Below are 115,343 nucleotides of genomic sequence, written 5' to 3' on the forward strand. Positions count from 1 at the left end.
GGTCGGCGCCTTCGCGTACTCCGCGCTGTTCCTGCTGCTCAGCCTGCTGACCCGCCGGCCGGTTCTGCTCGGTCTGGTCTACATCCTGGTCTGGGAGGGGCTGCTCGGGCGCTTCCTGAGCGGGACGCGGGTGCTCTCCATCGAGCAGTACGTCATCACCATCGCCGACAAGCTCGAACCGACCACGATCCTGCAGTCCCAGGTGGGCGTCACGACGGCGATCGTGATGAGCGTGGTGTTCGTGGTGGCCTGCACGCTGGCGGCGATCAACCGCCTGGGCAGCTTCAGTCTGGCCGGCGAGACGAGCTGACAGCCCACCCGGGCGGGCTGCTGGCCCGCCCGGGGCGCGCTGTTCCGCCCCGGAATTCTGTCGGAGGGGGGCGATAGTGTGCCCGCCGTGATGGAGATCGATTGGACCGATGTCCGGCCGCGTGTCGCCGCCCTCGCCGCCCGCCCCGGCCTGGACCGGGCGTTCGGCTGGCGGTGGCACGAGGGGCTGCTCGAGCCGCCACTCACCGACGCCGAGCTGACCGCCCTGGAGGCGCAGCTCGGCGTCGAGCTGCCGGGGGAGTACCGCTCGTTCCTGCGCGAGGTGAGCCGAGGCGGCGCCGGCCCGGCCTACGGCCTGTTCCCGCTGCGCCGCGCCGCCGACCGCTGGGAGTGGGAGGGCGACGGCGCGGACATCACCGATCAGGCGACGCTCGCCCAGCCGTTCCCGCACACCGAGGCGTTCAACCCGGTGGACGAGCTGCCCGAGCAGCCGGACGAGGACGACGGCGGGGACGCCGAGGAGTCCTGGTGGGAGCTGCACGACCGGGTCGCGTTCAGCCCGGCGCACTCGGTCGGGTTGATCTACCTATGCCACCACGGCTGCGCGCTGCGCGAGGCGCTCGTGGTGAGCGGCCCGTCCCGCGGGCAGATGTGGGCCGACGACCGGGCTGACGACCAAGGTTTCTCCCCGGTCCTGGGCGACGACGGCCGGCCGCTGACCTTCGCCGGCTGGTACCGAAAGTGGCTGACCGAGTCGGAACAGCAGCTGACCTGACGGAAAAGGGCTCCCGGCCGGAACCGGGAGCCCTTCGTCGCGTACCTGATGGGTCAGCCGGTGTTGCGCATGCCGGCGGCGATGCCGTTGACGGTGGTGAGGAGGGCACGCTCCAGGGCCGTCGAGTCGGACGGGCCTCGGCGGGCGCCCGGCGCCGTCGGGATCTGGCGGCCCGCGTCGTCGAGGTCGCGGTACTGACGCAGCAGCGCCACCTGCAGGTGGTGCAGCGGCTCCAGGTAGGTGTCCCGCACGCCCAGCGTCCGGGACAGCTCGGGCTGCGAGGAGAGCAGCTCGGTGCCGCCGGTGATCGCCAGGACTTCCTGGACGGTCAGCTCGTACTCCCGCTCGATCTTGTGGAAGATCGGGTGGAGTTCCTCGGGGACCAGGGTCTCGACGTAGCGCCGGGCGATCGACAGGTCGGTCTTGGCCAGCATCATCTCGACGTTCGAGAGGAACGTGCGGAAGAACTGCCAGTTCTCGTGCATGGCGTCGAGTTCGTTGCCGAGGCCGGCGGCGCGGACCGCGGCGAGGCCGGTGCCGACGCCGAACCAGCCGGGCACGATCTGCCGGGTCTGTGTCCAGCCGAACACCCACGGGATGGCCCGCAGACCGCTCAGGCCGGCGTCCGCGTTGGGGCGCTTCGCCGGGCGGGAGCCGATGTTCAGGGCGCCGAGCAGCTCGGTCGGTGTGGCCGCCCAGAAGTACGCGGCCAGGTCCGGGTTCTCGACGAGCGACCGGTACTGGGTGAACGCCGCGTCCGAGGCGGTGTCCATGACCGAGTCCCAGACCTTGAGCCGGACCGGGTCGACCTGCAGCGTGGTGTGCAGCAGGGTGGCCTGGAGGACGGCCGCCACGGTCAGTTCCAGGTTCTCCCGGGCCAGGGCCGGCACGGTGTACTTGTCGGAGATGACCTCGCCCTGCTCGGTGACCTTGATGGCGCCGTCGAGCGTGCCGTACGGCTGGGCCAGGATCGCCTCGTGGGTGGGGCCGCCGCCGCGGCCGACGGTGCCGCCGCGGCCGTGGAAGAGGCGCAGCCGCACACCGTGCCGGGCGGCCACGTCACGCAGCGACCGCTGCGCCTTGTGGATGCGCCACTGGCTGGTGGTGATGCCGGCTTCCTTGTTCGAGTCCGAGTACCCGAGCATGACCTCCTGCACGTCGCCGCGCGCCCGGACGATCTCCCGGTAGGCCGGCAGGGACAGCATCTCGTCCAGCAGGTCGCCACCGGCGTCGAGCTCGGCCGGCGTCTCCAGCAGCGGAACGATGTTGACCCGGGCCCGGCCGGTGTGGATGTCGACCAGGCCGGCCTCGCGGGCCAGCACGGCCGCTGCCAGCACGTCGTCGACACCGAGGGTCATCGAGATGATGTAGGTCTCGATGACGTCCGGCCCGAAGCTGTCCTGCGCCTCGCGGATCGTGTTGAACACGTCGAAGGTCTTGCGGGCCGAGTCGGTGAGCGGGGTGTCGGCGCTGGAGAGCGGGCGCCGACCGGTCAGCTCGGTGGCGAGCAGCTTGGTCCGGTCGCTGCGGTCCAGCGTCGCGTAGTCGTCGATCTCGCCGACCTGCGTGTACATCTGCTGCAGCACCTCGTGGTGCTTCTCGGCGTGCTCGCGCACGTCGAGGGTGGCGAGCTGCAGGCCGAACGCGGACGCCTGGCGGATCGCGGTGGCGACGATGCCGATGGCGGGCAGCTGGCCGGAGTTGCGGGCAAGCGAGGCGCGCATCAGCTCCAGGTCGCTGATCAGCTCGTCGCTGCCGAGGTAGTCGCGGCCGGGCACGTGCGGGGTGTTGTTGGTGAGCCGGGCCCGGGTGTTCGCCAGCTTCGCCTTGACCGCGCGGACCTTCAGCCGGTACGGCTCCTCCGCGTTGACCCGGCGGAACCGGGCCGCGATCTCCGGCAGGTTGTCCAGGTCCTGGGCGAGGCTCGCGGACAGGTCCAGGGAGACGCCGCGCAGCCGCCGGGAGACGGACAGCTCGTCGATCAGCTTGTCCATCGCCTTCTCGGTGGCCTGGATGCCGTGCTCATGCTGGATGAGCAGGACGTCGCGGGTGACCTTCGGGGTGACGAAGGGGTTGCCGTCGCGGTCGCCGCCGATCCAGGTGCCGAACGTGAGCGGCCGTGAGGTGGGCGCGGTCTCCACGCCGAGCCGGCGCAGCGTCTCGGCGAGGTCGTCGAGCACCTGCGGTGCGGCCTCGGCGTAGAGGTCCTTGAGGTAGTAGACCGCGTTGCGCGCCTCGTCGGTCGGGTCCGGCCGGTCCAGGCGCAGCTCATCGGTCTGCCAGAGCAGGTCGATCAGCTCGGCGAACCGCTTGGTGGAGACCGTGGTGTCGGTCGCGCCGTACAGGGCCGCGGCGGCCGATTCGGCGTCCAGCGAGTCGGCGACCTGGCGCAGCTTCGACAGGATCGAGCGGCGGGCGGCCTCGGTCGGGTGCGCGGTGAAGACCGGGCGGACCGCGAGCCGGCGGGCGGCCGCGGCGATCTCCTCGGCCGGCACGCCCTTCTCGGAGATCCGCGCGGCGGCCTGGTCCAGCCATCCGCCGTCACGGGCCCGGCGGCGCTGGAGGTCGCGGGCGCGGTGCACCTGCTCGGTGATGTTGGCCAGGTGGAAGTAGGTGGAGAAGGCGCGGGCCAGCTTCGTGCCGGTGGTGATGTCCATGGCGGAAAGCCGGTCGGCGGCGGCCGGGGCGTCCTGGCGGACCAGGGCCCGGATCTCCTCGACCAGGTCGAGCAGCGGCCGGCCTTCCTGGCGGGCCAGGGTCTGCCCGAGCAGCGTGCCGATCCGGCGGATGTCGGCACGGAGGGCTGCGTCCGAACCCTCGCGGTCGAGATGGGCAGGCGGCTCTGTCATCGGGGCGCTCCTTAGAACGGATGGCTCCAGGACGGCGCTGTCCCGACTTCGCCGATCGTATCGGCGTACCCCCGACCGGGGGTGGATTGAGTCAAGAGTCTCATGCGCGTATCGCGCGCACGCGCTCACCTGGCTAGTGCCATCGCGTACGCGGGGTACCAGCGTCCGGCCCGCGGCGCGCCGCGGCCACAGGCGCCGTCGGACTCTCCGGGCCGTTTCACCCAGAGGTACGCATCGGCGAGCGGATGCCCGGTGACGAGCGTCGGCGGTGTGCCGAGTCGCCGCCCGGGCGGATTGCACCAGCGCCGCTCGGCCGTGCCCCGGGTGACCGGTCCGTTGCCGTTGCGGCTGGTGTCGATCACGAAGTGGCGTCCGGTGAGCAGGCGGGACAGCTCTGTCCCGTACCTGATGTTGTCGTTAGTGGTCTGGAAGTTGGCGACGTTGAGCGCCACACCGTGCGCGCGCATCGCCCCGGCGGACCGCAGCGCCGGCGCGATCCGGGCGGCCGGCATCCAGCCGGGGTGCCCGGCGTCCAGGTAGACCCGCACGCCGGGCTCGGTCCGCAGCGTCGCGACGGCCCAGCTGAGCAGGGCGAGCCGCTGCTGCGCGGCGCGTCCGGTGAGGCATCCGCGCACCGTGTGGGCCACCGCGTCCGGCTCCAGGATCACCAAGGCGCGCAGCCCGCGCAGGGCCAGGGTCAACGTCGCAATCCATTTCTTGTACGTGTCAGCGCTCGGCGCACCACCCTTCGAGTGATTCCCGCAGTCCCGCTGCGGGATGAAGTAGAACGCGAGGACCGGTAGCCGGTTGGCCCGTCCCGCGGCGATGGCGAGTTGCCGTGCCCGGTCGCCGTAACCGGGCCGCGCGTCGGTGAACCAGGTGGCCGCCGGCCGGTCCGAGATCCGCCGGAGGACCGCCGCGTCGGCCGTCCGCCCGGCCCGTTCCAGGCGCCGCACGTAATCGGCGGCCGCGCCGGTCGGGTCGACGTAGAGCGCCGGCGCCCCGGTCGTGGTCGCCTCCGGCACCCGGACCGCCGGGGACGGCTCGTTGTCCCGGAGCAGGACACCGGCGGTGACCAGCACCAGGGCGGCGACCAGGGCGGCACGGCGGCGACGGCCGGTCACCTTGAGGTGCCGGGCCATGATCAGCGCACCCGCACCCAGCGCGCGACCGACGGCACGCCGGCGGCGTCGACGAGGAAGAGCATGTACCAGCCGGACGGCACGAGCCCGGCCCGCCGCGGCACGGTCACCTCGACGGCGCCGCCGGACCGCTTCAGGTCGAGCGCCACGGATCGCTGGTCGGTGTCCGTGACGTGGGTGACCGAGCTCGGCTTGACCAGGCGGGCGGCGGTGATCCGGCCCGCGTCCGGGGTGGCGAACCGGGCGGTCGCTCCGCGCGCGACGGTGTCCGGACCGGCGTAGATCACCGGCCGGGAGCCCCGGAACAGGTACGGCGGGCTGAACACCTCGATCCGCTGCTCGAACGTGCCGGGCCCCTTCCCGGCCTGGTCGTAGAGCGGGTCACCACCCATGGTGATCACTCGGCCGTCGGGCAGCAGGATCGCCTCGGCGTGGTAGTTGCGGCCGACCGTGGAGTCGGCGGCGGTGATGAAGGCGTTGTCGCCCGGCCGGTAGATCTGCGCGTTGTAGAGGTCGCTGCGCGTGGCGCCCCGGTACCGCCCGCCGCGATATCCGGACGAGCCGCCCGTGGTCAGCACCGTGTCGTCGGGGAGCAGCACCGTGGAGAGGTATCGGGCCGGCTTCGGCAGGTCCGGGCCGGGCCGGTAGGCGGGAGACTTCACGTCCAGATCAACGATTCCGGTACGCCGGGTGGACTCCTCCGACTCGCCGATCCCGCCCCCGCCGAAGATCATGACTTTCTGGTCCTGCGCGGGCGGGAGCAGCACCGACGAGCTGGTCTCGGTCATCCGCGGATCGCGGAGGCCGGGCACCTCGCGGAACCTGTTGCGGCGCACGTCCCAGACGCCCGGTGTGCGGCCCTCGGTGTCCGAGCCGTACCCGGCGTTGGCGCCGGAGTAGAAGATTCGCCCGTCGGCCATCAGGTGCAGGCTCGGATAGGTGGGGAAGTAGCGCTTCAGCTCGGGCGCGGCCACCCAGCGGCGCTGCGACCGCAGGTACCGCTCGTTGCGGCCGGGCAGCACCCGGCCGAACTGGTCGAGGCCGGAGACGGCGAGCACGTCACCGTCGGTGAGCCCGATCAGCGTCGGGTACCAGCGGTGGTCACGCAGATCTCCGGTACGCACGTACCGCTCCGCGACCGGGTCGAACTCGTACGACGTCTTGTCGCCGCCGTACTCCTGCTTCTCCCGGGTGATCTTGTCAGCGACCCCGTAGAGGTTCCGGGCGTCCGCGCCGGTCAGCCCGTCGATCCGGTACTGGGCCGGCGCCTGGACCGCCGCGCGGTCACCCTTGACCGCCGCGTCCACCCAGACCTCGGCCGCGCCGGCGTGCACCGTCGTGGTGGCGCCGTGGGTCATCTTCTTCGCCGCCGGCACGGTCACCTTGGTCCGGGTCCGGTAGACCAGGCCGGCCGCCGAGACGAACGCGGTGCCCTTGGGGAACACCCGGGGACCGCCGTCCGGCGACTCGTTCTTGATTTTCATGACCCCGGCGGCGTGCTCGACGTCCTCGGCCAGCACCTCGTACGACTTGGTGCCGCCGGCCACCAGCAGATTGCCGTCCGGCAGGAACGTGTGCCCGGCGCAGAAGACGTCCGACGGGGTGGGGATCTCGGTGAACCGCTCGGTCGCCGGGTCGTAGATCACGGTACGGAACGACTCCTCCTCGAAGGCGTCCCGGTTGTTGCCGCTGCCCGCGATGATCAGCACCTTGCCGGTGTGCAGCAGCGCGGCGTGGATGGCGTTGACCCGGAACCCGTGCGGCACCGGCAGGCGCGCCCAGTGCCCGTACCTCTCCTTGTAGGACTGCCGGTTGATCTGGTACTCGTGCAGCGCCTCGGCGCCGGCCGCGACCATCGGCCGGTTCGCCACCGCCACCACGGCGAGCACTGCCAGCGTGGCCAGACCGCTCACCAGACGGCGAACGACTGTGGGACGCGAGCGGGGCTTCATGTGGGCGGCTCCTTCGGGTTTCTCCGGCCGGTCAGCCAGATCAGGGTCGGTGTGAGGCAGATGACGAGGTTGAGGGCGGGCCACGCGTACATGGCCGGGTCGACGTGGTCGAGAAACGGGGCGACGAGCAGCAGCACCGCGTAGAGGGCGGCCCAGCGCAGGCCGGGCGCGAACGTGGCGAACCGGTCCGGGCTGGCCGAGTCGCCCTTCGGGGTGACCACGAACCCGGACCGCCGGCGCAGCACCGCGCCGAGGAACGACGAGACGTAGACGGGTGTGCAGAGCGTGGACGCCAGCATCCCGGCCAGCCCGGACGAGCCGGACCCCTCGTGCGGGCTCACGTTGTGCCGCCGGTTGAACAGGTAGAGGCCGACCTGGAATAGCGCGGCGTCCACGTAGAGCATCAGCCACACCGACTCGGGGACCTGCACGCCCTTCGCGCCGAACAGCAGGAAACAGCCCGCGTTCGCGGCGCCGAGCAGCCAGGCCGCGGCGGCCAGCGGGTAGTACGACATCAGCAGCGCGTAGTGCAGCGCGCGGGCCGGGCCGAGCCGCCAGGCGGTCCGGGCGAAGCGGCGCACCACCACCTCGTCGGTGCCCTGCGCCCAGCGGTGCTGCTGGGTGAAGTAGTCGGTCCAGGAGGACGGACCCTCACCGACGGCCAGGACGTCCGGTGTGTAGACGGACTTCCACCGCTTGTTCGTGACCGGGTTACGCGTGCTGTGGATCGCCAGACTCGTCGCCATGTCCTCGGTGATCGAGTCGGCGAGGCCACCCGCCGACTTGAGGGCCGCGACGCGTACCGCGTTGTTCGTGCCGACCAGCATGGCGATGCCGCGCCGGTTGCCGGCCCGCTGCAGCAGGGAATGGAACAGGTACTGCTGCGACTCGGCCCAGCGGGTCACCAGGTTGTCGTAGTTGCCGTAGATCTGCGGGCCCACCACGAACGCCACGTCCGGGTCGCGGAAGTACCCGAGCAGCCGCTCGCAGAAGTTCGGCATCGGCACGTGGTCCGGGTCCACCGAGACGAACACGTCGTAGTCGTCGCCGTGCGCGTCCAGCCAGGCGTTGTAGTTGCCGTGCTTGGTCTTCGCCTTGAACCGTCCGGCGCCGGTGTTGTACTCGTCGCGCCCGCGCCGGCTGAAGTGCCGCACACCCAGTCGCCGGCACATCAGCTTGACCACCGGGTCGTCGCCCTCGTCGAGCAGCCACACGTCGAGGAGCCCGCCGTACCGGATCTTGCGGGCGGCCCGCAGCGTCTTCTCCACCATGGCGATCGGCTCCTTGCCGGGCACGATCGTGGTGAGGAACGCGACGCGCGTGCCGGTGTCCGGCACGACCGGCGCGGGATCGCGCGCCCAGAGCGTGGCGAGGCAGAGCGCCACCACGTTGATCAGCCGGAACAGCTCGATCGTCGCGGTCGCCGCGATCATGAACAGGGTGGCGGCGTAGAGGATCGTCTGCAGCCGCTGGTCCGGCACCTCGATCGAGGTGACCAGCCAGCCGAAGAACGTCGACTCGAACGCGAAGGCGAAGAGCGTGATCAGCACCGTCCGGATCGGGCGGCGGCGGGCCAGGCGCCGCATCCGCACCCGGTAGTCGTCCGGCGGCATCGGGTCGGCGGGTCCGGCCAGCACGCTGTACGCGCTGTACTCGTACTGGGCCGGAAGCAGCAGGGTGCTGCCGATCTCGTCGTCCGGCATGGCGGCACGGCCGGTGGGAGGCCGTTGCCCCGGAACGGCCGGGGCCGGTGAACGGGCAGGGGGAGTCGCCCCGGAGTCCGGGGTGTGCAGCACACTCATCCGTCAGGCCGACACCGGTACCGAGGGGCGCAATGCCGGGCGCGGACCGGTGGCCGGGCCCGCGTCGGCGGCGCGCTGCCGGATCCCGGCGGCGCCGGTGGGGTCAGCGGCGAGCAGCAGGTGACGCGGTGTCTCGGCCGGCCGGATCTTGCGGACGAACGCGCGGCGGGCGGCGGCGAAACCGGACCGGTCGGTGTAGATGTCCCGGCTCATCTCGGCCAGCTCGCGCGTCTCGTACACGTCGAGGGGAATCCGCTCGGCGGCGAGCCGCCTCGCCTTCGCCGCGCGCCGCTTGCGCACGGCGCGCAGGTCAGCGTGCTGTTCGGCCAGGGCCGAGAGCCATCCCGCGTACGCCTCCGGGTGTCGCGGCCCGACCTCGTCGACCAGCCCGATTCCGGCCGCCTGCGTCGCGCTCACCGGCAGCCGCTCGTCGATCAGGCGTTGCGCGGTGTCCGCCCCGACTCTGCGCGGCAGCGTGAAGGTGTGCAGCTCAGAACCGAACAAACCGATGTCGTAGTACGGGTTGAGCACGATCCCGTCCCGTGCGGCGACGATGTCCGCGCCCAGTCCGAGCATCACGCCACCGGCGCCGGCGCTGCCCGCGTAGGCGGCGATCACGATCTGCCGAGTACACGTGACGATCTCCCGGCACACGTCGTTGATCGCCCGGATCGCGGCCCAGGCCGCCCCGGACGGATCGGCCGACCCCTCGATCACGTTGAGGTTGATGCCGTGGCTGAACACCTCGGTGCCGCCGCGCAGCACCAGCACCCGGGTGTCCTGCGCGACCGCGTGCCGCAGCCCGGCGAGCAGCCGCCGCGAATGCCCGGGCGCCATCGCGCCGTTGTAGAAGTCGAAGTGCAGCCAGCCCACCGTGCCGGTGCGCCGGTACCGGACCTGCCGGTACGCCTGCGGGGTCTCCGGGTCGTCGGCCGGCCCGGCCGTGGAGTGCGGAACGCCGTGCAGCCGCGGACCGAGGACCGTGGTGGCCGGCAGTTTGATCCCGTCGTCGGCGGCCGGGCGCAGATGCCCGATCCAGAGGCTGCCGTCGCCGGTCGCCACGAGCACCGCGCCCTGGCGGCGGCTCAGGATCGTGCCCGGCCGGGCGCCGCGGGCCATCCCGGGGTGCGCGTCGAACGCGTACACGTCCAGCCCGCCCACCTCGGTGCGCGCGCCGGGTGATCCGTCACCGGCGCGGATCCGCCGCAGGATCGCCTCGGACGGCTCGGACCAGTCGAATGTCCGGTCGCCGGGCAGCATCGGCGGCCGGGCCCGCGCGCCGGGGACCTCGGTCGGCGCGTTCTCCGCCGGGACCGGGACGAAACCGGGGTCGGTCGCCTTCGCCACCACCTCGAAGACACACTCCAGGGCCGCGTCCGAGACCGGCCCGGTGTAGAGCGCCGACTTGCGCGGCGGCGCGGCCGGCATGCCGAAGGTGCGGGTCGCCCAGATCGGACCGGCGTCCAGCTCCTGGACGGCCTGCAGGGCGGTCACACCCCAGGTCGGCGCGCTCTCCGCGATTGCCCAGTCCAGAGAGGACGGGCCGCGGTCGCCGACCGGGCCGGGATGCAGCACGACGGTCCGCCAGCGCTGCCAGACCTGCGCCGGGACCCGTTCCTTGAGGTACGGGCAGAGAACCAGCTCGGGGTTCGCGGCGCGTACGCCCTCGACGATGTCCGGCCCGCTCGTCGCCAGCAGCACGCCGACGTCGTGCCCGGCCTCCCGCAGGGCACACCAGACACGCTGGCTCAGCCCGTTGAACGCCGACACGAGCAGCAGGATCCGCACAATGCCTCCCCCTTGGCATCCCAGAAGCAGAGGCGACTCTCGCTGACGTGCCGCTGCCTATGTCGGACATGCTGTGCGATAAGGCGCGCGTTCCCCGGTCTGTCGGCGTGTCGGACTAAGCTGGGAGCGCACCCCCACCCTCCTCGGGCGTTCGGGGTCGTTCGTCGTGCCCTCAGGGGGTTCTGCACATGCAACTCGCCGGTCTCATTCCTGCCGCCCTGCGTGACCGCGGCCTGGCCCGCGCCCGCGACCTGGCCCGCAAGGGTCACGTCGACTCGGACTCGCTGGACCTCACCGCGCCCGTGTCACTGCGCCCGTTCGTGGTCGCGACGGTGGCCGGCGCCAGCGAGAACGGCGGCGCCCAGCGCCCGGTCCTCGCCGTCACCGCGACCTCCCGCGAGGCCGACGACCTGGCCGACGCCCTCGGTTGCCTGATCGAGGCCGACCGGGTCGCGGTCTTCCCGTCCTGGGAGACGCTGCCGCATGAGCGGCTCTCCCCGCGCTCCGACACGGTCGGCAAGCGGCTCGCCGTGCTGCGCCGGCTCGCGCACCCCGGCGACAGCCCGCTCCAGGTGATCGTCGCCCCGGTCCGCTCACTCCTGCAGCCGCAGCTCAAGGGCCTCGGCGATCTGGAGCCGGTGGAGCTCGTCACGGGCGGCGGGGCGGAGCTGGAGGAGGTGGCCCGGCGACTGTCCGACATGGCGTACGCGCGGGTGGACCTGGTGACCAAGCGCGGCGAGTTCGCGGTCCGCGGCGGCATCCTGGACGTCTTCCCGCCCACCGACGAGCACCCGTCCCGGGTCGAGTTCTGGGGCGACGACGTGGAGGAGATCCGCACCTTTGCGGTCGCCGACCAGCGCACCATCGAGGCGGTGCCGCGGCTCTGGGCGCCGCCCTGCCGCGAGCTGCTGCTCACCCCGGCGGTGCGGGAGAAGGCCGCGCAGCTCGCGACGCAGCATCCGGAGCTCGCCGAGATCCTGGACAAGCTGGCCGAGGGCATCCCGGTCGAGGGCATGGAGTCGCTGGCGCCGGCCCTGCTTCAGGGCACCGACAGCATGGAGCTGCTGATCGACTGCATGCCGGCCGGGACCCACGTGCTGCTCTGTGACCCCGAGCGGATCCGCACCAGGGCGCATGATCTCACCCGTACCTCCGATGAGTTCCTCGAAGCGTCGTGGGCCGCCGCCGCCTCCGGCGGGCAGGCACCCATCGATGTCGGCGCCGTCGCTTTCCGGAGTCTCGGCGATGTCCGGGCACACGCCGCCACCCTGCGGCAACCGTGGTGGACGATCTCCCCGTTCGGCCTGGCCGACGCGGCCGCCGAGGAGGCGCTGCCCTGGGAGGATCCGTCGTCGGCGGTGGAGGTCTCGCCGGACGCCGGGGACGCGATCGCGCTCGCCGCGCAGCCGGTGCCGCTGTACCACGGCGACACGGCGAAACTCGCCGGCGACCTGGACGGCTGGGCCAAAGCGGGCTGGGCGATCGCGCTGGTCTTCGAGGGCAAGGGGACCGCTCAGCGGGCCACCGAGCTGCTCCGCGACGCCGGTCTCGGCGTCACCCCGGTGGACGCGATCGCGAAACCGATCGAGGACGGCCAGCTGCTGGTCACCTGCGGCGGGCTCAACCACGGGTTCGTCGACGAGGCGTCCCGGCTCGCGGTGATCACCGGAAACGACATCTCCGGCGGCCGTGGCGCGTCCACGAAGGACATGCGCAAGATGCCGGCCCGGCGGCGCAACACGATCGACCCGCTGGAGCTCAAGACCGGCGACTTCGTGGTGCACGAGCAGCACGGCATCGGCCGCTACATCGAGCTGGTCCAGCGCACGGTCAACGGCGCCGACCGGGAGTACCTGGTCATCGAGTACGCCGCGTCCAAGCGCGGACAGCCCGGCGACCGGCTCTATGTGCCCACCGACCAGCTCGACCAGCTCTCCCGCTACGTCGGCGGCGAGTCGCCCAGCCTGCACAAGATGGGCGGCGCCGACTGGCAGAAGAGCAAGGCCCGGGCCAAGAAGGCGGTCAAGGAGATCGCCGCCCAGCTGATCCAGCTGTACGCCGCCCGGCAGGCCTCGAAGGGGCACTCGTTCGGCCCGGACACCCCGTGGCAGCAGGAGCTGGAGGACGCGTTCCCCTACACCGAGACGCCGGATCAGATGGCCGCGATCGTCGAGGTCAAGCACGACATGGAGCTCCAGGTCCCGATGGACCGGCTGATCTGCGGCGACGTCGGTTACGGCAAGACCGAGATCGCGGTGCGGGCCGCGTTCAAGGCGGTGCAGGACGGCAAGCAGGTCGCGGTGCTGGTGCCCACCACGCTCCTCGCCCAGCAGCACTTCAACACGTTCACCGAGCGGATGAGCCAGTTCCCGGTGCAGATCAAGCAGCTGTCCAGGTTCCAGACGCCGAAGGAGGCGGCACTCACGCTGGAGCAGGCCGCCGACGGCACCGCCGACATCGTGATCGGCACGCACCGGCTGCTCGCCAAGTCGACCCGGTTCAAGAACCTCGGCCTGATCATCGTGGACGAGGAGCAGCGGTTCGGTGTCGAGCACAAGGAGCAGCTCAAGGCGCTGCGGGCGTCGGTGGACGTGCTGACCATGTCGGCGACCCCGATCCCGCGGACCCTGGAGATGGCGATCACCGGCATCCGGGAGATGTCGACGATCGCCACCCCGCCGGAGGAACGGCACCCGGTGCTGACCTACGTCGGCGCGCAGGACGACAAGCAGGTCGCCGCCTCGATCCACCGCGAGCTGCTCCGCGACGGGCAGGTCTTCTACCTGCACAACCGGGTCGAGTCGATCGACCGCGCCGCCCGCAAGCTGCGGGAGCTGGTGCCCGAGGCCCGGGTCGCGGTGGCGCACGGTCAGATGAGCGAGGAGCAGCTCGAGAAGGTGATGGTCGGCTTCTGGGAGAAGGAGTTCGACGTCCTGGTCTGCACCACGATCGTCGAGTCCGGCATCGACATCCCGAACGCGAACACCCTGATCGTCGAGCGCGCCGACCTGCTCGGGCTGGCCCAGCTGCACCAGATCCGCGGCCGGGTCGGCCGGGGACGCGAGCGGGCGTACGCGTACTTCCTCTACCCCCGGGAGAAGCCGCTCACCGAGCACGCGCACGAGCGGCTCGCCACCATCGCCCAGCACACCGAGCTCGGCGCCGGCATGTACGTGGCGATGAAGGACCTGGAGATCCGCGGCGCCGGCAACCTGCTCGGCGGTGAGCAGTCCGGCCACATCGAGGGCGTCGGCTTCGACCTGTACGTGCGGATGGTCGGCGAGGCGGTGAGCGCGTTCAAGGGCGAGCGCCCCGAGGAGGAGCCCGAGGTCAAGATCGACCTGCCGGTCGACGCGCACCTGCCCACCGACTACATCGCGGTCGAGCGGCTGCGCCTGGAGATGTACCGCAAGCTGGCCGAGGCGCGCGACGAGACCCGGCTGACGGAGGTCGTCGCCGAGATGACCGACCGCTACGGCGAGCCGCCGGCCGCGGTCGCCAACCTGATCGCGGTGGCCCGGTTCCGGCTGGTGGCCCGGGCCTACGGTCTTACCGACGTCTCGATGCAGGGCAAGCACATCCGCTTCTCGCCGTTGCCGCTGCCCGACTCGAAGCAGATGCGGCTCAAGCGCTACCACCCCGACTCGGTCTACAAGCCGGCCGCCGACCAGGTCAGCGTGCCCCGGCCGAGCACCCGCCGGGTGGGCGGCGAGCCGCTGCGCGACCAGGCGCTGCTGGAGTGGTGCGCACAGCTGCTCAAGGACGTCCTCGGCGACGTGCCGGCACCCGCCGTGGCGACACGCTGAGGGGTGGGCGACCTAGATCACATTGCGCATGAGACAGTCATGACCATGCTGCGTGCCCGCCGACTCGCCTCCGCCGTTGTCGTCGCGTCCCTGGCCGTGGGCGGGCTCTCCGCCTGCCGGTCCCAGCCGGCCGTCGCCGTCTACATCGGAAACAGTGCCCACATCACCGAGCATCAGGTCCAGCGGATCTGGGACGAGACCGAGGACGTGCTGGTGAAGGCGTCGAACGGCCGGCCGGTGCGGATGCCGATCGTCCGCGCCGACATCGTCGGGCTGCTGCTCACCCACGAGCTGCTGGAGCGGGTGGCCGGCGAGCGCGGGGTGACGGTGCCCGGCGCCATGCCGTACGACGAGGTCGCCCAGCAGATCGGGCTGCCCGCCGGCGCCGAGCTGACCCGGCTCTACACCGAGAACGCGCTGACCCGGCAGTACCTGCTGGAGAGCGCCGCGTCCGGGACCGCCGCCCAGCCGAGTGACGCGGACCTGCGCGACGTCTACCAGCGGTTCACCGACAACGAGGTGGCGCTGCCGGCGTACGCCCAGTTCGCGGCGGGCCTGGAGCCCGCGCAGAAGCAGGAGCTGCAGAGCACCTTCGCGCTGCGCGACGACATGGAGGGCGTGGTCGACAAGCTCGACGTCGAGGTCAGCCCGCGGTACGAGAACCTCGAGGTGGCGCTCGCCAACTACACCGATCAGAACACCGGCCGCTCGTTCGCGCTGGTCAGCGTGCCGTTCGGCGAGCCCGGCGGGGAACCGCTGGTGGTGGACGTCGCTTGAGCCGCCGGATCATCCTGCTCGTCACGTCGCCGCGGCTGCCGGCCGGGCTGCTCACCGCCGAGGCGTGGGACGCGGTGCGCGCGTTCCCGGTCTTCGCCGCCGCGGAGAGCGAGCAGGCCGCGGCACTGCGGACGACAGGCGTGACGGTGACCGTGCTCGACACCGACGCCCAGGGCCTGCTGGACGCGATCGGGGATCGGCAGGCCGCCGTCTGGCTCGCCGGTCCCGGCGGTGACCAGGCGTTCGCCCGGCAGCTCGGGTTGCGGCTGGCCCGGGAGCCGCAGCTGGCCGAGCTGGAGCTGATGTACGGCTCCTGGGACCCGCCCGGCGCGCGGCTGCTCGACGCGGTCACCGTGATGGACCGGCTGGTCTCGCCCGGCGGCGACCCGTGGAAGCGGGCGCAGACGCATCAGACGCTCGCGCCCTACCTGCTGGAGGAGAGCTACGAGGCGTACGACGCGATCGTCTCGGGCGACCTGGCGGCGTTGCGTGAGGAGCTCGGTGACGTGCTGCTGCAGGTGGTGCTGCACGCGCGGCTCGCCGAGGAGCAGCCGGACGGCCACGGGTGGAACATCGACGACGTGGCCGGTGGACTGGTCGAGAAGATGGTGCGGCGCAATCCGCACGTCTTCGCCGGCGAGCAGGTCAAGGACATCGAGGAGATCACCGCCAACTGGGAGCGCATCAAACAGGCGGAGAAGGAGCGGGAGTCCGTCCTGGACGGCATCGCCCTGAGTCAGCCGGCGCTCGCGTTGACGGCCAAAATCCTTCATCGGGTACGGCGGAGCGGGCTGACCGTACCCCTGCCCGAAGCTGTTGATCTCGGGTCCTCGCTGCTGAACGTGGTGGCCGAAGCGCGCGAAGCGGGCCTGGACCCGGAGGCCGAGCTGCGGAAAGCGGCTCTCGCCTACGCCGACGCCGTGCGAGCGGCGGAAAACGTCGGTCCCGCCGAGTAGGTTTCTCGGCATGGCTGAGTTCGTGCCGCTCGCGGAGCGTATCGTCGACGCTCTCCTGGAGAGCGACCCCGCAACCGCGACCTATGCGGGTGACCACCGTTTCGACGACCGGCTGCCCGACCTGTCCGGGTCCGGGGTGGCCGGTCGAGTCGCGATGCTGCGCGACGCCGGTGACGCGCTCAGCGGCGTCGATCCCGACGGCCTCGGCCCGGAGGACCAGGTCGACCACGCGATCCTGAGCTCCCTCGTGGAGCGGGGCGCGTTCGAGCTGACCGACGTCCGAGAGCACGAGTGGAACCCGCTGGAGCACAATCCCGGCCCGCTGCTGCACGCGCTGCTGTCCCGCCCGTTCGCGCCGGCCGAGGAGCGCCTGACCAGCCTCGCCGGGCGGCTCGCCGCGATTCCCGACGCGCTCGCCACGGCCCGTGCGGTGCTGCGTGACGTGCCGCGCATCCACGCCGAGACGGCGACCGGGCAGTTCGCCGGCACCGCCGCGCTGATCCGTGACGAGGTGCCCGGCCTGCTCGCCGAGGAGCCGGCGATGGAGGACGTGGTGCGGCCCGCTGCCGACGCCGCGCTGGCCGCGCTCGGCGAGTTCGACGGCTGGCTGCGCAGGCTGCTCGAGACCGGCGAGCCGGGCCGTGACCCGCGCCTGGGCCGCCGGCTCTGGGAGGCGCGTCTCTGGCACACCCTGGACACCGAGCTCTCCGCGGCCGAGGTGCTCTCCCGCGCCCGCGCCGACCTGGAGCGGGTGGGCGAGGAGCTGCGGGTGGCCTCCGCCGAGCTGGTCGGCGGCCCGGCGACCGACGAGACGGTCCGCCGCGCGCTCGACACGCTCGCCGCGGATCACCCCGACAACGCCAGCATCGTGGGGCTGGCGAAGGTGACGATGGACGAGGCGACCGCGTTCGTCCGGGAGCACGACGTGGTGTCGCTCGTCGACGACCCGTGCGTGATCGAGGAGATGCCGGAGTTCGCCCGGGGCGTCGCGGTGGCCTACTGCGATCCACCCGGCCCGCTCGAGACGGCCGACGTGCCGACGTTCTACTGCATCGCCCCGGCCCCGTCGGACTGGCCGGCCGAGCGGGTGCGCAGCTTCTACCGGGAGTACAACAACCACCTGATCCGCAACCTGACGGTGCACGAGGCGATGCCGGGGCACTTCCTGCAGCTCGCGCGCTCCCGGCGGTTCCGGGCCGCGACGCGGGTCCGCTCGCTCGGGCTGTCCGGCCCGTTCATCGAGGGTTGGGCGGTCTACGCGGAGGATGTGATGGCCGGCCTCGGCTTCGGTGGCGTCCCGGTTCGGATGCAGCGGCTCAAGATGCGGCTGCGGACCAGCATCAACGCGATCATCGATCAGCTCGTGCACTGCGAGGACCTGTCCGAGGCCGACGCGATGGAGCTGATGACCGGGCGCGGCTTCCAGGAGGAGGGCGAGGCGGCCGGCAAGTGGCGTCGCGCGCTGCTGACGTCCACCCAGCTCTCGACGTACTTCGTGGGGTACACCGAGGTGGCGGCGATCGCGGCGGCCCGCCCGTTCGGCGCGACGCCCCGCGCCTGGCACGACGCGATGCTGGCGCACGGCTCGCCGCCCCCGCGTCACCTGCGCACCCTGCTCGGGGTCTGACCCCCGGTCACCGGCCCCGGCGGTCGATCAGGCGGGCACCGGACGGGATCTGGAAGGCGCCCTCCTCGGCCTCCCCGGTGTACTCGCTGAGCACCACGTCCACCTCGTCGCCGTCGAGCACCGCCCGGAAACTGGCGAGCGTGCCCTCCACCGTCACGCACACGTCGAAGGACGACGTCTCGGCGGCCTGCACGCCGGTCAGCGCCAGGCAGGTCGCGTGCCGGCCGGCAAGGGTGGTGTCCCGCTGGGTGGCCTCCGGGTTCTCGTCGACGGCCGCCGCCTCCAGCAGCGCCACGACCTGGGTGTCGGTGACCAGGCCGGTGCCCTCCGGCAGAGCGATGTCGGCGCCGGCGGCGTCGGTGGCCGTGCAGGTGTCCGCCGCGCAGTGGGTCACCGCGGCGGGCGTGCTGATCAGCCGCCCGCCCGGGAACTCGTAGGCGATCCGCTCCGGCGCCGGGCTCCGGACCACCCGCGCGGTCGCTCCGCCGGCCAGCCGGTAGGTGGCGGTGTACGCCGGGCTGCCGGACCCGGCCAGCTGGGACGCGACCTCACTGACCACGTCGCTGTCGCTCACACCGGACGCGCTGGCCTGGTCGAGCCCGCCGCACCCGCCGAGGAATCCGAGGGCGAGGACGAGCGGCGGTGCGACGGCAGCTCTGAAGGAGGAGGGCACGGGGGACAGCCTTGCTCAGTTCATCGATGCGTCGCAATCGAGTTATCTCGTTGCCGACTCGGAAACCAGCCATTCGCGGGGTATGACAATTCGCTATTCAATTCGATTGGTGCGGGGAAAACGGCTCACGCCGATGCGGCCGCCCGGGCCCGGGCCATCTGCTGGCGCAGCACGTACCGGCGGATGATCTTCGCCTGCCGCTCGTCCTCCTCGAAGACGGCGACCAGCTCCACCATCAGCGGGCCGCGCGCCGGCACCCGCTGGCGGATCGCGTTGACCTTCGTGGCGACGGCCGGGAACTCCACGACGTCCTCACCGAGCTGCACCCGCAGCACCATCGGCGCGCCGGGACGGACGTCCACGTCGCTGAAGTGGGCGCGCACCGAGTTCTCGCTGATGTCGTGCACCCAGCCGATCGCCTCGACCTCGCCGGGGCGGACCAGCAGAACGTTCTCGCCGCCCCCGCCGCGCACGTAGTGCCGCAGCTGCTCGATCTCCGGCTCGCCGATCAGCCGGATCTCCACCCGGTTCTCATCGGTGCTGGTCACGGTGCCGCGGATGGCGTACCGGCCGCGGGGTGTGCCGCCGCCGCGCAGGGTCACGGCGGCGCCTGGGGGAGGCACGTCGTCGAGGGCGAGGGAGAGAGTCACGGACGTGTCGGCGGCCCGGACGACCCGGATGCCGGGGATGCGGTCCTCGCCGTTGTCCAATTCCAGGCGTGAGCCCTCAGCGAGGAAGGCCGAGCCCTCAAGGGGGAAGAGGTCACCAGTCATAGTGCCCAACGGTTCGGCAGCCGGGGTGCTGGTTTGAGGTAAACAGGGTGCGAAGTTGACCGGCCCCGCGAACGCCGCATCGCCCGACTCGATAGGCTCAGGGCCGTGGACGGCCCGCAGGGTCGCGGACCGAAACTGTATTCGTCCAACTGTTAGGGAGCGACACCACAAATGGCCACCATTGAAGCGATCGTCGCCCGCGAGATCCTCGATTCCCGGGGCAACCCCACCGTCGAGGTCGAGGTCGGCCTGGACGACGGCACGGTCGGCCGCGCCGCGGTGCCCTCCGGCGCCTCCACCGGCGCGTTCGAGGCGCTCGAGCTGCGTGACGGCGACAAGGGCCGCTACCTGGGCAAGGGCGTCGAGAAGGCCGTCGCGAACATCGAGGACAAGATCGCGGACGAGCTGATCGGTTACGAGGCGAGCGAGCAGCGCCTGATCGACCAGAAGATGCTCGACCTGGACGGCACCGACACCAAGTCGGAGCTGGGCGCCAACGCGATCCTCGGCGTGTCGCTCGCCGTGGCGAAGGCCGCCGCGCTCTCCGCCGAGCTGCCGCTGTTCCGCTACGTCGGCGGCCCGAACGCCGCGGTCCTGCCGGTGCCGATGATGAACATCGTCAACGGTGGCGCCCACGCCGACTCGAACGTCGACGTGCAGGAATTCATGATCGCCCCGATCGGCGCGCCGACCTTCCGCGAGGCGCTGCGGACCGGCGCCGAGGTCTACCACGCGCTCAAGAGCGTGCTGAAGAAGAAGGGCCTCTCGACCGGCCTGGGCGACGAGGGCGGCTTCGCGCCGAACCTGCCGGCCAACGCCGCCGCGCTGGACCTGATCGCCGAGGCCGTCCAGGCCGCCGGCTTCACCCTCGGCACCGACATCGTCCTGGCCATGGACGTCGCCGCGACCGAGTTCTACAAGGACGGGTCGTACGTCTTCGAGGGCACCCCGAAGTCGACCGACGAGATGATCGCCTACTACGCGAAGCTCGCCGCCGACTACCCGATCGTCTCGATCGAGGACCCGCTGTCCGAGGACGACTGGGCCGGCTGGAGCGCGATGACCGCCGAGCTCGGCACCAAGCTGCAGATCGTCGGCGACGACCTGTTCGTCACCAACCCGCAGCGCATCGCCCGTGGCATCGCCGAGAGCGCCGGCAACGCGGTGCTGGTCAAGGTGAACCAGATCGGTTCGCTCACCGAGACCCTGGACGCCGTCGACATGGCGCACCGGGCCGGCTTCAAGACCATGATGTCGCACCGGTCCGGCGAGACCGAGGACACCACGATCGCCGACCTGGCGGTGGCGGTCGGCAGCGGCCAGATCAAGACCGGCGCCCCGGCCCGTTCCGACCGCGTCGCGAAGTACAACCAGCTGCTGCGCATCGAGGAGCAGCTGGAAGGCGCCGCCCGGTACGCCGGTGCGGGCGCGTTCCCGCGTTACCGCGTCGGCTGACGACCCGGCGACAGATCATGGAGTTGTGGCGCCCGCCGCGGCCGACGTAGGTTCGTCACGGGCGCCACAAATCCTCAAGGGGCGAGCCGGGGGAGGCAGTAATGACACAGCGTCGCCTGCCGAGCGGGCAGGGCCCGGCCCGCCGTCCCAGCGCCGCCCGGCGGTCTCCCACGTCCGGCGCCCGGGCCACCACAGGAACGAAGGCCAGGACGCGCAACACCGGACCGGTCCGGGCGCCGTCGTCACGGCGTACCCCCGGAAATGACGGCGGCGAAGCCGCCAAGCGCACCGACGCACCGCGCCCGCGCGCGCTGACCGGCCGGGCCACCATCCTGATCGCGGTGATCGTCGCTCTCGCGCTGGCCTACACCTATCCACTGCGCACGTACCTCGATCAGGAGACGCAGATCGCGCAGATGGAGCAGAGCCAGGCCAAGCAGCGGGAGACGATCGCGGACACCGCCAAGGAGCTGGAGAAATGGCAGGACGACGAGTACCTGCGGATCCAGGCCCGGGAGAAATACTTCTACGTCCGTCCCGGTGAGACACCGCTGCTGGTCTATCCCGATCCGGAAGGCGCCGCTCGCGACGCCGACGAGAAAGCGCCGGCGGCCGCTCCGGACCGCTGGTACGACACGCTGTGGAGCAGCGTCCAAGCCGCGAATGCGGAGCCCGCGAACTGATGTCTGAAGCACCAACCCCCGCTGATCTCGAGATCGTCGCGGCCCAGCTGGGCCGTCCTCCGCGTGGCACCCGCGCCGTCGCGCACCGCTGCCCGTGCGGCAACCCGGACGTGGTGGAGACCGCACCCCGCCTCGACGACGGCACGCCGTTCCCCACGCTCTTCTACCTGACCTGCCCGCACGCCACCGCCGCGTGCAGCCGCCTGGAGTCGGCCGGCGTGATGCGGGACATGCAGGAACGGCTCAGCACCGACCCGGAGCTGGCGAAGCGGTACCAGGCGGCGCACGAGGACTATCTGGAGCGGCGGACCGCCATCGAGGACGTGCCGGAGATCGCGCACGTCTCCGCCGGTGGGATGCCCGACCGCGTGAAGTGCCTGCACGTCCACCTCGGGCACGCGCTCGCCGCCGGACCGGGTGTGAACCCGTTCGGCGACGAGGTGCGGGACGCGATCGGGCCGTACTGGTCCGGCGGTTCCTGCGTCGCTTCTGCTCCGAGCTCATGATCATCCGTCGCGCTCGCACCGGTGACGTCAAGGCCGTCCGGGCCCTGGTGGACGCCTACACCAGCGACCGGCGGCTGCTGAGCAAGGCGACGGTCACGCTCTACGAGTCGGTGCAGGAGTTCTGGGTCGCCGCCGACGAGGACGACACGATCGTCGGCTGCGGCGCCCTGCACGTCATGTGGGAGGACCTCGCCGAGATCCGTACGGTCGCGGTCGACCCGTCCCGGCGCGGACAGAAGATCGGCCACAAGATCGTCACCGCGCTGCTCGACCAGGCGCGCGAACTCGGCGTCCGCCGCGTCTTCTGTCTCACCTTCGAGACCCGCTTCTTCGGCTCCTTCGGGTTCACCGAGATCGACGGGGCGCCGGTGCCGCACTCGGTCTACGAGCAGCTGCTGCGTTCCTACGACGAGGGTGTCGCGGAGTTCCTCGATCTCGAGCGGGTCAAGCCCAACACGTTGGGAAACAAAAGGATGTTGTTGCACCTATGAGAGTTGCTGCGATCGACTGCGGGACGAACGCGATTCGCCTGCTCATCGCCGACGTGTCCGACGGCAAGCTGGTCGACGTCGCTCGCCGGATGGAGATCGTCCGGCTGGGGGAGGGCGTCGACCGTACCGGCCTGCTCGCCCCCGCCGCGATCGAGCGCACCCGCACGGCGCTGCTCGGCTACGCCGCCGAGATCGCCGAACTGGGCGTCACCCGGGTCCGCATGTGCGCCACCTCGGCCACCCGCGACGCGGGGAACGCGCAGGACTTCCGCGACATGGTCCGCGGCGTCCTCGGCATCGACCCGGAAGTGATCACCGGCGAGGAGGAGGCGACGCTCTCCTTCCTCGGAGCGGTGCAGGGCCTCGACGTGCCCGGCCCCTACCTCGTCTTCGACCTGGGCGGCGGCTCCACCGAGTTCGTGACCGGCACGACCGGCGTCGAGCACGCCATCTCGATGGACATCGGCTGTGTCCGGATGACCGAACGCCACCTGCACAGCGACCCGCCCACGCCCGCCGAGATCGCCGCCGCCTCCGACGACATCACGAAGGCGGTGGACACGGCGCTCGCCGCTGTCGGCTCCTCGCAAGCCAGGACTCTGGTCGGTCTGGCCGGGACGGTCACGACCGTCGCGGCCATCGCTCTCGATCTTCCCGGGTACGACTCCGCGCGCATCCACCACAGCCGGATCGACACTGCCGACGTGGCGAGGGTGACGGCTGACCTGCTGAGGATGACTGTCGCGGAGCGGCGCGCCCTGCCGGTGATGCACCCGGGCCGGGCCGATGTGATCGGCGCGGGGGCGCTGATCGAGCAGATCATCGTGGAGCGCTCGGGGCACGAGTCGGTGATCGCCTCAGAGCACGACATCCTCGACGGCATAGCCTTCGGCCTCGCCAACCCCTGACAGGCCTCGTTCCCCTGACAGGCCCCGTTTTCTGACAGGCCTCGCCACTCCACCACACCTCGTTCCGCGGCGCCTGCGGTAGTTCGCTGTTGACGGTACTTCGTATTGCGCAGTAGTGTGCTCCGCGTGGATCCGACCCAGCTGCTCAAAGGCGTGCTAGACCTAGCCGTCCTGGCTGTCCTGAAAGACGAGGACGGCTACGGCTACGACATCCTGCGACGCCTCCGTGCCGCCGGCCTCGAGGATGTCGGCGACGCCTCGGTCTACGGCACGCTGCGCCGCCTCTTCAGCAGCGGCCTGCTGAACAGCTACGTGGTGCCCAGCGACGAGGGCCCGCACCGGAAGTACTACGCCCTCAACGCGGCCGGCCGTGCGGAGTTGCAGCGGTCCGGCAAGATCTGGCAGGGCTTCGCATCGATCATGGATGATCTTCTTCGCGAGCAACGGGGGACGGCGTGAACGTGACGGCGCAGGACGAGATCGGCGGCTACGTGGAGGAGGTCCGGCAGGCGCTCGGGGGTCTGCCGGCCGCGACCCGCGAGGAGTTGCTCGAGGACCTGCCGGAGCATCTCGCCGAGGTGCTCGCGGAGGGCGGCGGCACCCTTGTCGAGCGGCTCGGCTCGCCGTCCGCCTACGCCGCCGAGCTGATCGCGAGCGCGGGCATCGCCACCGGCGTCCCGGGTTCGCCGAGCTCGCCGGGCGGCCGGTTCCGCGACCTGCGTGACCGCGCCGGCGAGGCGACGCGGCGGGCCGACGTCCGGGTCGGGCCCCTTCTGGGGTACGCCAAAGCCAGCGACTTCCTGATCCTGCTCCGTCCCGGCTGGTGGGTGCTGCGGGGTTACCTGGCGGCAATGGCGTTCGCCTACGTCTTCGACGACAACAGCGCGCCGCTCGGGTTGCTGCCCCGGATCGGCGGCAGCGGGAGCGAGCTCGTCGCCCTGCTCTTCCTCGGCGCCGCGGTGGTCGGCTCGATCTGGCTGGGCCGTCGTGGCGAACCGGCCGGGCGGATGCCCCGGCTGCTGTTCCGGGCCGGGACCGTGGCGCTGGCGATCTACGCGGTGGTGGGCTTCTTCGAGGCGGACGGCTACTCCCGCCAGTCCGGTTCCATGGACGTCAATTACGTCAGCCAGTACGACGGCGTCCAGGACGTCTTCGTCTACGACGGTCAGGGCCGGCTGGTGCAGAACGCGCAGCTCTACGACCAGTGGGGTAACCCGATCCAGTTCGGGGAGCCGGGCTGCATCGACTCGGCGACCGGCAACTGGAGCGCGAGCCGTTCCCTGGGCTACCCCTACTGCCCGGAGCAGGCCCCGTTCCGCAACGGCGGCGCCACGCCGTCACCGAGTTTTCTGACGCAACCGTCGCCCACGGAACCCGCTGCGTCACCCTCCGCACCGGGTGTCGTCAACGCCTCACCCAGCCGTGAATAAGAGCTGGTAACGGGGTCGCGCTGGGGCAAAGGCGGTCGCTATTCTCAGCCGCCGGCGACCGATTTTCCGGTCGTGCCCCTCGAGAGGAAGACCCATGACAGACCCGGTTGTGCCGACTCCGCCCGGCGGCGCCTACCCGCCCCCGTCCGGTGGCGGCTACCCGCCCGCGGGTCACCCGCAGCAGCAGCCGGGTTACGGCCAGCAGCAGGGCGGTTACCCCCAGCAGGGCGGTTACCCCCAGCAGCAGGGCTACCCGCAGCAGGGCGGTCAGCCCCAGACCGGTTACCCGCAGCAGGGTGGCTACCCCGAGCAGGGTGGCTACCCCGAGCAGGGCGGTTACGGTCAGCAGGCCGCCCCGGCCTACGGCCAGCCCGCGGCCCCCGGCTTCCCGCAGCAGGGCGGCTACCCCGAGCAGGGTGGTTACCCCCAGCAGGGTGGTTACCCCGCGCAGGGCGGCTTCGGCGAGCCCGGCAAGGGTGACGCCCCCGCATTTCCCCCGGCGCCCGTGCCCGAGCCCGAGAAGAAGAAAAAGGGCAAGAAGGCCCTCGGCATCCTCGGCGCCATCGCCATCTTCGTGATCATCGCGGTGATCAAGGGTGGCCTCGGCGCGCTGCTGGCGAAGGACCCGACCGCCGAGGCCAAGGTCGGCGACTGCATCTCGGTCGGCGACGACCTCGGTGAGCAGGCCACCGATGTGAAGGCCAAGATTGTCGAGTGCTCCGCGTCGGACGCCAAGTTCACCGTGCTCGGCCGGGTGGACAAGGTCACCGACGTGAACAGCACGGCGTGCGACAAGACCTTCAACGAGAAGCTCGCCGAGGGCGGCGAAGGCGCCGTGATCGCCAGCGACGAGGGCGACGGCTACCTGCTCTGCCTCAAGGCGAACTGACCGACGGCGAACCGACCGACGGCGAACCGACCGACGGCGACTGACCAACGGCGAGTTCGCGGGGAAGTGCCGCCCCGGCTGCACGACGATCAGCACCGGATGTTGTGCTGACGGGATGCTTCCGTCCGGCGCTTCCCCGCGTACCCCTGAAGCAGTTGAAGCGAAAGCGGCCTCGGCCGCGTCACTCAGCGTGCTCGACGCAGAGATCGCGGACTGCTTCGCCTGTCCGAGACTGGTCAGCTGGCGGACCGAGGTCGCGGTGACCAAGCGGGCCGCCTTCCGGGACCAGACGTATTGGGGCCGGCCGATCCCCGGCTTCGGCGCCGCGGACGCCGAGATCGCGATCCTGGGTCTCGCGCCGGCCGCGCACGGCGGCAACCGCACCGGGCGGATCTTCACCGGTGACCGGTCGGGCGACGTGCTCTTCGCCGCGCTGCATCGCGCGGGCCTGGCGAACCAGCCGACGAGCGTCTCCATCGACGACGGCCTCCAGCTGCGGAACACCCGGATCTTCGCGGCGGTCCGCTGCGCGCCACCGGACAACAAGCCGCTGCCCCAGGAGCGCGACACGTGCGCACCCTGGCTGCGTCGCGAGCTGGAACTGATCAGACCCACCCTGCGGGTGGTGGTCGCTCTGGGTGCCTTCGCCTGGGCTGCGTGGTGGCCGGCCCTGATTGACGTGTACGGCCTGCGCCCGCCCGTCCCCCGCCCGAAGTTCGGGCACGGCGCCGAGGTGATCCTCCCCGGCGCGCCGGATCTGCTCGGCTGTTTCCATGTCAGCCAGCAGAACACGTTCACCGGCCGGTTGACCCCCGCCATGCTGGACGAGGTGTTCGCCCGTGCGAAGGCTCGTGCGGGCCTGGCATGATTCGTGCTCTGACGGAATCGCCCGTACCGCCCACTCCTCTCGAGCCACGGATCTGAGCCCCCGCATGGACCTCGCCGCACTGCGCCGATGGTGGCCGCTGGCCGCCGTCGTCTCATTGCTTTTCGTGATCTCGCTGGCCGCGACCCGTTCCGCGCCTCAGCTGGATCACGTCACGCCCGACGCGACGCCGACCACGACCGCCCCGCCGCTGCTGCCACCCCGGACCGAGCCGGCCGCCGAGCCGAGCGCCACCGCGGAGGCCGTCCCGGAGGCGGCCCGCAGCCTGCCCGGCTGGGCCGGTGACGCGGCGCTCGCGGTGCTCGGCTTCGTGGTGGTGTGCATGGTGGTGCTGCTCTCCTGGGCGCTGGTGCACGACTATCTGAAACGGCGTGGCCGGCGCAGCGGGCGGCTCGGTCCCCGCCGTCAGCCGCGGACCGCCGAGGATCTGGTGGCGGCACTGGACGCGGGTCTGGAGGAGCTCTCCGACACCGACCGCGACCCGCGCCGCGCGGTGATCGCCTGCTGGGTGCGGCTGGAGGACGCGGCGGCCGCGGCCGGCACGCCCCGCCATCCCGGCGACAGCCCCACCGACCTGGTCGGACGGCTGCTCGCCGAGCAGCGGGTGGACGCGCAGGTGCTGGCGGCGCTGCTGGAGGTGTACCGCGAGGCGCGCTATGCCACGCACACCGTGGACGATCAGATGCGCCAACAGGCACGGTCCGCACTGGAGCGTCTGCGGGCTGATCTCGGGGGTGTGTCGGTGTGAGTGATGGCAGCCTTGATGATCTCTTCGGTGGTGGCTATGACGAGCCTGCCGGGGAGGCCGCTCCGGCGCCCGCGAAGCGCCGCTCACGCATCCCCCGGCTGATCGGCGAGGCGGCGGCCATCGTCCTGGCCACCATGGTGATCGTGGCTGGTCTGCGGGCCGGCGGGGTCAGCGTCCCGCTGCTGCTGCTCGTGGCCGCCCTGCTCGGCCTGCGCCTGGTGGTGCACGCCGCGTCGGTTGTCGCGCCACCACCCGCGCCGAAGCTCCGCTCCAAGATCGGCAAGAATGTTCCGGCCACCGCCGACTCCTTGCTTTTCGCTGTCAAACGCTGGGAGCGAAACCTGGAGCAGGCCCACTCCGACCCGGATCTGTATGCGCGTAACGTTCTGCCGGTGCTCGCCGAGCTCACCGACGAACGGCTGCGGCTCCGGCACGGCATAACCCGGGCGAGCGATCCGCGCCGCGCCCGGGAGCTGCTCGGTGAGCCGTTGTGGACGGCGCTGGACTCCCCTGGGCGGCACGGGCTCAAGTCCCGTGACGTCGGAACTCTGCTAGATGCGTTGGAACGACTGTGAGAAAGGTGGGCCGGTGACGCAGGCTCTTCCCCCGTACGAGGTCGGGCGGCTGGCCGGAGCGGTCCTCGACTCGGTCGGCACCGTGGTGGTCGGCAAACGGGATTCGCTCGAGCTTGTGCTCGCCGGCATCCTCGCGGGCGGGCACGTGCTGCTGGAGGACCTGCCGGGCCTCGGCAAGACACTGACCGCGCGGTGCTTCGCGCAGTCGCTCGGGCTGGACTTCCGCCGCCTGCAGTTCACTCCCGACCTGCTGCCGGCCGACGTCACCGGGTCGTTCCTCTACGACCAGCGCAAGGGCGACTTCGCGTTCCGGGCCGGCCCGGTCTTCACCAACATGCTGCTCGCCGACGAGATCAACCGGACGCCGCCGAAGACCCAGTCCGCCCTGCTCGAGGCGATGCAGGAGAAGCAGGTCTCGGTCGAGGGCGTGACCTATCGGCTGGACCCGCCGTTCCACGTGCTCGCCACCGCCAACCCGATCGAGTACGAGGGGACGTATCCACTCCCCGAGGCGCAGCTGGACCGGTTCCTGCTCCGGGTGTCGTTCGGATACCCGACCGCCGAGGAGGAGTGGGACGTGCTGCGTCGCCGGATGTCCCGGCGGCAGGAGGAGGCCACCCTCTCCCCGGTGGTGGACGCGCACACCCTGCAGCTCATGCAGGCCGCCTGCGAGTCGGTCGCGGTCGAGGATTCGATCGGGCGCTACATCGTCGCGCTCACCTCGGCGACCCGCGAGCACGGCGCGGTGCTGGTCGGCTCGTCGCCGCGCGGCTCGCTCGCGCTGCTGCTGCTGGCCCGGGCCCGGGCCGCGATGGCCGGGCGGGACTACGTGGTGCCGGAGGACGTGAAGGACGTGGCGGTGCCGGCGCTCGCGCACCGGATCACGCTGCGCCCGGAGATGTGGCTGCGCCAGGTGAACCCGTCGTTCGTGGTCCAGGAGGTGCTCTCCGCGGTGCCCGCGCCGGCCAGCGGGGCGCTCCCGACGTACGCGCGGCATGACTGAGCCGACTGCCGGAGTCTGGGCGCCGACCCGGGCGCTCGGGCGGACGGTGCTGCTCACCGGTCTGCTCCTGCTGCTCGGGGTCGCCCTCGGCCGCGTCGATCTGGTGCTGCTCGCGGCGCCGTTCGCGATCGGCGCGGCGATCAACCTGCACCGCCGGCCCAGAGCCGCACCCGAGGTGACGATCACCGCGGACGAGGAGCACATCGTCGAGGGCGGCGAGGTCGAGGCCGGGATCACCGTGGCGAACCCGGACGTGATCGGTTACGACCTGGTCGTGGTCCGGACGCGTACCTCGCCGTGGCTGCGGCTGCGGCACGCCGACCGGCCGTTCGCGATCACCGTTCCGTCGGACGGCTGGGCCGCGATCGACCTGCCCGGCGAGGCGCTGCGCTGGGGACGGCAGGACGTGGGTCCGGCGGCTGCCCGGGCCGCCGCCTGCGGTGGACTGCTCTCCTGCCGCCCGATCGTCACGCCGGCCCGCGGGGTGCGGGTCTACCCGGTCACCGAGCCGTTCAACGCGACCGAGGCGATGCCGGCCGCGGCCGGTCTGGTCGGCGCGCACCGGTCCCGGCGGCCGGGGGAGGGCGGCGAGCTGGCCGGTGTGCGGCAGTTCGCGCCCGGTGACCGGTTGCGCCGCATCGACTGGCGGGTCTCGCTGCGGACCCGTGACCTGCACGTGGCGTACACGCTGTCGGACCGGGACGCGGAGGTGCTGATCCTGCTCGACGCCCTCGGCGAGGTGGGTCTCGCCGGTGGCGTGCGGGGCGGCTCGTCGGTCCTGGACACCACGGTCCGCGCGGCCGCCGCGGTCGCCGAGCACTACCTGCACCGGGGCGACCGGGTCTCGCTGCTGGAGTACGGCGCGTCCGGGCGGCGGCTGCGTGCCGCGTCCGGCCGCCGGCAGTACCTCACGGTGCTGGAGTGGCTGCTCGACGTCCGCGCCGACCCGGTCGACGAGAGTCTCCTTCTCCCGCACCACATCTCGTCGTCCGCGCTGGTGGTGGTGCTCACCCCGCTCGTCGACCCGCGGGCCGCCGACATGCTCGCCCAGCTCACCCAGTCCGGCCGGTACACCGTCGCGGTCGACACGCTGCCGAAGGACGCCACCCCGCCGGTGCGCAACCAGTGGACGCCTGCGGCGAGCCGGCTCTGGCGGATCGAGCGGGAGAACGTGCTCGGCCGGTTGCGCGAGCACGGCGTACCGGTGGTGCAGTGGGCCGGGGCCGGCAGCCTGGACCTGGTGCTGCGGGACGTGGCCCGGATGGCCTCCGCGCCGAGGGGACGCTGACATGCTGACGTCGATCACGGCACGAGCGGGCCGTCTCCGGAAAGTGCTGAGCCGGGCCACCGCCGTACCCATAATCGTCCGCTTCTCGGTGTGGCTGACCGGCCTCCTGGCTCTCGGCGTCGCCTGGCCGGCGCCGCTTCTGGCCAGCCGGTACGCCGGGATGCTCGCCCTGATCGCGCTCTGGCCCGCGCTCGCGCCGGCCGGTCGCGGCGGCACCGCCGTGGCGCTCACCGCGGTGGCCGGCTGGCTGCTCGACACGGCCGGTTTCGACGCCGAGGTCGCGCTCTGGCGGGTGCTGGCGCTCGCCGCGCTGCTCTACCTGGCGCACACGCTGACCGCGCTGGCCGCCGTGCTGCCCATCGACTCGATCGTGAACCTGGACGTCCCGGGCCTCTGGCTGGGCCGTGCCGCGGTGGTCATCCTGATCTCCTCGGTGCTGATCGTCCTGGCTCTCGGACTCACCGCCGACCTGGGTGGAAGCGCTTTCCAGCTGGCGACCCTGGTGGGGCTCGCCGGGGCGACGGCTGTGACAGTTCTCCTAGCACGTATGGCCCGTCGCGAGTGAAATCTGTTAGTTACGACACTTGACTTTGGCCGTTGCGATCGTCACAGAACAACGCATGAACGGCCCCTCGCGCGCGAGAATAGGGGCGTGAATCCACCGCGCATAGTCGTCGTTGGAGCAGGTCACGTCGGGCTGTACGCCGCCCTCCGCCTGTCCAAGAAGCTGAACCGGAACCGGGCCGAGATCGTCGTCATCGACCCTGTTCCGCACATGACTTATCAGCCGTTCCTGCCTGAGGCAGCGGCCGGTAACATCTCGCCGCGACACGCTGTGGTGCCGCTGCGCCGGGAGCTGAAGAAGTGCCGCATCGTCTCCGGTGAGGTCACGAAGCTCGAGCACGCACGCAAGACCGTCACGATCCAGCCGATCGACGGCCCGGCCTACGAGATGGAGTACGACCACATCATCGTGGCCCCCGGCTCCGTCTCGCGCACGCTGCCGATTCCCGGCCTGAGCGACATGGGCATCGGCCTCAAGACCATCGGCGAGGCCATCTACCTGCGCAACCACATCCTCGACCGCCTGGACGTCGCCGCCGTGACGCCTGACGAAGAGGTGCGCAAGGCGTCGCTGAACTTCGTGTTCGTCGGTGGCGGTTTCGCCGGCATCGAGGCGCTCGCCGAGATGCAGGACGTCGTGGCGGACGCGCTGAAGTACTACCCGGAGCTGGACCCGAAGGAGGTCCACTTCATCCTGGTGGAGGCCTCCAACCGGATCCTCCCCGAGGTCGGGCCGGAGATGGGCGCCTACACCGCCCGCCAGCTCGCCAAGCGCGGCATCGACCTGCGCCTGGAGACCTTCCTGAAGTCCTGCGTCGACGGCCAGATCGAGCTCTCCGACGGTGACTCGTTCCGCGCCGAGACGCTGGTCTGGACCGCGGGCGTGAAGCCGTCGCCGATGCTGCAGCACACCGACCTGCCGCTCGGCCCGCGCGGGCACATCAACTGCCTGCCCACCCTCCAGGTCGCCAGCGTCGAGACCGGCGAGGTGCTCGAGGGCGCCTGGGCCGCGGGCGACGCCGCCCAGGTCCCCGACCTGACGAACCCGGGTGGCTGGTGCTCGCCGAGCGCCCAGCACGCGGTCCGGCAGGCCACCGTGCTCGCCGACAACATCCGCCAGGTCATCCTCGGCGGCTCGCCGAAGGAGTACCGCCACAAGCACGTCGGCGGTGTCGCGGGCCTCGGCATCAACAAGGGTGTCGCGCACGTCTACGGCGTGAAGGTCAAGGGCTACCCGGCGTGGCTGATGCACCGCTTCTACCACGTCAGCCGGATCCCGTCGTTCAACCGCAAGGTGCGGGTGCTCGCCGACTGGGTGCTGGCCTTCATCCTCAAGCGCGAGACGGTGGCCCTCGGCCAGCTGCACCACCCGCGTGAGGAGTTCGTCGAGGTGACCCCGCCGGTCGCCCCGGCCGCCGACAAGGTTTCCGCCGGCACTCGCTGAGGCCGTTGCCACCATCCGGGCGGCACCAGATACGGTGTTCGCAGGTCCGCCCGGGTGGTGGAATGGCAGACACGGCCGCCTTAAAAGCGGCTGCCTGACAAGGCGTGCGGGTTCGAGACCCGCCCCGGGCACTGATCTCCTTCGGAAGGGATGCTCCAGTCGGAGCATCCCTTCCGTCGTTTTGATGAAGGTCGTATCGTCGATTTCCGCTGGGATCACGTGCCTGACCACGGGTTCTCAGACTGCTCACAGCGTCTGCGGGCGCCGTGGGGGGCGTTCACCCCGTACTCTGGAACGACAGGCATGATGCCTCAACCTCAAAGGGAGGCTGGAAACAGTGAAGACATCGAACCCGGTGCTTTCGCGCCTCGGCCAGGCGGCTGAGCGGGAGCGCGCGGCGGGGTACGGGCAGGCCCCTGGCCAGCCGGGATACGGCCAGCCGGGTTACGGTCAGCCGGCTTACGGCGAGCCCTACCCCACGGCTACGGGCTACCCCGCCTCTCCGCCGGCCGTCCGGCCGATGACCGTCGACGACGTCGTGGTCAAGACCGTCACACTGCTCGGGATCACCGGCATCTCCGCCGTCGCCGCGTGGAACCTGATTCCCGCCTCGGCGACCGGCGCAGCATGGATCGGCGCCGCCCTGGTCGGCCTCGTGCTCGGCCTGGTCATCTCGTTCATGCGGGTTGCGAACCCGGCTCTCGTCGTCACCTACGCGGTGGTCGAGGGCGTGTTCGTCGGCATGGTGAGCAAGTTCTTCGAGAACATCATGGGCTACGAGGGGATCGTCCTTCAGGCGGTGGTCGCCACCTTCGGCGTCTTCTTCCTGATGGCCGTGCTCTACCGCGCCCGGGTCATCCGCGCCACGCCGAAATTCACCCGCGCCCTGGTCTCGATCATGGCCGGCCTGTTCGCGGTCATGCTGATCAACTTCGTGCTGGCGCTCTTCGACGTCAACACCGGCCTGCGGGACAACGGCCCGGTGGGCTACATCTTCAGCCTCGTCTGCATCGTGGTCGCGTCGCTGAGCTTCATCCTGAGCTTCAACGAGGTCGAGGAGGGCGTGCGGATGGGTCTTCCGCAGCGCTACTCCTGGACCGCCGCGTTCGGGATCCTGGTCAGCCTCGTCTGGCTCTACCTGGAGATCCTCCGCCTGCTCAGCTTCTTGCAGGGCGACGACTGACGGTTCGTCCAGTCGTCATGAGCAACGCCCGGCCCGCCTCCCCGCAGACCGGGCGTTGTCCCGTTTCCCGGTACCCTTTGGCGAATGTCTGACTTCGCCGCCGCGATCGACCGCCTCCTCAACCAGGTCCGCCACTGGGAGGAACGCCGCTGGTCCCAGCCGGCCACCACCACCGGCCAGACACGCGCACAGCTCATCCACGGCCTCGCCCAGCAGCTGGCCGACCTGGGCGCCGAGGCCGAGAAATCCCCGCGCCACGAGCTGCCCCTTCTCCACCCGATGGTCCTCCCCGACCAGCTCCGAGTCCTGGCCGACGACATCCTGATCGCCGGCCCCCCACCCGAGCTGCTGACCCGAGCCACCACCGCGGTGACCGAGGCCCACAAAACCCTCTGACCTTCCCGGTACGCATTACCCCAGCCCTCAACCGCACCCGACCGGTCCCACCCCCGTCACCCCTGACGCCCGCCGGCCCGGCGCATCCCGCCGCCGGCCCCGGCGCCCCGTAGCGCCCCCAGAGCCGTCCCACCCCAAACCACTCCCGCCCCGGCGTCTCGGCGCGGCTGCCGCGTCGTCCTGTCGTCTCGACACAGGTTCCCGTCGCAGCAGCACACTCCCGCCCAGCCGACCAAGATCGAACTCGAGCCCGAGCCCGAGCCCCACCGAGCCGTAGCCCAAGCAGCCAAAACGTCCGGATAACCTGCCTGGACTACGGCTCGGGTTCGTGAGGCCCGGCCGTAGCGGGCGCAGGTTAAGCGCCGCCGGATAACCTGCCGCGGCTACGGCTGGGAGGTGGGAAGACACCCACGAGGCCGCGAACCACGTGACAGGACTAGCGGGGGAGCGGCCGACTGAGAGACGTCAGACCGTTAACCGCTAGGAAGCCGGCCGCCTGGTAGAGCCGCAGCGCCGCCCCGTTGTCCACCTCGGTCCGTAGCGATACCCGCACCGCCCCGGCCGCCTCGGCGAGCCCCACGACGTGATCGAGCAGCGCCCGGGCGACACCGGCCCGCCGCGCCTCCGGCCGCACGAACAGATCCTGCACGTGCCACACCACGCCCAATCGGAGCGAAGCCGGCTGCATCGCACTCGTAACCATGCCAACGAGCACGCCGCCGACACCTGCCGCGGACGCGCCGCCGACACCTGCCGCGGACGCGCCGCCGGCACCTGCCGCGGACACACCGCCCGTGACCGCCGCGAACATCTCCAGCCTGCCGCTGCCCAGCTGAGCCGCCAACCAGGCGCGCGTCCGCTCACGGTCGGGCGTCTCCCCGTAGTGCACCCGGTACTCGTCGAACACCGCCACAGCGCCGTCGAACAACCCAGAACCGGGTCGCACTGGGACGATCTTCAAGTGCTCTACCCCCGTACCCACAAAAAGGTCCCACCGCCGCCTCGCGCGAGTGGAGGCGGCGGTGGGAACCGGCTGAGAAGCGTCCGAACTAGCTGAGGCGCTCGATGATCAGGGCCATGCCCTGGCCGCCGCCGACGCACATGGTCTCCAGGCCGATCGACTTGTCGTGCCAGTCGAGGGAGTTCAGCAGCGTGGTGGTGATGCGGGCGCCGGTCATGCCGAACGGGTGGCCGACCGCGATCGCGCCGCCGTTGACGTTGAGCTTCTCCAGCGGGATGCCGAGGTCCTTGTACGACGGGATGACCTGGGCCGCGAACGCCTCGTTGATCTCGAAGAGGTCGACGTCGGAGATGCTCATGCCGGCACGCTTGAGTGCCTGCTTGGACGCCTCGACCGGGCCGAGGCCCATGATCTCGGGGGAGAGGCCGGTGACGCCGGTGGAGACGATCCGGGCGAGCGGGGTGATGCCGAGCTCGCGGGCCTTCGTGTCGCTCATGATGACCAGCGCGGCGGCGCCGTCGTTGAGCGGGCAGCAGTTGCCGGCGGTGACCCGTCCGTCCTCGCGGAAGACCGGCTTGAGCTGGGAGACCGCGTCGATGGTGACGCCGGCGCGGGGGCCGTCGTCGCGCGACACGACGGTGCCGTCGGGGAGCGTGATCGGGGTGATCTCGCGGTCCCAGAAGCCGTTGGCGATGGCCTTCTCGGCGAGGTTCTGGCTGCGGACGCCGAACTCGTCCATCTCCTCGCGGGTCACGTTCTTGACCTGGGCGAGGTTCTCGGCGGTGTAGCCCATCCCGATATAGATGTCCGGCACCGCGCCGTCCTCGCGCGGGTCGTGCCAGGTGGTGCCGGCCTCGGCGGACCGCTTCGTGCGGGCCTGGGCCTCGTCGAAGTACGGGTTGGTCCAGGGGCCGCCGACGAGTTTCTGCGCCTCGGACGGCAGGCCGTCGGAGGAGCCGCGGGCGAACCGGGAGACCGTCTCCACGCCGGCCGAGATGAACACGTCACCCTCGCCCGCCTTGATCGCGTGGAACGCCATCCGGGTGGTCTGCAGCGACGAGGAGCAGTACCGCGTGACGGTGGCGCCGGGCAGGCCGTCCAGGCCGAGCTTGGTGGCGATCACCCGGGCCTGGTTGAAGCCCTGTTCGCCGCCGGGGAGACCGCAGCCGAGGTAGAGGTCCTCGATGAGCGTGCGGTCCAGCTGCGGCACCTTGCTGAGAGCGGCGTCGACGATCGTCGTGGCGAGATCGTCGGGCCGCAGGTCCTTGAGGGAGCCCTTGTGGGCGCGTCCGATGGGGGAGCGGGCAGTGGCAACGATGACAGCTTCCGGCATGCCGCCAGTTTACTCACCGGTAACATGGTCGGAAGCGCGAATTTCTCACACCCCTGACATTGCGGCTTTTGCCACCGCTGGATACAAAGCGTGCGCCCACACCCGGTAGCCGTCGGCGGAGGGGTGGAAGCCGTCGTAGCAGAGCGTCCCGGCGTCCGCGCGGAACACCGCGCCCGTCTCGCCGGCCAGGTCGACGACCACGCCACCGGCCTCGACGACCGCCCGGGCCTGCGCTTTCGCCATCCGGCGGCCGACCACGCCGGCGATCTGCCGCAGCGGTGGGGCGATCGAACGGGTCGCGCCCAGGTCGGGGCAGGTGCCGACGACGACCTGCACACCGGCCGACCGGAGCCGCCGGACCGCCTGGCCGAGGTGGATCGCCGCCTCCTCGGGGACGCGGCCGGACGTCGCGTCGTACGCCCCGATCAGCACGACCGCGACGTCGGGTCGGTCGCCGAGCAGCGCGCGGGCCACCTGCGTACCCAGATCGCTGGACCGCGATCCGGCCACGCCGACGCTGCTGAGCAGCACGTGCCGGGGTCCCGTCTCCGGGGTGCCGTCGGCCAGCAGACGGGCGAGCTGGCCGCCGACCGTGTCCGACAGCCACTCCACGCCGACGCCGACCGCGGCCGAGTCACCGAGGAGCACCAGCCGCAGGGGTGTCGCGGTCGCCGGGCCCATCGAGGTGCGCAGCGCCAGGCCCATCGTCGGTTTCGCGTAGCGCCGGGCTTTCGCGGCGAGCAGTTCACCGGCGATCAGGGCGACGCCGCCCACCGCGCCGGCCAGCAGTCCGGTGGCCGCGGCCCGGCCTACTTGTTTCGGCAGACCAGCCATGTCACGCCTCCCTGCATCAGCCGACTTGATGATCCTCTGGCGTATACCCTACGGCGGAAACCGGGTTGACCGTGCCCGCCCTCGACCCGAACCAGTGCCGCGGTTCGCCGAACCACGGGTGCCGGCGCAGCTGCGCCCACCGCCCGGCCGGGCTGACCTCGGTGCCCGGCGCCCGCACCGCCGCGACGGCGGCCTCGGGCAGGGTCCGGACGCTGTCCGTGACCGGGGTCCGCTCGTCCTCGCCGAGCGCGGCCATCACGGTCGGCATCATCACCGCCGCTGCTCGGGCATACCCCTCGGCGGACGGATGGAATCGGTCCGAGCTGTACATCCGTACCGGATCCGCCTCGAACATCGGACCGAGCAGGTTCCCGATCGAGACGGTCCGGCCGCCTTCCCGCACCACGGCGACCGTCTGCGCGGCGGCCAGTTGCCGGCTCCAGCGCCGGGCCAGCCACCGCAGCGGCGGCTTGATCGGCTGGATCGCGCCGAGGTCCGGGCAGGTGCCGACCACCACTTTGCAGCCGACCGCCCGCAGTCGGCGAACCGTGTCACCCAGATGACGGACCGCCGCGGTCCGGGCTGAGGCGTGAGTCACATCGTTCCCGCCGATCAGGATGATCGCGAGGTCCGGTTCGTACTCCAGGGCCGCGTCCACCTGGTACGGCAGGCCGGACGACATCGAGCCGACCACGGCCAGCCGGTGCAGCCGGACCGGGCGGCGCAGGCGGCGCGAGATGCCGGTGGCGAAGAGGGCGCCGGGTGTCTCCCGGGGGCGGTGCACGCCGTATCCGGCGGCCGACGAGTCGCCGAGGATCACCAGGTTCAGTGGGCGGCCGCCGAACTTCGCGCCGTACACCCCGTCACCGCGCGGCGGCGGGGCCTCGGCCATCGGGATCACCCGTCGCGCGTCGGCGGCCTGGCGCAGGAGCACGCCGGCCGAGAACGCGGTCACCCCGGCGAGGACGCCTGTCACCCGTCCGGCCCATTTGATCCGCCGCCAGCCGGTGGCGGAGAGGGTGAAATCGATGCTGCTCATGATTTCCTCCTCGAATGGCTCGGTGTTCCGGCCGTGATCGGCAGCAGAAGTGGGTACTTGAGGCTAACTCGCGATGGCGAGAGGCAATCATGGCGCGCCCACGTCATGCTGGAGTGGCGGAGAGGGGAACAAAGATGGCCAAGACGTTGAAACGTGCGGCGGCGTTCACCGCGCTGGCGCGTGCTCTGACCGCCGGCGCCCGTGGCGGCCGGCCCCTCGGGGAGCGTCTCGCCGCGCTGCCCCGGATGATCCGGGCCACCACCCGCGGCGACTACGACGGCGGCATGCGGCTGGCGATGATGGCGGCCGCCACCCTCTATGTGGTGTCGCCGATCGACGCCGTCCCGGAGGCGTTCGTCTTCCTGTTCGGGCTGATCGACGACGCGGTCGCGGTCACCTGGCTGGCGGGTGCGGTGCTCGCCGAAACGGATCGCTTCCTGGAGTGGGAGCGGACCAGCCCGCGCGTGGTCGTAAAGTGAAGCGTGCGCTATTACGACAACGTCGTCGAGATCATCGGTAACACTCCGCTGGTCCGGCTGAACAGCGTGACCGAAGGCATCAGCGCCACCGTGCTGGCCAAGGTCGAGTACTTGAACCCCGGCGGCTCGGTCAAGGACCGGATCGCGCTGCGGATGGTGGAGGACGCCGAGAAGGCGGGCCTCCTCAAGCCCGGCGGCACGATCGTGGAGCCGACCAGCGGCAACACCGGAGTCGGTCTGGCCCTCGTGGCCCAGCGACGGGGTTACAAGTGCGTCTTCGTCTGCCCCGACAAGGTCAGTGAAGACAAGCAGAACGTCCTGCGGGCGTACGGCGCCGAAGTGGTGGTCTGCCCGACCGCCGTGGCGCCGGAGGACCCGCGTTCCTACTACAACGTGTCCGACCAGCTGACCCGGGACATCCCCGGCGCCTGGAAACCGGATCAGTACAGCAACCCGGCGAACCCGCGCTCGCACTACGAGCAGACCGGCCCGGAGATCTGGGAGCAGACCGGCGGGAAGATCACCCACTTCGTGACCGGGGTGGGCACCGGCGGGACGATCACCGGCGTCGGGCGTTACCTCAAGGAGCAGGGCGACGTCCGGATCGTCGGCGCCGACCCGGAGGGTTCGGTCTACTCCGGCGGGACCGGTCGTCCGTACCTCGTGGAGGGTGTCGGCGAGGACTTCTGGCCGAGTGCGTACGACACGAGCGTCACCGACGAGGTCATCGAGGTCAGCGACTCCGACTCGTTCGAGATGACCCGCCGGCTGGCCCGCGAGGAGGGCCTGCTGGTCGGCGGCTCGTGCGGGATGGCCGTGGTGGCGGCGCTCGAGGTCGCCCGCAAGGCCGGCCCGGACGACGTCGTCGTGGTGCTGCTGCCGGACGGCGGCCGCGGTTACCTGTCGAAGATCTTCAACGACAAGTGGATGGCGCGGTACGGGTTCCTCCGTACCAATGAGGCCACCCCCACCGTGGCGGACGCGCTCGCCGGCAAGGGCGCCGAGATCCCGAAACTGGTCCACGTCCACCCGACGGAGACGGTCCGGGACGCGATCGACTACATGCGGGAGTACGGGGTCTCCCAGCTCCCGGTGCTGAAAGCGGAGCCGCCCGTCGTGACCGGCGAGGTGGCCGGCTCGATCTCGGAGAAGGCGCTGCTGGACGCGCTCTTCACCGGGCAGGCCCACCTGCACGACACGATCGAGAAGCACATGAGCGACGCCCTGCCGATGATCGGTGGCGGCGAGCCGGTGGCCGAGGCGGTGGCGCTGCTGGAGAAGGCGGACGCCGCGATGGTCCTGGTGGACGGCAAGCCCGCCGGGGTGCTCACCCGGCAGGACCTGCTCGCCCATCTGAGCTAGCCGATCGCCGGGCCGAGCATCAGCCGCTGCAGGGCTTGGGCAGCCTGCAGCGGCTTGCCGCCCGCCGATGCACGCGAACCCCGGCCAGGTCTTAGAGCGGGCCGCGACGCAGGACCCATCGATGCCCGTCTCGGCTCCGCCCTCGGCGAGCATGGACCGTTACAGATAGTCGCCACAATCGCACACTCAGTCCGACCAGCTGATGGCGCGCTGCGGTTGTATGTGTCGTGACGGAGCTATGAGCCACTCCCGGACGAAGGGGTAGGGAATGGTCGACGTCGACGAGTCGGCGCCCGCCGACATCGTGGACCGCCTTCTGTGGCGGGACGCGCAGCACTTGCTCGGACGCCACACGGCGGCCGGCGGAGACGGTAACTGCGTCGGATGCGGATGGCGCTGGCCGTGCTCGGCCCGCCGGCTCGCCGAACGAGCCGACGCGGTGGCCCGCCGACCCTGGCGTGAGGCGTGGACGCTGCGACACGACGTGAACAGCATGCGCAGCGTGCCCGGCCGCGGACTCAACGTTCCGGCAGAGCACCGCTACAGGAGGGTTTTATGAAGGACTAGACGTCGCCGAAGAGCTTGACCGTCCCCCGGCAAGCAACGGCTTCCCGGCCCGGCCGACGTCTCCCGGCGGTGACGCCGGGGCGCCCCGCCAGCGCTCCGGCATCCCGCGCCCAGGCCCGCCTCGAATCGGTTCTTCAGGATCAGCACGCCTCCGCTGATCCGCGCCTCCGGCCAGGCGCACCCGATTCCGGCGGGGCGGTGGGCGGGAGCACGTGATCACAGGTTCCCCCGCATTCATAGGTCACGTGCTCCCGCCTTTTCGCTTTTTCCGGGTACGCGCAGTACCCGTCCCCACAAGCAACAGACCCGTCCCGCAGCAGCCACTCCCTGACGCCCCTTCCGCGGGCGCGGCACGCCGCCGGCCCCGGCGTCCCCGCCCGCTCCTTCGCGCCGCCCCGCGAATTCCAAGGTCACCCGCAGCGGCCCGTCGTCACCAGGTCGCCCGCAGGGGCCCGTCGTCACCAGGCGACCAGGCAGAACGGGTGCCCCACCGGATCAGCGAAGACCCGGAACGTCTCGCCCCCGCCACCCAGCCGGACCGCGCCCAGCTCGAGAACCCGCTTCTCGCCGTCGTCCAGGCTCTCCACCCGCACGTCGACATGCATCTGCTGCGGGTGCGCAGGATCCGGCCAGCTCGGCGCCCGAAACTCGCCCACCCGCTGAAACGCGAGCCCAGGCCGATCCGGCGCATCCCCGATCACCACCCAGTCACCCTCGTCCTGAACGCGCTGCATGCCCAGCAGCCGCTCATAGAACGAGGCCAGCTCCGACGGTTCGGGACAGTCGATGATGAGGCCGTGCCAGCGTCCGATCACCCCGCGATGCTGCCACCGAAGCCCAGCGCCCGCTGCCCCACCGTCCCCCGGAGCTGGTCGTTGCGGCCGCCAGGTGCTCAATGCGCGCAGTCAAGCGACCGCGCGCGTCCGGCAACGCCCGTTCACGTGATCAAAGCCGTCGGCCGACGCTGTGGACCAGCCGGACCGGCTGGCTCTCAGCGCTCTCCGAACGCGCTGCTGACAGCACTGTTAACCAGCTCGTCTCGCCCGGCTGGTCAGCAGTGCTGCCGGCCGCCCGGTTTGTCCGCACTGAGCGCCAGCCGGCATCGGCGTTTCCAAGATCCACGAACTCGAGGACCGCGACCCGCTTCGCGACCGCGACCGCGACCCGCTTCGCGACCGCGAGACGCTTCGCGACCGCGAGACGCACTCGGGACAGTGAGGCGCCACTCGGGAGTCTGGCGAGCTGGCGGGACCCCGGATCGATCACTTCATGCACACGGTCCGACTGGCCCTCAATGTTCCGCCGAGTTTTGGAGCGAGTGGGCGTAACGGATGTGCGTGACCGGCTGGTCGTTGACCGTGTCGTCGCGGGTGGCGCCGTCCGGGGTCCAGCCACCTCGGTCGTAGAAGCGCCGGGCCACCTCGTTGCCCTCCAGCACCCAGAGCACGGCCCGGTCCTTGCCGTAGGCCCGCAACGCCTCCAGCGCGTCGATCATCAGCAGGCGGCCCACGCCGGTGCCCACCCGGGACGGGTCCAGGTGGATCGCGTAGAGCTCGGCCGCGCCCTCGGTCTCGCTCGGCCCCACGTAGGAGAAGCCGATCAGCTCGTCGCCGTCCAGGGCGACGGTCAGGCGGTGGGTGTCGCGCTCCCAGCGCCAGCGCTCCACCCAGTAGGCGGCCATCATCTCGGCGCCGCGCGCGTCGAACGACGCCGGGTCGACCAGGTGGGCGTAGGCGGCGGCCCGGGAACGGTGGTGCAGGGTGCCGATCGCGGGCAGATCGGTGTCGGTCGCCGGACGCAGCGAGACGGTCATTCTTGAGAAAGTAGCCGAGGCGGGACCGGGACGCGAAGGAGGTCTTCGGCGATCACGACGGGGCCGGCGAACTCCGTGCGGGCCTCCTCCAGGAATCGGGACGGGTCCTGGTACCGCTGGGAGAAGTGGGTGAGGACCAGCGTGCGTACGCCCGACTCGCGAGCCACCGCGGCGGCCTGCCCGGCCGTCAGGTGACCGACCTGCGCGGCCATCGCGGCGTCCTCGGCCAGGAAGGTGGACTCGATGACCAGCATGTCGACGCCGTCGGCCAGGGCGTAGACGTTGTCGCACAGGCCGGTGTCCATCACGAAGGCGAAGCTCTGGCCGGGGCGGACGGTGCTGACCTGCTCCAGCGTGACCTCGCCGAGGCGGCCGGCGCGCTGCAGCTCGCCGACTGCCGGGCCCTGGATGCCGTGCTGGACCAGCAGGGCGGGCAGTATCCGCCGGGAGTCAGGTTCGGTGAGGCGGTACCCGTACGCCTCGATGGAATGTCGCAATGGCAGTGCCGTGAGGCGCCCCGCGCAGGTCTCCACCGCGAAGCCGGCGCCCACCGGCGAGGGCACGATCTCCGCGTTGTCCCAGTAGCTCGTGGCGTGCCGCAGCCTGTCGTAGAACTCCTGGCCACCGGCCGGGTAGTGGACCGCGACCGGATGCGGCACCTTGTCCAGCGAGACGCGCTGCAGGATGCCGGGCAGGCCGAGACTGTGGTCGCCGTGGAAGTGGGTGATGCAGATGTGCTTGAGCGGGGTGACGGCCTGGCCGGCCAGCAGCATCTGGCGCTGGGTGCCCTCGCCCGGGTCGAAGAGGATCACCTCGTCGTCCCAGCGGAGGAGGTAGCCGTTGTGGTTGCGGTGACGTGTCGGCACCTGGCTGGCGGTGCCGAGGACGATCAGCTCGCGCATGAGTGGAAACCCCGTATATGAAGCGACCCCAGGGGACTTCCTCACTCGCTGACGCGGGTGAGGTCCGGTCGGACAAGGCCGGATCCCCTGGGGTCGGGTGGCTGTCTGGTACTCGCCGGGCCGCTGCCACACGGTCTCGACGCTCAAACGAAGCTGTCAAGGACAGCGGCTAGCGGACAGCCACCTCACGAGTCCCGTTGCTATACAACTTCGGACCACCTCCCTTCACGTGTACGGCCACGTTAACCAAGGTCGACGGTCTCCGCCAATGCTTTTAAATCACTAGAGCCGCGGGAATACTCTGGGGGACATCTCGGTGCTTTCCACCACGAGTGAGGCAGGCCCGACGATCAGCGGGTCGGGCCTGCCGACGATCTCGGGGTCCTTGCCGGTGTAGTCGAAGCGGTTGAGCACGTGCCGCATCGCGGCGAGCCGGGCGCGCTTCTTGTCGTTGCTCTTCACCACGGTCCACGGGGCGTCGGCGGTGTCCGTGTAGAAGAACATCGCCTCCTTGGCCTCGGTGTAGTCGTCCCACTTGTCCAGGGACTCCAGGTCCATCGGGGAGAGCTTCCACTGCCGGACCGGGTCGACCTGGCGGATCGCGAACCGGGTCCGCTGCTCGCTCTGGGTCACCGAGAACCAGAACTTGACCAGGTGGACGCCGGACCGGACGAGCATCCGCTCCAGCTCCGGGGTCTGCCGCATGAACTCGAGGTACTCCGCGCGGCTGCAGAAGCCCATCACCCGCTCCACGCCGGCCCGGTTGTACCAGGACCTGTCGAAGAGCACGATCTCACCGGCGGACGGCAGGTGCTTGATGTACCGCTGGTAGTACCACTGGGTGCTCTCCTTCTCGTTCGGCTTCTCCAGGGCCACCACCCGGGAGCCGCGCGGATTGAGATGCTCCATGAAGCGCTTGATGGTGCCGCCCTTGCCGGCCGCGTCCCGCCCCTCGAAGAGAATCACCAGGCGTTCCCCGGTGTCCTTGCACCAGTTCTGCAGCTTCAGGAGCTCGATCTGGAGCAGCCGCTTGTCGTGGTCGTACTCCGCACGAGGCAGCCGTTCGTCGTACGGGTAGTCGTCGCGCCAGGTGTCGACCGGCGTCCCGTCGGCGTTCAACAGGTACGGATCGTCGTCCTCGTCGTCCACCACGCGGTAGCCGGTGAGTTCGGTGACCGGACCGTCGTACGGCTGCGTCATCGGTTCCTCCACATGTCCTTGATCAACATGCTCGGAATCGGTCTGCTCGTGATCAACGTGTTCCGGATGAACATCTGTGGTCATGTCTTCACCAGCCAACGCCGCACCTTCTTGCGCCGGGACGCCCGCACCAGCGCGGGCACCTCACGCAAGGTCTCCTTACCCACTTGTTCCTGCCTGCCGTACAGCACGCCGAAATGGAAACTGTCCGGACCGATCTCCCGCAGGACCTCCCGGGCGATCGTGGAGTCCTGGTGGGCGCCGAGGCCGTCCTGCAGCGCGGTCAGCGCCTTCACCAGCTGCTTCGCGGGCCCGCCGTGCTCCGGCTGGATCACCTCGACGGCGTAGCGCGCCCTCTTGTAGGACTTGCGCGCCTCGTGCAGCTCCTCGTCGACCCCACCGGCGATCGCGGCGTCCAGTTCGTCGTCCGCCTTCTTCAAGACCTTCCGGGTACGCCGTGACGGGTCCCCGCCATCGTGCCCGGGGTTGTCCACCAGCGCGTCGACGGCGTCCAGCAGGGTGAGATAACGGTCCGAATCGAGGGCTTCGGCGAGCTCGGCACGGCCCTTCTCGACGCGATGCTCCAGCGCCGCCCGGATCCGCCCGGCGACCGGCTCGAACTCCGGACCCGACTCGTCCAGGCCGGCCAGCAGCTTGCCCTCCAGCACCTGCGGGTCACGGACCGCGCCGAGCATCCCGGCCAGCCAGCGCAGCTCGTCGCCGACGCCGGTCTCCGGGAACCAGCGGCGGTAGGTCTTCAGGGTGCTGCGCAGCCGCCGGGTCGCCACGCGCATCTTGTGCACGGCGTCGGGATCACCCTGACGGGCCGCGGGGTCGTGCCCGATGATGGCGTCGCGCTGCTCACGGGCGTACCGGAGGACGGGGTTGACCTTGCTCTTGGTCTTGGCCTTGGTCCCGGTCTGTGCGGCGCGCTCGGCGGCGGCGAGCCGGTCGGCCAGCGCGCGGGAGACCTTGGAGGGACCGGCGGCCGGGGTGGCGCCCGCATCGAGCAGCGCCCGCTCCACGGCGTCCAGAACCGCCACGTCACCGTCGACCAGCTCGACCTCGATCTCCTGCCAGGCGCTCTCGCCGTCATCGGACTCGGCGTTCACCCGGTCCTGTGCGATCAGAGCGAGGGTACGGCCGTCCGCGTCCCGCAACGGGGTCTCCACCCGATGGGTGCGCAACCGGCACACCGGGGCCAGCGGCTGCTGCCGGACGATGCCGCGCACCAGGGGCAGCAGCTCGTCCGGAACGGCGTCACCCTCGTGCCCGGAGACCCGATGTTCGGTACGCCCGGAGCCGTCACCCGGGGTCTTCAGGTGCCAGCCGGCGTCGTGCCCGCCGGACCGCCGCCGAAGTGTCCGGCGATTTCTCATCAACCGGAGGTCTTCGGTGTCGAAGTAGGTGGCGTCAAGATCATGGGTTTCGGCGCCGTTCACGCCGGTGATGCCGGCCACCCCGGCCAGCTCGGGAAGTTCGAAGGTCTCAGGGACGTCGTACTTGCGCTCGGTCTCGGTGGCGATCTCCACGTGTCAATGGTGCCCCGTTGCGCGCTCCTGACACAGTCATGTCTCAGGTTGAGGTGTCATCGTGGGTTCCGGCCCGCTTCCCGGCTTGTGAGGAGAGCTGCGTGGACAAGCCCGAACGCCGTACTGTTTCCCTGGCCAAATCGCTGAACGGCCTCCGCCTGATCGGCGCCGGAGCCGTCCTCGGCCTGGCGCTCGCCGTGCCCGCGTCGCCGGCCGCCGCCGACCCGCCGAGGCCGCAGCCCGGCCCGGTCGCCGAGCACGACGCCGGCGAGGAGTGAGTGGTCAGGGCTGGTTCCTGAGGTACTGGGCACGGGCGTAATTGGCGGTCGCCGCGCCGTAATACATGGTCGCCAGCGCCACGTGGAAACTGTTGTTGGTGATCGCGTTCTTGGCGCTGGCCGAGGCCGCCCAGCGGATCTCCGCGTCCGTCTTGTTGATCCCCCGACGCGCGCAGCGCTGCCGGTTCATCTCCTTGCCGAGCTTCCAGCTCTCCATGGCGATCTCGGCTTCCCGCATCATCGCCCGGGCCTGCTGCGTCATCGCTTCAGCCAGTTCCCAGGCGGCTCGCTCGTCCTCGTTCCGGTACCGCGGTGACATGGTCGACCTCCCGCTAAGCCCACTGTTCCGAGTGTGAGTGAGATGTCGGGACATGTCGATTTTTTTCGTTCGAGGGCGTGAATTTACGGGGCGGCCGGTTGCCGTGGTCGGGGTGCGGGGTTCCGTTGCGGCTGAGATCCGTGGCTGCAGCGGGACGGCGGCACACGATGTGCCCGGCGAACGCGGACGGCAGCACACGATATGCCGGGCGAACGCGGGCGGCGGCACGCGATGAGCCTCGCGAACTTGGACGGCGGCACACGCCTGATCCAGGTGCGCGCCGCAGGTCGCGTCGCGGTCCCGAGTGACGTCGCGGTCCCGAGTGCGTCTCGTAGTCCCGCGTGGCGTCTCGCGGCCCCGGAATCGCAGATCTTGGAAACGCCGACGCCGGCTGGTGCCCAGTGCGGACAAAACGGATGGTCGGCAACGCTGTTGACCAGCCGGGCGAGACAAGCTGGTCAACAGTGCTGTCAGCAGCGTGCTCGAACAGCGCTGAGAGCCAGCCGGACCGGCTGGTTCGCAGTGTCGGCTCGGTTCGCAGTGTCGGCTCGGGGCGTTGATCACGCGAACGGGCGTTGCCGGCGGGGGCGAGGGCACACGTTAGCGCTGTGTGTGACGACATCGCTGCCCTGGCGTAGGTGAGAGCGCACGGAGCGGTTGCGTGAGCCTTCATCGACGCCCAGCCACCGTGCGCCGCCGTCTTGGGCAGTAGATGCTTCGGTCCAGGCTTCTACGCGGTCATTGAACAGTCCGGGCCCGCTCCCGGCGAGACGGGATCGGGCCCAGGAGCAGCCAGGCGTCAGCTGGTGCGGGCCACACCGATCGGGCAGGTCATGCCGTTCGGGCCGTGGTTGCAGTAGCCGTACGGGTTCTTCGCGTCGGACAGGTACTGCTGGTGACAGCTGTTCAGCTCTGACCGGCGTGTCATCCCTGTCGCAGTTCCTTCTGCCACTCGGCGAATCGTTGCCGGAGGGCGCGGATGGATTCCGTGTCGACGCCGTAGGGAGCGAATGCGGCATCACTGATCTGGTCGGCCGCTCCCAGCACATCGGCAAAGGTCGAGCGATCGAAACCGGGATCGGCACCCTCGATCAGCCGGAGGAGCTGATCGCTCGTATAGCGGCCACTGGCGAGTACGGCATCGATGTCGAGGAAGTCGCGGGCGAGTGCAGCCCGTAGAGCGCCGCCATCTTGTTGCCGACTGCGTCGTCCGGGTGCAGCACGGGCCCGACGCTCAGAGCCACCGGCGGGTGAGCGCGCCAGTCAGCGGCCAACTCCATCTTCTGCGGCTTCGCGTCAGGCTCGTCGACTCGAGAGATCAGCAGCCGAGCGAAGGTGTCCGCTCGGGCTACGACGTGGACCAGGAAGCCATGGTCCGTCAGGGCCTCTATGACGAGATCAGCGGCGGCGGGGAAGTCTGCCCGGCGCTGCCAGTCGGTGAACAGATCGACGTCACCGCTCGGTCGATCACCCATGCCGTGCTCGCGAACGGCATAGCCACCGGCGAGCGCGAGTCCGTAATCACCTCCGGCCGCGCGAAGGGCGATCTCGGCCAGCTCGCGGTGACGGGGATCCATGCCGGCGACCTTACGCGGCAGGGACCTCCGGCGCGGTCGGCCGAAGCTCCGGAAAGCGCTGTTCCCACGCACGGCGTAGTTCCGGCGGGAGCCAGATCGATGGCCACAGCCTTGTCAGGACCGTCTGATCAAGAAAGACGTGCAGGTCGTCCGGCTTGGCCGCCTCGATGAGGACTGTGCGGTAGAGGTCGACGATCCGGCCGGGGCTGTTCAGGTCGTAGTCGGCCGCACCGGACCAGTCGAGGTGACGCGGCAGGGTGACGACACCCGTCGTCCGCCCGCGAAGCAGGGTGAGATCGTCCGCAACGACGATCGGTTTCGCGTACTGGCGCATCTCAGGCCACCTCCTCCGCACCATCGTCACACGGGACGGACTCCGGAGAGGTGCCCGTCCCGTGTTGCCGAGTCAGCTGGTGCGGGCGACACCGATCGGGCAGGTCATGCCGTTCGGGCCGTGGTTGCAGTAGCCGTACGGGTTCTTCGCGTCGGACAGGTACTGCTGGTGCCGTAGTGACTGCCTCTATCGACGTGCCGGATCCGGTCGATCCGGAGCGGGCCATCCGAGAGCTGCGCTTCGGCACCCAGGTAGACACCCAGACGATCGCCGAAGCCGGCGGAGGCATCACCAGCCGCAATGTCGCCCGCTACATCGCCAAGTACGTCACCAAGGGCGGAGAGATCACCGGCCTCCCGCCGCGACGGATCAAGAGCCTTGACGCCTTGCAACACCTACACCTGCCCGCGCATACGGAGCGCATGGTACGAGTCTGCTTCGCCCTGGACGCCGTGCCTGCGTATGGGGAGGTGCCGTTCCGTCGCTGGGCTCACATGCTCGGCTATCGAGGCCACGCCGCCACTAAAAGCCGCCGCTACTCGGTCACATACGGCGAGCTGCGCGATGAGCGGATGGCGCACCAGGAGGATGAACGCCGCCAGGCCGAAGGGCTACCCGCACGAGATGATCGGGAGATCTTGGTCGACGCCAAGTGGAGGTTCTCCGGTTCAGGGCTAGCTCGCGGTGAGCCGACGATCGTTGATGGCATTCGTGCCGGCCAGGAGACCATGCGTCGCATCGAGCCAACTTGATCGCCTCTCTTGGTCGCCAATCCATGGTTACAACTTTCAATACAGGGTCAAGGCGGCCCGAAACGGGCCGCTCGCGCCGCCAGGGGCGCGAGCTCGTGCCGTCGCTGTCGCTCAGGCCCGACCACGCGAAGAGCCCCGTCGGTACGCGTTTGTCTGGCGCCGAGACGTGCGAATTTGAAGGGTTTGTCGATCTGTCGGCTCATGGCGGAGGCTATGACGGCGTTAAGGCAGTCGCCGGACTTATTCCTGCAATCACGTCTGCAACGGTCAACGCGTAAGCACGGCGTTCAGGGGCTGGCAATGATTGGGCAACCGCTCGAACAGCGAGGTCGTCTGCTGTAACACCTGATTCGATCAAAGTGACCATGCGTGCGCGCAGCATGTCAACTCCAGATCCATTGATTTCTGCGGCCAGTAGAATTGCTGAGGCCTCCAACTCCAGTTCATTCGAAGGCGATTCGAGCAATACACGTTCCAGGATTTTATGTGCGCCATCGTAGCCGAGCACGTACATGGCTGCACTCGCGTTTATCTTTACATCCACGGCGTCCGGGAGTAGCTGCATTGCCCGCTTTAATTGGTGCCATGCAGGCTTGGGTTTGCGAGCGCAAAGGAGGGCCAATCCATAATTGCCTCGCAGCAGCTTCAAGTCAATTCCGCGCTTGACCGCCCGGCGGTAGAAGTGAACGGCCGTCTCAGGCTCGTGTTGGATGAGAAGAAGGTTGGCGTACTGAAGAAGTACATCAACGTCGTCTGGTGCTAGCTCCAGTGCCTTTTCAAGCTTATAGCGCGCTGCGGGAAAATCCTTAGCGAAGTACTGGTCTATCTTGGCCGCTATGAACCATATCTGAAAATTATTGGGCTGCTTCGCTATGGCCTGTTCGATCATTTCGATAGCACGTTCAACGCTGGCCCCATGTTCCGCAATGAAGTGCGCGCGCCTAGCGATGGTTACGGGGTTGCCGATGTCTAGTGACGCGCGTTGGTGCAGAGCGTCAGCCCTCCCGATGCTTGCGCCGTCCTGAGAGAGCAAGTCGGCGAAGTCAGAAAGAATCCAGGACGGCACGTCTGGTTCGGACGCCCTCAGTGCGGTTTCATACATCTCTTTGGCGGCCAGCCAATCTCCGTCGTCGAACCAGAACCGTTTCGCGAGATTTGCGAGGGCAGTCGTGTTTCGCGGGTCTAGTTCTATAGCGCGCCTGAAGGCCTCCTTCGCTTGTGGTGTCATGCCTTTCGAGTTTAGCCATGCGCCGTAATTGTTCCAAAGCTCGCTATTGGCGGGCTGAAGCTTGAATTGTTCACGGAAGTAATTCGCCGAAGGATTGTAGGAGCCGCTGGCTGATTGTATAAGTCTGACGGGCTTATGCCTGCCATCGGTGTCTATTGCGGGGCGTATGGACAGACCCGCCTGGCCCAATATTTGAGCCATCTCGGGCGTAATGAAGTCACCCTTCTGTTGATCAGTCAAGAAAGGCCGACTAGTGCCTCGACCAGTCGCGTCAATCGAAGCAACGTAGCATCCTTCACTCACCGTTCCCGACCCGTAACGATACTTTGCTTGTTCTTGGATCGCATTACGTCGGCTCGCTGCGATGTTTACATCCCTAAGTCGTTCCTTGATCTTTGCTTCTGGCAATCCGGAGCGCAGCGCGGCCTCCAAGCCTTCCTGTTCAAGTTTCGAAACGGAATGCACGGCGCCGGCTAGGAATAAGCGAGCCTTCTTAGGCTTGGCAATACTGACGCTGAAGTGATCGGATGGGGCGCTGGGCAAAGGGCTGCCGGGTATGTCGTTGACCGATTGGTAATTGGAGACGAAGGCGATGGTCGACTGGCTTCCAATTACGGCACCTACAACAAATGTGTGCCACTTTGCTCGTGGGTCCAAGATTTTCGCGATCGACGTTTCTGCCGTAATGAGTCTTGAAAGGGCTTCCTGGAATGTGAGATCACTGCGGAAGCCACCCACAGTCCTTGCCATCCATTCACCGACCGGCATCGCGTCGATAACAGAAACTCCCGTCACGCCAACCAAGCCTTGCCATCCGGCGCCTTGAATTGACACCAGCTTATGTGCGCTATCGTCAACCGTCTGGCGTGTATAGGGATTCGTTAGTCGGAAATCGCATGACATGTGGACCGAAAGCTCATCTGCGAGAACTTGAACTAAAGTCATACTGAGATAGCTCCCTATGGCTAAGCGAGCAATGAAGGCCGGTCGCCCTGCGCGAAGTTATCGCGGTGCGCCCACTCAGTGCCGATGAGGCTACCTAGCTCAATCCGCCGCTCTACTAGGTCACGTCTGACTGTTGCCAGCCTGGCGGGAGCTTCGGGAGGCCGATCAGCACGTCTAGGTTGAGATGCTCCTTGAGCATGTGTTTTAGATTGCGACCTTCGATGATCTGGATGCGTCCGTTGGCTGCGGCGAAGTCGCGGCTCGCCTTGCCAACCCATGAGGTCGTCACGAGGACGCCCTTGGCGGCGCGCTTGTGGTCCATGACACCGGCCAGGGCGTGAACGGCTTCGAGGCCGACGATCTTGCTGTAGCGCTTGGCTTGGATGATGCAGAGCCCGCCCACGATCGGGTCCTCATTGATGGCGACGCCATCGACGCCTTCGTCTTTGGACGCCTGAGTAACCCATGACTTCATGCCGATGGCTTCGAAGAGCCGGCGAATGAGGTGTTCGAACTCGCCGGGCGAGAGGGTTAGCAGATCGGTGCGGCTGTCCATGCCGGCGACAACGTCCATCTCATCTACGAACTTGTACTTCGACAGGTCGAAGGACACCACTGGCCGGACGGCTTCAAGGTCATATGGGTGCGGAGAAACGATGGCGTTGAGGTGACTGCGGAGGCACAGCACGGGATCGAGCTCAGGCTCGTCGAGTTCTATCTCGGCGAATCTGTCCCGTTCAGCATCGATGCTGATCAGCAACGGGCGGATCGCTCGACCGGTCGCCTTGTCCTTGGTGGAGACGTAGCCGTTGAAGACGACGCCGGCGACAAGGTCGGGCGCCGTGGCGTCGAAGGCCTCCGCGATGGTGCGAAGTGTCAGCCGTGCAAGGAGGTCGCCGTAGAGCTTCTTGGTCTCCGGTTCCTTACGTGGCACGGCCGTCATGCCCTTCGCCTTGGTATAGCGGTAGGCGACGACTGTAGGTACTGCATCCTGAAGCGGTAGCTCATATTCGATGAGCAACTCGCGGGAGGCGGCGTCGTAGTGCGCGGCGGCCTTGCCTGTCAGGCCCTCTGGGTAGCGGGACTGGGCAAGGACATGTTGTAAGCGCTCAACGAAGGGGTCGGGTCCGCCGTTCGACAGAGTCGCGCTCAGTTCGACGGTTGCGTCGGCGGCACGGCGGTTCCTGTGCATCAAGAGCTTCGCGAACTCGGCAAACCTGGCCGTCACCGCCTCGGTCCGGAACTCTGCTTCTGCGATCTTTCGGGCGTGCTCTTCTTGGTCCGCCAAACGTTTGGCGGCGGCTGCTTCCTGTGCTTTTGCGCGCGTTTCGGCGTTTCGGCGTCGTTCCTCAGCCTGCGCCCGCTGAGCGGCTTCACGCGCTGCCTTCGTTGCTGCCTGGTCAGCCAGGCGTTGCGCCTGTACTTCCTGCCGCAGCCGCGCTGCCTCGGCCTTCTTCGCGGCAGCCTCGGCCTTCTTCGCGGCAGCCTCGGCCTGTTTGGCCTCCCGGTCCGCCTCCGCTTGCTGACGCTTCTGCTCCGCGATCAGCTCGCGATGCCTGCGTGCCTCTGCCTGGGCTTCCAGCTTTTTGGCCTGCTTGCGGGCATCGATCATCTGAGCGATCAGGCCCTTGCGTCGCGCCATTCATCCTCCGCAGGTTCCAGATAGACAGGCATGACGGTAACCCGACTCGCAACGCAGCGGAAAGAGTCAGTAGCTCCGAGTGACCCGCGGTGGTCGTGCTTCGCGGCCATGTGCGCGGAAGATGCACCCGTTCGGGCAGAGTAAGCAGACGAAGGCCCGGAGCATCATGGTTGCTCCGGGCCTTCGCCTTGACCACGGGCCGGACCAGCCTCGTCCGGCCCCGCTATCCGAGTCTCCTTAGCGCCAACCGAGGAGACCCGGCTTCAACCTCCCACAGCTAGCGTTGGGTAGTCAATGGCTAGTCATTGGTGGTCTACTCGGAAGTGCCAACCGAGGAGATCACCTGTGCCGCCGCGTTACCGATACGAAGAGATCGCTGACGACCTTCAGAAGCGGATCGCCGCTGGCGAGTTCCCGCCTGGCTCCCGGCTGCCCAGCCGTCGCGAGCTGATCGCGCACTACGAGGTCACCGAACCTGTCATCGACCGCGCGATGCAGATCCTGAGGGTCAAGGAGATCACCGAGACCCTGCCAGGCGTCGGAGTCTTCGTCCGCGAACAGTGACCGCCGGTCGCGCTCGGCCTGCTGGCGGCGCAAGCGCCGGCATCGGCCGGCGCACCGGCTCACCATCGGAGCCAAATCAAGAGCCATGCCTCCGGCGGGGATCTCAGGCCTCCGGGATGGAGGAAGCCATCCCGCCGCCCGTCGCCCCAGTCGCAGCCGAGCAGGCCACCGTCGGGACCGCCAGCCCTCGTACTCACCTCACGCCACGCGCGAAGTGGCGGCCCCGACGGCGGCCCGCTCCCCCGGAGGGTGGGTCGACGGCCGACGGGATGGCAGGCAGAAACGAGCTGAGCCCGCACCCGCCAACGGCGAGCACGAGCCCAGATCAGAAGAGCATCAGTTGGTGCGAGCCACCCCGATCGGGCAGGTCATCCCGTTCGGCCCGTGGTTGCAGTACCCGTTGGGGTTTTTATCACTTGAAAGGTACTGCTGGTGGTAGTCCTCGGCGTAGTAGTACCGCGTCAGCGGCTTGATCTCGGTGGTGATGCTGCCGTGGCCGGCTGCCGTGACCACCGGCTGGAAGGCCTCCAGCGACGCCTGAGCCGTCGCCGCCTGTGCGTCCGTCGTGGTGTAGATCGCCGATCGGTACTGGGTGCCCACGTCGTTGCCCTGGCGCATGCCCTGGGTCGGGTCGTGGTTCTCCCAGAACGCCTTCAGCAGGTCCTCGTACGAGACGACGGCGGGGTCGTAGACGACCTGGACCGCCTCGGTGTGCCCGGTCGTCCCGGAGCAGGTCTCCTCGTACGTCGGGTTGGCGGTGAAGCCTCCGGCGTAGCCGACCGAGGTCGAGTGGACCCCGGGGATCTGCCAGAAGATGCGCTCGGCGCCCCAGAAACAGCCCATTCCGAAGACGGCCAGCTCGTACCCGGCCGGCCAGGGGCCCTTCATCGGAGTCCCGAGCACGGTGTGGGTCGCGGCGACCTGGATCTCGGCATCGCGGCCGGGCAGGGCGGTCTCGGCGGTGGGCAGGTCGAGCTTCTTGTACCGCAGGAACACGGTCACTCCCTTCGTCCAGTTTCTGCAACGCTGAGGGAGCGATATTCATTACCAATTCTGGCGGCGAAGTCGGCCGCCTCGTCGTCGCTCGCGTACTTGTGCCGGGGCCAGAAGAAGCCGCGCAGGCCGTCGCCCTTGGTGCGGGGCACGACGTGGGTGTGCAGGTGCGGCACCGACTGGGAGACGATGTTGTTCTCCGCGACGAAGGTGCCCTGTGCGCCGAGCGCACGCGGAACGGCGGTGGCGATCGCCTGGACGAAGGCGAAATATCCGGGCAGAAGCTCGGGCGGCAGCAGCGGCAACTCGACGATGTGCGGACGCGGGATCACCAGGACGTGCCCCTTGAACACCGGACGGATGTCGAGGAACGCCACGCCGGCGGGCGACGAGGCCACGACGAACGCCGGGACGGTCTCCGCCACAATGCCACAGAACACGCAGTCGGCCACCTGGTGAGACTAGCCTTGCGCAACATGACGGCAAATGAGTACGGGTTCGACACCCTCGCCATCCACGCCGGCCAGGAGCCGGATCCGCGGACCGGCGCGGTGGTGCCGCCCATCTACCAGACCAGCACGTACGCACAGGACGCCGTCGGCGCCCCGCGCCTGGGGTACGAGTACAGCCGCTCGTCCAACCCGACCCGCGACGCGCTGCAGGAGTGCCTCGCGGCGATCGAGGCGGGCCGGCGCGGGCTCGCTTTCGCGAGCGGCCTGGCGGCCGAGGACACCCTTCTGCGTACGGTGTGCCGGCCGGGCGATCACGTGGTCATCCCGAACGACGCGTACGGCGGCACGTTCCGCCTCTTCTCCAAGGTGGCCGAGCGCTGGGGTCTGGACTGGACCGCCGTGCCGCTGGACGACCTGGACGCGGTGCGCGCCGCGTTCCGGCCCGGCCACACCCGGCTGATCTGGGCCGAGACGCCGACCAACCCGCTGCTGAACATCGCCGACATCCCGGCGCTGGCCGGGCTGGCCCACGAGTACGACGCGATGCTCGCGGTGGACAACACGTTCGCCTCGCCGTACCTGCAGCAGCCGCTCGCCCTCGGCGCCGACGTGGTGATCCACTCGACGACCAAGTACATCGGCGGGCACTCCGACGTGGTGGGTGGCGCGCTGATCACCGCGGACGCCGGGCTCGGCGACGAGCTGGCCTTCCATCAGAACGCGATGGGTGGCGTCAACGGTCCGTTCGACGCCTGGCTGACCCTCCGGGGGATCAAGACCCTGGGGGTACGGATGGACAGGCACTGTGACAACGCGGAGCGGATCGCCGGTTACCTGAGCGAGCACAAGGCAGTGGCGCAGGTCCTCTACCCGGGCCTGGAGAGCCACCCCGGTCACGAGATCGCGGCCAAGCAGATGAGCCGGTTCGGCGGCATGGTCTCGTTCCGCGCGGCGGGCGGTCCGGAGAAGGCGGTAGAGATCTGCAACCGGGCGAAGCTCTTCGTGCTCGCCGAGTCGCTGGGCGGCGTCGAATCGCTGATCGAGCACCCGGGGCAGATGACACATCTGTCGGCTGCGGGCTCAGCGCTTGAGGTTCCCGCCGATCTCGTGAGACTGTCTGTCGGCATCGAAACCGTTGACGATCTGCTCGCCGACCTCGAGCAGGCGCTGGGTTAAAGAGACCGACGCTGGAGAATCTGCGCGATGACGACGACCTGGGTGGGAGCGACCGCCAAACAGATCGCCCGTGCGGTGCGCCGCGGCGACGCGAGCGCCACCCAGGTCGTGGCCGACCATCTGGAGCAGATCGCCATCTCCGACCCGGAGCTTGGCGCGTTCCGGGTGGTCCGCGACGTGGAGGCGATCACCGAGGCGGAGAAGGTCGACGATCAGGAGGACCTGGTCAACCTTCCGCTGGCGGGCGTGCCGGTGGCGGTCAAGGAGAACACCGCGGTGGCGGGTCTTCCGACGTGGCACGGGAGCGCGGCAGCCCGTACCCCCGAGGTGGCTGAAGAGGACCACGAAGTGGTCCGCAGGCTGCGCGGAGCCGGCGCCGTCGTGGTCGGGGTGACCAGGATGCCGGAGATGGGTCTCTGGGCGGCGACCGACGACGACGCCGGCGTGACCCGCAACCCGTGGGACCTGGAGCGGACGCCCGGCGGATCGTCCGGTGGCGCGGCAGCCGCTGTCGCGGCCGGTCTGGTGCCGATCGCGCAGGGCAACGACGGCCTCGGCTCGATCCGGATCCCGGCGGCCTGCTGCGGCCTGGTCGGCCTGAAACCGGGGCGCGGTGTGGTGCCGGTGGACTTCGGTGACAAGGACTGGTTCGGCCTGGTGGAGAACGGCATGCTGGCCACCACGGTGGCTGACGCCGCGCTCGGCTTCTCGGTGCTGGCCGGGCTGACCCCGCAGAAACTGGTGGAGCCGAGCCGGCTGCGGGTCGGCGTCTCGCTGCGGCCGCCGATCGCCGGCGTGAAACCGGACGAGCCGAACGTCGGCGCCGTGACGACCGCCTCGAAACTGCTCACCCAGGCCGGTCACGACACGATCGCCGCCGACCCGAAATACCCGACCGGGGTGGCGCTGGGGGTGCTGGCCACCTGGTTCGCCGGGGCGTACCGGAACTCCGAGGGTCTGCCGGTGGACCGGCTGCAGGCCCGGACCCAGCGGCACATCAAGCTCGGCAAGGCGGCGATGCGGCTCAACCTGGTCCGCCAGTCGCACCGGGACGCGTGGCGCGAGCGGGCCATCCGGTTCTTCGCCGACAACTCCCTCGACCTGCTGCTCACCCCGGCGCTGGCCGGTGTGCCGCCGCTCGCGGTGCGATACTCGTCCGCGTCGTGGATGAAGAACATGCAGGACAACGCCAACTACGCGCCGTACCAGGCACCCTGGAACTACTCCGGGCTGCCGGCGATCGTGGTGCCGGTCGGTTCCCGGCCGGACGGGCTGCCGCTCGCCGTCCAGCTGGTCGGCCCGCCGGACTCGGAGATGCTGTTGCTCTCCGTGGCCGGTCAGTTCGAGCTGCAGAACCCGTGGCAGCGGCAGAACCTGGTCTGAGGCGTTGATGGCACGATTGGTGCCCATGACCGCACCACTGGATCTGCTCACCCTCGCCGACGTCGAGGCCGCCCGTGACCTGCTGGCCGGGGTGGCCAAGACGACGCCGCTGATCACCTCCCGGCCGCTCACCGAGATCACCGGGGTGCCGGTCTGGCTCAAGTGCGAGAACCAGCAGCGCGCCGGGTCGTACAAGGTGCGCGGCGCGTACACCCGGATCGCCCGGCTCTCCGCGGAGGAGCGGGCCCGTGGCGTGGTCGCCGCCTCGGCCGGCAACCACGCGCAGGGTGTCGCTCTCGCGGCCGGGCTGCTCGGCATCCGGGCCACCGTCTTCATGCCGGAGGGCGCGCCGCTGCCCAAGGTCAGCGCCACCAAGGGGTACGGGGCTGCGGTGGAGTACGCCGGGACGAGCGTCGACGACGCGCTGGAGGCGGCACACGAGTTCGCCCGTACCACCGGGGCGGTCCTGATCCACCCGTTCGACCACCCGGACGTGATCGCCGGGCAGGGCACGGTGGCGCTGGAGATCCTGGAGCAGTGCCCGGAGGCCACCACGATCATCACGGCGGTCGGTGGCGGTGGGCTGGTCTCGGGGCTGGCGGTGGCGGCCAAGGCGGTGCGGCCGGACATCCGGATCATCGGGGTGCAGGCGAGCGGCGCGGCCGCGTACCCTCCCTCGCTCGCCGCCGGAGCGCCGCAGAAGCTCGACGCCTGCGCCACGATCGCGGACGGCATCGCCGTCCTGCGTCCCGGCGACCTCACGTTCGCGCATGTCGAGAAACTCGTCGACGACGTCGTCACGGTCACCGACGAGGACCTGTCGGCCGCGCTGCTGATCCTGCTGGAACGCCACAAGACGGTGGTGGAGCCGGCCGGCGCGGCAGCGGTCGCCGCCCTGCTGACCGGCGCGTACGTGCCGCCGCGCGGTGGCCCGGCGGTGGCGATCCTCTCCGGCGGCAACATCGACCCGATGCTGCTGCTCCGGGTGATAGAGCACGGCCTGGCGTCGGCCGGCCGTTTCCTGCGGCTCGCCGTGCGCTGCACCGACCGGCCCGGTCAGCTGGCCCGGCTGCTGAGCGAGATCGCCGACCAGCGGGCGAACATCGTCGACGTGTCGCACTCCCGGCAGAGCCCGCGCCTCAGCTTCGGTGAGGTGGAGGTCGCCCTCTCGGTGGAGACCCGCGGCCCGTCCCACTCGTCCACGCTGATCAGCGCCCTGCGCGACGCCGGTTACCGGGTCTCCCTGCTCGCCGACGCGACTCCCTGAAACGCGAACGGGCTCGCGGTGGGAGACCACCGCGAGCCCGTGCGAGCTTTTCTAACCCTCGAAGGCGCCGAACTTGACGACGGTGACCTTGATGTCGGCGCCGCTGGGGGCCGTGTAGGTCACGGTCTGACCGGTCCGCGCGCCGAGGATCGCCTTGCCGAGCGCCGACTCCGGGCTGTACACGGTGAGGTCGGTCGTGGAGGAGATCTCCCGGGAACCGAGCAGGAACGTCTCGGTGTCGGCCTGGTCGTCGTCGAAGTAGATCGTCACGACCGAGCCGGGGGTGACCGAGTCGGCGACCTGGACCTCGCCGACCTCCGAGTTGCGCAGGAACTCCTTCAAGTACAGGATGCGGCCTTCCTGCCGGCTCTGCTCCTCGCGGGCGGCGTGGTAGCCGCCGTTCTCGCGAAGGTCGCCTTCCTCGCGCCGAGCGTTGATCTCCGCCGCTATCGCCGGCCGGTTGGCGATCAACTCGTCGAGCTCGGCCTGCAGCCGGTCGTGAGCGTCCTGGGAGAGCCAGGTCTTCGGCGCCTCGGAACTGGACACGGTCGATCTCCTTGCTGACTGGACATTGTTCAGAGCATGGGGGGCAGGGTCAGAGCAGGCCGCTGAAAGAGGCATGCTCAACGCAGCGAATCACCAAGCTTACCAGCGGTATGCGCCCCACTCGGAAGGCGAAAGGTGGTCGGAAACGACTGAGGGCCGGTCAGCCGGCGGCCCGGCAGCCCATCACGTCGCCCACCGAGGCCCGCGCGGTGGTCGGTACCGACTCGCTGACCTCGACGGACCCGCCGCCCGGAGGGCCCTGCACGTCGACCTGCCGGCGCCCGACCTCGAAGCCGTCGTAGTCGCGGGCGCGCAGCATGCAGGTCGCGGTGCCGTCCTCCGGCACCAGGACCCGGAACTGGATCACCATCTCGGTGTCGGTCGGGTCGTTCCAGCCGATGATCTGGGGGTCGTAGTTCCCCTCGCCGAACTTCCGGTAGAGCTGCACGGTGAGGCCCAGGATGACGATCGCGGACAGCGCGACGGCGAGGATCGGCACCCACCGGGAGCGGTTGCCCTCGCGGCGCCGGCCGTAGCGGCCCGGCGGGAAGACCGGCGTTGTGGCGTGCGTCTCGCTCACCTGACGACCTCTCGTGCGTTTGTTGTCGGTGGGATCGGCCAGAATGGCAGGGTCCATCTTCGCAGCCGATCCCGGGCCGCCGTCGGCAGGCCTGGTCGAGAGGGAATTCACGTGGCCGAGCAGTTGCGCCTGATGACCGTGCACGCCCACCCCGACGACGAGTCGAGCAAGGGCGCTGCCACCATGGCGAAATACGTCGCCGAGGGAGTTCAGGTCCTCGTCGCGACCTGTACGGGTGGGGAGCGCGGCAGCGTGCTCAACCCGAAGATGGATCGGCCGGAGGTGCTGGCCGACATCGCCAACATCCGCCGCGACGAGATGACCAGGGCGCGCGAGATCCTCGGCGTCGACCAGGCCTGGCTCGGCTTCGTCGACTCCGGCCTGCCCGAGGGCGACCCGCTGCCGCCGCTGCCCGAGGGCTGCTTCGGCCTGCAGGACCCGCAGGAGGCGGCCAAGCCGCTGATCAAGCTGATCCGCGAGTTCCGGCCGCACGTCATGACGACCTATGACGAGAACGGCGGTTACCCGCACCCCGACCACATCATGTGCCACAAGGTCTCGGTGGTGGCCTTCGAGGCGGCCGGCGACCCGGAGCGGTTCCCGGAACTGGGCGAGCCGTGGCAGCCGCTGAAGCTGTACTACAACTCCGGCTGGACCCGGGCGCGCATGCTCGCTCTCCACGAGGGGATGCTGGCGGCGGGACTGGAATCGCCGTACACGGAATGGTTGGAGAAATCGTCGGAGCGGCAGGACCGCGGCGACAAGATCACCACCCGGATCGAGTGCGGGGAGTACTTCGGGATCCGCGATGACGCGCTGCGCGCCCACGCCACGCAGGTCGACCCGGACGGGTTCTGGTTCAAGATCCCGCTGGAGCTGCAGCAGAAGGTGTGGCCGACCGAGGACTTCGAGCTCGCCCGTTCGCTGGTGGACAGCCCGATTCCGGAGTCCGACCTGTTCGCGGGCATCCGGGAGAAGGTCGCGACCCACTGAGGCAGTACGCTGAGGGCGTGGACGTCTTCGCTGTCAACAACTTCGGTGACACCCGTTCGGGCGGCTTGGCCGGTCCGATGGGTCTGTTCCTCATCGTCCTCATGTGTGTCGCCACGGTTCTGCTGATCCGCAACATGAACAAGCGGATTCGTCGGCTTCCCGACAGTTTTTCGGACGCCGCCGAGCGCGATCGTGTGGCAGAGATCGCCCGGCTGGACGCCGATGCTCAGCGTCCGGCTGCGGCGGCCGGCTCCGATGTCGAAGCGGATCGATCCGCTGCTCCGGTGACCATGGAGGAACCCGAGGTGACGGGCGCGGCCGAGGAGAAGCGCGACTCCACCGCCGGTGGCGGAGCGGACCGCGCCTGACGGTGCGGGCGTCCCTCGTACCCGTGGTGGTTTCCCTCCGGCAGAGCTGAGTGTCGCCGTCTCGGGTCCGTCAAGCCCTGTTGCGTTCATCGGTATTGATTTAGCCTTCCGCCCGGGGGCCACACGGCCCCTGGACCCTGCGCGGAAGGGGGCGCCGAGATGACACCTTTCCGGCGCGAATTCTCCGCACAGCATCTGCACGTGCAGATTACTGTGCACGTGCACGGCGGGCGGTTCTCGTGACAGCCGAGAACCGCTCCCAACCCGGCCGTACGCGTCCGGTGCGCATCCTGACCGCGGCCGTCGTGGTGGCCGCCGCCGTCGCCGTGGTGATCGGCGTCCTGCAGCCGGTGCAGCTCCCCGCCGACCGCCCGCTCCCCGCCCTCGACGGCATCTGCGTCGCGGCCGTGCTGGCCGCCATCGCGCAACTTGCGGGCCTCCGGTTCCGGCTCGGGCCGGACGCGGTCTCGGTCAGCTGGGCCGAAGCGGCGGTGGTGGTCGGCTTCGTGGTGGCGCCGGCCGGCTGGCTGCCCGCCGCCACCCTGATCGGCACCGGCGCGGCCTGGATGCTGCTCGCCTGGTTCACGGGCCTGCGCAACCCGGCCGAGATCGTCCACCTGGTCGCCTCGATGACCGTCGGCGTGGCCGGCGCCGCGTTCGTCACCACGATCCTCGCCGGGGACGCCCCGATCGGTGGCACCCGGCTGCCGCTCGCCCTGGTGGCCGGCGCCGCGACCTACCTCCTGATCACGTTCGGCCTGGTCGTGCTGACGCTGGTCCTGCACCGCGACGCGGCGCCCGGCCGGATCGCCGCCCGGGTCCTCTACGCCAAGCTGCCGATGTCGATCGGCAACGTGCTGGTCGGTCTCGGCGCGGTGTTCGCGCTGGTCCGTGAGCCGCTCTGGCTGCTCGCCTTCGGGCCGGCCCTCTGGCTGCTGCACCGCACCTACCGCTTCCACCTGCGCGCCGCCGAGGAACGCCGGATGTGGGAAGCCTTCGCGGTCGCCACCGCCCGGCTGCCCGGAACCACCGAGGCCGAGGTGGCCCGGGCCGGTCTGCGCGGCGCGCTCGACGTCTTCGGGGCCCGCCGCGCCGAGCTGGAGGTCCGGGGCGGCACCGGACACCGCCGGTACGCGCAGGACGGCCCCGGCCTGGGTGACCCCGCCGCCGCCCGCTCCGGGCCGGCCATCACGCGCAGCATGGCGGTCGCCGGGCACCCGGTCGGCGAGCTCACCGTCTGGCTCGGTGAGCCCAGTCTGCCGGTGCCGCAGGACGAGGCGGCCATCACGGCGTACGGCGAGGCGCTGGCCGGTGCGCTGCACGACGCGGCGGCGCACCAGCGGATCGCCGAGCTGGACGCCCGCGCGGCGTACGAGCGAGTGCACGACCCGCTCACCGGGCTGATCAACCGGACCGCGTTCGCCGAGCGGGGCGACCTGCTGCTGCGCTCGCTGGACCGGGGTCAGCACGTGGCCCTGCTGCTGCTCGACGTGGTCGACTTCCGCGAGGTCAACCGGACGCTCGGCCACCGCGGCGGCGACGAGGTGCTGCGGCTCGTCGCGGAGCGGCTGGTCGAGCTGGCCCGGCCGCTGGAGCTCGTCGCGCGGACCGGCGACGACGAGTTCGCACTGCTGCTGCCGGCGATGGCGGCGCTCTCCGACCAGGGCAGCCGGGCCGCCGGCTCGCTGCCGCCGGCCCTGCGCCGGGCCCGGGAGCTGGTCGAGCAGCTGCGGCTGCCGATGGAGGTGGCCGGGGTGCGCCTCGCCGTCGAGGTGACCGTCGGCGTGGTGGCGGAACGGCCGGGCCGGATCGAGGTGAGCGAGCTGCTCCGGCGGGCGTCGCTCGCGGTCGGCCAGGCCAAGGAGCTGAACGTGACGGTCGGGACGTACGACAGCAGCCAGGACGCGAGCAGCACCGATCACCTGGCACTGCTCGCCGAACTGCAGGACGCGTTCGCCGCCGACGACCAGATCGTGCTGCACCTGCAGCCCGCCGTCGACCTGGTGACGGCCGCGCCGACCGGGGTGGAGGCGCTGGTCCGGTGGCGGCACCCGCGCCGCGGGCAGCTCTCGCCGGGCGCCTTCCTGCCCGCCGTGGAGCGCAGCGAACTGCTCATCCCGTTCACCCGGCGGGTGCTCGACCTGGCCCTCGCGGCCGCCGCCGACTGGGCGGCCCACGGCATCGACATCCCGGTCTCGGTGAACGTGTCGGCGCGCAGCCTCACCGACCCGACGTTCCCGGCCCAGGTCACCGAGGCGCTGCGCCGCCACCGGACGCCCGCCTCACGGCTGGTCCTGGAGATCACCGAGTCGGTGGCGGTGAGCGAGCAGGAGATCGTCGACGAGGTGCTGGCCCGGCTGCGCGCGTCCGGCGTGCAGATGTCGCTCGACGACTTCGGCACCGGGTTCTCCTCGCTCGCCTCGGTCACCCGGATGCCTGTCGACGAGATCAAGATCGACCGGTCGTTCGTGGACGAGATGATCGACAAGCCGGCGGCCGGCGCGGTCGTGCGCGGCGCGGTCGAGCTCGGCGCGCGGCTCGGCGTCCGGGTGGTGGCCGAGGGCATCGAGACCATCGAGCAGCGGGCCGCGCTGATCGAGCTGGGCTGCCCGATCGCGCAGGGTTACCACTTCTGCAAACCCATGCCGGCCGACAAGATCGTCCAGGCGCTGACGCAGCTCCGGGAGGACGCGCCGGCCCCGGTGACCCGGTTGCGGGCGGACGGCGCCTCCTGAGGCGTCGTGAGAGGCCTGCAACGTGGCCTTTGCAGCACAAGGACAACCCCGTCGACTGGTGGCAGTGGTCGGCGGAGGCGTTCGAGGAGACTCGCCGCCGGGACGTGCCGGTGATCATTTCTGTGGGGTATGCGGCCTGCCACTGGTCGCTGTCAGTGACCTCGTCGACCCAGTAGTCGACGTACTGAAGGCCAGCTTCGGGAGTAGCCAGAGCGCTGCCAGCGAAACGCGATGGCACACGACGGGCGAAGACGGCAGGATTCCGTCCGGGTGAGTTGCTTGCCGATCCGGCTGCGACGGTTGCACGTCGACGGGCGTACTTTCGTGTGGCGTGCGGAGATCCGTCACGTCCAGGGCAGTGGTGACTGCCATCGCTGCATTCGCGTACGCGTCTGGGGGAACGGCAAGACCAGTCGGGTACGACAGGCGGACTTGCTGTCCTCGGCCTTGCCGTCGCCGTGGGGAGCGTGCGCGACAGGCGGCGCCTACCCCACTTCCTCTGACCTGCGCGCGATCATCACGTATGCCGTGGGTGCCGGCTGGAGTCCCGATCTTGGGGGCGCAACGTTCGTGCTGTCGGAACGAGCACACGCAAGCCGATTCGCTTTGCCCGGCTTTCTGCTCACCGATCGCTTGCGGACGACGGAGAGCGCAGACCCCACCGTCCGGGTCGGAAGCTTCCACGAGGCCCACGAGGAAGGCGTACGCCGGGGCTGATGTGATCGATCGAGAAGGCGTCTCACGGCTATTGGCTGATGGATGTCCAGAGCCGGTCGACCGGCATGATGTGGATGCGGTCCTCGTAGGTGAAGGACCGGAGTCCTGTGCTGAGAGCGACTCCGGCGATGAACTTGTCGCCAAGCGCCGCTCGTAGCTTGCGGAGACCTTTTAGATCGGTGCCCGCGACGCGTTCGTTTGCCTTGACTTCGAAGGCGAGTACCTGGCCGTCATCGAACTCGATGACGTAATCGAACGGGCACTCCCCGGGCGCGGGCCAAGGTGCTCAAGACCGTGGACTTGCCGACGGAGCGTGGGCCGTGCAAGGCGATGACCGGCTCCACAGGGAGCAAGTTGTCGAGCAGCGCAGAGACACGCCGTTCCGCGAACCTGGCGAGTGGCTCCACCATGCTGTCTCCGATGACGGTGTAGTGCCAAATACCGGAAGGTAAAGTACCAAAATCAGAGATGGAGAACTACTAAAATTTGAGGGCCTGAACTACCCAATCGTGAGGCCGCCTTGAGCGTCACGGCATCCCGGGCGAGGACGACGGGGTAGCCGAGTCGTGCCTCATCCCGCGGCCACCCTTGTGAGAGGGTTGGTCCATGAACCGGCTGGGTAGTGCCAACTCGCCCTACCTCCTCCAGCACGCCGACAACCCCGTTGACTGGTGGCCGTGGGGGGACGATGCTTTCGCGGAGGCCAAGCGGCGAGACGTGCCTTTACTGATCTCAGTAGGGTATTCGAGCTGTCATTGGTGTCACGTGATGGCGCACGAGTCCTTCGAGGACGCGGCGATCGCCGCGCAGATGAACGAGGGCTTCGTCTCGGTCAAGGTGGACCGCGAGGAGCGACCCGACGTGGACGCCGTCTACATGACCGCCACGCAGGCGATGACCGGTCAGGGCGGCTGGCCGATGACGGTCTTCGCCACGCCCGACGGCGACCCGTTCTTCTGCGGCACCTATTTCCCGCGCGACCAGTTCGGCCGGCTGCTCGCCAGCGTCACCACCGCGTGGCGTGATCAGCGCGACGACGTGCTGAAACAGGGCGCCGCCGTGGTCGAGGCGGTGGGTGGCGCGCAGATGATCGGCGGGCCGCGGGCGCCGATCTCCGGCGACCTTCTCGCGGCCGCCGCCCAAGGCCTCGCCAAGGAGCAGGATCAGACGTACGGGGGATTCGGCGGCGCCCCGAAATTCCCGCCGCACATGAACCTGCTGTTCCTGCTGCGTCACCACGAGCGGACTGGTTCGGCCGACGCCCTGGAGATCGTCCGGCACGCGTGTGAGCGGATGGCCCGCGGCGGCATCTACGACCAGCTGGCCGGTGGCTTCGCCCGCTACGCGGTGGACGAGACCTGGACCGTGCCGCACTTCGAGAAGATGCTCTACGACAACGCGCTGCTGCTGCGGGTCTACACCCAGCTGTGGCGGCTCACCGGCGACCTGTTCGCCCGCCGGATCGCCGACGAGACGGCGGCGTTCCTGCTGCGCGACCTCGGGACGGCGCAGGGCGGCCTGGCGTCGGCGCTGGACGCCGACACCTCCGGCGTGGAGGGCCTGACGTACGCGTGGACGCCCGCGGAGCTGGCCGAGGCGCTGGGTGCGGAGGACGGCGCCTGGGCCGCCGACCTGTTCCGGGTGACCGAGCCCGGCACTTTCGCCCATAATTCGGCCTCCGCGCCGATAGACGGCGCTGCGGACCGAATGAAGGGCGTTGAGCACGGCAAGAGCGTGCTGGTGCTGGCCCGGGACATCGACGAGGCGGATCCGGCGATCGTGGAGCGCTGGCGGGACGTGCGGCAGCGGCTCCTGACGGCGCGGAACGGACGGCCCCAGCCGGCCCGGGACGACAAGGTCGTCGCGTCGTGGAACGGGCTGGCGATCACCGCGCTGGCCGAGCACGGTGTGCTCACCGGGTCGGCCGGCTCGCGGGACGCGGCGGTCGCGCTCGCCGAGGTGCTCGCCGATCGGCACCTCGTGGACGGGCGGCTGCGCCGCGTCTCACGTGACGGTGTGGCCGGGGAACCCGCCGGGGTGCTGGAGGACTACGGGAGCGTGGCGGAGGCGTTCCTCGCCGTGCACCAGGTGACCGCCTCCCCCCGGTGGCTGACTCTCGCGGGGGAGTTGCTGGACGTGGCGCTGGCCCGGTTCGGCAGCGGGGACGGCGGGTTCTACGACACGGCCGACGACGCGGAGAAACTGCTCACCCGCCCGGCCGACCCGACGGACAACGCCACACCGTCCGGTCTGTCCGTGGTGTGCGCGGCGCTGGTGTCGTACGCGGCGCTGAGCGGCTCGACGGCGCACCGGGAGGCGGCGGACGCGGCGCTCGCCACGGTCGGCCCGCTGATCGGGGGACACCCGCGGTTCGCCGGTTACGCGGCGGCGGTGGCCGAGGCGGCACTGACCGGCCCCTACGAGATCGCTATCGCCACGACCGACCGGACGGCCGCGGATCCGCTGGTGGAGGCGGCGCACTGGTCGGCGCCGGGCGGCACGGTGATCGTCGTCGGGGAACCGGACCGGCCGGGCGTGCCGCTGCTGGCGGACCGCCCGCTGATCGGCGGGGCGTCGACGGCTTACGTCTGCCGGGGCTTCGTCTGCGACCGTCCGGTCACCACACCGGGCGACCTGGCCGACCGCCTGGGTCAGTCGCCGACGGAGAGGTGATCCCCGACGGAGGTCTGAAGCAACCAGGTGAGCGGCACCCTGGCGGTGACTTCATAGGCGCCGTCGGGGCCGAGCCGGTGGATGGTGACCGTGTTGGCGGTGTCGCGGGCCACGGTCCAGTACTGCGGGATCCCGGCGGCGGCGAATTCCGACACCTTGACGACTTGATCGATCGCCTCGGAGCCGGGCGAGATGATCTCGATAGCCAGAACCAGGTCGGCGGTGGACATCCAGACCGCCGGTGGCTGAGGACGGGACCAGACCGTGAGATCGGGAACGCGTCCGCCCTCGCCGTCCGGACCGGGGACCCGGATGCCGGCGACCTGCATGATCTGTTCGAGTGGCAGCCCCGCGGCGATGAGCCATGCCATCAGCCGCGTGGCGATGATCGCGTGCTGATTGTCCGGGGGAGGCACGACGGAGAGCGCTCCTTCGACACTGGTTTCGTAGCGGTGACCATGCGTGTCCGCTTCGATCATCGCGGCGAGGTCGTCGAGCGTGATGACGGCCGGCATGTGCCGGCCTACCGCTTCTGCGCTCATGGCGACATCGTATCGGCGGGGCATGGCGGGTGTCTGCGTTGCCGATCGTCAGGGGACGGGGCGGAAACCGGAGGCGCCCGGAGGGCGGGGAGGGCTCCGGGTGCGGTTGGGGGAGGTTCGGGCGTACCGGGAAATGGGGTTGATTTTGGGGTTGAGCTGCGCCGTCGATAGGCTTGGCGCGCGATGGATACCCGAACCGGTCTGCCTGTAGTCGGCATGGTGGGTGGGGGCCAGCTGGCCCGGATGACCCACCAGGCTGCCATTTCCCTCGGCCAGTCACTGCGTGTGCTCAGTGAGAAGCCTGATGACAGCGCCGCGCTGGTCGCGGCTGACGTGCCGATCGGCACGCACACCGACCTGTCCGCCCTGCGGGAGTTCGCGAAGGGCTGCGACGCCGTCACGTTCGACCACGAGCATGTGCCGACCGAGCACATCGAGGTGCTCGAAGCGGAAGGCGTGAAGATCTTCCCGGGCTCGAAGGCGCTGGTCTTCGCCCAGGACAAGGGCATGATGCGGGAGCGCCTCGCCGCTCTCGGCGCGCCGGTGCCGCGGTGGCGGCGGGTGAGCACGGCCGAGGAGATCGAGGCCTTCGCGGGCGGGTCCTGGCCGGTGGTGGCGAAGGCCACCCGAGGGGGGTACGACGGGCGCGGCGTCTGGATGGTCGGATCGCCGGAAGCCGCCGCCGATCTGGTGTCGACGGGCATCCCGCTGATCGTCGAGGAGAAGGTGCCGCTGCGGCGCGAGCTCGCCGCCCTCGTGGCACGCTCGCCGTTCGGGCAGGTCGCGGCCTATCCCGTGGTCGAGACCGTGCAGAAAGACGGCATCTGCGTCGAGGTGATCGCGCCGGCGCCGGGGCTCGCGGACGACCTGGCGCTCGAGGCGCAGCAGCTCGCCATCGACCTGGCCACCGAGCTCGGCGTGGTCGGCCTGCTCGCGGTGGAGCTGTTCCAGACCGACGCCGGCATCGTCGTCAACGAGCTGGCCATGCGCCCGCACAACTCCGGCCACTGGACCATCGAGGGCGCGCGGACCTCGCAGTTCGAGCAGCACCTGCGGGCCGTGCTGGACTACCCGATGGGCTCGACCGAGCTGACCGCGCCGGTCGTCGTGATGGCGAACGTGCTGGGTGGCGAGCCCGGCGGCATCTCGATCGACGAGCGGCTGCACCACCTGTTCGCGGCGGACCCCGGCGTCCGCGTGCACCTCTACGGCAAGCAGATCCGGCCCGGCCGCAAGATCGGTCACGTGACCGCGCTCGGCTCCTCGGTGGACGAGGTCCGCGCGCGTGCCGTGCGGGCCGCCCAGTGGCTTCAGGAAGGCAAGTGATGGCACCCGTCGTCGGCATCATCATGGGCAGCGACTCGGACTGGCCCACCATGGAGGCCGCCGCGATCGCGCTCGCCGAGTTCGAGGTGCCGTTCGAGGTCGGCGTCGTCTCCGCGCACCGGACCGTCCGCAAGATGGTCGACTACGCCGAGTCGGCCGCTGACCGCGGCATCAAGGCGATCATCGCGGGCGCCGGCGGCGCGGCCCACCTGCCGGGCATGGTCGCGGCCCTCACGCCGCTGCCGGTGATCGGTGTGCCGGTCCCGCTCAAGCACCTGGACGGCATGGACTCGCTGCTCTCCATCGTGCAGATGCCGGCCGGCGTCCCGGTCGCCACCGTGTCGATCGGCGGGGCGCGCAACGCCGGCCTGCTCGCCGTCCGGATCCTCGGGTCGTCCGATCCGGCGCTGCGGCAGCGGATGGCCGACTTCCAGACCGGCCTGGAGAAGATGGTCGGCGAGAAGGACGCGGCGCTGCGGGCGAAACTGCTCGGCTGAGATCTCCGGATCTCAGCGCATCTTCGACAGGACGCTTCGCAGCTCCTGGGTGCGGCGGCGATTCTCGCTCGTCGCGCCCAGGAAGAGCAGCACCACACCGACCGGCACCAGCACCAGCCACGGCCCGACCAGGTTGAAGCCGAACCAGAACGCGGCGAACACCGTGGCGATCGCGCCGATCACCACGGGCGCCTGCTGCTGGGTCCGCGAGCCGACGATCAGCGTCACCACCGCACCGAGCAGCAGCAGCACCGGACGGGTGTCGCCACCGGCGTCGGCCAGCACGATGCCCATCGTCGGCACGAACGCGGCGAGCAGCGCCGGACCGTAGGCCGCCCAGCTGCTCAGGTCCGGCCGGGTGTGCGCCTCCACCACGCCGACCGCCAGCGCCAGCGCGGCGAACGGCAGCGTGTAGGCCTCCGGGACGGCCACCTCGGCCAGCGCGATGAACAGCCACCAGCCGACGATCTCGAAGCCGACCGCCACCCAGAACAGCGTGCGCCGCTGCTGCGGGGTGCGGTCCGGACGGGACGCGGTCAGGCCGAGCACCGCGCCCCACGCGGCCAGCAGCGCGGCCAGATGCGCCGGGGAGTCGAACGCCAGCACGCCGGCGATCAGCGCGGACGCGTACCCGCACCACTCGACGGTGACCGCCTCGGCCCGGTACTGCGGCAGGCCCAGCCTCGGCAGCGCCGCCTCCAGCGAGAGCAGCACCGCGCCGACCGCGAGGACGCCGAACGCCGCCCACTGCCGCGTCAGACCCGCCGAGATCGCCACCGTCATCACGAACATCTGGCCCATCAGGGCGGCGAAGAGCCAACCCAGGATCCGAGCCATCTGGGTACGGCCACCGACCGCCGCCACCAGTCCCACACCGATCGCGCTGCCCAGTGTGAACAGCGTCAGCGGCTCCTCGGCGAGGCTGCCGGCCAGCCCGGCGCCACCGGCCAGCAGGCCGACCACGAAGACGATGCTGCGCGTGGTCCGCAGCAGCGGCGCCCGGGTCGCGGCCGGCGGCGGGGTCAGCGCCAGACCCAGCATCGAGATGGTGAAGACCACGAGCGCCGCGCCGGTCGCCGCCGGGAACCCGGCGTGCAGCGCGATCGGCGTGATCAGCAGGGTCAGCGCCACGCCCGGCAGGATCACCGGAACCGTCTCGGACGCCTTGCCGCCGAAACCGAGCGCGGCCAGGGCGGCGGCGCCCGTCAGCAGGACGGCGGCCAGGGCGCTGGTGGCGTCCACGTTGCCGGCGTTCGGCACGGCCAGCGCCGGGATCGGGCCGTCCCAGATCGCGTTGATCTGCTTCAGCGGGTCGACCAGGGCGGCCCGCAGAGCCGGCGCGAGCGAGAAGAGCGCGAGCAGGGTGGGCAGCAGCGCCAGCCAGACCGCGCCGGTCGCCGGGTCGGCCAGCCAGCGCTCGCCGAGACCGCCCGCGGTCAGGCCGCTCGAGCGCAGCGTGCCGCGACGGACCCGGACGTACCGCGGGGCGGGGTACTCCAGCGGGGCGACCCGCTGCACCGGCGCCGGGATCGAGCCGCGCAACAGTTCCGCGAGCACGCCCAGCAGGGCGGCGGCCGCCGCGTACAGCGCCGTCGGGTAGTCGGAGGGCACCGACGTGAGGGCGGTGACCGTGGCGCCGAGCACCAGGCCGATCGTGGCCCACGGGAGGTACTGCGGGATGTACTTGCCGAGGGCGGCGAGCACGGCCAGGCCGATGCCGGACGCGGCGAGCGCGGCGGTGAGGATGACCTGGACGTCGTAGTGCTGGTCGGCGGCGGCGCTGGCGAAGACGCCGGGGAGTGCCAGCAGTACCGCGCCGGTGGCCGCGCCGCCGATCTGCGCCCGGTGCCGGGGGAGCGCGGTGTCCGGCATCTCGGCGTTCTCCGCGGCCTCCTCGGCGGCCTCCATCGGCTCCGGGGCGGCGCCTCGGATCGGCATCCGGGCCAGCACCGCGACGAGCACGCCGAGCAGCACCACCAGCAGCAGGCCGAGCGCTGTCGCCCACGGGCGGACCAGGCAGGTGGCGACCGCGTGCAGCAGCACCACGGCGGCGACCGCGGCCCGGGCACGCCCGGCGGCGGGTGAGGGGGCGGCGACGGCGGCCAGACCGTACGCGATGGCGACCGCCCCGCCGACGAGCAGCGGCGCCCACCAGGGGAGCCCGAGCGCGTACGGCGCGCCGATCGTGGCGAGCGCGGCGGCCAGGCCGGAGGCGCGGTGCGACCACGGCTTGGGCATCGCGATCGCGGCCGTGACGGCGATCATGACGAGGGCGAACGAGGCCTGCCAGGCGCCGGCCGGCGGGTCCTGCGCGTACCGGCTCAGGTCGCCTTCCCAGAGGCCACCCGGAACGGCGAGGATCCGCAGCCCGTCGATCGCCGCCTGCACGCCGGCGATCAGACCGACCACCAGGGCGGCGACGCCGAGGCCACGGGACGGGCCGCGTTTCCAGTCCTCCGGAAGGACCGTCACGCCCATTCCGACCAGCAGCACCACCACGCCTGCCACGGCGAGCGGCGCGGCCGGGAAGGCGAGCGCGGCGACCCGGGCCAGCGCGCCGCAGATCGCCACGGTGGCGGCCGCGGCGGCGATGTCCGGCCCGTCCAGCAACCGGTCGTTGCGTCCCCGCTCGTCGATCGACTTGGCGAAGAAGAGCAGGCCGGCGGCGCCGAGCAGCAGCGCGCCCACCCACAGGTCGGGCGCGGCCGCGCCGGGTGCGAAGAGGGCGGCCAGCGCCATCGCCACCGCGCCGAGTCCGGTGCCGAGCGTCAGCGGCAGGCTGATCTCGCGCCGGGCGACCTGGTAGACGGCCGCGTAGCTGAGCGTGCCGGCCACCGCGAGGAAGCCGGCGGCCAGGGCCGGAACCGTCGCCTGCGCGGTCGGCGGCGGCCCGCCTCCCGGGTCGGCGATCGCCAGCGCGGCGGTCACCGCGGCGCCGGGCAGCGCGAGCGCGGCGGCGCCGGACGCCCAGTCACCGATCACCCAGGCGAAGAGCCGGACCGGGATCTGGCGTGCGGCGATCGCCACCATCACGCCGGCCCCGCCGATCGCGGTCAGCACCGCGGCGGTCAGCCAGGAGGCGCTGAGCGAGGCGCCGGCGCCGAACAGGCCGACCACGCCGGCGGCGATGACGTGCGCGAACGCGATCCGGCGGGTGCTCGCCCAGAGGCCCGCGGCGCCCAGGCCGATCGACGCGAGAACCAGCGGCCAGGGCGCCTCGGACCAGGGCAGCCCGAGCGACGCGGGCACGGCGAGAGCGGTCAGCGCGATGCCGGCGACCGCGCCCTCGTGCCGGATGCTCGACGGCAGCGCGAGCGCCGCCGCGACCGTCAGCAGCAGGGCGCTGAACGCCAGCAGCCAGCCGGACGGGCCGACCGCGTCGGCGAGCTGCTGGCCGTAGGCGGCGGTGTCGGCGTTCCAGACCGGGCGGGCGGCGGCGACCGGGGCCAGCGCGGCCCGGAGCGCGTCGATCGAGACGATCAGTCCGATGATGGTCAGGGCGCCGGTGGACGCCCACTGCGGGCCGCGGCGGATCGGCTCGGCCAGCAGGCCGACGACCGCGCCGGTGACCGCCACGGTCGCCGCCGCGATCACCAGGGTCCAGCGCGGGTCGACCACGTCGGTGAGGCGGGCGGTCGTGCCGATCACCGCGAGGGTCAGCACCGCGCCCGCGACGTTCATCGCGAGCGGGTTCTTCAGCAGCTTGGCGGCGAAGACCCCGGTGAGCGCGGCGGCGATCAGCACCAGGCCGGACCGGAGCGCGTCACCGACGGCCTCGGCCTGCAGCAGCGCCACCGACGCGTAGATCAGCGCGCCCGCGCAGGCGAAGCAGAGCAGCGCGAACGTCAGCTCGCGCAGCCAGTCGGCGGACGGCGGGGTGGCCGGCGGCGCGAGCGGCATCGAACCGGCGGGCGGCGCGTCCTCGGGACGCGGACCCGGGAAGATCCGGGTCGGCAGCCAGCGGCGCTTCGGCCGGCTGAGACCGGAAATTATCAGGTCGGGCTCTTCCGGGCGGGACTCCGGGCGCGGCGGAGCGTCCGGATCGTCGAACCGGTCGCCGTCGGCGTCCGCGAGCGACTCCCGGTCCGGCGGGAGTGGCCGGCCCAGCGGCCAGCGCGGCACCAGCCGTCCGCTGCGGATCACGGTGGTGAGCAGCAGCAGGTCGAGCACGGCCACGGCGGTCAGGGCCAGGCCCCAGCCGGCCGGGCTCTGGATCATCGGGTACGCCAGGAGCGGCGCCACCGGCTGTGCGGCGATGACCGTCGCGTACCGCGGCGCGGCCAGCCGGGTGACCCCGGCGTAGACGAACGCGGCCACCGCGGTGATCGCGAACGTGATCCCGAGGTAGAGCGGCGTCGGAACGTCCGGACCGCCCGCCACCGCGCTGCCGTGCAGCGCGAACAGCGTCATCGGGAACATGATCAGCCCGACCGCCGCGATCGACTCGCCGGTCGAGGTGAGACCCCGCCGGGCCACGCCGGGCGCGACGGTGAGAGCGATGCCGGTGGCAAGAGCCAGGATCAGGGTACGGCCGAACGGGTTGTCCACCGCCACGCCGGCGAAGACCACCGCGGCCACACCGAGCAGCAGTGCCCCGAGAACGAGCAGGATGTTCTGCACGGACTGGGTGGACGCCTCCGGCGGGTGCTGCATCGGCGGCGGCTGCCGGCGCGGACCGGCGCCGGGGCGCCCAGGTCGCTCGACGCGCTCGCTCGGCGGCGGATCGTCGACGAGCATCGTGACTCCGTCGCTGGCGACGCCGGGCGGGCCGGTGTGCCGGGTGCCCGGCTCGGCCCAGTCCGGCGGCGGCGTGGCGCCCGCGCCCGAGCGGGACGGCGGCGTCGCGCGCGCACCCGAGCGGGACGGCGGCGTCGCGCGCGCACCCGAGCGGGACGGCGACGTGGCGCGCGCGCCCGAGCGGGACGGCGGCGGCGGGTCGTCGGCCTGCGGCTGCGAGCCCGGCGGCGGGGGCGGCGGGAAGTCACCGGTGCCGACCGGCTTGCGCCGGGTGGTCCGCTTGCTCTTGGCGCCCTTGGACTTCTGGGCGTGCGCGAGGATGTCCCGCTGGAACTGAGCTGCCTGGATCTTGCTGGCGATCTTCGTCCGCTCGGACGCGGCCTGCATGTCCTTGATCTTCAGTTCCGCGATGGAGGCGTCGATCCGAGCCAGATCGTCGGCGTAATCGGACTCGTCAGCCTGCGCCACGGGACCTCCTCGACTCCTCTTGGTAACTAGAGCATGCCGGTCGGACACCTCATTAGAACAGTCTCAACCGGGTGGAGATCTGTGGAAACGGCACGGAACCCGACGCTTTTGCAGGGGGTACTTCCCGGGCGGGATCTTCCGCACACTTCCGACTGTTGCGTGGTCAGCGCTACGCGCCGGTAACATGACCGCGGGACCACTTAGGGAAGGTTAAGGTCATGTCTGATTTCGACGCATACCGGCTGCCGGAGGACCACGAGACCATTCGCGCCGCCGTGCGTGAAGTCTGTGACGCGCGGGTCGCCCCGCACGCCGCCGAAGCCGACGAGACCAGCGAGTTCCCCAAGGCGTCCTACGACGCCCTGCGGTCCTCCGACTTCCACGCCCCGCACATCCCGGTGGAGTACGGCGGCGCCGGCGCGGACGCCCTCGCCACCGCGATCGTGATCGAAGAGGTGGCCCGCGCCTGCGCCTCCTCCTCGCTCATCCCGGCGGTCAACAAGCTCGGCACGATGCCGCTGATCCTCTCCGGTTCCGAGGACATCAAGCGTCGCTACCTGACGAAGGTCGCCGCCGGCGAGGCGATGTTCTCCTACTGCCTCTCCGAGCCCGAGGCCGGCTCCGACGCCGCCTCGATGACCACCCGCGCGGTCCGCGACGGCGACCACTGGGTGCTCAACGGCGTCAAGCGCTGGATCACCAACGCCGGCGTCTCGGAGTTCTACACGGTCTTCGCGGTCACCGACCCGTCCGCCCGCTCCAAGGGCATCTCCGCGTTCGTCGTGGAGAAGTCCGACGAGGGCGTCAGCTTCGGCGCGCCGGAGAAGAAACTCGGCATCAAGGGCTCACCGACCCGCGAGGTCTACTTCGACAACGTACGCATCCCGGCCGACCGCATGATCGGTGCCGAGGGCACCGGTTTCGCCACCGCCATGAAGACCCTGGACCACACCCGGGTCACCATCGCCGCCCAGGCCATCGGCATCGCGCAGGGCGCACTCGACTTCGCGCTGAACTACGCGAAGGAGCGCAAGCAGTTCGGCAAGCCGATCGCCGACTTCCAGGGCCTGCAGTTCATGCTCGCCGACATGGGCATGAAGCTGGAGGCGGCCCGGCAGCTGACCTACGCGGCGGCCGGCAAGAGCGAGCGCGGCGACGCCGACCTGACGTACTTCGGCGCGGCAGCGAAGTGCTTCGCGTCGGACGCGGCCATGGAGATCACCACCGACGCGGTGCAGATCCTGGGCGGGTACGGATACACGCGCGATTACCCGGTCGAGCGCATGATGCGCGACGCAAAGATCACCCAGATCTACGAGGGCACCAACCAGGTGCAGCGGATTGTGATGGCGAGGCAGCTTCTCAAGGGCTGAATCCAGACGTTTTAGCAGGTCAAGGCGGGGTTGACTCTTCGGAGTCAGCCCCGTTTGTTATCTATGAGTGGCTCGTAGATGTCCGGGATTCACGAAGGTGTGCCCCCGCTTTGCTCGGCTGGAGCGGCTCCGAGAATGTTTCCGCAGCTCACTGGGGTTTTGATCGTGCTCGATGGCGGGGTCGGTCACTTCCTCGCTACTGGTTCTTTGTGTTCTTTTTCGGTTGTCGTTCTGGGCAAATCCTGGCCCCTTTGATTCTTAAACTTAAATGCGTTGACGTCATGCAGCTCCAGCCGAATCGCCAACGGCCTATGAACTGGTCTTATGGTTGAAGGCCAGCCATCGCCCGCGGGTGAATCCGTTTGCCTACGCTGAGTAATTCCGGCGTGGTAGGTGATGCAGAGGGCGTTCGTGGCCTCCGCCCCGGCAGGCTGCGGCTTAGCGGCCGGCTGAGGAACCGGGTCCGCTGTGTGGGGGTTCCGACAAGGCGATGCGGGCCTGCTCCTGCAGGCCCGCATCTGTCTCTCGGTGAATGAGAGACGCGTTGTTCAACGGGAGTCGTAGACCCCATTCTTGCGGTTTCGTGTTCGTTGTTCCTCAGCCAGGATGTCGATCTCCGTATGCACAGCAAGGCGAAGGCGACCATCCGGGACGTCGCCGCTCACGCCGGGGTGTCGCGTGCGGCGGTCTCGAAAGTGCTGAGGCGGGCGCCGGGAGTCAGCGCGGAGATGCACCGCCGGGTCACTGCGGCCATCAGCGAGTTGCAATACCGGCCGCAGGTGGCCGCCCGTTCGCTGCGCGGCCGCAGCCAGACCCTGGGCGTGTTATCGCCGCAGGAAGCCGGTCCGCTTGCCACGTCGATCATCACGTCGTTCGCCCGGGCTTTGGACGCGACACCGTATGACTTCCTGGTGCGTCCCGTGCCCGACACTGCTGACCATCAGCTCGAGGCGGCGTGGTCGCTCGTCGATCATGGGATGGAAGGGCTGGTCCTGGCGGACATCAGCCTGACCGAGGATCAGCTGGAGAGCCTGGCCCGCCGGGTCCCGGTCGTTCTGGTGGGCCGTGCCAGCCGGAGTGACCTGCTCGACAGCTTCTCCGTTGACGATGTCGCCGCCGCTCGTCTGCAGCTCGATCACCTTGTCGCCCTGGGCCACACGCGGATCGCTTGGTTGTCACCAGCGGTGAGCGGAGACCGACACCCTGCCGCCTTGCTCGAACGCGTCTGTGCGGGCTCCGCCGTCTTCGCTCATCCGGCCGGTCTCGGCGACGACGGCGGTTACCGGGCAGCGTGCGAGTTGCTGGCCCAGCCGCAACCGCCCACCGCCATCGTGACCTGTACGGATGTCATGGCGCTCGGCGTTCTCCGGGCAGCCCGTGACGTCGGTGTAGACGTTCCCGGCCAGTTGTCCGTCGTGGGGGCCGGCGATTCATCGATCGCCGCACACCCACTGATCGCACTGAGCTCGGTGTCGGCGCACGATGCCAGCAATGCCGACGACGTGCTGGGAGCACTGCTCGACCGAGTGGCTGGACGGACCACCGCGATCCACGTGCAGTGGCGGCCGCGGATGGTCGCCCGGCGGTCTTCCGCCCCGCCTTTGAGTAGATAGGGTTCGGCAAGCCGCGGGCTCGTATGGCCGGGGTGTCACGATGGCGCTGTGCAGACTGATGACCGACCTCGTGGTGAGCCGGTGCTCGCCAGGGCGGCCCGGATCCTGCAAGCGTTCACTCCGGACGAGCCCGAGTTGTCGGTCTCGGAGATCGGCCGGCGGGCACGGCTGCACGTCGCCACCGCTTCCCGGCTGATCGCCGCTCTCGTTGATGAGGGCCTTCTCGCACGGACCGCGACAGCTAAGGTTCGCATCGGCGTGCGGCTGTGGGAGCTGGCACAACGCGCGTCGCCGACACTCGGGCTGCGAGAGGCGGCCATGCCGTTTCTCGAAGACCTGCACGCGGTCATCGGCCACCATGTTCAGCTGGGAGTGCTCGACGGCGGCGAGGTGCTCTTCGTCGAGCGGCTGTCAGCTCGCGACGCGGTGATCAACGTGACCCGGATTGCCGGTCGGCTGCCGCTGCACGCCTCTTCCGCAGGTCTGGTTCTGCTCGCCTGGGCACCACGTGACCTGCAAGAGCAAGTCCTGTCCCGGCCGTTGCGCGGCTACACGCCGACAACGATCACTAATCCGGCACGGCTTCGTGGCGTGCTGGACGGCATCCGCAAGCAGGGCTTCGTCGTGTCGGAGGGGCAGATCCACGCCGACGCCACCGGCATCGCGGTACCCGTACGCGAAGGGCCTGATCCGGCGAGTCCGGTCGTGGCCGGCTTGTCGGTGATCGTGCCCAACGATGGCCGTGCGCCGTCGCTGGTGCCGGCGCTACAGGCCGCGGCACGGGGGATCGCCCGGCAGCTCCGGTGAACTCGTCTCTCGCTCAGTGAGAAGTGACCTTCTCGCGCTGTGACCGCCGTCGCATTCTGGCGGCCTCATGTCACAGGAGGTTCACGTGGCGGAAACACGAACCCTGCGCGTGACCGGCAAAGAGCCGGTCGCCGACGGCGTGGTCGCACTGACGCTGGCCGACCCGGACGGTGGCCGCCTGCCGGACTGGACGCCCGGCGCTCACATCGACCTGATCCTCCCCAGCGGGATGGTGCGCCAATACTCGCTGTGCGGCGACCGGTGGGACGCCTACTCGTACCGGATCGCGGTGCTGCGGGAGCAGAACGGACGGGGCGGATCCGCGTACATTCATGATGATCTTGATCTTGGTGAGGCCGTAGGCCTCGGTGGGCCGCGCAACAACTTCCCACTCGTGCCCGCCGAGCGGTACCTGTTCATCGCCGGCGGCATCGGCATCACGCCGCTGCTGCCGATGATCGCCCAGGCCGACCTGCTCGGCGCGGACTGGCAGCTGCTCTACGGCGGCAGGCGCGAGGCAAGCCTCGCCTTCGGTCAAGATCTGGCGGGGTACGGCGACCGCGTCCACCTGCGGCCCGAGGACCGGTACGGGTTGCTCGACCTGCCTGGATTCCTCGATGCCTGGCAGCCCGGCACTCGCGTCTACTGCTGCGGCCCGGCCCCGCTCCTGGCCGCTGTCGAGCAGGCCTGCGCCGGACTACCGCAGCACACGCTGCGCACCGAGCGTTTCACCGCCTCCACGCTGACCGGACCAGCGCGCAGCACACCGTTCGAGATCGAGCTGGCCCGGTCCAAGACCGTAGTGACGGTGCCCGCGGACTCGTCGGTCCTCGATGTCCTTGCTGCTGCCGGTGCCGACGTGTTGTCCTCCTGCCGCCAGGGCGTGTGCGGCACCTGCGAGATCACCGTGCTGGCGGGGGAGCCGGACCACCGCGACAGCGTCCTCGACGACACCGAACGCGCGGCCAGCACCTGCATGTTCGCCTGCGTCTCGCGATCCCGTTCCGACCGTCTGGTGGTGGATCTGTGAAACTTGGTCTTGGGAAGTTGCCGGTCTCCCACGCCGACCCGTTCGACCACGACAACCTCGAAGATCCCGGCCCGCTGCACGAGGCCCTGCGCGAGGCGGGTCCGGTCGTGCACCTGAGTCGCTACGACACCTACGCGCTGGCCCGCTACCAGCACGTGCACGCCGCACTCACCGACTGGCAGGCTTTCCAGTCCGCCGCCGGCGTCGGTCTGAGCAACTTCCGGTACGAGAAGCCGTGGCGCCCGCCGAGCCTGCTGCTCGAAGCAGATCCGCCCCAGCACGACGCCCCACGCCGCGTCCTGTCGGCGACCATCGGCCCGCGGTCGCTGCACCGGCTCCGGGATCAGTGGGCAGCCGCTGCCGACGACCTCGTCGACCGGGTCCTCAGCCACGGAGACGTCATCGACGCGGTGCCGGCGCTCGCCGAGGCATTCCCGCTGCGGGTCTTCCCGGACGCCGTTGGCATCCCCGACGCCGGGCGGGAGAACCTGCTGCCCTACGGCGACCACCTGTTCAACGCGTTCGGACCACCCAACGACCTCGTCGATGCCGGATCCGGGCGCATCGCTGACCTGTCGGCCTGGGTGAACGCCCAGTGCGCCCGCGAGGTGCTCACCCCGGACGGGTTCGGCGCCGCCATCTGGGCAGCCGCCGACCGGGGCGACCTCACACATGAGCAGGCGCCGCTGGTGGTCCGGTCCCTGCTGTCGGCCGGTGTCGACACCACCGTGCACGGACTGTCCGCCGTGCTCTACGCCTTCGCGACCAACCCGGTGCAGTGGCAGCGGTTGCGCGAGCAGCCGGCACTGGCCCGGGTCGCCTTCGACGAGGCGGTGCGCTGGGAGTCGCCGGTGCAGACGTTCTTCCGCACGGCCACCACCGACGTCGAGATCGGGGACACCGTCATCCCGGACGGCGCGAAGATCCTGATGTTCCTCGGCGCCGCCAACCGCGACCCCCGTCGCTGGGGGAACCCTGACCGCTTCGACCTGTCCCGGGACCCGTCCGGGCACGTTGGCTTCGGCATGGGCATCCATCAGTGCGTCGGCCAGCACATCGCCCGCCTGGAAGCCGAATCCGTGCTCACCGCCCTCGCCCGCCGGGTGTCCCGGATCGAACTCGCCGGACCGGTCCACCGCCACCACAACAACACCCTGCGCGCCTGGCGCAGCATCCCCGTACAACTGCACCGAAAGTGAGGACCATGCAGCAGGTGAAAGCGGTCATCGCACGGGCCAAGGGCGCTCCGGTCGAGCTCGTGACGATCAACGTTCCGGACCCCGGGCCCGGTGAGGCCGTGGTGAAGATCCAGTCGTGCGGGGTGTGTCACACCGACCTGCACTATCGCGAGGGCGGGATCAACGACGAGTTCCCGTTCCTGCTTGGACACGAGGCGGCCGGGATCGTGGAGGCGGTGGGCGCCGGTGTCACGGGTGTCGCGCCGGGTGATTTCGTGGTGCTGAACTGGCGTGCGGTGTGCGGGGAGTGCCGGGCGTGCAAGCGCGGTGACCTGCAGTACTGCTTCAACACGCACAACGCGAAGCAGAAGATGACCCTGGAGGACGGCACCGATCTGTCGCCGGCGCTGGGCATCGGCGCGTTCGCGGAGAAGACCCTGGTCGCGGCCGGCCAGTGCACGAAGGTCGACCCGTCCGCCAGGCCCGCCGCCGTCGGGCTGCTCGGCTGCGGCGTGATGGCCGGCATCGGCGCGGCGATCAACACCGGCGGGGTGACCCGCGGCAAGTCCGTCGCGGTGATCGGCTGTGGTGGTGTGGGTGTCGCGGCGGTCGCGGGAGCGGCCCTCGCGGGCGCGTCGCCGATCATCGCGGTGGACATCGACCCGGCGAAGCTGGAGGCGGCCCGCAAGCTGGGCGCCACCCACCTCGTGGACTCGTCGAAGACGGATCCGGTCGAGGAGATCAAGCGGATCTGCGCCTCGGTGTATCCGGGCGCGGAGGGCGCCGACGTGGTGATCGAGGCGGTGGGCCGGCCGGAGACCTGGAAGCAGGCCTTCTACGCCCGTGACCTGGCCGGTGTGCTGGTGCTGGTCGGTGTGCCGACGCCGGACATGAGGGTGCCGGAGCTGCCGCTGATCGACGTGTTCGGCCGTGGCGGCGCGCTCAAGTCGTCGTGGTACGGCGACTGCCTGCCGTCCCGGGACTTCCCGATGCTCGTCGACTTGTACCGGCAGGGCCGTCTCGACCTGGACGCGTTCGTCACCGAGGAGGTCGGCATCGAGGACGTGGAGGCCGCGTTCGCGAAGATGCACGGGCCCGCTACGGCCGGTGAAGCACCGGTGCTGCGTTCGGTGGTCGTCCTGCGTGCCCGCCTCGAAGAAATCTAGGCTGACCGGGCGGGCGCCGGCAGTCAGGTGCCCGCCCGGCTGGTTGTCTCGAAACGGAGTTGTCTGACGATGGCCCGCCATGTCGATCTCAACATGTTGACCGCGCTGGACGCGCTGCTCACCGAATGCAGCGTCACCCGGGCCGCCGAACGGCTCCAGATCAGCCAACCCGCGATGAGCTCAGCCCTGGCCCGGCTCCGCCGGCACTTCGGCGATGACCTGCTCATCCGCATCGGACAGAGCTATCAACTCACCCCCCTGGCGGCCCGGCTCGCCGCACCGACCGCTGACGTCGTCGCAGCCGCCGACCAGGTCCTCAGCGCTCAACCGGACTTCGACCCGACACTGTCTCGGCGCACCTTCACCGTCATCATGTCGGACTACGCGCTGACCGTGCTCGGCGCGGCTGTGGCGGCGCTGATCGATGAGCGAGCACCCCACGTGCGGATGCATGTCCAGCCCACCACCCGTCAGAACGTCGATCAGGCCGCCGACGAACTACGCGACGTCGACCTGCTGGTGCTGCCACACGGCATCGTCACCGGGCTGCCGCACCGCAACCTGTATCAGGACGAGTGGGCGTGCCTTGTCGACGCCTCCACTGATACGGCACTGACCGGCGAAGACCTGGCTCGTCGATCATGGGTGCTGACCTACCACGATGGCACGGCGATCACTACCGCTGCCCGCGAGCTGCGCACCCACGGCATCGACCTCGACGCACGGCTGGTGGTCGACAGTTACACGGTGCTGCCCGCCCTGATCGCCGGCACCGGGCGGGTTGCCCTGGTGCAACGACAGCTTGGTGCGGCGATGGAGGCCTCCGGCCGGGTACGGATGCTCGACTGTCCCTTCCCGACCGCACCGATCGTCGAAGCGATGTGGTGGCACCCGGGTCACGAGAACGATCCGGCGCATCAATGGCTCCGGCAGTGCTTCCTCGACGCCGCCATCCAGGTTCAGCAATAGCGCTGGGACACCGTTCATTCACACGACGGATACACCGCATAAACAATCTCGTCTTCTCCGCTGGCGTGGCATTCCGGCACGGTGACGGCACCCGCGCGCCATCCCCACCCGCGGCCACCACGCGGGTACGGCGCGCCGAGCTGAGGAGACATTCGTGCGAACACGGCGACGAAACCCCGTAGTAGTCTCGATCTTCGCTGCCATCACGACCGCCGGCGCTCTCGCCTTCCCCGGCGCGACCCCGTCGGCATGGGCAGCGACCACTCCGGACTTCGGCCCGAATGTCAAGATTTTCGACCCGAAGACTCCCGTCACAGATATCAACGCCTTCTTGCAGAAGATCTCCGCCGAGCCGGAGTTCAGCACAAACCGGCAGGCGGTCTACTTCAAACCGGGCGTCTACGGCAACGCGGCCGGCCAGAACGACCCGGCGACGGCCACCGGCATCGTCAACAGCGAAGTCGGCTACTACACCTCGATCGCCGGACTCGGCACGTCACCCACCAGCGTCACGATCAACGGCGCCCTGCACTCCGAGCCGCGGCAGAACGCCGACGGCTCCTCCGACGGGCTGACCAACTTCTACCGCTCACTGGACAACCTCTCCATCAACCCGATCCAACGACCGGTGGGCGCGGACGCGGAGCGCGCCAAGCCGGAAGGTGTCGCGCCGGCACACACCATGCGCTGGGCCACCTCCCAGGCGTCTTCGCTGCGCCGCGTCGACATCCAGGGCAACCTGGACCTCAACGGCGCCTACGGTGCCACTCTGTTCGGCACCACCATGGCCGACAGCCGGATCAGCGGCACCGTCAACAGCGGCGGTGACGCCGGACCGGGCCAGGCGCAGTACTACGTGCGTGACAGTCAGATCGGCAGCTGGCGCGGCGGCTCCGCCAACCTCGTCTTCTCCGGCGTGAAGGGCGCACCGGCCAGCGACTTCACCGGCCGCGGCATCACCACCCTGCCGACCACCCCGACGTCACGGCCCGCCCCCTTCCTCACCGTGAACGGCGACTCCTACGCGGTGTTCGTGCCGAAGGCCCGCACCAACGCCTCGGGCGTGAACTGGGCAACCGACAGCACTGCCGGCACCAGCATCCCGATCTCCCGTTTCCACATCGCCAAACCGGGCACCGACACCGCCGCGACGATCAACAAGGCTCTCGCGTCCGGTAAGCACCTCATCCTCACCCCCGGCATCTACCGCCTCAACGGCCCGATCACGGTGACCCGAGCCGACACCGTCGTCATGGGCATGGGATACGCGACGCTGGCACCCACCGGCGGGCAGGCCGCGATCGAGGTGAGCGACGTCAAGGGCGTCGTCATCTCCAGCCTGCTGGTCGACGCGAGCCCCGGCACCGACGTGCTGGTCAAGATCGGAACCGGCACCGCGAACAACATCGGTGACGCGACCAACCCGACGACGCTCAGCGACCTGTTCGTCCGCATCGGCGGCGCCCAGGCCGGCTCCAGCAAGATCTCGTTGCAGGTTAACCAGAGCAAGGTCATCCTCGACGACAACTGGCTCTGGCGCGCCGACCATGGCACCGGCGTGGGCTGGACCAGCAACACCAGCGACACCGGGCTCGTCGTCAACGGCACGGACGTCACCGCGCTCGGGCTGTTCGTCGAACACCACCAGAAGAACCAGGTCATCTGGAACGGCGAGCGCGGCCGGACGGTCTTCTACCAGAGCGAGTTCCCGTACGACCCGCCGAACCAGGCCGCCTGGATGGACGGCACCAAGGAGGGCTACGCGTCATACAAGGTCGCGTCCGGCGTGACGACTCACGCGGCCACAGGCACGGCGATCTACACGCTGTTCCTCGACTCCACCTTCGCCGGCGCGCCGGTGCACGCCTGGACCTCCATCGAGGCCCCTCAGCGCGCCAGCGTCCGCTTCACCGCGATGACGACCGCGGTCATCGCGTTCGGCGGCGGCATCCGCAACATCGTCGGCACCACCGGCGCCGCCGTGGACGCGACGCAGCCCAACCAGGTCGTTCCCGGCTTCACCGCATCTGCCCGGCTGGCTGCCCACCCCCGCTGATCACCCGATGAGGCGATGACCCCGGCTGCCTCAGGCGGCCGGGGTCGAGCCGCTGGATTGCCGGACCACCAGTTCGGGCTGGAAGACCACCTGCCGATGCCGGTGCTGGCCCGGTTCGGCGATCTCCTCGAACAGCAGCTCGGCAGCAACCCGGCCCAGTTCGGTACGGGGCTGCCGGACCGACGTCAGCGGCACGGCGGCCGCAGCGGCGTAGTCGATGTCGTCGTAGCCGACGATCGCCAGCTCGGCCGGCACCCGCAGACCGTGGCCGCTGACCGCTTGCAACAACCCCAGCGCCAGCAGGTCGTTGGCGCAGAACACCGCGTCCGGCCGGGCCGACGCCGACCTGCCGGCCAGCGCGGCTCCCACACCGCGGCCGGTCACGACGCTCACGGTCTCGGTCTCGATGACCTCGAGCGTCGCGCCGGCCGCCGCGCATATCGCGTGCGCACCGGCCAGCCGGGCGGCGACCTGCGGTATGGACAACGGTCCGCCGATGAAGGCCAGGCGGCGATGGCCGGTGGCGATGAGGTGCTCAGCGGCGAGCCGGCCGCCGGTGTGGTCGTCCACCGACACGCAGCACAGGTCCCGCCGTGAGGAGCCGCGGTCGACCAGTGTCACCGGGGTTCCGCGGCGCGCCAGATCGGTGACCGCAGGCACCGCCTCATGCACCGGACTGGCGAGGATTCCTTGCACCCGCTGGCTCTCCAACCGGTCGAAATAGCGGGCCTCCCGTTCGCCGGACTCGCCGCTGCTGTACAGCATGACCACGACGTCACGCTGATCGGCGACCTGTTCGGCGCCTCGGGTCAGGTCGGCGAAGAACGGATTGGTCACGTCCGGGACGATCAGGCCGATGGCCCGGCGGCGCCCAGCGGCCAGCGACCGGGCCGCCTCGTTCGGCACGTAGCCGAGGTGCGTAATGGCAGCGTGTACCCGCTGACGCGTGGCTGGAGCCACAGCGTGCGGCCGATTGAGCACGTTGCTGACGGTGCCGACGGACACGCCGGCGTGCGCGGCGACGTCCGCGATCCTGATCACGGGCAGAGCGTAGGTCAGACGCTTCAATCCCGAACAGCCCTGAAACGGCCAGCGCCCTGAAGGGGAGTCTATACCGCCGCGCCGCGCCCGACTCTGTTTCACACGTGTTGAATCGCGATAAACGCTGGTAGCGATCGTGAACTGCGGATATCCAAGCGATCAATAAGCGGTATCAACAACCTCGTATTGACCACGTGTCCTTGCCCACAGAGTCTTTAGACGCTTCAACGAAGACTTCCCGCGGTCGTCAAGGAGGACCTGTGGCACCCATATCTCCGCGCACCCGCCGACCCGCCCGCGTGGCGGCGGCGATCAGCGCTCTGGCGCTTGTGGCCTGCACCGCCGCCTGCGGTGGGGCAGACGACGACACCGCCTCCGGCGGCTCGTCGGCCAAGAACTTCTCGTTCCTGTCGATCAACGAGAACACCACGATCCCGGCCACCCTCACCACGCTGAGCCAGAAGGAGTGCGCCACCCAGAACACCGCGCAGCCCCTGGAGATCAAGAAGCAGGCGCAGGCCAGCCTCGACCAGCAGCTGCAGCTCCTGGCCGGACAGGGTGCCCTGCCACAGACGTTCATCGCCGCGAACGCGCCGTCGCTGACCAGCCAGCTCGCCGACAGCGGCTCGGTGCTCGACACCGCCGCGATCTCCGAGGGCGTGCTGCCCGCCGCGTCGTCGACGATCAAGAGCCTGTACGACGGCAAGCAGCTCGTGCTGCCGACCGAGCTGAACATCGAGGGCATCTGGTACAACAAGAAGCTGCTCGCCGACAACGGCATCACCACCCCGCCGGCCACCTGGGACGACCTGACCGCCGCATTCGCGAAGCTTCAGGCCGCGGGCGTGCAGCCGATCTCGCAAGCCGGTAAGGGCGGCGACGGCTGGGGTGTGACCCGCTGGGTCGGCAACTACATCCTGCGCTCGCAGGGCCCCGACGCGCTGAAGAAGGTCGCCGACGGGCAGGCCAAGCTCACCGACCCGCAGTACGTCGCGGCCGCTGACGCCATCGCCGCGCTCGGCAAGGCCGGCTACTTCGGCAAGTCGCCCACCTCGATCGACTACGCGACAGCGCTCAACACGTTCCTCGCCGGCAAGGCCGCCTTCATCTACATGGGCTCCTGGGCGCTGTCGGACTTCAACGACGAGAGCAAGAACAAGGTCGGCGCGGACAACGTCGGCTTCCTGAAGTTCCCGACCGTCACCGGTGGCGCCGGCACCGCCGACCAGATGCCCGCCAACGTCGGCACCGCCCTCGCGATCTCGAAGAAGGCGTACGAGAACGACACCAACACCCAGGCCTGGGTGAAGTGCATCGTCGACAACTACGGCACCGTGGCGCTGCGCGATTCCAGCCAGATCACCGGCTTCGCCACGGACGGCAGCGTCGAGGTCCCGGCCCTGACCAAGCAGATCCAGAGCGAGATCAGCAACGTGCAGACCAGCGTCCTGTGGTTCGAGGCGTACTTCTCGGCCAAGGCCACCACCATCAGCCAGGGCAACGGCGGCTTGCTCGCCGGCGGTCAGCTGACCGGCGAGAAGTTCATGCAGACGGTCACCGCCAACCTGGGCTGACCCTGGAGGACGGAGCGCCGGCGGTCTGGCTGGGGTGTCGTGCCGCCGGCGCTCACCTAGAGAGGCAACAAACGAGAATGCACAGCGTGCTCGGCGACCGGAAGTCGGTCGCCATCCTGCTCGGACCAGCGCTCCTGGTCTACTCACTGATCATGCTGGTGCCGATGCTGTGGTCGCTGGGCTACACGTTCTTCACCGGCAGCGTCATCTCCGGCTTCACCTGGGCCGGCGGCGCCAACTTCAGCAAACTGTTCGACGACCCGGCCCTACCCACGGCGTTGTGGTTCACCGTGAAGTACGCCGTCGTCATCACCGTCGGACAGGTCCTCGTCGGATACCTGCTCGCGCTCCTCTATGTCTTCTTCCTGCGCCGGGCCGGCTCGATCATCCGCACCCTGGTGTTCTTCCCGGTCATCCTCCCCACCGTCGCGGTCGCCCTGCTGTTCCAGAAGTTCTTCGAGTACGCGCCACAGACCGGCCCGGTCAACGCCGCGATCGAAGCGTTCGGCGGCACCGGCGTCGACTTCTTCAGCACCCCCGGCCACGCGTTCCTCGTCGTCGCGCTCATGGACATCTGGCGCTCGATGGGCTTCTACGCGGTCCTGCTCTACGCCGGCCTGCTCGACATCCCCGACGAGATGATGGAAGCCGCCTCGACGGACGGCGCCGGCACCTGGCGGCTCATCCGCAGCATCATCGTCCCGCTGTCCCTGCCGGTCCTGGTGAGCTCGCTCGTGTTCAGCATCAACGGCACGCTCAAGGCGTTCGACTCCATCTACGCCCTGACCGGCGGCGGCCCCGGCAGCGCCACCAGCCCGCTGACGCTCTACATGTACCAAACCTCGTTCGCCTACGGCGACTACGGATACGGCTCGACCATCGCCCTCACCCTGACCGTGCTGTGCCTGCTGGTCACCGTTGTCATCTTCCGCGCGACGCGCCGCGACGTGGGACAGGGATAAGCCATGACACTGACCACCAGCCGCCCGGCCCGCGCCGCAACCAGCGCGCCCGCGCCACGCAACACCCGCGACTGGCGGCGCACCGTGCGCCGGCTGCCCGGCTACGCCTGTGTGGCCCTGTTGCTGATCATCGTGGTGTACCCGCTGATCTGGCTGTTCCTGGGCTCCTTCAAGACCCAGGACGAGTTCCTCAACGGCTCGACCACCGCCCTGCCGGAAAGCTTCACCAACTTCGACAACTACACACAGGCGTGGTCGTCGGTGGCGACCTACCTGCAGAACTCGCTGCTCACAGTCGTGCCCGCCCTCGCCCTGATCATCGTGCTCGGCACGGCGGCTGGGTTCGCGCTCGAGGTGCTGGTCTGGAAGGGCCGGCAGACCACCCTGCTGCTCTTCCTCGCCGGGATCATGATCCCCGGCCAGATGATCCTGCTGCCGCTCTTCACCGTCTACTTCAACCTGCACCTGACCGGCACACTCTGGCCGCTGATCATCACCTACACCGCCACCGGCCTGCCGCTGACGGTCTTCATGATGGCCACCTACTTCCGCGCGATCCCCAAGAGCGTCTTCGAAGCCGCCACCATGGACGGCGCCAGCATCATCCGCTCGTTCGTCTCGATCGGCTTCCCGATGATGCGCAACTCGGTACTGACGATCGCGCTCGTGCAGTTCTTCTTCCTCTGGAACGACCTGCTCATCGCGCTGACCTTCACCACCGACGACGCGCAACGCACCGTCCAGGTCGGCCTGCTCAACTTCACCGGCCAGTTCGGCGTCGTCGAGTACGGCCCTACCTTCGCCGCGATCTGCATCAACGTGCTGCTGATCCTGGCCATCTACATCTTCCTCAACCAGCGAGTCATGCGCGGCCTGGCGGCCGGCGCGGTGAAGGGCTGAGCCGCGATGTCCGCCATGAACGGCACGGGTACGCGCGTACCCGCACCCCGCATCGAGCACCACGATCACCCGCTGGGCGTCGGCGAACGCAGCCCGCGCCTGTCCTGGCAGGTGCAGACCGTCCGTCCGGGCTGGCGCCAGACCGCCTACGAGATCGAGATCGATGGCCGGACCACCGGACGGATCAAGTCCGCTGACAGCGTGCTGGTCCCGTGGCCGGGTCCGGCCCTGACCTCCCGCCAGCAGGCTGAGGTCCGGGTCCGGGTCTGGGCAGCCGGGGAAACCCGGCCGACACCCTGGAGCGAATCCACCACCGTCGAGGCCGGCCTCCTGGAGCCCGAGGACTGGGCAGCCGGCTTCGTCGGCTCCGCCGACATCAGCGTCGGAGACCGGCGCCCGGTTCTGCTGCGGCGCGACTTCACGGCACGCCCAGGGCTGCTCAAAGCCAGACTGTACGCGACAGCGTGCGGCCTCTACGAGTTGCAGCTCAACGGCGACCGGATCGGCGACGACGTGCTCGCCCCCGGCTGGACCAGCTACCACCACCGGCTGCCGTACCAGACCTACGACGTCACCGGTCTGCTGCGGGCCGGCGCGAACACCATCGACGGCTGGCTCGCCGACGGCTGGTGGCGTGGCGAATACGGCTGGAACCGGATCGGCGAACGATACGGCACCGACACCGCGCTGCTGGCCCAGCTCGAACTGCACTACACCGACGGCAGCGTCGACCAGATCGTCACCGACGGCACCTGGACCTGGGCCCACGGGCCGATCACGGCATCGAGCATTTACGACGGCGAACACCACGACGCCCGCATCGAACCGGCCGGCTGGACACCCGTACAGACGAAAAAACCGACGGTGGGTGAGCTGACCGCACCCGCCGGACCACCGGTGCGCCGCACCGGAACCCTCCCGCCGGCCAGCGTGACTCGTCTCGACGACGGCACCCATCTGATCGACTTCGGTCAGAACCTCGCTGGCCGACTGCGCATCACGGTCACCGGGCCGACCGGCACCGAGATCGGTATCCGGCACGCCGAAGTCCTCGAACAGGGCCGGCTGTGCACCCGGCCCATCCGAACCGCCGTCGCCCACGACGTATACGTGCTGGCCGGCACCGGCACCGAGACATGGGAGCCACGGTTCACCTACCACGGCTTCCGGTACGCGGAGATCACCGGCTGGCCCGGCGATCTCGACCCGGCCGACGTGGTCGCGGTCGTCTGCCACGACGACATGCACGAGGTCGGCACCTTCTCCTGCTCGGATCCGCTGGTCGAGCGCTTGCACGAGAACGTGCGATGGAGCATGCGCGGCAACTTCGTCTCCGTGCCCACCGACTGCCCGCAACGCGACGAGCGCCTCGGCTGGACGGGCGACCTGCAGGTCTTCGCACCCACCGCTGCATTCCTGTACGACGCGACCGGCAGCATCGCCGACTGGCTCACCGACGTCACCGCCGAGACCGGCGACGACGGCCTCGTGCCGCTCTACGTGCCGCACATCGAAACCGACTTCACCCAGTTCCACTGCGCGGTCTGGGGCGACGTCACCACCGTCGTCCCCCTGGTGCTGTTCGACCGGGCCGCTGACCTCGGGCCGGTGCTACGCGGCTACGACACCGCCCGCACCTGGGTCGACGCCTGCCGGCGGCTGCTCAACGACCGCGACGTCATCGCCGAAGGACTCCAACTCGGCGACTGGCTCGACCCGGCCGCCCCGCCGGACCGGCCGCAGCAGGCACGCACCGACCCGTACCTGGTCGCCACCGCCTACCTCGCGCATTCGGCCCGGCTGCTCGCCCGGCAGGCTGAGCTGATCGGCAAGACCGACGACGCTTTTGTTTGGCATGGTCTCGCCGACCGGGTAACCGCCGGTTTCCGCCGCGAGTTCGTCACCGCAGCCGGCCGCTGCGTCTCCGACACCCAGACCGCATACGCCCTCGCCCTGTGTTTCGACCTGCTCACCGCGGCGCAGCGGGTCCACGCGGGAGAACGGCTCGCCGAACTCGTCCGTGAGGGCGAGTTCCGGATAGGCACCGGTTTCGCCGGCACCCCGCTGATCCTCGACGCGCTCACCGTCAGCGGGCACCTAGAGGAGGCGTACCGGCTGTTGCTGGAGAAGGGCTGCCCGTCCTGGCTCTATCCGGTCACCATGGGCGCCACCACGATTTGGGAACGCTGGGACTCCATGCTTCCCGACGGATTGATCAACCCCGGCAACATGACCTCGTTCAACCATTACGCCCTCGGCGCCGTCGCCGACTGGCTGCACCGCACCGTCGCCGGCCTGGCTCCGGCCGCCCCCGGCTACCGGACGCTGCGCGTGCGGCCCCGGCCCGGCGGCGGGCTGAGCTGGGCGGCGGCTCAGCACCGCACCCCCTACGGCGACGCAGCTGTGCACTGGCAACGAGAAGGCTCGACGCTGCAGGTGGAGGTGATCGTGCCACCCAACTGTGACGCACAGGTTGAACTGCCCGGGCAGCAGCCGGTGAGCGTGAGCAGCGGTACCCACACCTTCTCCTGCACATACCGGCCGGCGGCAGAAGACCCCATCGCACCGCTACCGCCCCGCCGCTACTTCTGACCCGTCCGGCGGCTCCCGTACTCTTCAGGCCGGGAGCCGCCAACCGTAGACGATTGGACCATCGTGGCGCGCGCAACGATCCGGGATGTCGCCCGCGTGGCCGGCGTCTCCGACGCGACGGTCAGCAACACGGTGAATCGGCCGCACCTGGTGAACCCGGCGACCCAGGAGCGTGTCCGGCAGGCGATGGAGACCATCGGGTACGTGCCCAACGCCGCCGCGCGTGCCCTCAGAGTCGGACGCACGAGCACCCTCGGCCTGGTCGTCCTCGACTTCGGCAACCCCTTCTTCGCCGAGGTCGCCGCTGGCGCCGAACAAGCCGCCACCGAGGCCGGCGCTGAGGTCGCGCTGTTCCACACCGGCCTGGGCGAGCACACCCGCGAACAGCGACTCCTGCACCGGCTGGCCGAATGGCGCCTCGACGGCCTGATCATCACGCCCAACGACGTGAACCATCCGGCACTGACCCTCATCGCCGAGCGCGGAACCCCGGTCATCGTGCTGGCCCGCCAGGTTCCAGGCGGCCGGCACAGCGCGGTACGCAGCGACGACGTCCTCGGCGGTGAGATCGCCGCCCGCCATCTGCTCGACTACGGGCACCGCCGACTGGCGTTCGCCGGCTGGCGGCGCGACGAACGATACGATGGCGCCGCCCGAGTCGCCGCGACAGCGGACACGACACTGGAGTGGCTTGACACCGGCAACGCCGACATCGCCGGCGGACTCGAGGTCGGCGCACGCCTCGCCGGGCAGGCATCCCGGCAGCGACCCACTGGGGTGTTCTGTGCCAACGACCTCATCGCGGCCGGGCTCATCCAGCAACTCACCCGCTACGGGCTGCGAGTGCCCGATGATCTCGCCGTCGTTGGCTTCGACGACACCGATCTGGCCAGCGCCGCCAGCGCCGTCGAACTCACCAGCGTGCGCCAGCCCGCCACCGAGATCGGCCGCGCCGCGGTACAACTCGTTATGGACGAAATGACCGAAAGGGATCGAAACGGGCGAGACATCGTATTTCAGCCGCAGTTGGTCATTCGCGAATCTACGGCTGGCCGCGGCGAACCTCTCAAGGCGGGCCTCCGGCAGTAGCTACGTCGCCGCAGACGACCCGGCAGGCCTGCGCGACCTCGTCAAGGCTTGACCGTCTGCCGGGCAGGCGATGAGAGGAGCAGGACTGTGGCCGAGCTGACCGATCATTGGGCACCGCGTTCAGTCTCCAGGTAGGTGCTGTGGTAGATCGACGCTGAGTGATGTTGTCCTTGCCTTCATCGGTTGGTCCTGATGAGTGCTGGGTTGGTGCGCTCCTGGTGTTTGTTGGTCCTTGCTGATCCCTGATGGTCAGCGCCTGAATCGTCGACAGCCGATGACTCGGCAGGGGGTTGTGCGGAGAAGCCGCTGACGGGCCCCGGGCGTGCTGGGCAAATGCTGGCCTAGCCCTCGAAAGAGCGAGTTTTCCCAGCTCAGATAGGGTTTCATTGTAGAGCACCCAGATCTACGAGGGCACCAACCAGGTGCAGCGGATCGTGATGGCGCGGCAGCTCTTGAAGGGCTGAGGAAGCGGGCTTTCGCAGGTAGTAGCGGGGTTGACTCTTCAGAGTCGGCCCCGTTTTTTATCTACGAGTGGCTCGTAGATGTCCGCGATTCACAGAGGCGCGTGAAGGGTTCGATGGATCCTGGCTGGCGCGACGGCTGAGAAATTGGATTCTGAGTTACTGCCTTCAACGCGACCCTCTCCGGCTGGTCCAGCCGATCAGCCAGCGCCGGCAGATCAGGACGCAGGCGAGCGGCACCTGAGACGTCGGTAGCAGCACCCTTTACTTCCCGCTACCGGCGGTACGATCTGTATCGGGTCCTGCTCGCCTGCCGGGCACACGACGAGAGGTATAGGACTGTGGCTGAGCTGACCGAGCCGGGGCCTGGCGCGCCGCGCGGCTCACGGTACGCAGATCAGCGGCCGTACGTCGTCATCGAGGAATTCGGTGAACTGGACGGGCCGATCACGGGTCAGGTCGTGCTCAGCCGACGGCTCGACTGGTCCGGGCGTGCGCGATACGACCTCGACAACCCGCGCCGACTCGCCAGCATGTACGAGACCGTTCTGCGCGAGGCGACAACCACCGAGGATCTCCAGCTCTGGCTGAGCGGTCCAACGCTCCTGCGCCTTTGGAACAGCCTGGTCCTTCCACCGCAGGTGCGACTCGCTTGGGAGGCGAAGCATCCGGTGCTCGCCGAAGCCCGCAGGGCCGCCGCGTAGTGCCACACGAGGCAGAGCCGCTGCACCTCGTGCTCGCCGAGATCGGTCTACGGGCGGGCGGTCCGTTCGGTTTCGCCCTGGCCGGAGGTCATGCCGTCGCTGCGCACGGCATCATCGACAGGCCGAGTGAGGACGTCGACCTCTTCGCCGACTGGCAACGGCGTGCTGACTTTCCCACAGCTGTTGATGCGGTCATCGCCGCCTTCGAAAGCGAGGGTTTCGGTGTTGTGGTCGATCTCCGCCTTGAGACATTTGCCCGGCTGTACGTCAGCCAGGCCGCCGATCCGGGCCAGCAACATCGAGTCGAACTCGTTGCCAACTGGCGCGCTCAACCGCCCGTTGAAATGCAGATCGGTCCGGTCCTGCACCCCGACGACGTCATGGCGGGCAAGATGGACGCCTTGTACAACCGGGCCGCCGCGCGGGATTTCATCGACATCGACGCCGCTATAAGTCGTGGCCGGTATACGCCGGAGCAGCTGTGCAACCTGGCGTCGGAGGCCGACGCCGGATTCGATCGGCAGTTCTTCGCGCAGATGCTCGGTGCCATCAACCGTTTCGACGATCAAGACTTCATCGACTATGGGCTCGAACCCGACCAGGTTGCGGCGATGCGCGAACGTTTCCGGACCTGGCAGGCCGAACTGCAGACCTCGCCGCAGTGATCAAAGCAGGGGCCTAGATAGGCACTGAGCGATCGAGCCCCCAATTTCATCGATATGCCTCGATCTCAACCTGGCCCGGGGGGCTCCGGTGTTGCTGGTTGTTGCTGATCTTTGCCGGTTGCTGCTGGACGACTTTTGGATCATCAAGTGTCGATGGCATTGGTCGAAGGTCGGTCGAGGAATCTGCTGACGAGTCCTGGGTGTCCTGGCCAAATCCTGGCCGAGTTCCTGGGGGAAAGAGTTTTCGCAGCTCAGAGTGGGTGTCATCGTAGAGTACCCAGATCTACGAGGGCACCAACCAGGTGCAGCGGATCGTGATGGCGCGGCAGCTCCTGAAGGGCTGAAACGGGCGAGTTCCCGTAGTTCGAAGCAGGGTCGACGGTCGACGGTCGGCCCTGCTTCGTCGCGTTGAAAGCTCGTGGATGTGCGCGATTCGCGAGTGCGTGACGGCGCTCAGGGCTTCGGGTGGAGCCGACGGCGTCGATGGTTCCCACTTCCCGCACGCCGCCGCCGGGTCCGGCAGACTCGGCGAAATGCGCGTACGGTCGAACCGTCGCCCGAGACCCCGGTGGCTGTGGGGCCCGCCGACATCACCGGCAATCCCGGTTGCCATGTCCGGGGAGTGGTGCCGGAGTCCGCACGGGAGCACGGTTGCCGCTCTGAGCCGGCGGCGCCGCGATCCGATCGATCCGTGGTGGCGCTGGACGCGCCGCGGACCATGCGTCATGAGCAATCCGAAGGAATGTGAGTGCGATGGTGAACATCGCCAACAATCGCGCAACGGCTCGACCCGTCTTCCCGCCGGCCGTCCGTGAACGGCCGGGACAGGGCGCGCGGCACCAGGCGCACGTACCGGAAAGCACGTTGTCGGTCACCGGCCGGACAGCCACCGCCGCGCGCTACCTGTCAGCCGGAATCCGGCTCGCGACGGGCTGGCTCTTCCTGTGGGCGTTCCTCGACAAGCTGTTCGGACTGGGGCGCGGCACTCCCGCCGCGAACGCGTGGCTGGACGGTGGCAGCCCCACCGCCGGCGTCCTGGGCGAATCCGCGACCGGCCCGTTCGCCGGCCTCTATCACGCGGTCGCCGGGAACGCCCTCGTCGACGGCCTGTTCATGGCGGCGCTGGCCGGCATCGGCACGGCGCTGATCCTGGGCATCGGCATGCGCATCGCCGCGGCCTCCGGCGCCCTGCTGAGCGTGCTGATGTGGACGGTGGCGCTGCCGCCGGCCACCAACCCGTTCCTGGATGATCACCTCGTCTACGCGGCTGTGCTGATCCTGCTAGCCCTGCTGGGCGCCGGAAACGTCTGGGGCTTCGGTCGCCGGTGGGCGGCTTCCCCGCTCGTGCGGCGCAACCCCTGGCTCACGTAGACCACTCGCGGCCTGCGTGTTTCGGACATCGGGTCGTGCCCGCGGGGAGCCGCCCGGCGCGCTGGGCGTAGAGTGAGGGACGTCGCTCCTGACCCCGGCGGCTTCGGTCCACCACCGGCGGACAAACCTCGGGAGAGCAGACATATGACCATTTCAAAGGCCGTCGTCATCGCCGCGCTCCGCGAACGCAGCCAGCACGCCAGAGCCGAGTTCGTCGATCGGGAGTTGCCCGACCGCATCGATCCTGCGCGGCACAGCGGGCTGCTCGCCATGCTCCACCTCGATCCGGTCGCGCTCGCCGAATCCGAATCCGTGTGAGAACGGGCCGGCGTTCGGGGAACGCGCTACACATGGCAACCCCGTGCGGACCGAGCCTTACTCGGGGCGCCGGCGCCACCCTCGCCCTCGTCTCCATTCTCCAGCAGGGTGCCGCAGCTTCCTGACCAGGCGGTCCGGGCACGCGGCCGGGGTGATTCCGTGCCCGGGGGGAGTACCGTGGAGGGACCACGTCGACAACGCTCCGGACCCCGGCGTCATCGCTGCTGATTCGAGCTGGGGGCCGACCATGAGATCCTCGAACACCTTCACCCGTCCTTACCACGCGGGGCCGGCGGTCGTGATGAGCTACGCCGACGTCATCGATGTGCTGCTGGAGCAGCATGATGAGATCCGCCGGCTGTGTGCCGGTGTCGAGCGCTCCCGGGGCGCGGAGAGAGAGCGGCGGTTCAGGGAGCTCGCCGCCCTGGTCCATCTGCATGAGCGCGGCGAACGGGCCGTCGTCCATCCGGCCGTCCGCAACGGCACCGCCACCGGCGACGTGGTGGGTGCGGCCCGCACGGTGGCCGGAGCGGACATCCAGCGGTCCCTCGCGACTCTGCACGACCTCGGCACCCGCGACTCGGGTTTCGAGAGTGGATTCGCGACCCTGTACCGGGCGATTCTCGAGCACGCCACCCGTGAGGAGCTGGACGAGTTTCCGTTCCTGCGCCTCCAGGTGCCGGTCCAGCGGCTGCACATGATGGCCGGTGAGCTGCACGACGTCCAAGCCATGGACGCGACCTGACCCGTCCCTCATCCGCGCCGGTCATCGTGGCGTGCCGACCTCCGTCGCACGGGGTTCCGGCGCCGTCGGAGTCTCCTCGGGTGACGCCACCTCACCGTCGTCCCGCTGCTGGTGGACGATGTGCGGGAGGGCCGTGTCGTCGGTGGGCTCGGTGCCGGGTGGCTGCCGGTCCGGGGTGGGCTCACCGTCGGGGTGGCTGAACAGGTACCGCAGGGCGGTGTTGAGGACCGCGAGCAGCGGGACGGCGACCAGCCCGCCGACGATGCCGGCGGTGATGACACCGGTGGCGATGGCCAGGATCACGGCGAGCGGATGCAGGGCGACGGCCCGCCCCATGATCAGCGGTTGCAGGACATGGCCCTCTAGCTGCTGTACGGCGATGACCACGCCCAGGAGGATCAGCGCCTTGACCGGTCCGACGGTGACCAGGGCCACCAGGACGGCGACCGTGCCGGTGAGGGTGGCGCCGATGACGGGGATGAAGCTTCCGAGGAACACCAGCGCGGCAAGTGGCAGAACGAGCGGGACTCGCAGGATCGCCAGCCCGATGCCGATGCCGGCGGCGTCGACGAAGGCGACCAGCACCGTGGCGCGCACATAGGAGACCAGGGTGTGCCAGGAGTAGTGCCCGGCTCGGGCCACCGGCAGGCGGGCGTTGCGGGGCAGCAGCCGGCACAGGAAGGCCCAGATCTGGCCGCCGTCGCGCAGATAGAAGAAGAGCGTGAACAGCACCAGGAAGAAGCCGGTGACGAGTTCGCCGACGGTGGTGGCGGTGGTGAGAGCGCCGGAGGTGAGAGCGCCCTGATTCTCGGTGAGCGCCGTCTGCAGGCGGGTGACGGCGTCGTCGAGCTGGGTCTGCGACAGGTGCAACGGTCCTCGTGCGAGCCAGCTCTGCACCTCGGCGATGCCCTGGCCGACCTGAGTGCTGAGGTCGGCCAGCTGGGCGATGAAGGTCTGCACGACGAGCGTGAGGCCGCCGAAGACCACGATCAGCCCGGTGACCAGCACCAGACCCGCGGAAAGGGAGCGGTTCATGCCCCGGCTGCGCAGGGCTGAGGCGATCGGCTCGAACATCGCCGCCAGCAGCACGGCGACCGCGATCGGGATGACCACCAGTCGCAGCCTGCTGATCACCTGGATCACCAGGTATGCCGCCGCGATGAACAGAATGACGCGCCAGGCCCACGCGCCGGCGATGCGCACTCCGTGGGGTAACCCGTCATCGACGGATGGCGAGGGTTCGACCACCATGACGGGTGCCGGAGCGGAGCCGAGTTCGGGCCCGGCGGTGAACGGTGGCGGCGCCCAGGTGCGCTGAGCGGCGGCGAGCCGCTGCCGTGCCCGCTGCCGGGCGGTGCTGAACCAGATGGTCATGGAGCCTCCTGTCGTCTCAGGCGACGCGCGGAGGCGGCGGATGAGGCATGAGGCCGCGGGGACTTGGCGGCCGCCGTGAGCGCTGCTGCGGGCAGCGACGACGGCGCGAACGGGATATCGGGTGGATACCCGCCGCCGCGGCGGCGCAAACTCCGCGGCCGGGGTACGACGAGCAGCCGCATGACGTGGTCAGCCCACTGCGTCTGCGTGGTCCGGCGCGTCTCAGGATCCGCGGAGGATGCGTCCGCGACCAGGAGAAATCCGGGGTGCGCGAAGGGGTGAGCAGGCAGCGTCGGGGAGTAGGGTGAGCCGTATCTGTTGGCTCATGCCGCCCCAGCCCTCGGCGTATGCGCCGGGAAGGGGACGGGTGTGCCGGTATCGACGCACGGCTCGGCCCGGCTGTCGCCCGGCCGAGTGCCGTCATGATTTCGCCCTCCGGCGAGAACGACCGCCGGGCGTTCGTCCGGCAGCTCATCGACCGGCAGCCGGCGGACCTCGGCCTTCTTCAGCGGGTCTGCCTGGCCGCCGTCGAGGCGTTGTCGGCCACCGGGTCCGGCATCAGCGTGATGACCGGTGACGGGACGCGTGGAGCGTGCGCCGCGTCGGATCCGTGGAGCGAGCGCGTCGAGGAGCTGCAGTTCGTTCTCGGTGAAGGACCGTGCATCGACGCTTTCGCCGCTCGCCGGCCGGTGCTCACGCCGGATCTGTCCGATGCCGGGCGCTACCGATGGCCATTCTACGGCCCGGCCGCCCGGGACGACGGCGTCCGCGCCGTGTTCGCCTTCCCGTTGCAGGTCGGCGCGGCGCGGCTCGGGGTCATGGACATCTTCCGGGATCGGGCGGGCCCGTTGAACGGTGTGGAGCTGCAGACCGCCTTCACTCTCACCGAGGTGACCGTGGGCGCGCTGCTCGACATGGAGCAGCGGGAGGCCGGGCGCGACGGTGATGCCGGGATCCTGGATGTGAGCCGCCGCGCCGAACTGTTCCAGGCGCAGGGGATGGTCATGATGCAACTGGGGGTATCCATCGGTGAGGCGCTGGCGCGGATGCGGGCTCACGCCTTTGCTCGGAACCGTCGTCTCGAGAACGTCGCTCGCGATGTCGTCGAGCGACGGCTGCGATTCGATGGGCGTGACGAATGAGCAGTTGGCGGGTACATGGTTAGCGGGAGGCAGATCATGAGCAGCGTTTCGACTGAGCGGCTCGCGACGATCTTCGTGGAGGCCGCCGACACCTTGGTGGACGAGTTCGATCTGCTCGATTTCCTGCACATGCTCACCGATCGGGCGCAGAGCCTGGTCGGCGCGGCCGCGGCCGGCCTGATGCTGGCCGACGAGCGAGGGCGGCTGGAGTTCATGGCGGGCTCGGACGAGAACGTCCGCCTGGTGGAACTGTTCCAGCTGCAGAACGACCAGGGCCCCTGCCTGGAGGCGTTCCGGACCGGGCAGTCGATCGTCAACGTCGACCTCGCCTCGGCGTCGGACCGCTGGCCGCGCTTCGCGCCGCGTGCGGTCGAGGCCGGTTTCCGTTCCGTGCACGCGTTTCCGCTCCGGCTCCGCACGCAGGTGATCGGCGCCCTGAACATCTTCGGCAGTGCCACCGGCGGGGACTTCGACGCGGCCGATATTCCGATCATGCAGACGCTCGCCGACATCGCGACCATCGGCCTGATGCAGGAACGCGCGATACGTCGTAGCGAGGCTCTGACCGAACAACTGCAGGGAGCCCTCAACAGCCGGATCATCATCGAGCAGGCCAAGGGCGCCATCGCTCAGGTCCACGGTGTCGGCGTCGACGAGGCGTTCCGCCGGATCCGTGCCTACGCGCGGAACAACAACCGGCGTCTGACCGAGGTCGCCGAGCTGATCGTCACCGACCTGGCTGCCCTGCCCGGCCTGATGAAGCCCTGACGGTCAGGTCCTGCTCGCGCGCAGCGGTGCGCCCACGTCGTGCAGGTGGCGCAGCGCCTGCCGGTACGACTCGACCAAGCTCGTCTCCTCGTAGGCGATGCCCATCTGGGCGCAGTACGCCTTGACGATCGGTCGAGCCTTGCGCAGATTCGGGGCGGGCATCCCCGGGAACAGGTGGTGCTCGATCTGGTGGTTCAGGCCGCCCAGGGCCGTGTCGGTGAGCCAGCCACCGGTGACGTTGCGGGCGGTCAGCACCTGTTTGCGCAGGTAGTCCTCGTCGCCGGTCGGATGCGGCATGCCCTTGTGGTTGGGCGCGAACGTCATGCCGAGGTACACCCCGAACACCGCGTGATGCACGACGAAGAAGGCGAGCGCCTGCGCCGGGGACAGAACCACCAGAAGCACTGCCGCGTACGCCACCAGGTGCAGGGCCATCAGGCCGGCTTCCAGACCGCGGTGCTTCATCCCGGGACGCCGGAGCGCCTTGATGCTGGAGATGCGCAGGTCGATGCTGAGCAGTGTCAGCAGCGGGAAGAACAGGCCCGCCTGGTGACGGTTGATGAACCCCTTCAGCCCGCGCCGGCCCACCGCCGACTCGGTCGCCCAGATCAGCAACTCCGGCTGTACGTCCGGGTCGAGTTCATCGTGATTGGGGTTGTTGTGATGCCGGGTGTGCTTCTCCACCCACCACCCGTAACTCATGCCGATCCCGGCGTTGGCGACCGTCCGCCCGACCAGCTCACTGGTCCTCCTGGTACGGAAGACCTGGCGGTGTGCCACGTCGTGCGCCAGCAGCGCCACCTGGGCGAACACGACGCCCAGAAGCGCGGCGACGGCGAGCTGCCACCATGACGAGCCGAGCAGCGGAACCACCGCCCAGGCGGCGACGAACATCGCGGCGACGACACTGATCCGTACGGCGTAGTAGGCCGGTAGCCGTTCGAGCAGGCCCGCCTCGGTGATGCGCCGGTTCAGCGCGGCGAAGTCGCTGCCGGCCGTGCGCGGCCGTTCGGGTGCGGACGTCGCGGCGGATGGGGATCGCTGTGGATCGGCGGAAACAGAAACAGGGACGCTCATCGTGCGACTCCCTCGATGTGCTCCCCGGACACGATGCGACGTGTGGGTGAGCGACGGCTGATGACGAAGGCTGCGGGAGTCTGGACAGCCGTTACTTCGAAGATACCCGCGTCACGCGGCGAGCAAACGGTCTGAACGGGCGTAGGGTTCAGTGACACCCGGCCTTCTCGGCGTCTCCCGGAGAGCGCATCGCGCCCGCCCCTTGATGACGCGGATGTCGCCGACAGAGAGGCACCATCATGGATCGGCACGCCGACGCCGCACGACTGCGGCTGGACCCGCATCCCTCCCGGACCACCGTTCTCGACGGGGCGTGGTGGCCTCACTCGACCGACGCGGCAACCGAACTCCCCGCGCTGGTGAAAGCCCTGTCCGATCTGCGGGGCGAGATCACGCATGTGCTGCTCAACCCCGCCGAATGGGACCTGCCGCATCCTCCGCGGGCGGCTGCGGGCCGCTCGGTGGCACGGCTCGGGTGGTACACCTCCCAGCCGGCCGGGCTGGTCACCGTCATGAGCGACTTCGGGCGTGACCGCTTCGATCTTCTGGTCGTCCCGCCCGGCGCGAGCCAGGGCTCGGCCGACGCCGCCCTGACCGCGGCGGCGGACGGGGGCGACGAACGCCGCGCACCGGAGCTGCTGGCCGGCATCGAGCGCGCCGGCTGATCGACGTCGGCAGTGCGGTCCTGGCCGCGGGACCCGCAGCGCTACGCTTTCGCGGGCGGCGGGGACCGTCAGCGACTGGAGGAGAGCACTGGATGGGAACTCGGAACGAGATCAGCGAGCTCCCTCCCGAAGCCGACTTGGCCCGTGCGGACTCGCTGGCACGGGAGATCTTCTCGGACCTGGCGAACAAATGGGCTTTCCTGATCATCGAGTTCCTCGGTCAGCGCACCCTGCGCTTCAGTGAGCTGCGCAACGAGATCGGGGGCGTCAGCCACAAGATGCTCACCCAGAACCTGCGCATGCTGGAACGCAACGGGTTGGTGCGGCGCATCGTCCACCCCACCGTCCCGCCGCGCGTCGAGTACACCCTGACCGAAGCCGGCGAGGGGCTGCGGCAGGTGGTCGACGGCATGTGCGGCTGGACCCAGCGGTACCTCGGTCACATCGAGGCCTCCCGGAACCGCTTCGGGGACGACGCGGCTATCTCGGCCATCGCCCGCAGCGACGACGTCCCGGGCTTGAAATAGCCGTCGTGGCCTTCGACGTCGGCACAGGGTAGGGGCAGCGCGCCGAACTTCGGGTCGATCGGGAGGCGGCCGTGGCCGAGCCCGGCGATCCGGATGCCCGGGAGGCGGCGGGTCCAGTCGTCGGGTGCGCTGCCGGCCCACACCCGGGCCCCGGTGTGCAGCGCGGCGCGGTCGGCGACGCCCATGCCGGGGCTGCCGATGGCGACGATGTCGGTGACCTGTGGCGGCAGGTTCGCCGCGGCGCGGGCGGCGACGATCGAGCCGTAGCTGTGGCCGATCAGAGTGATCTCCAGGTCGGGGTGCTGCTCGACGAGCCCGGCGACGAAACGTTCCAGGGCCAGGGCGCCGGTTGCCGCCCGGTCCTCGCGGAGGGCGTCACGGCGTACCCCCTCGGGTGGGTCGTAGCCGAGCCAGGCGATGACCGCGACCGGCGCGCCCGGCGTGAGCGCGGACTGCAGCCGGCGTGCCTGCCAGGCCGGCGCACGGGCGACCACGCCGCCGAGGCCGGTGTCGAAATTGGACATGGTGGTGTCCACGCCGGGGATCAGGATCGCCGCCCGGCGGGCCGTCGCGAGGTCGCCCAGCACCTCGACGATCCGGCCGTCGCCGCGTGGGTCGGCGGCGAGGAACCGGCGGCCGGTGGGATCTGGCAGGGGGTCGGCGACGTACCGGAGGGGCGCCGGTTCGGCCGCCACGGTGGGGCCGGCCAGCCACAGCGCCGGCGCGGCGAGCAGGAGCAGCGAGACCATCCACAGTCGATTCATGACCGGGAAGGTAGGAGCGCGGTGGGTGCCGGATCGTCGGCCCGCAGAGCCGCAAGTCCCCTAATACTCAGGTATCAGTGTCTATGCTTCGCTCATGAAACAAGGCGGTGAAAAACGCGTCACGGTCCGGGACGTGGCGGCGCAGACCGGGCTGTCGATCGCCACCGTCTCCCGGGTGCTGAACGGGCGCGCCAACGTCGCTCCGCACACCCGCGACAAGGTGCTCAGCGCGATGGGCGGCCTGGGCCGGCAGGCGCCCCGGCGGCGGGGCGACCGGGCCACCGGGATCTTCGTGCGCTGCCCGTACGTGCTGACCGACTACTTCGGACTGATCGTCTCCGCGGTCGCCGAGGCCCTGGAGCCGCACGGGCTGCAGGTCATCCTCAACGCCGGGGTGTCCGCGCAGCACGAGCGGGTGCTCGGTGACCTGACCGGCCGGCGGGACGTGGCCGGCGCGGTGCTGATCCTGCCGCCGGAGCCGGGCGCCGAGCTGGTCAGGCTGCGTGACAGGGGCTTCCCGTTCGTGGTGGTCGACCCGCGCACCCCGCCGCCGCGTAACATCGCCGCGGTCTCCGCCGCGCACTTCGCCGGTGCCCGGCAGCTCACCGCTCACCTGGTCGAACTCGGTCACCGGCGGATCGGCATCATCGGCGGCCCGCGCGACTGGCTGGCCAGTGAGAACCGGTTCGCCGGCTATCTGTCGCCGCTCGCGGACGCGGGTGTGCTGCAGGATCCCGCGTTGACCAGGTTCGTCGCCGAGCCGACCACCGAGCTGGGGCACCGGGCGGCCGCCGAACTGCTCGATCTGGCGGACCGGCCGACCGCGCTGGTGGCGTTCAACGACAAGATGGCGATCGGGGCGCTGCGTGCGGCAGGGGAGCGGGGTCTACGCGTACCCGATGATCTGTCGGTTGCGGGTTTTGACGACATCGAGTTGGCGGAGGCCTGTCATCCCAGGCTGACGACGGTCCGGCAGCCGCTCGGCGAGATGGGCCGGATGGCGGTGAACCTGCTGCTGCGGATGCTGGGCGGGCATCGCCTGGAAGCCCTGCACGTGGAGCTCGCCACGTCGCTGGTGATCAGAGAATCCACTGACGTGTTACACGGTTCCGGAACCGGAACAGCGCATCCCGGTACCCGGATTCATTGACGCAATTGGATTAACGAAGGTTTCCTTCCTGTTACATGTCGAAGTAGCAGGGAGTCCCCCCATGAGGTCGTTCCTCGCAGCGACGGCCGGTGGTCTGCTGGCCGCCACCGCCCTCGTCGCATCCCCCGCGTCTCCCGCGCTCGCCGCCGGCGAGACCGTCAACGTCTACCTCACCACCACATCGGACAGCGGCGGCCGCACCGTGACCCGCGGCCTCCAGCAGCAGGCCGCGATCAATTTCGGCCCGGCCGGTGGCTCCGCCAACCAGACGATCACCGTGAACGAGGGCGTCACCTACCAGACCTTCGAGGGCGGTGGCGCGTCGATCACCGACACCACCGCGTACCTGATGCGTGGCGGCCCGATCAGCGCGGCCACCCGGGACGCCGTGATGACCAAGCTGTTCAGCCCCACCGAGGGGATCGGTCTCTCGTTCGTCCGCAATCCGATCGGCGCCTCCGACCTGTCCCGGCCCGGCAACGTCTCGCTCGACGACACCTGCTGCGACCTGAACGATTTCGGCGCCAACGGGTACGACACCGACGTCCGGCTGCTCACCCAGCAGGCCCGCCGGCTCAACCCGGCGCTACGGGTCAAGGGCGTCCCGTGGAGCGCGCCCGGCTGGATGAAGGACAACGGCCGGATGGACCAGATGGGCTGGCTGAAGTGGGAGCACTACCCGACGTACGCCCAGTACTTGGTCAAGTACATCCAGAGCTACCAGGCCGCCGGTGTGCCGGTGAACTACATATCGGTGCAGAACGAGCCGAACTGCTGCCAGGCGTCCAACCCGGCGGCGATGAACTACCCGGGTATGAGCTGGAACCCGGCCGGCCTGGTCGAGTTCACCAAGAACTTCGTCTACCCGGCGTTCCGGGCAGCCGGGATCACCACGAAGGTGCTGATCCACGACTGGAACTACGGCGACTACGCGAACTTCGGGGCGGCCATCCTCGCCGACCCGGGCGTACGCAACGATCCGCTCTTCGGGGGCATCGCCTGGCACGGGTACTTCGGTGACCCGGCGGTCGGCTCGCAGGTGCACGACACGTACCCGGCGGTCAGGCAGTTCAGCACCGAGCACTCCGGCGGCACCTGGATCGCCAACCAGCACAACGAGGACCTCGCCGACATCGTCAGCTACGCCCGGAACTGGAGCGGCAGCCTGGTCAAGTGGAGCCTCGCGCTGAACCAGAACATGGGACCGCACAACGGCGGCTGCGGCACCTGCACCGGGCTGATCACCGTGCAGGAGGGCGGCAGCCGGGCCGGTCAGGTCGACTACACCGTCGAGTACTACACGACCGGGCACCTCACGAAGTTCGTGAAGCCGGGCGCGGTCCGGATCGAGTCGAACAACACCGCGGTGCAGAACGTGGCCTGGCGCAACCCGGACGGCTCCAAGGCGCTGATCGCGCACAACGGCGGGACGTCGGCGCAGTCGGTGCGGGTCAACTGGGCGAACCAGTCCTTCGTCTACACGCTTCCGGCCCGGACCACCGCCACGTTCACCTGGGCGGGCGCCGGCGCCACGCAGAACGCGATCACCGGCCTGGCCGGCAAGTGCGTCGACGTCGCCGGCGCGGCGGCCGCCAACGGGACCGCGATCCAGCTCTACACCTGCAACGGAACCGCCGCGCAGCAATGGACGCGCGCGTCCGACGGGACGCTGCGCTCGCTCGGCAAGTGCCTCGACATCAGCGGCCCGAGCAGCTCGGACGGCACACCTGCGCACCTCTGGGACTGCCACAGCGGTTCGTCGCAGCAGTGGGCCTACGACACCGCGACCCAGCGGCTCACCAACGGATATTCCGGCAAATGTCTGGACGTCACAGGTAACAACTCCGCGGACGGGACACGTCTTCAGATCTGGACCTGCGGCGGTGGGGCCAACCAGAAATGGGTGCTCAAGTGAGCGTCAGGCGTTTACTGTGGACCACCTCCGGCTGACTGAGTAGGGGCGGTCAGCCGACCACCTGCCGGAGGCGGGCCAAAAGCTCGCCTTCGGCAGCGTCGGACTCCGGGTCGTTCCAGAATCCCAGGGGTACGGTTCGCAGCTTGCGCCCGAGCGGATCCAGCAGATGACCGCCGAGCTTCATCACCCAGAGCGCCACCGCCCGGTCGGTGATCCGCAGCTCCGGCACCTGCACCGCCAGCCGAGCCTCGAACGCGGCGACCTCCTGCACCGACCGCAGCCAGACCACCAGGATCAGGTTCGCCGAGCCGGAGAGCGTGGCGCAGAACCGGGTCTCCCGCATCCCGCTCAGCTTGCTGACCACCCGCCCGGTGTCGCCGGCCGGGAGCGTGCACCAGATCGACACCGAGATCGGATATCCGGACACATAACGAGCGACTTCGCACCGGTACGCGAGAGAGCGTTCCGCATCGAGCCGGTCCAGCCGCCGGCGAACCGTCGTGGGGCTCAACCCGGTCCGCTCGGCGATCCGCACCGCCGGTTGCCGCGGGTCCTCGCTCAGCACCTGCATGAGGCGCACGTCCTCGTCGCCGAGGACATGACCGGGCCGGACCGCCGTCGGCCGGCCCTCGACGAGTGACTGCCGTGCCCCGTCGCTGAGCCGGTCGAGCCGCCACCGGCTGCCCTCGATGTGCACGGTCAGCGCGATCTGGGTACGCGACGCGGCCACACCGGGAAGCATGCCGAGTCGCAGGCTCAGGTAGCGGCCGAGCTGCACGTGGTCCACGAAGGCGGCCTGGATCAGCAGGTCCCGTGCCCCGGTCACGTGTTCCAGGGTGACGATGTTGACGTCGTCGGCGAGCCCGGCGGCGACCTCGGGCAGCCGCCCGGCCACGCAGTCCACCTCGATCACCGCGAGCACCACGGACTGCAGCGCGAACTGGGCCGGCATGCAACTGATCCAGGCGTGCCCGGACCGGAAGAGCCGGTTCCACCGCCGGGCCGCGGTCGAGGCGTCCACGCCGAGCGCGGCGCCGATCCGCTGCCAGTCCGCGCGGGGCGCCAGTTGCAGGGCGGTCAGGAGTTGATAGTCCAGCTCGTCCAGGGTGAGCGTTTCCGGCGTCTCAGCGGTCATCGACGGCGGATCCCTGCAATTTCCGCGTCGCAGCGTTCATTCTGGTGACCATACCGGCATGTTCACCTCCTCCGACGCGCTTCCCTACGCGGAACGTCTGATCGCGCTCCGCCAGGCGCTGCACCGCGAGCCTGAGCTGGGCCTCGACCTGCCGCTGACCCAGGCGAAGGTCCTTGCCGCCCTGGACGGCCTGCCCCTGGAGATCACCCGGGGCGCCGGCCTCACCTCGGTCACCGCGGTGCTGCGCGGCGGCCGCCCCGGCCCGGCCGTGCTGCTGCGCGGTGACATGGACGCCCTGCCGGTACAGGAGGAGAGCGGGGTCGGGTACGCCTCCGAGATCGCCGGAGTGATGCACGCCTGCGGCCATGACCTGCACACCGCCGGCCTGGTCGGGGCCGCACACCTGCTCGCGTCCCGCCGCGACGAGCTCGACGGTGACGTGGTGTTCATGTTCCAGCCGGGCGAGGAGGGTCAGCGCGGCGCCAAGATCATGATCGAGGAGGGGGTGCTGGACGCCGCCGGATCCCGTGTCGTCGCGGCGTACGCCCTGCACGTGGCGGCCACCGCCCTGCCGCTCGGCGTGTTCGCCACCCGCGCCGGAACCGTGCTGGCGGCCTCCGACTCGGTCACCGTCACGGTCACCGGCAAGGGGGGTCACGGCTCCTCGCCGCACCTGGCCGTCGACCCGGTGCCGGCGCTCTGCGAGATGGTCACCGCGCTGCAGACCATGGTGACCCGCACCGCCGACGCGTGGGACCCTGCGGTGCTCTCGGTCGGCTCGATCCACGCCGGCTCGGCGAACAACGTGATTCCGGAGAGCGGCACGTTCCAGGCGACGGTACGGACGTTCTCGGCCGCCACCCACACCGCGATCCGGGCCGGGTTCGAACGCGTGGTCAGGGGCGTCGCGGACGCGCACGGCGTCCAGGTGGAGATCGACTACGAGGAGAACTACCCGGTCACCGTGAACGACGCGACCGAGGCCGACTTCGTGCACCGCACCGTGCGGGGCACCTTCGGTGCGCAGCGGATCTTCCTGGCGCCGAGGCCGCTCGCGGGTTCCGAGGACTTCTCCTTCGTACTCGACGAGGTGCCGGGGGCGTACCTGATGCTCGGCGCCGTGCCGCCGGGTACCGACCCGGCCTCCGCGCCGATGAACCACGCGCCGCAGGCGGTGTTCGACGACCGGGCCGTGCCGGAGGCAGCCGTGGCCCTCGCCTCGCTCGCCGCCGCCCGCCTGAAGCAAGCCGCCGGCCTGAAGCAAGCCGCCGGCCTGAAGCAGGCCGCCGCCGCGGGTCCGGAGCGGGCGGCCGCCGCGCGCCAGGAGCAGGCCGCCTCGTGACCGCCGTGCTGGACAAGCCGCAGAAGGTCTCCGCGGTCGTCGGCCTGCTGGTCCTCTTCGAGATCACCAGCGGGTTCATCCAGGGCGGGGTGGCACCGCTGCTGCCCGACCTCGGCGCCGAGATGAACATCTCGGACGCGAACCTGAACTGGGTGATCTCCGTCCAGCTGCTCGCCGCCGCGGTCTCGGTGCCGGCGTTCGGGCGGCTCGGCGACCTCTACGGCCACCGCCGCATGCTCCGCGTCGCGCTGGCGTGCGTGGCGGTCGGCAGCGTCCTGGTCGTGATCGCCCCCAACCTGACGGTCCTGCTCGCCGGCCGCGCCCTGCTCGGCCCCCTGGCCGCGCTGCTGCCACTGGAGATCGCCCTGGTCCGCGACCGCCTGCCGGTCGAGCTGGCCCGGCGCGCGATCGCCCGGCTGGTCGGCGCGCTGGCCCTCGGCGGCCTGCTCGGTGGCGTGATCACCGCCGGTCTCCACCAGGTGATCGGAGACGCCCGGCTGACCCTGCTGATCCCCGCGATCCTCGCGGTGATCTGCGTGCCGGTGTCGTTCCTCGCCGTGCCGGAGACCGCCAAGCTGGCCACCGGCAAGCTGGACCTGCCCGGCGTCGCGGTGCTCAGCGCCTCGATGGTGGCGCTGCTCTCCGGCATCTCGCTGCTCAGCTCCGCAGCCGTCACCGGCGCCGCGCTGGCGCTGGCCGGGCTCGCCGGTTTCGCCGGCTGGATCGTGCTGGAGCTGCGCACCGCGGAACCGCTCGTCGACCTGCGGGCGCTGGCCGGCCGGCACGTCGCGCCGTTCTTCCTCTGCTCGTTCGTCTTCGGCATCGTCTACTTCGGCAGCCAGGCCCCGGACTCCACGTTCCTGGCCGCCGATCGGGCCGACGCGGGGTACGGCTTCGGCTTCACCGCGCTGCAGATCTCCCTGGTCGCCCTGCCCGCAGCGGTCGCCGCCGTGGTCGGCTCCAACCTGACGGCGGTGATCGCCGGCCGTTTCGGGTACCGCCCGACGCTGATCGCGGCATTCCTCACGATCGCCGTGACGTTCCTGGCCCAGGCGCTCTTCCACGACGAGCTGTGGCAGCTGCTGCTCTTCAAGGTGCCGGTCGGCCTGGCCGCGGGTGTGGCGCTCGGCGCGATGCCCACGGTGATCGCGGAGACCGCCGACGCGTCCCGCACCGGGATCACGACGGCGCTCTACAACAACGTCAAAACCCTGGGTGGCGCGGTCGCGGGCGCGGTGGTGGCGGCCATTCTGGCCGCGCTGGTGCAAAGCGGGGGTACGCCCACCGAGGGCGCCTATGTCGTGGTGTGGCTGATGTGCTCGGTGCTGTGCGTGGGCGCTGCCGCGGCGGCGGTGTTCGCCCGCCGCGTCGAGAGCGTCTGAGTCCTCGTCAGGACTCGGAGGCCGGGGCGCTGCGCTGGGCCGGGATGAGGGTGGTCGGCTCGTCCTGGCCCGGCACCACGGCGGCCTTGTCCAGCCGGTGCGTCTCCTCGTCCTCCTTCGCGGGCTTCTCCACCGTCTCCACGGCCTTTTCCGTCGTCTTCTCGCCGGCTTTCTCGCCGGTCTTCTCCGCCGTCTTGTCCGCTGTCACCGGCACGGACTTGCCGGTCGCGGCGGGGAAGACCATGGTCCGGTCCTCGCTCGGCGCCGTCACGGTCGGCTTCGGGGAGGCGACCACGGCGGTCGCGTCAGTCGTGTCGGTCGGCTTCGGCGTGGCGACCATGGCGGTCGGCTTCGGCGTGGCGATCATGGCGGTCTTGTCGGTGTCGGTGATCGCGACGGTCTGGTCGGCGCTGCGCACCGCGACGGTCCGGTCGTTCGTCGGGAATGCCACGGTCCGGTCGGCGCCCGGCACCGCAACGGTCCGGTCAGCCGCCGGGACGGCGGGATCAGTGCCCGGCGCGGCGGCCGGGATCGCCACGGTGCGGTCGTCGGTGATCGGCCGGCCGGCCCGGATCACCGTCGTCTCGGCGATCGACAGCGGCGCGGTGGAGACGGTCGCCTTGCCCCGGAACCGGCCGATCTCACCGATGATCGGGAGGACCGGCGGTTCGTACCGTGCCCAGCGGCGGGCGCTCAGCGCGGTGCCGATCAGCGGGATCGCCAGGAGCGCCGCCAGGCCGTAACCGGGACGGCTCAGGTCGAAGCCCTCCTTGGACACCTCGGGGGACCACAGCGCCGCGTACGCCGCCGGCGAGTTCCACGCCCAGATCGTGACGCCCAGGTAGGCCACGCCGGCCAGCACCGGCCCGGCCGGGGAGACCGGGGCGAACGTGAGGATCGCGTAGAGGATGCCGGCGAAGAGCACCAGCAGCAGGCCGCTGACCGACTCGGCGGCGAAGAAGTCGCGCCCGCGACTGCTCAGGTCGTCGGTGAAGCCGACACCGGCCAGGATCCAGATGGACGGGGCCAGCACGAGTGCATACAGAATCGACCTGAGGTGGCGCATGATCCGGCACGCTACCCCGATCGGGCAAGCGCTCGCGAACGGCGTCGTACCGTACCGGCATGGAACAAGGACGCCCCACCGCACACTCGCGTGTCACCCTCAGCCGCATCATGTCCGCGATCGACGTGAACCTGTACGGCACGGTCCACGGCGGTGTGCTGATGAAGTTCGTGGATGACGTGGCGGGCGCGAGCGCGGCACGGCACAGCGGCGGCACAGCCGTCACCGCCGCGATCGACGAGATCGTCTTCCTGGAGCCGGTGCGGGTGGGTGACCTGGTTCACGCGTACGCCCAGGTGAACTGGGCCGGGTCGAGCTCGATGGAGGTCGGCGTGCGGGTCACGGCCGAGAGGTGGGACGCGGTGGAGCCGGCGCCGATCCCGGTGGCGACCGCCTACCTGGTGTTCGTCGGGATCGACGTGGCGGGCCGCCCGCGCCGGGTCCCGCCGGTGCTGCCCGGTGACGCCGAGGACCGCCGCCGGTTCCAGGAGGCGATGATCCGGCGCGACCACCGCCTGGCCCGCCGGACCGCCATCCAGAAGGCCCGCGCCGAGCACGACGGCAGCGACGGTTAGCGATCAACTCCGCGTCAGCGGCGGGCCTGCGGAGAGTTAGGGTGTGCCGCATGACGGTGACGACGGACACAGTGTTGTGGGAGCCGCCGGCTGACATCCGGGAGACGTCCCGGATCGGCCGTTACCTGAGTTGGCTGGAGGCCGAGCGCGGGCTCGTCTTCGCCGATTACGCGGCGCTCTGGGAGTGGTCGGTCACCGACCTGACCGGGTTCTGGCAGTCGATCTGGGACTACTTCGAGGTGGTGGCCCACGATCCGCCGGAGGCCGTGCTCGGCGACACGACGATGCCCGGTGCGCGCTGGTTTCCGGGCGCGACGCTGAACTATGCGGAGAACCTGCTGCGGATGCCCGGCCGGGCCGATGACGAGACGGTCGTCCACGCGTACTCGCAGAGTCGTGAGCCGGTGCGACTGACCGCCCGGCAGTTGCGCGATCAGGTCCGCCGCGTCCGTGCCGGGCTGAAGGCCAGGGGTGTCGGCAAGGGTGACCGGGTCGCGGCCTATGCGCCGAACATCCCGGAGACCTACGTGCTGATGCTCGCGACCGCGAGTCTCGGCGCGATCTTCTCGTCCTGCGCGCCGGAGTTCGGCGCGCGCAGCGTGATCGACAGGTGGAGCCAGATCGAGCCGAGGGTGCTCGTCGCGACGGACGGCTACCGATACGGCGACAAGGCGATCAGCAGAGAGGCCGAGATATCCGAGATCGCGGAGGCCATCCCGTCGATCGAGCACGTGATCACCATCGGTTATCTCCACGCTGACGGCGGCGATTGGGACCAGCTCGACGGCGACGACGAGATGGCGTTCGAGCCGGTCCCGTTCGACCACCCGCTCTACGTCCTCTACAGCTCCGGCACCACCGGCCTGCCGAAACCGATCGTGCACGGGCACGGCGGCATCCTGCTGGAGCACCTGAAGACCCTCGCCCTGCACCACGACCTCGGCCCGGACGACCGCTTCTTCTGGTTCACCACGACCGGCTGGATGATGTGGAACTTCCTGGTCAGCGGCCCGCTGGTCGGCTCGTCCATCGTGCTGTTCGACGGCAACCCCGGCTGGCCGGACCTCACCGCGCTCTGGGACCTGGTGGACACCGCGGGGATCACCTACTTCGGCACCTCGGCACCGTTCCTGATGGCCTGCCGCAAGGCCGGGCTGACCCCGCGCAAGCGGCTCAAGGGCGTCGGCTCGACCGGCGCGCCGCTGCCCGCCGAGGGTTTCGCCTGGGTCTACGAGGCGGTCGGCAGCGACCTGCAGCTGCTCTCGCTCTCCGGCGGCACCGACGTGTGCACCGGGTTCGTCGGGGGAGCGCCGCTGCTGCCGGTCCGGGCCGGGGTGATCGCCGGGCGGATCCTCGGCGCCCGGGTGGAGGCCTATGACGCGAGCGGCAAGCCGGTCATCGGCGAGCTGGGCGAACTCGTGATCACCGCGCCGATGCCGAGCATGCCCGTCGGGTTCTGGGGCGACACCGACGGCTCGCGGTACCGGGAGGCCTATTTCGACGTGTTCCCGGGCGTCTGGCGGCACGGTGACTGGATCACCATCGCCGAGGACGGCTCCTGCGTGATCACCGGCCGGTCGGACGCGACGCTGAACCGGGGCGGGGTGCGGCTGGGCACCGCGGAGTTCTACTCGGTGGTGGAGAGCCTGCCCGAGGTGGTCGACTCGCTGGTCGTGCACCTGGACAAGCCGGACGACCCGAACGGCGAGCTGCTGCTCTTCGTGGTGCTCACCGAGGGGACCGAGCTCGACGACGCCCTGCGCGGCCGGATCGCGCGAGAGCTGCGTGCCGCGCTCTCGCCCCGGCACGTCCCCGACGCCGCCTATCAGGTACGGGCATTGCCGCACACCCTGTCCGGAAAGAAGCTGGAGGTGCCGGTGAAGCGGATCCTCACCGGCACCCCGGTCGAGTCGGCGGCGGCCAAGGGCGCCCTCGCCAATCCCGAGTCGCTGACCGCGTTCGCCGACCTGGCCGCTAAGCGAGAGTGACGGTGACCTTCTCGGCGGTGCTCCGCGCTTCGAGCTTGGACCTGTCCAGGTTGGCGCAGAGCACCACCGAGGCGCCGGCGACCAGGGGCGCGAGCAGCCAGTCGGCCGGCTCCGGGTGCAGCGCGGTGTCGATCAGCACCCGGTCACCGGCGGTGATGCCGAGCTGGGCGGCGCGCTCGACGGCGTTCTCGATCACGTCGGAGTGACACAGCTCGTACGGGCCCCCGAGGGCCAGATCCGCCGGGCCGACCGGCGCGCCGCGGAAGAAGTCGCCGTAGTTGCGGACCTCGGTGACGTAGTCGGCGTACCCGTCGGGCAGGGTGCGCAGCGGCATGGCGAGCGGCAGCAGGCCCGTCGCGTACCTGTCCAGGCCGGACCAGGCGGCGGCGCGTTCGACCAGGCCGGGCGTGGTGAAGACGGCCTCCACCGGCTGCGGCTCCTCGCCCAGGTCGGCGGCGAGACCGGCGACCGAGACGCCGAGCAGCAGCGCCGCGGTCTGCCAATGCGGCGGGAGGACCAGGGCCACCGTGTCGCCGTGGCCCAGCCCGACACCGTCGACCAGCAGGTTCGCCGTTTTCGAGACCCAGTTGTCCAGGGTCGCCCCGGAGAGCTCGGTGCGGTCTCCGGTGGCGTCGTCGTACCAGGTCAGCAGGGGAGCGGCCGAGTCTTTCCGGACTGCGGCCGCGAACGCCTGCGGGATCGTGTTCGTCACCGGCTTCACGATAGAGGGATCACTGTCAGTGACGTCATCGGAACGACCACGAGGGTTGTTCAGGACGGTGGAGATCAACATCGTTGGCCGGCGGCCGAGTGAGGCTAACGGTAGTTCCTGAACAACCCTCAGCGTCGCGGACACGTTCTCGAAGCCTTCCCGGCGTACCCTCGACTGCAGATGACATCGGTTCGTCGGAGACGCCAAGGAGATGCCTCGTGACCCCCGGTCGCCCCCCGCGAGTGCTGGTCGACGCCACAAGTGTGCCCGCTGACAGAGGCGGTGTCGGCAGATACGTCGACGGATTGCTCGGCGCGCTCGGGCAGCTCAGCGCCGACCGTGTGAACCTCGCCGTCGTGGCGCAGCGCTCGGATGCGGAGCGTTACCGCCGCAT

101 protein-coding genes, 1 tRNA gene and 4 pseudogenes (2 of these 106 only partly in view) are annotated in these 115,343 nt (G+C 69.9%); 69 read left to right on the forward strand and 37 right to left on the reverse strand.

Annotation, left to right across the window (positions count from 1 at the left end):
• Together AMIS_RS03775 and AMIS_RS03780 are read left to right on the forward strand one after the other, a co-directional pair.
• Nucleotides 1-310: the 3' portion of an ABC transporter permease gene (locus tag AMIS_RS03775; protein ID WP_014440861.1), read on the forward strand. Its footprint begins 401 nt before the window's first position; 310 of the gene's 711 nt are visible here — the last part of the coding sequence; the start codon falls outside the window, past its left edge; its stop codon occupies nt 308-310.
• A gap of 90 nt (nt 311-400) precedes the next feature.
• A complete protein-coding gene (locus tag AMIS_RS03780; protein ID WP_014440862.1) occupies nt 401-1,045 on the forward strand; it encodes an SMI1/KNR4 family protein in 645 nt (214 codons plus the stop codon).
• A 53-nt stretch (nt 1,046-1,098) separates the two neighbouring features.
• Here AMIS_RS03780 and ppc read toward each other — a convergent pair whose 3' ends face one another.
• From ppc to AMIS_RS03805, 5 genes are all read right to left on the reverse strand, one after another.
• The gene (gene ppc / locus AMIS_RS03785) at nt 1,099-3,894 is read right to left on the reverse strand and encodes a phosphoenolpyruvate carboxylase (RefSeq protein WP_014440863.1); all 2,796 of its coding nucleotides are present in this window, start codon (nt 3,892-3,894) and stop codon (nt 1,099-1,101) included.
• A gap of 125 nt (nt 3,895-4,019) precedes the next feature.
• A complete protein-coding gene (locus tag AMIS_RS03790) occupies nt 4,020-5,036 on the reverse strand; it encodes a glycoside hydrolase family 6 protein (RefSeq protein ID WP_014440864.1) in 1,017 nt (338 codons plus the stop codon).
• Between the two features lie 2 nt (nt 5,037-5,038).
• Nucleotides 5,039-6,988, reverse strand: a complete 1,950-nt coding sequence (gene glxA, locus AMIS_RS03795; protein ID WP_014440865.1) for a radical copper oxidase GlxA — start codon at nt 6,986-6,988, stop codon at nt 5,039-5,041.
• Nucleotides 6,985-8,691, reverse strand: coding sequence for a glycosyltransferase family 2 protein (locus AMIS_RS03800; protein ID WP_014440866.1), 1,707 nt, complete (start codon nt 8,689-8,691; stop codon nt 6,985-6,987). Before AMIS_RS03800 ends, glxA begins: the two co-directional genes overlap by 4 nt.
• Nucleotides 8,692-8,793: 102 nt before the next feature.
• On the reverse strand, nt 8,794-10,578 hold the full coding sequence (locus AMIS_RS03805; protein ID WP_014440867.1) for a hydrogenase maturation protein: 1,785 nt from the start codon (nt 10,576-10,578) through the stop codon (nt 8,794-8,796).
• 188 nt (nt 10,579-10,766) lie between these two features.
• Between AMIS_RS03805 and mfd the strand changes: the two genes are divergently transcribed.
• From mfd to AMIS_RS03825, 4 genes are read left to right on the forward strand one after another with little or no spacing between them, the layout of a single operon-like run.
• The gene (gene mfd, locus AMIS_RS03810) at nt 10,767-14,384 is read left to right on the forward strand and encodes a transcription-repair coupling factor (RefSeq protein ID WP_014440868.1); all 3,618 of its coding nucleotides are present in this window, start codon (nt 10,767-10,769) and stop codon (nt 14,382-14,384) included.
• A gap of 39 nt (nt 14,385-14,423) precedes the next feature.
• The gene (locus AMIS_RS03815) at nt 14,424-15,161 is read left to right on the forward strand and encodes a hypothetical protein (protein ID WP_014440869.1); all 738 of its coding nucleotides are present in this window, start codon (nt 14,424-14,426) and stop codon (nt 15,159-15,161) included.
• Nucleotides 15,158-16,117 (forward strand): nucleoside triphosphate pyrophosphohydrolase, encoded by a 960-nt coding sequence (locus tag AMIS_RS03820; protein WP_014440870.1) that lies wholly within the window; start codon nt 15,158-15,160, stop codon nt 16,115-16,117. The genes AMIS_RS03815 and AMIS_RS03820 overlap by 4 nt, the downstream gene beginning before the upstream one ends.
• 10 nt (nt 16,118-16,127) lie before the next feature.
• Nucleotides 16,128-17,744, forward strand: coding sequence for a DUF885 domain-containing protein (locus tag AMIS_RS03825; RefSeq protein ID WP_014440871.1), 1,617 nt, complete (start codon nt 16,128-16,130; stop codon nt 17,742-17,744).
• Between the two features lie 7 nt (nt 17,745-17,751).
• Here the strand turns inward: AMIS_RS03825 and AMIS_RS40215 are convergent, their stop codons facing one another.
• Both AMIS_RS40215 and AMIS_RS03835 read right to left on the reverse strand, forming a co-directional pair.
• Nucleotides 17,752-18,417 carry a hypothetical protein gene (locus AMIS_RS40215; RefSeq protein WP_014440872.1) on the reverse strand — a complete coding sequence of 222 codons (666 nt, stop codon included), beginning with the start codon at nt 18,415-18,417 and terminating at the stop codon, nt 17,752-17,754.
• A 125-nt stretch (nt 18,418-18,542) separates the two neighbouring features.
• Nucleotides 18,543-19,190, reverse strand: coding sequence for a hypothetical protein (locus AMIS_RS03835; protein ID WP_014440873.1), 648 nt, complete (start codon nt 19,188-19,190; stop codon nt 18,543-18,545).
• 171 nt (nt 19,191-19,361) lie between these two features.
• Here AMIS_RS03835 and eno point away from each other — a divergent pair, with 171 nt between their 5' ends.
• The 18 genes from eno (at nt 19,362) to AMIS_RS03925 (ending at nt 33,639) form a co-directional block, all read left to right on the forward strand.
• On the forward strand, nt 19,362-20,645 hold the full coding sequence (gene eno, locus AMIS_RS03840; protein ID WP_014440874.1) for a phosphopyruvate hydratase: 1,284 nt from the start codon (nt 19,362-19,364) through the stop codon (nt 20,643-20,645).
• A 101-nt stretch (nt 20,646-20,746) separates the two neighbouring features.
• Nucleotides 20,747-21,328 (forward strand): FtsB family cell division protein, encoded by a 582-nt coding sequence (locus AMIS_RS03845; RefSeq protein WP_014440875.1) that lies wholly within the window; start codon nt 20,747-20,749, stop codon nt 21,326-21,328.
• Nucleotides 21,328-21,834 (forward strand): DUF501 domain-containing protein, encoded by a 507-nt coding sequence (locus tag AMIS_RS03850; RefSeq protein WP_014440876.1) that lies wholly within the window; start codon nt 21,328-21,330, stop codon nt 21,832-21,834. Before AMIS_RS03845 ends, AMIS_RS03850 begins: the two co-directional genes overlap by 1 nt.
• Nucleotides 21,831-22,325, forward strand: coding sequence for an amino-acid N-acetyltransferase (locus AMIS_RS03855; protein WP_014440877.1), 495 nt, complete (start codon nt 21,831-21,833; stop codon nt 22,323-22,325). Before AMIS_RS03850 ends, AMIS_RS03855 begins: the two co-directional genes overlap by 4 nt.
• Complete coding sequence (locus AMIS_RS03860) at nt 22,322-23,233, forward strand: Ppx/GppA phosphatase family protein (RefSeq protein WP_014440878.1); 912 nt, start codon at nt 22,322-22,324, stop codon at nt 23,231-23,233. The genes AMIS_RS03855 and AMIS_RS03860 overlap by 4 nt, the downstream gene beginning before the upstream one ends.
• A 126-nt stretch (nt 23,234-23,359) precedes the next feature.
• A complete protein-coding gene (locus tag AMIS_RS03865; RefSeq protein WP_014440879.1) occupies nt 23,360-23,692 on the forward strand; it encodes a PadR family transcriptional regulator in 333 nt (110 codons plus the stop codon).
• Nucleotides 23,689-24,663 (forward strand): HAAS signaling domain-containing protein, encoded by a 975-nt coding sequence (locus AMIS_RS03870; RefSeq protein ID WP_014440880.1) that lies wholly within the window; start codon nt 23,689-23,691, stop codon nt 24,661-24,663. Before AMIS_RS03865 ends, AMIS_RS03870 begins: the two co-directional genes overlap by 4 nt.
• A gap of 94 nt (nt 24,664-24,757) precedes the next feature.
• Complete coding sequence (locus tag AMIS_RS43595) at nt 24,758-25,552, forward strand: LppU/SCO3897 family protein (RefSeq protein WP_014440881.1); 795 nt, start codon at nt 24,758-24,760, stop codon at nt 25,550-25,552.
• Nucleotides 25,553-25,667: 115 nt separating this feature from the next.
• Nucleotides 25,668-26,420: a uracil-DNA glycosylase gene (locus AMIS_RS03880; RefSeq protein ID WP_041829542.1), complete on the forward strand. Its 753-nt coding sequence runs from the start codon at nt 25,668-25,670 to the stop codon at nt 26,418-26,420.
• A gap of 64 nt (nt 26,421-26,484) precedes the next feature.
• Entirely contained in the window at nt 26,485-27,186 is a 702-nt protein-coding gene (locus AMIS_RS03885; RefSeq protein WP_014440883.1) for a DUF4129 domain-containing protein, read from the forward strand.
• Nucleotides 27,183-27,761 (forward strand): hypothetical protein, encoded by a 579-nt coding sequence (locus AMIS_RS03890; protein ID WP_014440884.1) that lies wholly within the window; start codon nt 27,183-27,185, stop codon nt 27,759-27,761. The genes AMIS_RS03885 and AMIS_RS03890 overlap by 4 nt, the downstream gene beginning before the upstream one ends.
• Complete coding sequence (locus tag AMIS_RS03895; RefSeq protein WP_041829543.1) at nt 27,742-28,764, forward strand: AAA family ATPase; 1,023 nt, start codon at nt 27,742-27,744, stop codon at nt 28,762-28,764. The genes AMIS_RS03890 and AMIS_RS03895 overlap by 20 nt, the downstream gene beginning before the upstream one ends.
• Complete coding sequence (locus AMIS_RS03900) at nt 28,757-30,052, forward strand: DUF58 domain-containing protein (RefSeq protein ID WP_014440886.1); 1,296 nt, start codon at nt 28,757-28,759, stop codon at nt 30,050-30,052. Before AMIS_RS03895 ends, AMIS_RS03900 begins: the two co-directional genes overlap by 8 nt.
• Nucleotide 30,053: 1 nt before the next feature.
• Nucleotides 30,054-30,617: a hypothetical protein gene (locus AMIS_RS03905; RefSeq protein ID WP_014440887.1), complete on the forward strand. Its 564-nt coding sequence runs from the start codon at nt 30,054-30,056 to the stop codon at nt 30,615-30,617.
• Between the two features lie 87 nt (nt 30,618-30,704).
• Nucleotides 30,705-32,060: an NAD(P)/FAD-dependent oxidoreductase gene (locus AMIS_RS03910; protein WP_014440888.1), complete on the forward strand. Its 1,356-nt coding sequence runs from the start codon at nt 30,705-30,707 to the stop codon at nt 32,058-32,060.
• Between the two features lie 48 nt (nt 32,061-32,108).
• Nucleotides 32,109-32,191: transfer RNA gene (locus AMIS_RS03915), tRNA-Leu, on the forward strand.
• A gap of 206 nt (nt 32,192-32,397) precedes the next feature.
• Nucleotides 32,398-33,243 carry a Bax inhibitor-1/YccA family protein gene (locus AMIS_RS03920; RefSeq protein ID WP_014440889.1) on the forward strand — a complete coding sequence of 282 codons (846 nt, stop codon included), beginning with the start codon at nt 32,398-32,400 and terminating at the stop codon, nt 33,241-33,243.
• An 84-nt stretch (nt 33,244-33,327) separates the two neighbouring features.
• Nucleotides 33,328-33,639, forward strand: coding sequence for a hypothetical protein (locus tag AMIS_RS03925; protein WP_014440890.1), 312 nt, complete (start codon nt 33,328-33,330; stop codon nt 33,637-33,639).
• A gap of 436 nt (nt 33,640-34,075) precedes the next feature.
• Here the strand turns inward: AMIS_RS03925 and AMIS_RS40220 are convergent, their stop codons facing one another.
• The 4 genes from AMIS_RS40220 to AMIS_RS03945 form a co-directional block, all read right to left on the reverse strand.
• Nucleotides 34,076-34,585, reverse strand: coding sequence for a GNAT family N-acetyltransferase (locus AMIS_RS40220; RefSeq protein ID WP_014440891.1), 510 nt, complete (start codon nt 34,583-34,585; stop codon nt 34,076-34,078).
• A gap of 103 nt (nt 34,586-34,688) precedes the next feature.
• The gene (locus tag AMIS_RS03935) at nt 34,689-35,933 is read right to left on the reverse strand and encodes an acetyl-CoA C-acetyltransferase (protein WP_014440892.1); all 1,245 of its coding nucleotides are present in this window, start codon (nt 35,931-35,933) and stop codon (nt 34,689-34,691) included.
• Between the two features lie 45 nt (nt 35,934-35,978).
• Entirely contained in the window at nt 35,979-36,767 is a 789-nt protein-coding gene (locus AMIS_RS03940; protein ID WP_014440893.1) for an SGNH/GDSL hydrolase family protein, read from the reverse strand.
• 16 nt (nt 36,768-36,783) lie between these two features.
• Nucleotides 36,784-37,806, reverse strand: a complete 1,023-nt coding sequence (locus AMIS_RS03945) for an SGNH/GDSL hydrolase family protein (protein ID WP_014440894.1) — start codon at nt 37,804-37,806, stop codon at nt 36,784-36,786.
• 134 nt (nt 37,807-37,940) lie between these two features.
• Here AMIS_RS03945 and AMIS_RS03950 point away from each other — a divergent pair, with 134 nt between their 5' ends.
• From AMIS_RS03950 to AMIS_RS03960, 3 genes are all read left to right on the forward strand, one after another.
• Nucleotides 37,941-38,285 (forward strand): YkvA family protein, encoded by a 345-nt coding sequence (locus AMIS_RS03950; RefSeq protein WP_014440895.1) that lies wholly within the window; start codon nt 37,941-37,943, stop codon nt 38,283-38,285.
• 3 nt (nt 38,286-38,288) lie between these two features.
• On the forward strand, nt 38,289-39,647 hold the full coding sequence (locus AMIS_RS03955; protein WP_014440896.1) for a cystathionine beta-synthase: 1,359 nt from the start codon (nt 38,289-38,291) through the stop codon (nt 39,645-39,647).
• Nucleotides 39,648-39,915: 268 nt separating this feature from the next.
• Entirely contained in the window at nt 39,916-40,206 is a 291-nt protein-coding gene (locus tag AMIS_RS03960; RefSeq protein WP_014440897.1) for a hypothetical protein, read from the forward strand.
• Between the two features lie 466 nt (nt 40,207-40,672).
• Here AMIS_RS03960 and AMIS_RS03965 read toward each other — a convergent pair whose 3' ends face one another.
• From AMIS_RS03965 to AMIS_RS03985, 6 genes are all read right to left on the reverse strand, one after another.
• Entirely contained in the window at nt 40,673-41,029 is a 357-nt protein-coding gene (locus AMIS_RS03965) for a VOC family protein (RefSeq protein WP_014440898.1), read from the reverse strand.
• Between the two features lie 130 nt (nt 41,030-41,159).
• Complete coding sequence (locus AMIS_RS42240) at nt 41,160-41,420, reverse strand: hypothetical protein (RefSeq protein ID WP_014440899.1); 261 nt, start codon at nt 41,418-41,420, stop codon at nt 41,160-41,162.
• An 85-nt stretch (nt 41,421-41,505) separates the two neighbouring features.
• Nucleotides 41,506-42,027, reverse strand: coding sequence for a GNAT family N-acetyltransferase (locus AMIS_RS03970; protein ID WP_014440900.1), 522 nt, complete (start codon nt 42,025-42,027; stop codon nt 41,506-41,508).
• Entirely contained in the window at nt 42,024-42,929 is a 906-nt protein-coding gene (locus AMIS_RS03975) for a ribonuclease Z (protein WP_014440901.1), read from the reverse strand. Before AMIS_RS03975 ends, AMIS_RS03970 begins: the two co-directional genes overlap by 4 nt.
• Before the next feature lie 282 nt (nt 42,930-43,211).
• On the reverse strand, nt 43,212-44,129 hold the full coding sequence (gene ppk2 / locus AMIS_RS03980; RefSeq protein WP_051042382.1) for a polyphosphate kinase 2: 918 nt from the start codon (nt 44,127-44,129) through the stop codon (nt 43,212-43,214).
• A gap of 80 nt (nt 44,130-44,209) precedes the next feature.
• Nucleotides 44,210-45,661: a CYTH and CHAD domain-containing protein gene (locus AMIS_RS03985; RefSeq protein WP_014440903.1), complete on the reverse strand. Its 1,452-nt coding sequence runs from the start codon at nt 45,659-45,661 to the stop codon at nt 44,210-44,212.
• 101 nt (nt 45,662-45,762) lie between these two features.
• Between AMIS_RS03985 and AMIS_RS43250 the strand changes: the two genes are divergently transcribed.
• Nucleotides 45,763-45,939 carry a hypothetical protein gene (locus tag AMIS_RS43250; protein WP_014440904.1) on the forward strand — a complete coding sequence of 59 codons (177 nt, stop codon included), beginning with the start codon at nt 45,763-45,765 and terminating at the stop codon, nt 45,937-45,939.
• A 4-nt stretch (nt 45,940-45,943) separates the two neighbouring features.
• On the opposite strand, the gene AMIS_RS03990 is transcribed toward AMIS_RS43250, so the two are convergent.
• From AMIS_RS03990 to AMIS_RS42250, 5 genes and pseudogenes are all read right to left on the reverse strand, one after another.
• The gene (locus AMIS_RS03990; RefSeq protein WP_014440905.1) at nt 45,944-46,258 is read right to left on the reverse strand and encodes a hypothetical protein; all 315 of its coding nucleotides are present in this window, start codon (nt 46,256-46,258) and stop codon (nt 45,944-45,946) included.
• Between the two features lie 799 nt (nt 46,259-47,057).
• Nucleotides 47,058-47,156: pseudogene (locus AMIS_RS42245) on the reverse strand (peptide-methionine (S)-S-oxide reductase MsrA); the annotation flags it as partial.
• A 26-nt stretch (nt 47,157-47,182) separates the two neighbouring features.
• A pseudogene (locus tag AMIS_RS03995) lies at nt 47,183-47,835 on the reverse strand (nucleotidyl transferase AbiEii/AbiGii toxin family protein).
• 10 nt (nt 47,836-47,845) lie between these two features.
• Entirely contained in the window at nt 47,846-48,169 is a 324-nt protein-coding gene (locus tag AMIS_RS04000; protein ID WP_041829545.1) for a hypothetical protein, read from the reverse strand.
• Between the two features lie 72 nt (nt 48,170-48,241).
• A pseudogene (locus tag AMIS_RS42250) lies at nt 48,242-48,340 on the reverse strand (peptide-methionine (S)-S-oxide reductase MsrA); the annotation flags it as partial.
• A gap of 5 nt (nt 48,341-48,345) precedes the next feature.
• Between AMIS_RS42250 and AMIS_RS44820 the strand changes: the two are divergent.
• Nucleotides 48,346-48,921 carry a replication initiator gene (locus AMIS_RS44820; protein ID WP_051041813.1) on the forward strand — a complete coding sequence of 192 codons (576 nt, stop codon included), beginning with the start codon at nt 48,346-48,348 and terminating at the stop codon, nt 48,919-48,921.
• A gap of 211 nt (nt 48,922-49,132) precedes the next feature.
• On the opposite strand, the gene AMIS_RS42255 is transcribed toward AMIS_RS44820, so the two are convergent.
• Together AMIS_RS42255 and AMIS_RS04010 are read right to left on the reverse strand one after the other, a co-directional pair.
• On the reverse strand, nt 49,133-51,094 hold the full coding sequence (locus AMIS_RS42255; RefSeq protein WP_014440911.1) for a tetratricopeptide repeat protein: 1,962 nt from the start codon (nt 51,092-51,094) through the stop codon (nt 49,133-49,135).
• A gap of 115 nt (nt 51,095-51,209) precedes the next feature.
• A complete protein-coding gene (locus AMIS_RS04010; RefSeq protein ID WP_014440912.1) occupies nt 51,210-52,736 on the reverse strand; it encodes a restriction endonuclease in 1,527 nt (508 codons plus the stop codon).
• A gap of 294 nt (nt 52,737-53,030) precedes the next feature.
• Here AMIS_RS04010 and AMIS_RS04015 point away from each other — a divergent pair, with 294 nt between their 5' ends.
• A complete protein-coding gene (locus AMIS_RS04015; RefSeq protein WP_051041814.1) occupies nt 53,031-53,300 on the forward strand; it encodes a winged helix-turn-helix domain-containing protein in 270 nt (89 codons plus the stop codon).
• A 336-nt stretch (nt 53,301-53,636) separates the two neighbouring features.
• On the opposite strand, the gene msrA is transcribed toward AMIS_RS04015, so the two are convergent.
• Nucleotides 53,637-54,296 (reverse strand): peptide-methionine (S)-S-oxide reductase MsrA, encoded by a 660-nt coding sequence (gene msrA, locus AMIS_RS04020; protein WP_041830482.1) that lies wholly within the window; start codon nt 54,294-54,296, stop codon nt 53,637-53,639.
• Nucleotides 54,297-54,298: 2 nt separating this feature from the next.
• A complete protein-coding gene (locus AMIS_RS04025; RefSeq protein WP_014440915.1) occupies nt 54,299-54,745 on the reverse strand; it encodes an HIT family protein in 447 nt (148 codons plus the stop codon).
• A 24-nt stretch (nt 54,746-54,769) separates the two neighbouring features.
• On the opposite strand from AMIS_RS04025, the gene AMIS_RS04030 reads away from it, so the two are divergent.
• Genes AMIS_RS04030 through ilvA form a run of 3 tightly spaced genes read left to right on the forward strand, consistent with a single transcriptional unit; the run spans nt 54,770 to nt 58,571 of the window.
• Entirely contained in the window at nt 54,770-55,921 is a 1,152-nt protein-coding gene (locus AMIS_RS04030; RefSeq protein WP_014440916.1) for a cystathionine gamma-synthase, read from the forward strand.
• 27 nt (nt 55,922-55,948) lie between these two features.
• Nucleotides 55,949-57,304, forward strand: coding sequence for an amidase (locus tag AMIS_RS04035; RefSeq protein WP_014440917.1), 1,356 nt, complete (start codon nt 55,949-55,951; stop codon nt 57,302-57,304).
• A 25-nt stretch (nt 57,305-57,329) separates the two neighbouring features.
• Entirely contained in the window at nt 57,330-58,571 is a 1,242-nt protein-coding gene (gene ilvA, locus AMIS_RS04040; RefSeq protein WP_041829546.1) for a threonine ammonia-lyase, read from the forward strand.
• Between the two features lie 51 nt (nt 58,572-58,622).
• On the opposite strand, the gene greA is transcribed toward ilvA, so the two are convergent.
• Nucleotides 58,623-59,117 (reverse strand): transcription elongation factor GreA, encoded by a 495-nt coding sequence (gene greA, locus AMIS_RS04045; RefSeq protein WP_014440919.1) that lies wholly within the window; start codon nt 59,115-59,117, stop codon nt 58,623-58,625.
• A gap of 160 nt (nt 59,118-59,277) precedes the next feature.
• Complete coding sequence (locus AMIS_RS04050; RefSeq protein WP_014440920.1) at nt 59,278-59,697, reverse strand: DUF4307 domain-containing protein; 420 nt, start codon at nt 59,695-59,697, stop codon at nt 59,278-59,280.
• A 111-nt stretch (nt 59,698-59,808) separates the two neighbouring features.
• On the opposite strand from AMIS_RS04050, the gene mca reads away from it, so the two are divergent.
• The 5 genes and pseudogenes from mca to AMIS_RS04070 all read left to right on the forward strand — a co-directional run bounded on the left by mca (nt 59,809) and on the right by AMIS_RS04070 (nt 67,183).
• On the forward strand, nt 59,809-60,690 hold the full coding sequence (gene mca, locus AMIS_RS04055) for a mycothiol conjugate amidase Mca (RefSeq protein WP_014440921.1): 882 nt from the start codon (nt 59,809-59,811) through the stop codon (nt 60,688-60,690).
• A 77-nt stretch (nt 60,691-60,767) separates the two neighbouring features.
• A complete protein-coding gene (locus AMIS_RS04060; protein ID WP_172666551.1) occupies nt 60,768-61,058 on the forward strand; it encodes a hypothetical protein in 291 nt (96 codons plus the stop codon).
• A gap of 239 nt (nt 61,059-61,297) precedes the next feature.
• Entirely contained in the window at nt 61,298-63,793 is a 2,496-nt protein-coding gene (locus AMIS_RS04065) for a putative bifunctional diguanylate cyclase/phosphodiesterase (RefSeq protein WP_014440923.1), read from the forward strand.
• Nucleotides 63,790-63,939 (forward strand): annotated as a pseudogene (locus AMIS_RS43255) (DUF255 domain-containing protein); the annotation flags it as partial. The gene AMIS_RS04065 and the pseudogene AMIS_RS43255, both read left to right, overlap by 4 nt.
• A gap of 1,177 nt (nt 63,940-65,116) precedes the next feature.
• A complete protein-coding gene (locus AMIS_RS04070; RefSeq protein WP_014440927.1) occupies nt 65,117-67,183 on the forward strand; it encodes a thioredoxin domain-containing protein in 2,067 nt (688 codons plus the stop codon).
• Here the strand turns inward: AMIS_RS04070 and AMIS_RS04075 are convergent.
• The gene (locus AMIS_RS04075) at nt 67,162-67,725 is read right to left on the reverse strand and encodes a Uma2 family endonuclease (protein ID WP_041829547.1); all 564 of its coding nucleotides are present in this window, start codon (nt 67,723-67,725) and stop codon (nt 67,162-67,164) included. The genes AMIS_RS04070 and AMIS_RS04075 overlap by 22 nt on opposite strands.
• 183 nt (nt 67,726-67,908) lie before the next feature.
• Between AMIS_RS04075 and AMIS_RS04080 the strand changes: the two genes are divergently transcribed.
• Nucleotides 67,909-69,051: a 5-(carboxyamino)imidazole ribonucleotide synthase gene (locus AMIS_RS04080; RefSeq protein WP_014440929.1), complete on the forward strand. Its 1,143-nt coding sequence runs from the start codon at nt 67,909-67,911 to the stop codon at nt 69,049-69,051.
• Nucleotides 69,051-69,548 (forward strand): 5-(carboxyamino)imidazole ribonucleotide mutase, encoded by a 498-nt coding sequence (gene purE, locus AMIS_RS04085; RefSeq protein ID WP_014440930.1) that lies wholly within the window; start codon nt 69,051-69,053, stop codon nt 69,546-69,548. Before AMIS_RS04080 ends, purE begins: the two co-directional genes overlap by 1 nt.
• Before the next feature lie 12 nt (nt 69,549-69,560).
• Here purE and AMIS_RS04090 read toward each other — a convergent pair whose 3' ends face one another.
• The gene (locus AMIS_RS04090; protein WP_014440931.1) at nt 69,561-74,753 is read right to left on the reverse strand and encodes an SCO7613 C-terminal domain-containing membrane protein; all 5,193 of its coding nucleotides are present in this window, start codon (nt 74,751-74,753) and stop codon (nt 69,561-69,563) included.
• Nucleotides 74,754-74,971: 218 nt separating this feature from the next.
• Here AMIS_RS04090 and AMIS_RS04095 point away from each other — a divergent pair, with 218 nt between their 5' ends.
• From AMIS_RS04095 to AMIS_RS04130, 8 genes are all read left to right on the forward strand, one after another.
• Entirely contained in the window at nt 74,972-76,126 is a 1,155-nt protein-coding gene (locus AMIS_RS04095) for an acyl-CoA dehydrogenase family protein (protein ID WP_014440932.1), read from the forward strand.
• A 590-nt stretch (nt 76,127-76,716) separates the two neighbouring features.
• Nucleotides 76,717-77,739 (forward strand): LacI family DNA-binding transcriptional regulator, encoded by a 1,023-nt coding sequence (locus tag AMIS_RS04100; protein WP_157434731.1) that lies wholly within the window; start codon nt 76,717-76,719, stop codon nt 77,737-77,739.
• An 81-nt stretch (nt 77,740-77,820) separates the two neighbouring features.
• A complete protein-coding gene (locus AMIS_RS04105) occupies nt 77,821-78,546 on the forward strand; it encodes an IclR family transcriptional regulator (RefSeq protein ID WP_157435239.1) in 726 nt (241 codons plus the stop codon).
• Between the two features lie 85 nt (nt 78,547-78,631).
• Nucleotides 78,632-79,576: a PDR/VanB family oxidoreductase gene (locus tag AMIS_RS04110; protein WP_231859228.1), complete on the forward strand. Its 945-nt coding sequence runs from the start codon at nt 78,632-78,634 to the stop codon at nt 79,574-79,576.
• Nucleotides 79,573-80,775 (forward strand): cytochrome P450, encoded by a 1,203-nt coding sequence (locus AMIS_RS04115; RefSeq protein ID WP_014440936.1) that lies wholly within the window; start codon nt 79,573-79,575, stop codon nt 80,773-80,775. Before AMIS_RS04110 ends, AMIS_RS04115 begins: the two co-directional genes overlap by 4 nt.
• 5 nt (nt 80,776-80,780) lie before the next feature.
• A complete protein-coding gene (locus AMIS_RS04120; RefSeq protein ID WP_014440937.1) occupies nt 80,781-81,920 on the forward strand; it encodes an S-(hydroxymethyl)mycothiol dehydrogenase in 1,140 nt (379 codons plus the stop codon).
• Nucleotides 81,921-81,989: 69 nt separating this feature from the next.
• The gene (locus AMIS_RS04125; protein ID WP_014440938.1) at nt 81,990-82,889 is read left to right on the forward strand and encodes a LysR family transcriptional regulator; all 900 of its coding nucleotides are present in this window, start codon (nt 81,990-81,992) and stop codon (nt 82,887-82,889) included.
• Between the two features lie 154 nt (nt 82,890-83,043).
• Nucleotides 83,044-84,945 (forward strand): hypothetical protein, encoded by a 1,902-nt coding sequence (locus AMIS_RS04130; RefSeq protein ID WP_014440939.1) that lies wholly within the window; start codon nt 83,044-83,046, stop codon nt 84,943-84,945.
• Between the two features lie 30 nt (nt 84,946-84,975).
• Here the strand turns inward: AMIS_RS04130 and AMIS_RS04135 are convergent, their stop codons facing one another.
• A complete protein-coding gene (locus tag AMIS_RS04135; protein WP_231859229.1) occupies nt 84,976-86,088 on the reverse strand; it encodes a LacI family DNA-binding transcriptional regulator in 1,113 nt (370 codons plus the stop codon).
• A 158-nt stretch (nt 86,089-86,246) separates the two neighbouring features.
• On the opposite strand from AMIS_RS04135, the gene AMIS_RS04140 reads away from it, so the two are divergent.
• The 10 genes from AMIS_RS04140 (at nt 86,247) to AMIS_RS04180 (ending at nt 97,367) form a co-directional block, all read left to right on the forward strand.
• Nucleotides 86,247-87,560 carry an ABC transporter substrate-binding protein gene (locus AMIS_RS04140; protein ID WP_197537994.1) on the forward strand — a complete coding sequence of 438 codons (1,314 nt, stop codon included), beginning with the start codon at nt 86,247-86,249 and terminating at the stop codon, nt 87,558-87,560.
• 77 nt (nt 87,561-87,637) lie between these two features.
• On the forward strand, nt 87,638-88,522 hold the full coding sequence (locus AMIS_RS04145) for a carbohydrate ABC transporter permease (RefSeq protein ID WP_014440942.1): 885 nt from the start codon (nt 87,638-87,640) through the stop codon (nt 88,520-88,522).
• A gap of 3 nt (nt 88,523-88,525) precedes the next feature.
• On the forward strand, nt 88,526-89,422 hold the full coding sequence (locus AMIS_RS04150; protein ID WP_014440943.1) for a carbohydrate ABC transporter permease: 897 nt from the start codon (nt 88,526-88,528) through the stop codon (nt 89,420-89,422).
• Nucleotides 89,423-89,428: 6 nt separating this feature from the next.
• Complete coding sequence (locus AMIS_RS04155) at nt 89,429-92,014, forward strand: alpha-L-rhamnosidase (RefSeq protein WP_014440944.1); 2,586 nt, start codon at nt 89,429-89,431, stop codon at nt 92,012-92,014.
• Nucleotides 92,015-92,077: 63 nt separating this feature from the next.
• Entirely contained in the window at nt 92,078-93,103 is a 1,026-nt protein-coding gene (locus AMIS_RS04160; protein ID WP_014440945.1) for a LacI family DNA-binding transcriptional regulator, read from the forward strand.
• An 802-nt stretch (nt 93,104-93,905) separates the two neighbouring features.
• Nucleotides 93,906-94,268, forward strand: coding sequence for a hypothetical protein (locus AMIS_RS04165; protein ID WP_014440946.1), 363 nt, complete (start codon nt 93,906-93,908; stop codon nt 94,266-94,268).
• Nucleotides 94,268-94,933: a nucleotidyl transferase AbiEii/AbiGii toxin family protein gene (locus AMIS_RS41155; RefSeq protein WP_014440947.1), complete on the forward strand. Its 666-nt coding sequence runs from the start codon at nt 94,268-94,270 to the stop codon at nt 94,931-94,933. The genes AMIS_RS04165 and AMIS_RS41155 overlap by 1 nt, the downstream gene beginning before the upstream one ends.
• Before the next feature lie 753 nt (nt 94,934-95,686).
• On the forward strand, nt 95,687-96,304 hold the full coding sequence (locus AMIS_RS04175) for a hypothetical protein (RefSeq protein ID WP_014440948.1): 618 nt from the start codon (nt 95,687-95,689) through the stop codon (nt 96,302-96,304).
• A 144-nt stretch (nt 96,305-96,448) separates the two neighbouring features.
• On the forward strand, nt 96,449-96,622 hold the full coding sequence (locus AMIS_RS43260) for a hypothetical protein (protein ID WP_014440949.1): 174 nt from the start codon (nt 96,449-96,451) through the stop codon (nt 96,620-96,622).
• Between the two features lie 247 nt (nt 96,623-96,869).
• Nucleotides 96,870-97,367, forward strand: coding sequence for a hemerythrin domain-containing protein (locus tag AMIS_RS04180; protein ID WP_014440950.1), 498 nt, complete (start codon nt 96,870-96,872; stop codon nt 97,365-97,367).
• 21 nt (nt 97,368-97,388) lie between these two features.
• Here the strand turns inward: AMIS_RS04180 and AMIS_RS04185 are convergent, their stop codons facing one another.
• A complete protein-coding gene (locus tag AMIS_RS04185) occupies nt 97,389-98,741 on the reverse strand; it encodes an AI-2E family transporter (protein ID WP_157434732.1) in 1,353 nt (450 codons plus the stop codon).
• Nucleotides 98,742-99,163: 422 nt separating this feature from the next.
• Between AMIS_RS04185 and AMIS_RS04190 the strand changes: the two genes are divergently transcribed.
• Together AMIS_RS04190 and AMIS_RS04195 are read left to right on the forward strand one after the other, a co-directional pair.
• On the forward strand, nt 99,164-99,883 hold the full coding sequence (locus tag AMIS_RS04190; protein ID WP_014440952.1) for a GAF and ANTAR domain-containing protein: 720 nt from the start codon (nt 99,164-99,166) through the stop codon (nt 99,881-99,883).
• Nucleotides 99,884-99,919: 36 nt separating this feature from the next.
• Nucleotides 99,920-100,651: a GAF and ANTAR domain-containing protein gene (locus tag AMIS_RS04195; protein WP_014440953.1), complete on the forward strand. Its 732-nt coding sequence runs from the start codon at nt 99,920-99,922 to the stop codon at nt 100,649-100,651.
• Nucleotides 100,652-100,654: 3 nt separating this feature from the next.
• Here AMIS_RS04195 and AMIS_RS04200 read toward each other — a convergent pair whose 3' ends face one another.
• Nucleotides 100,655-101,728, reverse strand: a complete 1,074-nt coding sequence (locus tag AMIS_RS04200; RefSeq protein ID WP_014440954.1) for a fatty acid desaturase family protein — start codon at nt 101,726-101,728, stop codon at nt 100,655-100,657.
• Between the two features lie 239 nt (nt 101,729-101,967).
• On the opposite strand from AMIS_RS04200, the gene AMIS_RS04205 reads away from it, so the two are divergent.
• Nucleotides 101,968-102,393 (forward strand): DUF5994 family protein, encoded by a 426-nt coding sequence (locus tag AMIS_RS04205; RefSeq protein ID WP_014440955.1) that lies wholly within the window; start codon nt 101,968-101,970, stop codon nt 102,391-102,393.
• 92 nt (nt 102,394-102,485) lie between these two features.
• Nucleotides 102,486-102,920 (forward strand): winged helix-turn-helix transcriptional regulator, encoded by a 435-nt coding sequence (locus AMIS_RS04210; protein ID WP_014440956.1) that lies wholly within the window; start codon nt 102,486-102,488, stop codon nt 102,918-102,920.
• Here the strand turns inward: AMIS_RS04210 and AMIS_RS04215 are convergent.
• Nucleotides 102,833-103,684 (reverse strand): alpha/beta fold hydrolase, encoded by an 852-nt coding sequence (locus tag AMIS_RS04215; protein WP_014440957.1) that lies wholly within the window; start codon nt 103,682-103,684, stop codon nt 102,833-102,835. The two genes, AMIS_RS04210 and AMIS_RS04215, sit on opposite strands and share 88 nt — an antisense overlap.
• Before the next feature lie 94 nt (nt 103,685-103,778).
• Here AMIS_RS04215 and AMIS_RS04220 point away from each other — a divergent pair, with 94 nt between their 5' ends.
• Together AMIS_RS04220 and AMIS_RS04225 are read left to right on the forward strand one after the other, a co-directional pair.
• Entirely contained in the window at nt 103,779-104,834 is a 1,056-nt protein-coding gene (locus AMIS_RS04220; RefSeq protein WP_014440958.1) for a LacI family DNA-binding transcriptional regulator, read from the forward strand.
• Nucleotides 104,835-104,895: 61 nt separating this feature from the next.
• Nucleotides 104,896-106,749, forward strand: coding sequence for an RICIN domain-containing protein (locus tag AMIS_RS04225; RefSeq protein ID WP_014440959.1), 1,854 nt, complete (start codon nt 104,896-104,898; stop codon nt 106,747-106,749).
• 49 nt (nt 106,750-106,798) lie between these two features.
• On the opposite strand, the gene AMIS_RS04230 is transcribed toward AMIS_RS04225, so the two are convergent.
• Nucleotides 106,799-107,884, reverse strand: coding sequence for an Lrp/AsnC family transcriptional regulator (locus AMIS_RS04230; RefSeq protein WP_014440960.1), 1,086 nt, complete (start codon nt 107,882-107,884; stop codon nt 106,799-106,801).
• 58 nt (nt 107,885-107,942) lie between these two features.
• Between AMIS_RS04230 and AMIS_RS04235 the strand changes: the two genes are divergently transcribed.
• Together AMIS_RS04235 and AMIS_RS04240 are read left to right on the forward strand one after the other, a co-directional pair.
• Complete coding sequence (locus AMIS_RS04235) at nt 107,943-109,226, forward strand: M20 metallopeptidase family protein (protein WP_014440961.1); 1,284 nt, start codon at nt 107,943-107,945, stop codon at nt 109,224-109,226.
• Nucleotides 109,223-110,608: an MFS transporter gene (locus AMIS_RS04240; RefSeq protein WP_014440962.1), complete on the forward strand. Its 1,386-nt coding sequence runs from the start codon at nt 109,223-109,225 to the stop codon at nt 110,606-110,608. The genes AMIS_RS04235 and AMIS_RS04240 overlap by 4 nt, the downstream gene beginning before the upstream one ends.
• A gap of 7 nt (nt 110,609-110,615) precedes the next feature.
• Here the strand turns inward: AMIS_RS04240 and AMIS_RS04245 are convergent, their stop codons facing one another.
• The gene (locus tag AMIS_RS04245) at nt 110,616-111,674 is read right to left on the reverse strand and encodes a hypothetical protein (RefSeq protein ID WP_014440963.1); all 1,059 of its coding nucleotides are present in this window, start codon (nt 111,672-111,674) and stop codon (nt 110,616-110,618) included.
• 59 nt (nt 111,675-111,733) lie between these two features.
• On the opposite strand from AMIS_RS04245, the gene AMIS_RS04250 reads away from it, so the two are divergent.
• Complete coding sequence (locus AMIS_RS04250) at nt 111,734-112,249, forward strand: acyl-CoA thioesterase (protein WP_014440964.1); 516 nt, start codon at nt 111,734-111,736, stop codon at nt 112,247-112,249.
• A 50-nt stretch (nt 112,250-112,299) separates the two neighbouring features.
• Nucleotides 112,300-114,237: an acetoacetate--CoA ligase gene (locus tag AMIS_RS04255; RefSeq protein WP_014440965.1), complete on the forward strand. Its 1,938-nt coding sequence runs from the start codon at nt 112,300-112,302 to the stop codon at nt 114,235-114,237.
• Here the strand turns inward: AMIS_RS04255 and AMIS_RS04260 are convergent.
• Nucleotides 114,224-114,949 carry a TIGR03089 family protein gene (locus AMIS_RS04260; RefSeq protein WP_041830492.1) on the reverse strand — a complete coding sequence of 242 codons (726 nt, stop codon included), beginning with the start codon at nt 114,947-114,949 and terminating at the stop codon, nt 114,224-114,226. The two genes, AMIS_RS04255 and AMIS_RS04260, sit on opposite strands and share 14 nt — an antisense overlap.
• A 218-nt stretch (nt 114,950-115,167) precedes the next feature.
• On the opposite strand from AMIS_RS04260, the gene AMIS_RS04265 reads away from it, so the two are divergent.
• Nucleotides 115,168-115,343 carry the start of a glycosyltransferase family 4 protein gene (locus tag AMIS_RS04265; protein WP_014440967.1) on the forward strand. 970 nt of this gene lie beyond the right edge of the window, so only the first 176 of its 1,146 coding nucleotides appear in the window; it begins with the start codon at nt 115,168-115,170; the stop codon falls past the right edge of the window.

The organism is Actinoplanes missouriensis 431 (genome assembly GCF_000284295.1).
GTDB classification, from domain to species: Bacteria; Actinomycetota; Actinomycetes; order Mycobacteriales; family Micromonosporaceae; genus Actinoplanes; species Actinoplanes missouriensis.

Bases quoted from the DNA above. Each gene is read 5' to 3' on its own strand.
- AMIS_RS03780 (WP_014440862.1), top strand. From the start codon at position 401: ATGGAGATCGATTGGACCGATGTCCGGCCGCGTGTCGCCGCCCTCGCC.
- ppc (WP_014440863.1), bottom strand. From the start codon at position 3,894: ATGACAGAGCCGCCTGCCCATCTCGACCGCGAGGGTTCGGACGCAGCC.
- AMIS_RS03790 (WP_014440864.1), bottom strand. From the start codon at position 5,036: ATGGCCCGGCACCTCAAGGTGACCGGCCGTCGCCGCCGTGCCGCCCTG.
- glxA (WP_014440865.1), bottom strand. From the start codon at position 6,988: ATGAAGCCCCGCTCGCGTCCCACAGTCGTTCGCCGTCTGGTGAGCGGT.
- AMIS_RS03800 (WP_014440866.1), bottom strand. From the start codon at position 8,691: ATGCCGGACGACGAGATCGGCAGCACCCTGCTGCTTCCGGCCCAGTAC.
- mfd (WP_014440868.1), top strand. From the start codon at position 10,767: ATGCAACTCGCCGGTCTCATTCCTGCCGCCCTGCGTGACCGCGGCCTG.
- AMIS_RS03815 (WP_014440869.1), top strand. From the start codon at position 14,424: ATGACCATGCTGCGTGCCCGCCGACTCGCCTCCGCCGTTGTCGTCGCG.
- AMIS_RS03825 (WP_014440871.1), top strand. From the start codon at position 16,128: ATGGCTGAGTTCGTGCCGCTCGCGGAGCGTATCGTCGACGCTCTCCTG.
- AMIS_RS03835 (WP_014440873.1), bottom strand. From the start codon at position 19,190: ATGACTGGTGACCTCTTCCCCCTTGAGGGCTCGGCCTTCCTCGCTGAG.
- eno (WP_014440874.1), top strand. From the start codon at position 19,362: ATGGCCACCATTGAAGCGATCGTCGCCCGCGAGATCCTCGATTCCCGG.
- AMIS_RS03845 (WP_014440875.1), top strand. From the start codon at position 20,747: ATGACACAGCGTCGCCTGCCGAGCGGGCAGGGCCCGGCCCGCCGTCCC.
- AMIS_RS03850 (WP_014440876.1), top strand. From the start codon at position 21,328: ATGTCTGAAGCACCAACCCCCGCTGATCTCGAGATCGTCGCGGCCCAG.
- AMIS_RS03855 (WP_014440877.1), top strand. From the start codon at position 21,831: ATGATCATCCGTCGCGCTCGCACCGGTGACGTCAAGGCCGTCCGGGCC.
- AMIS_RS03860 (WP_014440878.1), top strand. From the start codon at position 22,322: ATGAGAGTTGCTGCGATCGACTGCGGGACGAACGCGATTCGCCTGCTC.
- AMIS_RS43595 (WP_014440881.1), top strand. From the start codon at position 24,758: ATGACAGACCCGGTTGTGCCGACTCCGCCCGGCGGCGCCTACCCGCCC.
- AMIS_RS03880 (WP_041829542.1), top strand. From the start codon at position 25,668: ATGCTTCCGTCCGGCGCTTCCCCGCGTACCCCTGAAGCAGTTGAAGCG.
- AMIS_RS03885 (WP_014440883.1), top strand. From the start codon at position 26,485: ATGGACCTCGCCGCACTGCGCCGATGGTGGCCGCTGGCCGCCGTCGTC.
- AMIS_RS03895 (WP_041829543.1), top strand. From the start codon at position 27,742: ATGCGTTGGAACGACTGTGAGAAAGGTGGGCCGGTGACGCAGGCTCTT.
- AMIS_RS03900 (WP_014440886.1), top strand. From the start codon at position 28,757: ATGACTGAGCCGACTGCCGGAGTCTGGGCGCCGACCCGGGCGCTCGGG.
- AMIS_RS03905 (WP_014440887.1), top strand. From the start codon at position 30,054: ATGCTGACGTCGATCACGGCACGAGCGGGCCGTCTCCGGAAAGTGCTG.
- AMIS_RS03925 (WP_014440890.1), top strand. From the start codon at position 33,328: ATGTCTGACTTCGCCGCCGCGATCGACCGCCTCCTCAACCAGGTCCGC.
- AMIS_RS03935 (WP_014440892.1), bottom strand. From the start codon at position 35,933: ATGCCGGAAGCTGTCATCGTTGCCACTGCCCGCTCCCCCATCGGACGC.
- AMIS_RS03940 (WP_014440893.1), bottom strand. From the start codon at position 36,767: ATGGCTGGTCTGCCGAAACAAGTAGGCCGGGCCGCGGCCACCGGACTG.
- AMIS_RS03945 (WP_014440894.1), bottom strand. From the start codon at position 37,806: ATGAGCAGCATCGATTTCACCCTCTCCGCCACCGGCTGGCGGCGGATC.
- AMIS_RS03950 (WP_014440895.1), top strand. From the start codon at position 37,941: ATGGCCAAGACGTTGAAACGTGCGGCGGCGTTCACCGCGCTGGCGCGT.
- AMIS_RS03960 (WP_014440897.1), top strand. From the start codon at position 39,916: ATGGTCGACGTCGACGAGTCGGCGCCCGCCGACATCGTGGACCGCCTT.
- AMIS_RS03970 (WP_014440900.1), bottom strand. From the start codon at position 42,027: ATGACCGTCTCGCTGCGTCCGGCGACCGACACCGATCTGCCCGCGATC.
- AMIS_RS03975 (WP_014440901.1), bottom strand. From the start codon at position 42,929: ATGCGCGAGCTGATCGTCCTCGGCACCGCCAGCCAGGTGCCGACACGT.
- ppk2 (WP_051042382.1), bottom strand. From the start codon at position 44,129: ATGACGCAGCCGTACGACGGTCCGGTCACCGAACTCACCGGCTACCGC.
- AMIS_RS03990 (WP_014440905.1), bottom strand. From the start codon at position 46,258: ATGTCACCGCGGTACCGGAACGAGGACGAGCGAGCCGCCTGGGAACTG.
- AMIS_RS04000 (WP_041829545.1), bottom strand. From the start codon at position 48,169: ATGCGCCAGTACGCGAAACCGATCGTCGTTGCGGACGATCTCACCCTG.
- AMIS_RS42255 (WP_014440911.1), bottom strand. From the start codon at position 51,094: ATGACTTTAGTTCAAGTTCTCGCAGATGAGCTTTCGGTCCACATGTCA.
- AMIS_RS04010 (WP_014440912.1), bottom strand. From the start codon at position 52,736: ATGGCGCGACGCAAGGGCCTGATCGCTCAGATGATCGATGCCCGCAAG.
- AMIS_RS04015 (WP_051041814.1), top strand. From the start codon at position 53,031: ATGGCTAGTCATTGGTGGTCTACTCGGAAGTGCCAACCGAGGAGATCA.
- AMIS_RS04030 (WP_014440916.1), top strand. From the start codon at position 54,770: ATGACGGCAAATGAGTACGGGTTCGACACCCTCGCCATCCACGCCGGC.
- AMIS_RS04035 (WP_014440917.1), top strand. From the start codon at position 55,949: ATGACGACGACCTGGGTGGGAGCGACCGCCAAACAGATCGCCCGTGCG.
- ilvA (WP_041829546.1), top strand. From the start codon at position 57,330: ATGACCGCACCACTGGATCTGCTCACCCTCGCCGACGTCGAGGCCGCC.
- AMIS_RS04060 (WP_172666551.1), top strand. From the start codon at position 60,768: ATGGGTCTGTTCCTCATCGTCCTCATGTGTGTCGCCACGGTTCTGCTG.
- AMIS_RS04070 (WP_014440927.1), top strand. From the start codon at position 65,117: ATGAACCGGCTGGGTAGTGCCAACTCGCCCTACCTCCTCCAGCACGCC.
- AMIS_RS04075 (WP_041829547.1), bottom strand. From the start codon at position 67,725: ATGAGCGCAGAAGCGGTAGGCCGGCACATGCCGGCCGTCATCACGCTC.
- AMIS_RS04080 (WP_014440929.1), top strand. From the start codon at position 67,909: ATGGATACCCGAACCGGTCTGCCTGTAGTCGGCATGGTGGGTGGGGGC.
- purE (WP_014440930.1), top strand. From the start codon at position 69,051: ATGGCACCCGTCGTCGGCATCATCATGGGCAGCGACTCGGACTGGCCC.
- AMIS_RS04095 (WP_014440932.1), top strand. From the start codon at position 74,972: ATGTCTGATTTCGACGCATACCGGCTGCCGGAGGACCACGAGACCATT.
- AMIS_RS04120 (WP_014440937.1), top strand. From the start codon at position 80,781: ATGCAGCAGGTGAAAGCGGTCATCGCACGGGCCAAGGGCGCTCCGGTC.
- AMIS_RS04125 (WP_014440938.1), top strand. From the start codon at position 81,990: ATGGCCCGCCATGTCGATCTCAACATGTTGACCGCGCTGGACGCGCTG.
- AMIS_RS04145 (WP_014440942.1), top strand. From the start codon at position 87,638: ATGCACAGCGTGCTCGGCGACCGGAAGTCGGTCGCCATCCTGCTCGGA.
- AMIS_RS04150 (WP_014440943.1), top strand. From the start codon at position 88,526: ATGACACTGACCACCAGCCGCCCGGCCCGCGCCGCAACCAGCGCGCCC.
- AMIS_RS04155 (WP_014440944.1), top strand. From the start codon at position 89,429: ATGTCCGCCATGAACGGCACGGGTACGCGCGTACCCGCACCCCGCATC.
- AMIS_RS04175 (WP_014440948.1), top strand. From the start codon at position 95,687: ATGGTGAACATCGCCAACAATCGCGCAACGGCTCGACCCGTCTTCCCG.
- AMIS_RS43260 (WP_014440949.1), top strand. From the start codon at position 96,449: ATGACCATTTCAAAGGCCGTCGTCATCGCCGCGCTCCGCGAACGCAGC.
- AMIS_RS04180 (WP_014440950.1), top strand. From the start codon at position 96,870: ATGAGATCCTCGAACACCTTCACCCGTCCTTACCACGCGGGGCCGGCG.
- AMIS_RS04185 (WP_157434732.1), bottom strand. From the start codon at position 98,741: ATGACCATCTGGTTCAGCACCGCCCGGCAGCGGGCACGGCAGCGGCTC.
- AMIS_RS04190 (WP_014440952.1), top strand. From the start codon at position 99,164: ATGATTTCGCCCTCCGGCGAGAACGACCGCCGGGCGTTCGTCCGGCAG.
- AMIS_RS04195 (WP_014440953.1), top strand. From the start codon at position 99,920: ATGAGCAGCGTTTCGACTGAGCGGCTCGCGACGATCTTCGTGGAGGCC.
- AMIS_RS04200 (WP_014440954.1), bottom strand. From the start codon at position 101,728: ATGAGCGTCCCTGTTTCTGTTTCCGCCGATCCACAGCGATCCCCATCC.
- AMIS_RS04205 (WP_014440955.1), top strand. From the start codon at position 101,968: ATGGATCGGCACGCCGACGCCGCACGACTGCGGCTGGACCCGCATCCC.
- AMIS_RS04210 (WP_014440956.1), top strand. From the start codon at position 102,486: ATGGGAACTCGGAACGAGATCAGCGAGCTCCCTCCCGAAGCCGACTTG.
- AMIS_RS04215 (WP_014440957.1), bottom strand. From the start codon at position 103,684: ATGAATCGACTGTGGATGGTCTCGCTGCTCCTGCTCGCCGCGCCGGCG.
- AMIS_RS04220 (WP_014440958.1), top strand. From the start codon at position 103,779: ATGAAACAAGGCGGTGAAAAACGCGTCACGGTCCGGGACGTGGCGGCG.
- AMIS_RS04225 (WP_014440959.1), top strand. From the start codon at position 104,896: ATGAGGTCGTTCCTCGCAGCGACGGCCGGTGGTCTGCTGGCCGCCACC.
- AMIS_RS04230 (WP_014440960.1), bottom strand. From the start codon at position 107,884: ATGACCGCTGAGACGCCGGAAACGCTCACCCTGGACGAGCTGGACTAT.
- AMIS_RS04235 (WP_014440961.1), top strand. From the start codon at position 107,943: ATGTTCACCTCCTCCGACGCGCTTCCCTACGCGGAACGTCTGATCGCG.
- AMIS_RS04245 (WP_014440963.1), bottom strand. From the start codon at position 111,674: ATGCGCCACCTCAGGTCGATTCTGTATGCACTCGTGCTGGCCCCGTCC.
- AMIS_RS04250 (WP_014440964.1), top strand. From the start codon at position 111,734: ATGGAACAAGGACGCCCCACCGCACACTCGCGTGTCACCCTCAGCCGC.
- AMIS_RS04255 (WP_014440965.1), top strand. From the start codon at position 112,300: ATGACGGTGACGACGGACACAGTGTTGTGGGAGCCGCCGGCTGACATC.